116 protein-coding genes, 1 pseudogene, 6 riboswitches and 1 other annotated feature (2 of these 124 cut by a window edge) are annotated in these 114,802 nt (G+C 46.6%); of the genes and pseudogenes, 83 read left to right on the plus strand and 34 right to left on the minus strand.

Going from position 1 to position 114,802, the window contains the following annotated elements; all coding sequences use genetic code 11:
* The 14 genes from MHH76_RS07290 to MHH76_RS07355 all read left to right on the plus strand — a co-directional run.
* On the plus strand, positions 1-1,354 hold the 3' portion of the coding sequence (locus MHH76_RS07290; RefSeq protein WP_023856746.1) for a helix-turn-helix domain-containing protein. It extends 932 nt beyond the left edge of the window; only the last 1,354 of its 2,286 coding nucleotides appear in the window; its start codon lies beyond the left edge, outside the window; it ends in the stop codon at positions 1,352-1,354.
* Between the two features lie 13 nt (positions 1,355-1,367).
* Positions 1,368-2,084: a rhamnogalacturonan acetylesterase gene (locus MHH76_RS07295; RefSeq protein WP_023856747.1), complete on the plus strand. Its 717-nt coding sequence runs from the start codon at positions 1,368-1,370 to the stop codon at positions 2,082-2,084.
* Positions 2,071-2,763: a YesU family protein gene (locus tag MHH76_RS07300; RefSeq protein WP_023856748.1), complete on the plus strand. Its 693-nt coding sequence runs from the start codon at positions 2,071-2,073 to the stop codon at positions 2,761-2,763. The genes MHH76_RS07295 and MHH76_RS07300 overlap by 14 nt, the downstream gene beginning before the upstream one ends.
* A gap of 14 nt (positions 2,764-2,777) precedes the next feature.
* Positions 2,778-3,389, plus strand: a complete 612-nt coding sequence (locus MHH76_RS07305; protein ID WP_023856749.1) for a YesL family protein — start codon at positions 2,778-2,780, stop codon at positions 3,387-3,389.
* 181 nt (positions 3,390-3,570) lie between these two features.
* Positions 3,571-5,439: a rhamnogalacturonan lyase gene (locus tag MHH76_RS07310; RefSeq protein ID WP_020451063.1), complete on the plus strand. Its 1,869-nt coding sequence runs from the start codon at positions 3,571-3,573 to the stop codon at positions 5,437-5,439.
* Positions 5,440-5,459: 20 nt separating this feature from the next.
* On the plus strand, positions 5,460-7,034 hold the full coding sequence (locus MHH76_RS07315) for a rhamnogalacturonan acetylesterase (protein WP_230631845.1): 1,575 nt from the start codon (positions 5,460-5,462) through the stop codon (positions 7,032-7,034).
* A 123-nt stretch (positions 7,035-7,157) separates the two neighbouring features.
* Positions 7,158-9,044, plus strand: a complete 1,887-nt coding sequence (locus tag MHH76_RS07320) for a rhamnogalacturonan lyase (protein WP_023856750.1) — start codon at positions 7,158-7,160, stop codon at positions 9,042-9,044.
* A gap of 121 nt (positions 9,045-9,165) precedes the next feature.
* Positions 9,166-10,224: an L-glyceraldehyde 3-phosphate reductase gene (gene mgrA, locus MHH76_RS07325; protein ID WP_023856751.1), complete on the plus strand. Its 1,059-nt coding sequence runs from the start codon at positions 9,166-9,168 to the stop codon at positions 10,222-10,224.
* On the plus strand, positions 10,175-10,819 hold the full coding sequence (locus tag MHH76_RS07330) for a rhamnogalacturonan acetylesterase (protein ID WP_023856752.1): 645 nt from the start codon (positions 10,175-10,177) through the stop codon (positions 10,817-10,819). Before mgrA ends, MHH76_RS07330 begins: the two co-directional genes overlap by 50 nt.
* Complete coding sequence (locus MHH76_RS07335; RefSeq protein ID WP_031305100.1) at positions 10,816-12,813, plus strand: beta-galactosidase; 1,998 nt, start codon at positions 10,816-10,818, stop codon at positions 12,811-12,813. The genes MHH76_RS07330 and MHH76_RS07335 overlap by 4 nt, the downstream gene beginning before the upstream one ends.
* Before the next feature lie 177 nt (positions 12,814-12,990).
* Positions 12,991-15,576: a hypothetical protein gene (locus MHH76_RS07340; RefSeq protein WP_043054294.1), complete on the plus strand. Its 2,586-nt coding sequence runs from the start codon at positions 12,991-12,993 to the stop codon at positions 15,574-15,576.
* Positions 15,577-15,671: 95 nt separating this feature from the next.
* Positions 15,672-17,186 carry an extracellular solute-binding protein gene (locus MHH76_RS07345; RefSeq protein ID WP_026579837.1) on the plus strand — a complete coding sequence of 505 codons (1,515 nt, stop codon included), beginning with the start codon at positions 15,672-15,674 and terminating at the stop codon, positions 17,184-17,186.
* A 41-nt stretch (positions 17,187-17,227) separates the two neighbouring features.
* Entirely contained in the window at positions 17,228-18,181 is a 954-nt protein-coding gene (locus MHH76_RS07350) for a sugar ABC transporter permease (protein WP_031305101.1), read from the plus strand.
* Between the two features lie 18 nt (positions 18,182-18,199).
* Complete coding sequence (locus MHH76_RS07355; RefSeq protein WP_023856757.1) at positions 18,200-19,084, plus strand: carbohydrate ABC transporter permease; 885 nt, start codon at positions 18,200-18,202, stop codon at positions 19,082-19,084.
* A gap of 36 nt (positions 19,085-19,120) precedes the next feature.
* Here the strand turns inward: MHH76_RS07355 and MHH76_RS07360 are convergent, their stop codons facing one another.
* Positions 19,121-20,449, minus strand: a complete 1,329-nt coding sequence (locus MHH76_RS07360) for an amino acid permease (protein WP_023856758.1) — start codon at positions 20,447-20,449, stop codon at positions 19,121-19,123.
* Positions 20,450-20,767: 318 nt separating this feature from the next.
* Here MHH76_RS07360 and MHH76_RS07365 point away from each other — a divergent pair, with 318 nt between their 5' ends.
* A complete protein-coding gene (locus tag MHH76_RS07365) occupies positions 20,768-21,721 on the plus strand; it encodes a ring-cleaving dioxygenase (protein WP_039072680.1) in 954 nt (317 codons plus the stop codon).
* A gap of 82 nt (positions 21,722-21,803) precedes the next feature.
* On the opposite strand, the gene MHH76_RS07370 is transcribed toward MHH76_RS07365, so the two are convergent.
* Positions 21,804-23,111 (minus strand): trypsin-like peptidase domain-containing protein, encoded by a 1,308-nt coding sequence (locus MHH76_RS07370; protein WP_023856760.1) that lies wholly within the window; start codon positions 23,109-23,111, stop codon positions 21,804-21,806.
* 155 nt (positions 23,112-23,266) lie between these two features.
* On the opposite strand from MHH76_RS07370, the gene proG reads away from it, so the two are divergent.
* From proG to MHH76_RS07420, 10 genes are all read left to right on the plus strand, one after another.
* Positions 23,267-24,079 carry a pyrroline-5-carboxylate reductase ProG gene (proG, locus tag MHH76_RS07375; protein ID WP_023856761.1) on the plus strand — a complete coding sequence of 271 codons (813 nt, stop codon included), beginning with the start codon at positions 23,267-23,269 and terminating at the stop codon, positions 24,077-24,079.
* Between the two features lie 218 nt (positions 24,080-24,297).
* Positions 24,298-25,122 carry a M55 family metallopeptidase gene (locus MHH76_RS07380; protein WP_023856762.1) on the plus strand — a complete coding sequence of 275 codons (825 nt, stop codon included), beginning with the start codon at positions 24,298-24,300 and terminating at the stop codon, positions 25,120-25,122.
* 15 nt (positions 25,123-25,137) lie between these two features.
* Positions 25,138-26,064 (plus strand): ABC transporter permease, encoded by a 927-nt coding sequence (locus MHH76_RS07385; protein ID WP_023856763.1) that lies wholly within the window; start codon positions 25,138-25,140, stop codon positions 26,062-26,064.
* Positions 26,065-26,068: 4 nt separating this feature from the next.
* A complete protein-coding gene (locus tag MHH76_RS07390) occupies positions 26,069-27,028 on the plus strand; it encodes an ABC transporter permease (RefSeq protein ID WP_023856764.1) in 960 nt (319 codons plus the stop codon).
* 7 nt (positions 27,029-27,035) lie between these two features.
* Positions 27,036-28,034, plus strand: coding sequence for an ABC transporter ATP-binding protein (locus MHH76_RS07395; RefSeq protein ID WP_023856765.1), 999 nt, complete (start codon positions 27,036-27,038; stop codon positions 28,032-28,034).
* 31 nt (positions 28,035-28,065) lie between these two features.
* A complete protein-coding gene (locus MHH76_RS07400; protein WP_023856766.1) occupies positions 28,066-29,691 on the plus strand; it encodes a peptide ABC transporter substrate-binding protein in 1,626 nt (541 codons plus the stop codon).
* A 73-nt stretch (positions 29,692-29,764) separates the two neighbouring features.
* The gene (locus MHH76_RS07405) at positions 29,765-30,697 is read left to right on the plus strand and encodes an LD-carboxypeptidase (protein ID WP_223254842.1); all 933 of its coding nucleotides are present in this window, start codon (positions 29,765-29,767) and stop codon (positions 30,695-30,697) included.
* Between the two features lie 18 nt (positions 30,698-30,715).
* Positions 30,716-31,795, plus strand: coding sequence for a dipeptide epimerase (locus tag MHH76_RS07410; RefSeq protein WP_003180955.1), 1,080 nt, complete (start codon positions 30,716-30,718; stop codon positions 31,793-31,795).
* A gap of 14 nt (positions 31,796-31,809) precedes the next feature.
* On the plus strand, positions 31,810-32,697 hold the full coding sequence (locus MHH76_RS07415) for a C40 family peptidase (protein WP_003180957.1): 888 nt from the start codon (positions 31,810-31,812) through the stop codon (positions 32,695-32,697).
* Positions 32,698-32,716: 19 nt separating this feature from the next.
* Positions 32,717-33,730, plus strand: coding sequence for an oligopeptide/dipeptide ABC transporter ATP-binding protein (locus MHH76_RS07420; protein WP_023856767.1), 1,014 nt, complete (start codon positions 32,717-32,719; stop codon positions 33,728-33,730).
* A gap of 92 nt (positions 33,731-33,822) precedes the next feature.
* Here the strand turns inward: MHH76_RS07420 and MHH76_RS07425 are convergent, their stop codons facing one another.
* Positions 33,823-34,710 carry a dimethylarginine dimethylaminohydrolase family protein gene (locus tag MHH76_RS07425; RefSeq protein WP_023856768.1) on the minus strand — a complete coding sequence of 296 codons (888 nt, stop codon included), beginning with the start codon at positions 34,708-34,710 and terminating at the stop codon, positions 33,823-33,825.
* A 190-nt stretch (positions 34,711-34,900) separates the two neighbouring features.
* Between MHH76_RS07425 and MHH76_RS07430 the strand changes: the two genes are divergently transcribed.
* The 13 genes from MHH76_RS07430 (at position 34,901) to MHH76_RS07490 (ending at position 45,204) form a co-directional block, all read left to right on the plus strand.
* Positions 34,901-35,419, plus strand: a complete 519-nt coding sequence (locus tag MHH76_RS07430; protein WP_023856769.1) for an acyl-CoA thioesterase — start codon at positions 34,901-34,903, stop codon at positions 35,417-35,419.
* A gap of 118 nt (positions 35,420-35,537) precedes the next feature.
* The gene (locus tag MHH76_RS07435) at positions 35,538-36,272 is read left to right on the plus strand and encodes a DUF421 domain-containing protein (protein WP_003180966.1); all 735 of its coding nucleotides are present in this window, start codon (positions 35,538-35,540) and stop codon (positions 36,270-36,272) included.
* Positions 36,273-36,481: 209 nt separating this feature from the next.
* On the plus strand, positions 36,482-37,789 hold the full coding sequence (locus MHH76_RS07440; protein ID WP_023856770.1) for a pectate lyase: 1,308 nt from the start codon (positions 36,482-36,484) through the stop codon (positions 37,787-37,789).
* Between the two features lie 115 nt (positions 37,790-37,904).
* Positions 37,905-38,237, plus strand: coding sequence for a PadR family transcriptional regulator (locus tag MHH76_RS07445; protein WP_020451091.1), 333 nt, complete (start codon positions 37,905-37,907; stop codon positions 38,235-38,237).
* A 4-nt stretch (positions 38,238-38,241) separates the two neighbouring features.
* On the plus strand, positions 38,242-38,991 hold the full coding sequence (locus tag MHH76_RS07450) for a DUF1129 domain-containing protein (protein ID WP_020451092.1): 750 nt from the start codon (positions 38,242-38,244) through the stop codon (positions 38,989-38,991).
* A 92-nt stretch (positions 38,992-39,083) separates the two neighbouring features.
* Positions 39,084-39,584: a small multi-drug export protein gene (locus tag MHH76_RS07455; RefSeq protein ID WP_020451093.1), complete on the plus strand. Its 501-nt coding sequence runs from the start codon at positions 39,084-39,086 to the stop codon at positions 39,582-39,584.
* Between the two features lie 4 nt (positions 39,585-39,588).
* Positions 39,589-40,110, plus strand: a complete 522-nt coding sequence (locus MHH76_RS07460) for a DinB family protein (RefSeq protein WP_020451094.1) — start codon at positions 39,589-39,591, stop codon at positions 40,108-40,110.
* Between the two features lie 46 nt (positions 40,111-40,156).
* Positions 40,157-40,259: riboswitch (guanidine-I (ykkC/yxkD leader) on the plus strand.
* A 59-nt stretch (positions 40,260-40,318) separates the two neighbouring features.
* On the plus strand, positions 40,319-40,648 hold the full coding sequence (locus MHH76_RS07465; RefSeq protein ID WP_020451095.1) for a multidrug efflux SMR transporter: 330 nt from the start codon (positions 40,319-40,321) through the stop codon (positions 40,646-40,648).
* Positions 40,648-40,962, plus strand: coding sequence for a multidrug efflux SMR transporter (locus MHH76_RS07470; protein WP_020451096.1), 315 nt, complete (start codon positions 40,648-40,650; stop codon positions 40,960-40,962). Before MHH76_RS07465 ends, MHH76_RS07470 begins: the two co-directional genes overlap by 1 nt.
* A 113-nt stretch (positions 40,963-41,075) precedes the next feature.
* A complete protein-coding gene (gene purU / locus MHH76_RS07475; protein WP_023856771.1) occupies positions 41,076-41,978 on the plus strand; it encodes a formyltetrahydrofolate deformylase in 903 nt (300 codons plus the stop codon).
* 55 nt (positions 41,979-42,033) lie between these two features.
* Positions 42,034-42,252: a binding site (T-box leader), on the plus strand.
* A 59-nt stretch (positions 42,253-42,311) separates the two neighbouring features.
* The gene (gene proB / locus MHH76_RS07480) at positions 42,312-43,409 is read left to right on the plus strand and encodes a glutamate 5-kinase (RefSeq protein ID WP_023856772.1); all 1,098 of its coding nucleotides are present in this window, start codon (positions 42,312-42,314) and stop codon (positions 43,407-43,409) included.
* Between the two features lie 12 nt (positions 43,410-43,421).
* Entirely contained in the window at positions 43,422-44,669 is a 1,248-nt protein-coding gene (locus tag MHH76_RS07485) for a glutamate-5-semialdehyde dehydrogenase (RefSeq protein ID WP_025812019.1), read from the plus strand.
* 109 nt (positions 44,670-44,778) lie between these two features.
* Positions 44,779-45,204: an organic hydroperoxide resistance protein gene (locus tag MHH76_RS07490; protein WP_035338887.1), complete on the plus strand. Its 426-nt coding sequence runs from the start codon at positions 44,779-44,781 to the stop codon at positions 45,202-45,204.
* Between the two features lie 41 nt (positions 45,205-45,245).
* Here the strand turns inward: MHH76_RS07490 and MHH76_RS07495 are convergent, their stop codons facing one another.
* Positions 45,246-45,698, minus strand: a complete 453-nt coding sequence (locus MHH76_RS07495) for a MarR family transcriptional regulator (RefSeq protein ID WP_020451102.1) — start codon at positions 45,696-45,698, stop codon at positions 45,246-45,248.
* 160 nt (positions 45,699-45,858) lie between these two features.
* On the opposite strand from MHH76_RS07495, the gene MHH76_RS07500 reads away from it, so the two are divergent.
* Both MHH76_RS07500 and MHH76_RS07505 read left to right on the plus strand, forming a co-directional pair.
* Positions 45,859-46,272: an organic hydroperoxide resistance protein gene (locus MHH76_RS07500; RefSeq protein WP_020451103.1), complete on the plus strand. Its 414-nt coding sequence runs from the start codon at positions 45,859-45,861 to the stop codon at positions 46,270-46,272.
* A 71-nt stretch (positions 46,273-46,343) separates the two neighbouring features.
* Complete coding sequence (locus MHH76_RS07505) at positions 46,344-47,006, plus strand: hypothetical protein (protein WP_035338883.1); 663 nt, start codon at positions 46,344-46,346, stop codon at positions 47,004-47,006.
* A gap of 33 nt (positions 47,007-47,039) precedes the next feature.
* Here the strand turns inward: MHH76_RS07505 and MHH76_RS07510 are convergent, their stop codons facing one another.
* On the minus strand, positions 47,040-47,510 hold the full coding sequence (locus tag MHH76_RS07510; RefSeq protein ID WP_020451105.1) for a nucleoside deaminase: 471 nt from the start codon (positions 47,508-47,510) through the stop codon (positions 47,040-47,042).
* Between the two features lie 146 nt (positions 47,511-47,656).
* Between MHH76_RS07510 and MHH76_RS07515 the strand changes: the two genes are divergently transcribed.
* Positions 47,657-48,289: a histidine phosphatase family protein gene (locus MHH76_RS07515; protein ID WP_043054296.1), complete on the plus strand. Its 633-nt coding sequence runs from the start codon at positions 47,657-47,659 to the stop codon at positions 48,287-48,289.
* Between the two features lie 160 nt (positions 48,290-48,449).
* Here MHH76_RS07515 and MHH76_RS07520 read toward each other — a convergent pair whose 3' ends face one another.
* The 4 genes from MHH76_RS07520 to MHH76_RS07535 all read right to left on the minus strand — a co-directional run bounded on the left by MHH76_RS07520 (position 48,450) and on the right by MHH76_RS07535 (position 53,392).
* Positions 48,450-49,163: a hypothetical protein gene (locus tag MHH76_RS07520; protein WP_039072681.1), complete on the minus strand. Its 714-nt coding sequence runs from the start codon at positions 49,161-49,163 to the stop codon at positions 48,450-48,452.
* Positions 49,160-49,474, minus strand: coding sequence for a hypothetical protein (locus MHH76_RS07525; protein ID WP_020451108.1), 315 nt, complete (start codon positions 49,472-49,474; stop codon positions 49,160-49,162). Before MHH76_RS07525 ends, MHH76_RS07520 begins: the two co-directional genes overlap by 4 nt.
* 207 nt (positions 49,475-49,681) lie before the next feature.
* Positions 49,682-51,970 carry a 5-methyltetrahydropteroyltriglutamate--homocysteine S-methyltransferase gene (metE, locus tag MHH76_RS07530; RefSeq protein WP_026579820.1) on the minus strand — a complete coding sequence of 763 codons (2,289 nt, stop codon included), beginning with the start codon at positions 51,968-51,970 and terminating at the stop codon, positions 49,682-49,684.
* A 148-nt stretch (positions 51,971-52,118) separates the two neighbouring features.
* Positions 52,119-52,306, minus strand: a riboswitch (cobalamin riboswitch).
* Positions 52,307-52,438: 132 nt separating this feature from the next.
* The gene (locus tag MHH76_RS07535) at positions 52,439-53,392 is read right to left on the minus strand and encodes a S8 family peptidase (protein WP_023856779.1); all 954 of its coding nucleotides are present in this window, start codon (positions 53,390-53,392) and stop codon (positions 52,439-52,441) included.
* 292 nt (positions 53,393-53,684) lie between these two features.
* Between MHH76_RS07535 and MHH76_RS07540 the strand changes: the two genes are divergently transcribed.
* The 3 genes from MHH76_RS07540 to MHH76_RS07550 all read left to right on the plus strand — a co-directional run bounded on the left by MHH76_RS07540 (position 53,685) and on the right by MHH76_RS07550 (position 56,247).
* A complete protein-coding gene (locus MHH76_RS07540; protein ID WP_020451111.1) occupies positions 53,685-53,840 on the plus strand; it encodes a transcriptional regulator SplA domain-containing protein in 156 nt (51 codons plus the stop codon).
* Between the two features lie 139 nt (positions 53,841-53,979).
* Positions 53,980-54,144: riboswitch (M-box (ykoK) riboswitch) on the plus strand.
* A gap of 248 nt (positions 54,145-54,392) precedes the next feature.
* The gene (gene mgtE / locus MHH76_RS07545; protein WP_020451112.1) at positions 54,393-55,748 is read left to right on the plus strand and encodes a magnesium transporter; all 1,356 of its coding nucleotides are present in this window, start codon (positions 54,393-54,395) and stop codon (positions 55,746-55,748) included.
* Positions 55,749-55,839: 91 nt separating this feature from the next.
* Positions 55,840-56,247 (plus strand): hypothetical protein, encoded by a 408-nt coding sequence (locus tag MHH76_RS07550; protein ID WP_020451113.1) that lies wholly within the window; start codon positions 55,840-55,842, stop codon positions 56,245-56,247.
* A gap of 30 nt (positions 56,248-56,277) precedes the next feature.
* Here the strand turns inward: MHH76_RS07550 and MHH76_RS07555 are convergent, their stop codons facing one another.
* On the minus strand, positions 56,278-56,610 hold the full coding sequence (locus MHH76_RS07555) for a MerR family transcriptional regulator (protein WP_020451114.1): 333 nt from the start codon (positions 56,608-56,610) through the stop codon (positions 56,278-56,280).
* 191 nt (positions 56,611-56,801) lie between these two features.
* Here MHH76_RS07555 and MHH76_RS07560 point away from each other — a divergent pair, with 191 nt between their 5' ends.
* From MHH76_RS07560 to MHH76_RS07570, 3 genes are all read left to right on the plus strand, one after another.
* Entirely contained in the window at positions 56,802-56,957 is a 156-nt protein-coding gene (locus MHH76_RS07560; protein WP_020451115.1) for a hypothetical protein, read from the plus strand.
* Between the two features lie 104 nt (positions 56,958-57,061).
* Entirely contained in the window at positions 57,062-57,241 is a 180-nt protein-coding gene (locus tag MHH76_RS07565) for a hypothetical protein (RefSeq protein ID WP_020451116.1), read from the plus strand.
* 173 nt (positions 57,242-57,414) lie between these two features.
* Entirely contained in the window at positions 57,415-57,876 is a 462-nt protein-coding gene (locus tag MHH76_RS07570) for a MarR family transcriptional regulator (protein ID WP_020451117.1), read from the plus strand.
* A gap of 5 nt (positions 57,877-57,881) precedes the next feature.
* Here MHH76_RS07570 and MHH76_RS07575 read toward each other — a convergent pair whose 3' ends face one another.
* From MHH76_RS07575 to MHH76_RS07585, 3 genes are all read right to left on the minus strand, one after another.
* Complete coding sequence (locus MHH76_RS07575; RefSeq protein ID WP_023856780.1) at positions 57,882-59,732, minus strand: DNA ligase D; 1,851 nt, start codon at positions 59,730-59,732, stop codon at positions 57,882-57,884.
* 3 nt (positions 59,733-59,735) lie between these two features.
* Positions 59,736-60,608, minus strand: a complete 873-nt coding sequence (locus MHH76_RS07580; protein ID WP_023856781.1) for a Ku protein — start codon at positions 60,606-60,608, stop codon at positions 59,736-59,738.
* A 148-nt stretch (positions 60,609-60,756) separates the two neighbouring features.
* Complete coding sequence (locus MHH76_RS07585) at positions 60,757-62,409, minus strand: diguanylate cyclase (protein WP_023856782.1); 1,653 nt, start codon at positions 62,407-62,409, stop codon at positions 60,757-60,759.
* Positions 62,410-62,697: 288 nt separating this feature from the next.
* Between MHH76_RS07585 and MHH76_RS07590 the strand changes: the two genes are divergently transcribed.
* The 4 genes and pseudogenes from MHH76_RS07590 to MHH76_RS07605 all read left to right on the plus strand — a co-directional run bounded on the left by MHH76_RS07590 (position 62,698) and on the right by MHH76_RS07605 (position 66,518).
* Positions 62,698-63,339, plus strand: a complete 642-nt coding sequence (locus MHH76_RS07590) for a DedA family protein (protein ID WP_023856783.1) — start codon at positions 62,698-62,700, stop codon at positions 63,337-63,339.
* 148 nt (positions 63,340-63,487) lie between these two features.
* A pseudogene (locus MHH76_RS07595) lies at positions 63,488-64,379 on the plus strand (TerC family protein).
* 295 nt (positions 64,380-64,674) lie between these two features.
* A complete protein-coding gene (sigI, locus tag MHH76_RS07600) occupies positions 64,675-65,433 on the plus strand; it encodes an RNA polymerase sigma factor SigI (RefSeq protein ID WP_023856784.1) in 759 nt (252 codons plus the stop codon).
* Positions 65,430-66,518, plus strand: a complete 1,089-nt coding sequence (locus MHH76_RS07605) for an anti-sigma factor domain-containing protein (protein ID WP_023856785.1) — start codon at positions 65,430-65,432, stop codon at positions 66,516-66,518. Before sigI ends, MHH76_RS07605 begins: the two co-directional genes overlap by 4 nt.
* A 12-nt stretch (positions 66,519-66,530) precedes the next feature.
* Here MHH76_RS07605 and MHH76_RS07610 read toward each other — a convergent pair whose 3' ends face one another.
* Together MHH76_RS07610 and MHH76_RS07615 are read right to left on the minus strand one after the other, a co-directional pair.
* Positions 66,531-66,728, minus strand: coding sequence for an alpha/beta-type small acid-soluble spore protein (locus MHH76_RS07610; protein WP_020451125.1), 198 nt, complete (start codon positions 66,726-66,728; stop codon positions 66,531-66,533).
* Between the two features lie 130 nt (positions 66,729-66,858).
* Positions 66,859-67,578, minus strand: coding sequence for a DUF1836 domain-containing protein (locus MHH76_RS07615; protein ID WP_023856786.1), 720 nt, complete (start codon positions 67,576-67,578; stop codon positions 66,859-66,861).
* A 141-nt stretch (positions 67,579-67,719) separates the two neighbouring features.
* On the opposite strand from MHH76_RS07615, the gene htpX reads away from it, so the two are divergent.
* From htpX to MHH76_RS07640, 5 genes are all read left to right on the plus strand, one after another.
* Positions 67,720-68,613 (plus strand): protease HtpX, encoded by an 894-nt coding sequence (gene htpX / locus MHH76_RS07620; RefSeq protein WP_020451127.1) that lies wholly within the window; start codon positions 67,720-67,722, stop codon positions 68,611-68,613.
* Between the two features lie 148 nt (positions 68,614-68,761).
* Positions 68,762-70,111 (plus strand): TrkH family potassium uptake protein, encoded by a 1,350-nt coding sequence (locus MHH76_RS07625; protein WP_020451128.1) that lies wholly within the window; start codon positions 68,762-68,764, stop codon positions 70,109-70,111.
* A gap of 111 nt (positions 70,112-70,222) precedes the next feature.
* Complete coding sequence (locus MHH76_RS07630) at positions 70,223-72,223, plus strand: penicillin-binding transpeptidase domain-containing protein (RefSeq protein ID WP_023856451.1); 2,001 nt, start codon at positions 70,223-70,225, stop codon at positions 72,221-72,223.
* A gap of 47 nt (positions 72,224-72,270) precedes the next feature.
* The gene (locus tag MHH76_RS07635) at positions 72,271-72,486 is read left to right on the plus strand and encodes a hypothetical protein (protein WP_023856450.1); all 216 of its coding nucleotides are present in this window, start codon (positions 72,271-72,273) and stop codon (positions 72,484-72,486) included.
* Positions 72,483-72,665 (plus strand): hypothetical protein, encoded by a 183-nt coding sequence (locus tag MHH76_RS07640; RefSeq protein ID WP_020451131.1) that lies wholly within the window; start codon positions 72,483-72,485, stop codon positions 72,663-72,665. Before MHH76_RS07635 ends, MHH76_RS07640 begins: the two co-directional genes overlap by 4 nt.
* 261 nt (positions 72,666-72,926) lie before the next feature.
* Here the strand turns inward: MHH76_RS07640 and MHH76_RS07645 are convergent, their stop codons facing one another.
* The gene (locus MHH76_RS07645) at positions 72,927-73,952 is read right to left on the minus strand and encodes an acyltransferase family protein (RefSeq protein WP_025810280.1); all 1,026 of its coding nucleotides are present in this window, start codon (positions 73,950-73,952) and stop codon (positions 72,927-72,929) included.
* Between the two features lie 309 nt (positions 73,953-74,261).
* On the opposite strand from MHH76_RS07645, the gene MHH76_RS07650 reads away from it, so the two are divergent.
* The 3 genes from MHH76_RS07650 to MHH76_RS07660 all read left to right on the plus strand — a co-directional run bounded on the left by MHH76_RS07650 (position 74,262) and on the right by MHH76_RS07660 (position 77,182).
* The gene (locus tag MHH76_RS07650) at positions 74,262-76,472 is read left to right on the plus strand and encodes a PAS domain-containing sensor histidine kinase (protein ID WP_020451133.1); all 2,211 of its coding nucleotides are present in this window, start codon (positions 74,262-74,264) and stop codon (positions 76,470-76,472) included.
* Between the two features lie 7 nt (positions 76,473-76,479).
* A complete protein-coding gene (locus tag MHH76_RS07655; RefSeq protein WP_020451134.1) occupies positions 76,480-76,977 on the plus strand; it encodes a methylated-DNA--[protein]-cysteine S-methyltransferase in 498 nt (165 codons plus the stop codon).
* Between the two features lie 91 nt (positions 76,978-77,068).
* Positions 77,069-77,182: a hypothetical protein gene (locus tag MHH76_RS07660; protein WP_023857319.1), complete on the plus strand. Its 114-nt coding sequence runs from the start codon at positions 77,069-77,071 to the stop codon at positions 77,180-77,182.
* A 6-nt stretch (positions 77,183-77,188) separates the two neighbouring features.
* Here the strand turns inward: MHH76_RS07660 and mtnA are convergent, their stop codons facing one another.
* The 3 genes from mtnA to MHH76_RS07675 form a co-directional block, all read right to left on the minus strand.
* Positions 77,189-78,250 carry an S-methyl-5-thioribose-1-phosphate isomerase gene (gene mtnA, locus MHH76_RS07665; RefSeq protein WP_020451135.1) on the minus strand — a complete coding sequence of 354 codons (1,062 nt, stop codon included), beginning with the start codon at positions 78,248-78,250 and terminating at the stop codon, positions 77,189-77,191.
* Between the two features lie 5 nt (positions 78,251-78,255).
* Positions 78,256-79,452, minus strand: a complete 1,197-nt coding sequence (gene mtnK, locus MHH76_RS07670; RefSeq protein WP_020451136.1) for an S-methyl-5-thioribose kinase — start codon at positions 79,450-79,452, stop codon at positions 78,256-78,258.
* An 82-nt stretch (positions 79,453-79,534) separates the two neighbouring features.
* Positions 79,535-79,678, minus strand: a riboswitch (SAM riboswitch).
* 83 nt (positions 79,679-79,761) lie between these two features.
* Positions 79,762-80,541: a carbon-nitrogen family hydrolase gene (locus MHH76_RS07675; protein WP_020451137.1), complete on the minus strand. Its 780-nt coding sequence runs from the start codon at positions 80,539-80,541 to the stop codon at positions 79,762-79,764.
* Between the two features lie 95 nt (positions 80,542-80,636).
* Here MHH76_RS07675 and MHH76_RS07680 point away from each other — a divergent pair, with 95 nt between their 5' ends.
* The 5 genes from MHH76_RS07680 (at position 80,637) to MHH76_RS07700 (ending at position 85,111) form a co-directional block, all read left to right on the plus strand.
* Positions 80,637-81,827, plus strand: a complete 1,191-nt coding sequence (locus tag MHH76_RS07680; RefSeq protein WP_020451138.1) for a pyridoxal phosphate-dependent aminotransferase — start codon at positions 80,637-80,639, stop codon at positions 81,825-81,827.
* 49 nt (positions 81,828-81,876) lie between these two features.
* A riboswitch (SAM riboswitch) is annotated at positions 81,877-81,976 on the plus strand.
* A gap of 83 nt (positions 81,977-82,059) precedes the next feature.
* Positions 82,060-83,277 (plus strand): 2,3-diketo-5-methylthiopentyl-1-phosphate enolase, encoded by a 1,218-nt coding sequence (gene mtnW / locus MHH76_RS07685; RefSeq protein WP_025810283.1) that lies wholly within the window; start codon positions 82,060-82,062, stop codon positions 83,275-83,277.
* On the plus strand, positions 83,274-83,972 hold the full coding sequence (gene mtnX, locus MHH76_RS07690) for a 2-hydroxy-3-keto-5-methylthiopentenyl-1-phosphate phosphatase (RefSeq protein ID WP_025810285.1): 699 nt from the start codon (positions 83,274-83,276) through the stop codon (positions 83,970-83,972). The genes mtnW and mtnX overlap by 4 nt, the downstream gene beginning before the upstream one ends.
* A complete protein-coding gene (locus tag MHH76_RS07695; RefSeq protein ID WP_023857315.1) occupies positions 83,933-84,559 on the plus strand; it encodes a methylthioribulose 1-phosphate dehydratase in 627 nt (208 codons plus the stop codon). Before mtnX ends, MHH76_RS07695 begins: the two co-directional genes overlap by 40 nt.
* 15 nt (positions 84,560-84,574) lie before the next feature.
* Positions 84,575-85,111 carry a cupin domain-containing protein gene (locus tag MHH76_RS07700; protein WP_020451142.1) on the plus strand — a complete coding sequence of 179 codons (537 nt, stop codon included), beginning with the start codon at positions 84,575-84,577 and terminating at the stop codon, positions 85,109-85,111.
* A gap of 27 nt (positions 85,112-85,138) precedes the next feature.
* On the opposite strand, the gene fosB is transcribed toward MHH76_RS07700, so the two are convergent.
* Together fosB and MHH76_RS07710 are read right to left on the minus strand one after the other, a co-directional pair.
* Positions 85,139-85,603 carry a metallothiol transferase FosB gene (fosB, locus tag MHH76_RS07705; RefSeq protein ID WP_020451143.1) on the minus strand — a complete coding sequence of 155 codons (465 nt, stop codon included), beginning with the start codon at positions 85,601-85,603 and terminating at the stop codon, positions 85,139-85,141.
* Positions 85,590-85,907: a YkvA family protein gene (locus MHH76_RS07710; protein ID WP_023857313.1), complete on the minus strand. Its 318-nt coding sequence runs from the start codon at positions 85,905-85,907 to the stop codon at positions 85,590-85,592. The genes fosB and MHH76_RS07710 overlap by 14 nt, the downstream gene beginning before the upstream one ends.
* A 218-nt stretch (positions 85,908-86,125) precedes the next feature.
* On the opposite strand from MHH76_RS07710, the gene MHH76_RS07715 reads away from it, so the two are divergent.
* Positions 86,126-86,368 (plus strand): aspartyl-phosphate phosphatase Spo0E family protein, encoded by a 243-nt coding sequence (locus MHH76_RS07715; protein WP_020451145.1) that lies wholly within the window; start codon positions 86,126-86,128, stop codon positions 86,366-86,368.
* 58 nt (positions 86,369-86,426) lie between these two features.
* Here MHH76_RS07715 and MHH76_RS07720 read toward each other — a convergent pair whose 3' ends face one another.
* Positions 86,427-87,938: a PAS domain-containing sensor histidine kinase gene (locus MHH76_RS07720; RefSeq protein ID WP_020451146.1), complete on the minus strand. Its 1,512-nt coding sequence runs from the start codon at positions 87,936-87,938 to the stop codon at positions 86,427-86,429.
* 237 nt (positions 87,939-88,175) lie between these two features.
* On the opposite strand from MHH76_RS07720, the gene MHH76_RS07725 reads away from it, so the two are divergent.
* Positions 88,176-88,631, plus strand: coding sequence for a MarR family transcriptional regulator (locus MHH76_RS07725; protein WP_020451147.1), 456 nt, complete (start codon positions 88,176-88,178; stop codon positions 88,629-88,631).
* Between the two features lie 24 nt (positions 88,632-88,655).
* On the opposite strand, the gene motB is transcribed toward MHH76_RS07725, so the two are convergent.
* The 3 genes from motB to clpE form a co-directional block, all read right to left on the minus strand.
* On the minus strand, positions 88,656-89,435 hold the full coding sequence (gene motB / locus MHH76_RS07730; protein ID WP_020451148.1) for a flagellar motor protein MotB: 780 nt from the start codon (positions 89,433-89,435) through the stop codon (positions 88,656-88,658).
* Entirely contained in the window at positions 89,428-90,231 is an 804-nt protein-coding gene (gene motA, locus MHH76_RS07735; RefSeq protein WP_020451149.1) for a flagellar motor stator protein MotA, read from the minus strand. Before motA ends, motB begins: the two co-directional genes overlap by 8 nt.
* 198 nt (positions 90,232-90,429) lie before the next feature.
* The gene (clpE, locus tag MHH76_RS07740; protein ID WP_025810290.1) at positions 90,430-92,526 is read right to left on the minus strand and encodes an ATP-dependent protease ATP-binding subunit ClpE; all 2,097 of its coding nucleotides are present in this window, start codon (positions 92,524-92,526) and stop codon (positions 90,430-90,432) included.
* Between the two features lie 220 nt (positions 92,527-92,746).
* Between clpE and MHH76_RS07745 the strand changes: the two genes are divergently transcribed.
* The 5 genes from MHH76_RS07745 to queF all read left to right on the plus strand — a co-directional run bounded on the left by MHH76_RS07745 (position 92,747) and on the right by queF (position 96,394).
* Positions 92,747-93,784, plus strand: a complete 1,038-nt coding sequence (locus tag MHH76_RS07745; protein WP_020451151.1) for a transporter YkvI — start codon at positions 92,747-92,749, stop codon at positions 93,782-93,784.
* A gap of 81 nt (positions 93,785-93,865) precedes the next feature.
* Positions 93,866-93,910, plus strand: a riboswitch (PreQ1 riboswitch).
* A gap of 138 nt (positions 93,911-94,048) precedes the next feature.
* Positions 94,049-94,708: a 7-cyano-7-deazaguanine synthase QueC gene (gene queC, locus MHH76_RS07750; protein WP_020451152.1), complete on the plus strand. Its 660-nt coding sequence runs from the start codon at positions 94,049-94,051 to the stop codon at positions 94,706-94,708.
* Positions 94,709-94,710: 2 nt separating this feature from the next.
* Positions 94,711-95,151 (plus strand): 6-carboxytetrahydropterin synthase QueD, encoded by a 441-nt coding sequence (gene queD / locus MHH76_RS07755; protein ID WP_023857309.1) that lies wholly within the window; start codon positions 94,711-94,713, stop codon positions 95,149-95,151.
* Positions 95,144-95,875 (plus strand): 7-carboxy-7-deazaguanine synthase QueE, encoded by a 732-nt coding sequence (queE, locus tag MHH76_RS07760; protein WP_025810293.1) that lies wholly within the window; start codon positions 95,144-95,146, stop codon positions 95,873-95,875. The genes queD and queE overlap by 8 nt, the downstream gene beginning before the upstream one ends.
* A gap of 21 nt (positions 95,876-95,896) precedes the next feature.
* The gene (queF, locus tag MHH76_RS07765) at positions 95,897-96,394 is read left to right on the plus strand and encodes a preQ(1) synthase (protein ID WP_009328607.1); all 498 of its coding nucleotides are present in this window, start codon (positions 95,897-95,899) and stop codon (positions 96,392-96,394) included.
* 655 nt (positions 96,395-97,049) lie between these two features.
* On the opposite strand, the gene MHH76_RS07770 is transcribed toward queF, so the two are convergent.
* Both MHH76_RS07770 and MHH76_RS07775 read right to left on the minus strand, forming a co-directional pair.
* The gene (locus MHH76_RS07770) at positions 97,050-97,175 is read right to left on the minus strand and encodes a hypothetical protein (protein ID WP_023857307.1); all 126 of its coding nucleotides are present in this window, start codon (positions 97,173-97,175) and stop codon (positions 97,050-97,052) included.
* Positions 97,165-98,295, minus strand: coding sequence for a tetratricopeptide repeat protein (locus tag MHH76_RS07775; protein ID WP_268441291.1), 1,131 nt, complete (start codon positions 98,293-98,295; stop codon positions 97,165-97,167). The genes MHH76_RS07770 and MHH76_RS07775 overlap by 11 nt, the downstream gene beginning before the upstream one ends.
* Positions 98,296-98,358: 63 nt before the next feature.
* Between MHH76_RS07775 and MHH76_RS07780 the strand changes: the two genes are divergently transcribed.
* On the plus strand, positions 98,359-98,505 hold the full coding sequence (locus MHH76_RS07780; protein ID WP_020451158.1) for a hypothetical protein: 147 nt from the start codon (positions 98,359-98,361) through the stop codon (positions 98,503-98,505).
* Between the two features lie 295 nt (positions 98,506-98,800).
* Here the strand turns inward: MHH76_RS07780 and MHH76_RS07785 are convergent, their stop codons facing one another.
* The 5 genes from MHH76_RS07785 to MHH76_RS07805 form a co-directional block, all read right to left on the minus strand.
* The gene (locus MHH76_RS07785) at positions 98,801-99,592 is read right to left on the minus strand and encodes a DUF817 domain-containing protein (protein WP_023857306.1); all 792 of its coding nucleotides are present in this window, start codon (positions 99,590-99,592) and stop codon (positions 98,801-98,803) included.
* Positions 99,593-99,702: 110 nt separating this feature from the next.
* Positions 99,703-99,924, minus strand: a complete 222-nt coding sequence (locus tag MHH76_RS07790) for a helix-turn-helix transcriptional regulator (protein ID WP_020451161.1) — start codon at positions 99,922-99,924, stop codon at positions 99,703-99,705.
* A 10-nt stretch (positions 99,925-99,934) separates the two neighbouring features.
* Positions 99,935-100,417, minus strand: a complete 483-nt coding sequence (locus MHH76_RS07795; RefSeq protein WP_020451162.1) for a DUF2975 domain-containing protein — start codon at positions 100,415-100,417, stop codon at positions 99,935-99,937.
* A 555-nt stretch (positions 100,418-100,972) separates the two neighbouring features.
* Entirely contained in the window at positions 100,973-101,305 is a 333-nt protein-coding gene (locus MHH76_RS07800) for a hypothetical protein (protein WP_020451163.1), read from the minus strand.
* Between the two features lie 11 nt (positions 101,306-101,316).
* A complete protein-coding gene (locus MHH76_RS07805) occupies positions 101,317-102,744 on the minus strand; it encodes a phage hydrolase (protein WP_020451164.1) in 1,428 nt (475 codons plus the stop codon).
* A 50-nt stretch (positions 102,745-102,794) separates the two neighbouring features.
* On the opposite strand from MHH76_RS07805, the gene MHH76_RS07810 reads away from it, so the two are divergent.
* From MHH76_RS07810 to MHH76_RS07820, 3 genes are all read left to right on the plus strand, one after another.
* Entirely contained in the window at positions 102,795-103,139 is a 345-nt protein-coding gene (locus tag MHH76_RS07810; protein ID WP_043054299.1) for a DUF1433 domain-containing protein, read from the plus strand.
* Positions 103,140-103,665: 526 nt separating this feature from the next.
* Positions 103,666-104,019, plus strand: coding sequence for a hypothetical protein (locus MHH76_RS07815; RefSeq protein ID WP_020451166.1), 354 nt, complete (start codon positions 103,666-103,668; stop codon positions 104,017-104,019).
* Between the two features lie 368 nt (positions 104,020-104,387).
* Positions 104,388-105,242 (plus strand): DUF1672 family protein, encoded by an 855-nt coding sequence (locus tag MHH76_RS07820; protein WP_043054300.1) that lies wholly within the window; start codon positions 104,388-104,390, stop codon positions 105,240-105,242.
* Between the two features lie 321 nt (positions 105,243-105,563).
* Here the strand turns inward: MHH76_RS07820 and MHH76_RS07825 are convergent, their stop codons facing one another.
* Positions 105,564-105,752, minus strand: coding sequence for a DUF2187 family protein (locus MHH76_RS07825; protein WP_003181225.1), 189 nt, complete (start codon positions 105,750-105,752; stop codon positions 105,564-105,566).
* Positions 105,753-105,918: 166 nt separating this feature from the next.
* Between MHH76_RS07825 and MHH76_RS07830 the strand changes: the two genes are divergently transcribed.
* From MHH76_RS07830 to MHH76_RS07855, 6 genes are all read left to right on the plus strand, one after another.
* A complete protein-coding gene (locus MHH76_RS07830) occupies positions 105,919-106,113 on the plus strand; it encodes a hypothetical protein (protein WP_020451168.1) in 195 nt (64 codons plus the stop codon).
* Between the two features lie 228 nt (positions 106,114-106,341).
* Positions 106,342-106,950: a cell wall hydrolase gene (locus MHH76_RS07835; RefSeq protein WP_020451169.1), complete on the plus strand. Its 609-nt coding sequence runs from the start codon at positions 106,342-106,344 to the stop codon at positions 106,948-106,950.
* A 179-nt stretch (positions 106,951-107,129) separates the two neighbouring features.
* Positions 107,130-108,470, plus strand: a complete 1,341-nt coding sequence (locus MHH76_RS07840) for a polysaccharide biosynthesis protein (RefSeq protein ID WP_020451170.1) — start codon at positions 107,130-107,132, stop codon at positions 108,468-108,470.
* Between the two features lie 63 nt (positions 108,471-108,533).
* Positions 108,534-109,025: an endospore biogenesis thiol-disulfide oxidoreductase StoA gene (gene stoA / locus MHH76_RS07845; RefSeq protein ID WP_020451171.1), complete on the plus strand. Its 492-nt coding sequence runs from the start codon at positions 108,534-108,536 to the stop codon at positions 109,023-109,025.
* 255 nt (positions 109,026-109,280) lie between these two features.
* Entirely contained in the window at positions 109,281-111,188 is a 1,908-nt protein-coding gene (locus MHH76_RS07850; protein WP_020451172.1) for a heavy metal translocating P-type ATPase, read from the plus strand.
* 204 nt (positions 111,189-111,392) lie between these two features.
* Positions 111,393-112,487, plus strand: coding sequence for a Xaa-Pro peptidase family protein (locus MHH76_RS07855; protein WP_023857301.1), 1,095 nt, complete (start codon positions 111,393-111,395; stop codon positions 112,485-112,487).
* 70 nt (positions 112,488-112,557) lie between these two features.
* Here the strand turns inward: MHH76_RS07855 and MHH76_RS07860 are convergent, their stop codons facing one another.
* Entirely contained in the window at positions 112,558-112,692 is a 135-nt protein-coding gene (locus tag MHH76_RS07860) for a hypothetical protein (RefSeq protein WP_003181237.1), read from the minus strand.
* A gap of 473 nt (positions 112,693-113,165) precedes the next feature.
* Between MHH76_RS07860 and MHH76_RS07865 the strand changes: the two genes are divergently transcribed.
* Complete coding sequence (locus MHH76_RS07865) at positions 113,166-113,891, plus strand: NPP1 family protein (RefSeq protein ID WP_020451174.1); 726 nt, start codon at positions 113,166-113,168, stop codon at positions 113,889-113,891.
* Between the two features lie 211 nt (positions 113,892-114,102).
* A protein-coding gene (locus MHH76_RS07870) for a LacI family DNA-binding transcriptional regulator (RefSeq protein ID WP_020451175.1) crosses the window boundary here: on the plus strand, positions 114,103-114,802 show its 5' portion. Its footprint extends 272 nt past the window's final position; the window shows 700 of its 972 coding nt (coding positions 1-700); its start codon is at positions 114,103-114,105; its stop codon lies beyond the right edge, outside the window.

Raw genomic sequence — 114,802 nt, forward strand, 5'->3', positions numbered from 1 at the left:
GTCATGGTATGCGTCACACAAAATTTATTCACCTGTCGCAAGGCTGATCAAGCTCTGCTCAGGAGAGGGTAAGGCCGCTCATTTTCCGGATGAATTTCATTGGCTCGAGAAGCGCTGGGAAGACCTGACTGAGGAAAGCGGCAGACTGAAAAAGGAAATGCCCCAGGCTGCAAACGTTTTTTTTCAGCGCCTTCTCGGCGGATACTTTGCAGATGAATCAGAGAGGAATTTGAGAGATCGTCTGAAAAGGTGGGGCTGGGAAGCGAAAGACAATGTGTTTACCATCATCGATATCCAGCTGACGGGACTTTACGAAGGGAACGGAGCTTTTACAAAAAAGGATGAAAGTCTGACGGGTTTTTTGCTGGGCAACATTACGCGCGAACTGGCTGGTAGGACTTTCAAACATATTTATATGACCGATGTCCGTTCGTTATCGCTTGCTGTGCTGCTGATGAGCGGCAGGAAAACAGCCTTCAAGGAAGAAACCGCCCAATTTGTCCGTGAGCTGACGGATGTGATCTGCGGCATATCAAGACTCCACGTCACAGTGACGGTATCAAAAACCGCTCACATGTTAAAAGACATTCCCGGCATGTATGAAGAGGTGAAAGAAGGCAGGCATTACAGACAGTTCGAAAACGCCAGCCAGGTGATCGATTTAAGCCGGAAGGAAGACATGCCTCCCGTTGAATCATACTATCCGTTCACCCTTGAAAAAGAGGTCGTCAGGGCGTTACGGCTTGAAGAAAGGGATGAAGTCGAAAGGCGGATCAGGCTGTTCATCCGGGAACTGTCCGAAAAAGGAAAGACGGAAATCCGCATCCAGCCGGGCATGATGCAGCTGTTGGCAAAGATCCAGGAAGAGATCTTTCATTCCGGCCTTCACCCTTATGAATTGTTCAGCCGAAAAAATCTGCTGCAGGAGCTTTCAGAGCTGAGGGAGCCCGAAAGGGCCGTCGGCTGGATGATGGAGCGTGTCGTAAGCCCGTATCTTAAAGAAATGGAAGGCAGGAAAAACAGACAGCAAAAACGGCTTGTCGAACAGGTGCTTGAGATGATTCATCAGCATTATATGAACGATATCTCGCTTGAAAGCTGCGCTGATCAAGCCGGGACGAATTCGTATACGCTGAGCAAAGCTTTCAAACAAGTAACCGGCATCAATTTTATCGACTATGTTACCCGTCTCAGAATCGAAAAAGCGAAAGAGCTTCTTCTTGAAACGAATAAAAAAATCCATGACGTTTCTGAAGAAGTCGGCTACAGACACAGCTATTTCAACCGGATTTTCAAGAAGCAGGTCGGCATTCCGCCGAGCCGCTACAGGCAGATTCATCAGGAATCTTCGTGAAAGGGAGAGTGTTATGAAACGAACAGACGAAAAGCCAAAAGTGTCAGTATATTTGGCCGGGGATTCGACCGTCGCAGACTGTCCTCCGCATGAAGCGCCGATGGCCGGCTGGGGACAGATGCTTCCGCTGTTTTTCTCAGATGAGGCTGCGGTCGTGAATATGGCAAAAGGCGGGGCCAGTTCGAACAGCTTCATTGATGAAGGCCGGCTCGATGACATTACGGAGCGGCTTGGGCCTGGTGATTATGTGTTGATCCAGTTCGGCCACAACGATCAAAAACCGTACGGAACAGACCCGTATACAACCTATCAGGAGCATCTTGTCCGCTATGTTGAAGCGGTTCGCGAAAAACAGGCGACTCCAGTTTTGATCACTTCCGCAGAGCGCAGACGCTTTGATCAAAATGGAAAGCCTGCCGACACACTCGGAGATTTTCCGAAAGCGATGAAGGCGCTCGCTGACCGCTTCGAAGTTCCGCTCATCGATTTATGGTCCAAAACAAAAGCGCTCTATGAATCTCTCGGAACGGAAGGCTCAAAACGGCTGTTCGTCCACTTTCAGCCGCATGAACATCCTCATTATCCAAATGGAATTGAAGACAATACTCATTTTTCCGAGGCGGGGGCCCGTCAAGTCGCCTGGCTGGTAACAGAAGGAATCAGAGAGCTCGGCCTGCCTCTAGCGGCTTATCTTCATTGTGAAAGGAGCGACTTCCGTGCCGAAGTGTAATGCAAGAGAAGGAAGCCTGATTTATCAAAACCCTTTATCGTCTCCTGAAGATCTCCGCGGCTGGGTGATGGAAGGAAAAGGAATCGTTCGTTTTCCGAACGGCCGCCTGCATATGGAGAATGAACTCGATGCTGAGCAATATGGAGACGATGCCCATTTTGTTTACTGGTGTCCAGAGACATTCCCTGATGGAATAGTTGTGAAGTGGGATTTCTATCCTGTGCGGGAGCCCGGCTTATGCATGATATTTTTTGCAGCCACCGGGATCAATGGGGAAGATTTATTTGACGGGCGGCTGGCGGAGAGAACAGGGAAATATCCGCAATATCATTCAGGGGACATCAACACATTGCACCTGTCGTATTTCAGACATAAGCATGCTGATGAAAGAGCATTCCGAACATGCAACCTCAGGAAAAGCCGCGGTTTTCACCTCGTCTGTGAGGGAGCCGACCCGCTTCCGCCCGCTAATGACGCTTTGCCTCCCTACCGAATGAAGCTCATAAAAGACGGGGTATCCGTTCATTTTTCAATCAACGGGCTGCCCATTTTGGAATGGGAGGATGACGGCAGGCGTTTCGGCCCGGTTTACGGAGGAGGAAAAATCGGTTTCAGGCAAATGGCTCCGCTGAAAGCAGCCTACGCCAACTTTGAAGTGCGCAGGCTGCTTTGCGACTGAAAGGAGGATCGGACATGCGGGAAAAAGGCATGATGGCGATGATGTACGGCGCTTGTGAAGCGATCATGAAAATCGCCTGGCTGAACACGCTCTGGGTTCTATTCACGCTGGGAGGAGGCGTTGTTTTCGGCTGGGCTCCGAGCACGGCCGCGATGTTCACGGTCGTGCGCAAGTGGCTGCTCGGCCGGACGGACGCACCGGTATTCAAAACGTTTTATCAAACGTATAAAAAAGAGTTTTTCAAAACAAACGGACTTGGCCTCATCCTCCTCGCCGCCGGCACAATTTTATTAGTAAACTATCAATTTTTCCGCGTCCGTGAGGATTTATTTTCAATCATCATCAGCTATGCCACACTGATGGCCGGACTCATGTATGTCGTAGTTTTCGTGTATATTTTTCCGCTTTACGTTCACGTTCAGCTGCCGTTTGCCCGCTATTTTTCACAGGCTGCACTGATCGGTCTCGTTCGTCCTTTGACGACGGCCGGAATGGCTGCTGCTGGAGGCTTTGTCGTTTATGTGCTGTTGACGGTTCCGGGACTGATTCCATTTTATGGTGTCAGTTTGTTTGCTCTTGTATTAATGTTCATTGCACATCGCTGTTTTTTGCGCCTGGAAGGCTAGCTGAACCGTGCAAAAATGAGAAAAGTGAGCAAAAAAGTATCAATTGAAAAAGGAGAACCGCTTTAAATCGGACTTGAACACATCTTTTCCCTTCGGCAAAAAAGTGCAATTGAATAAAAATGGAAGCCGTAATAGAATCCCTTTTAAGTAAGCACTTACAAAAAGGCGAAGGGAGAAGATGATGAAAAAAGGAAATAAAAGGTGGAAAAAACTGTTGGCTGCGTCATCTCTTTTATTCATTACGCTTGTGACCGGCTTCTCGGAACAAGCGGAAGCAGACGGGCGGACGGCTGTGCAGGCAAGGCAAATGGAGTCGCTGAACCGGGGGCTTGTCGCTGTTAAAACGGGGAACGGTGTCTTTGTGAGCTGGCGGCTGCTCGGAACCGAGTCCGCTTCTGTTTCATTTAATGTGTATCGAAACGGAAAGAAGCTGAACGGTTCCCCGATTACATCGAGTACAAATTATCAGGATGCAGGCGGGGATTCGAATGCCGTTTACCAGGTGCGCGCCGTTTTGAACGGCGTGGAGCAGGCTCCTTCTGAAACCGCCGGAGTTTGGAATAAACCATACAAATCTGTTCCGCTGCAAAAACCGGCCGGGGGAAAAACGCCTGATGGGGTGTCATTCACATACAGCGCCAATGATGCGAGCATCGGCGATCTTGATGGAGACGGCGAATATGAAATCATTCTCAAGTGGGATCCTTCCAATTCAAAGGATAATTCACAGGACGGATACACGGGAGACGTGCTGATTGACGCATACAAGCTTGACGGGACCATGATGTGGAGAATCAACCTTGGCAAAAACATTCGCGCCGGCGCCCATTATACACAGTTTCTCGTCTATGACTTTGACGGCGACGGAAAAGCGGAAATCGCCATGAAGACAGCCGACGGGACGAAAGACGGCAAGGGAAAGGTGATCGGAAATGCAAACGCCGATTATCGCAATGCCCAAGGCCGAATTTTGTCAGGGCCTGAGTATTTGACGGTTTTTAAAGGCGATACAGGCGCTGAGCTTACAACGGTCAACTACGAACCTGCCCGGGGAAATGTAGCCGATTGGGGAGACAGCTACGGCAACAGGGTTGACCGCTTTCTGGCCGGTGTCGCATACCTTGACGGGGAGCGGCCGAGTTTTGTCATGGCACGCGGTTATTACACGAGAACAGTGCTTGTCGCTTACAACTTTAGAGGCGGAAAGCTGACCAAACTGTGGACGTTCGATTCGGACGCTCCCGGAAATGGCGCCTATGCCGGTCAAGGTAACCACAGTTTGAGCGTCGCTGATGTTGACGGAGATGGAAAGGACGAAATCATATACGGAGCGATGGCTGTCGATCATGACGGTAAAGGCCTTTATTCAACCGGATGGGGACATGGGGATGCCATGCATACAGGAAACCTGGACCCCTCAAGACCGGGACTCGAAGTCTTTCAAGTGCATGAAAACAGCAATTCTCCCTATGGATTGTCTTTCCGGGACGCGAAAACGGGAAAGATCATCTGGGGAGTGCACGCAGGCAAGGATGTCGGACGCGGGATGGCTGCTGATATCGATCCGCGCTACGAAGGAGCGGAAGTATGGGCGAACGGCGGTCTTTATACGGCAAAAGGCGTAAAAATCGGGAGCACATTGCCTTCATCAACGAACTTCGGCATCTGGTGGGACGGCGATCTCCAAAGAGAGCTTCTGGACAGCAACAGAATTGATAAATGGGATTATCGAAATTCGCGAACCGTTAACTTGCTGACAGCATCTGGAGCTTCGGCAAATAACGGAACAAAAGCGACGCCGTCCCTGCAGGCTGACATTCTCGGAGACTGGCGCGAAGAAGTGATCTGGCGAGCAGATGACAGCAGCGAACTGCGCATCTACACGACGACAGATATGACGGAACACCGCTTGTATACGCTGATGCATGATGCCGTCTATCGCCTCGGAATCGCCTGGCAGAATGTCGGCTACAACCAGCCGCCGCACACCGGCTTTTATTTAGGCGAAGGCATGCAGACACCTGAGAAGCCGAACATTTATACACGCTGATGGAAAAGGGGAGCTTCATAATGAAGCGATATGTTCGTTGCGTATGGGCCATCCTTCTCCTTTTCTTCTTCAGCACGGGGATTGAGGGACCTGCGCAGCCGAAAGGCGCTGCCGCACATCACAGTCAGGATCTTTTTCTGTTCGATTTTGGAAAAGGTCCCGCTGAGAAGGATTATGTGAAAGTGAACGAGGCCTCCGCGTATCAAAATGGTAAAGGCTACGGGTTTTCACGGGCAGGGAACGCTGTGTGCAAAAAGACGCAAAAAAAAGAAGCGCTCAAGAAAGACTATTGTGTCGTGAACCGGACGGCTTTTCTGGCGGTTCTTTCTCCTGGTGAATACCGCGTAACCGTATTTGCCTCATCCCGCGGTGAATTGAAGCTTTATGCCGAAGGAGAGGAAATGGGAACGATCCCGGCCGGAGCAAAGGGAAGTTCAGCCGAAAAAGCGTTCACCGTTACGGTGGAAGACGGGCGTCTCGATTTGGAGTGGAAAGGACCTCAGCCAAAAGTGTATGCCGTCGAAATTTCGAAGGTGTATCGGTTTGATTTCGGTGACGGGCCTCTTGCTTCGGGCTTTATTCCGATAGACGCGCAATCGGCTTATACTCCTTTAAAAGGCTACGGATTTGACGACACAACAAAGGTGACTTGTACGGACCGCGGTATCGCCGATCCGCTTCGTTCAGACTTTTGCATACCGGATGGAACGGCGTTTACGGTCGATTTGCCTGACGGTCAATATCATGTCCGGCTGATAACCGGAGATGCCCGGGCAAAAACGAACATGGACGTACGGGCAAATGGCATGATTCAGCTCTATTCATTTGGAGCGGAAGCGGGCGGATACAACGAAAAAACGTTTCCGATTCATATTTCCGGTGGCCGCCTTTCCATTCAAGCCATAGCAGCGAGAACAGCGCCGCGCCTCAATGCGCTGGTCTTGACGAAGACGGCTTATCATGTAACGGATGACAAGACGACGGTTTTTCTGGCGGGAGATTCCACGGTTTCCGATTATGAACCAGGTTATGCGCCGATGGCAGGCTGGGGGCAATTTTTAGGCGGCTATTTCTCGGATGAAATCGTCATCGACAACCAGGCGAAACGCGCGAGAAGCGCGAAAAGTTTTGTGGATGAACGGTCGCTGGATACGATTTTAAACCGGATGAAACGGGGCGATTATTTGTTGATTCAGTTCGGCATCAATGACGCCGGGCAAGATCCGGCCCGTCATACAGATCCGTATACGACATTTCAGGAATACTTGAGAACCTACATTAACAAAGCCCGCGAAAAAGGAGGACGGCCTGTGCTCGTCACTTCTCAAAGTAAACGAACCTATGATGAAAAGGGCGTTTTTTACAACAGCATCGGAGAATATCCGAACGCAATGAGACAGCTCGGACGGGAAATGAACGTTCCGGTGCTCGATTTAAATAAAAAGAGCATTGATTATTACAACGAGATCGGCGTTGAAGCGACTAAAAACGTATTTATGTTTTTAGAGCCGGGGAAAGCCCGAATTATCCAGACGGAATCCAGGACAGGGTGCATGTTCACGAGTTCGGCGCCAACCAATTGGCGAGGCTCGTGACAGAAGAAATCGCCGATATGAACATGTATCCGCTGAAACATTCGCTCAAGAAATAAGGTGTCGGGAGAGCCGGTCTCCGGTTCTCCCGTTCGCCATTCCAAACCGTAAAGGGGAGAGAGGACGATGGGAGAAAAAGACGTACATGCAGCAGCTGAACGCGTTCGGCCGGTGAAATCGACGGCAAAATCGAGGCAAATGGAACGCTTGAACCGCGGACTTGTGGCCGTAAAAACAAAAAAAGGGGTTTTTCTCAGCTGGCGGCTCTTAGGAACAGATCCGGAAGAAACGGCTTTCAACCTATATCGCAACGGTCACAGAATCAACTCAACACCCGTTTCATCATCGACCAACTTTCTTGATAAACACGGAAACGGAGAATCTGTTTATTATGTGACAAAGGTTCTCGGAGATCAGGAAGTCGAGCAGTCGCACAAAACAGCTGTCTGGCAGAAGCCGTACTTGGATGTTCCGTTAAACAAGCCTGACGGCGGGACAACTCCTGACGGCGTACAGTATACGTACAGCGCCAATGACGCGAGCATCGGAGATCTCGACGGCGACGGAGAATACGAAATTGTGCTCAAATGGGACCCGTCCAATTCGAAAGATAATGCACACAACGGCTATACCGGAGAAGTCATCATCGATGCATATAAGCTTGATGGGACATTCATGTGGAGGATTCATCTCGGGAAAAACATCCGCGCGGGCGCCCATTATACGCAATTGATGGTCTATGATCTTGACGGCGACGGGAAAGCGGAAATCGCCATGAAGACAGCTGACGGAACGGTTGACGGAACTGGTCGGGTGATTGGCGATCCTGCTGCCGATTACAGAAATGAAAATGGACGAATTTTGGACGGGCCTGAATATTTGTCGATTTTTCACGGGGAAACGGGAAGGGAATTGGCAACCATGGATTACGATCCGCCGCGGGGCAGGCTTGAGGATTGGGGAGACGGATACGGCAACCGCATGGATCGATTTTTGGCAGGCATCGCCTATTTGGACGGTGAAAGGCCGAGTCTTGTTATGGCGCGCGGCTATTACACAAGAACGGTGCTTGCCGCTTACAACTTCCGGGACGGCAAGCTGACCAAGCTATGGACATTTGACAGCGACAAGCCCGGAAACGAAGGCTATGCAGGGCAGGGAAACCATAGTCTGAGCGTCGCGGATGTCGACGATGACGGGAAAGATGAGATCGTCTACGGTGCGATGGCCGTGGATCATGATGGAACAGGGCTTTATACGACAGGGCTTGGGCACGGTGACGCCATGCATGTGAGCGATCTTGACCCGGATCGACCCGGGCTGGAAGTCTTTCAAGTGCATGAAGACCCGCGCCTTCCGTACGGTCTCTCATTTCGCGATGCGGGTACAGGGGAGATCCTCTGGGGAGTGCCGGCGGATACAGATGTTGGGCGGGGAATGGCCGCGCATATCGATCCCCGTTATAAAGGCTCGCTTGTCTGGGCGATCGATCCCCCGGGTAATGAAGGGAAATCATACGGCCTCTATACGAGTAAGGGAGAAAAGCTCAGCGACGCCGCTCCGGCTTCGGCCAATTTTGGGATTTGGTGGGACGGCGATCTTCTCCGCGAGCTGCTTGACCACGATTGGAAAGAACCCGCCGGCATCCCGAAAATTGATAAATGGGACTATCACAGCGGCAGGCTGGTCAATCTGCTCACTGCTGACGGAACGCTGTCTAACAATTGGACGAAAGGGACGCCCGTGCTTCAGGCCAATCTATTCGGCGATTGGCGCGAAGATGTCGTATTCCGCACCGCGCGAAGCGATGCTCTGCGAATATACACAACGACCGAGCTGACTGAACATCGTTTCTATACATTCATGCACGATCCCGTCTACCGCTTGGGGGTAGCCTGGCAAAATGTCGCTTACAATCAGCCGCCTCACCCCGGATTTTATTTGGGAACCGGAATGGACAAGCCGCCCCGGCCGAATATTTATACCGCTCCCTGTAAGAAACATGAAGAGTGACAGAGATCGCCGGTTCATTCAGGTTTATTCAATATACAAAAAGTATGATTGTAATCTCACAGCCTGTTCCCATAAAATGAATGGTAAGCGATTTCATTTCAAAACGAAAAGAGGGATTCATATGGAGTATCAGGCGAGTGATACACGCTATGAAAATATGAAATACAACCGCTGCGGGCATTCAGGTTTAAAACTGCCTGCTTTGTCTTTAGGGCTTTGGCATCATTTCGGAGAAGCCAATTCGTTTCAAAATGCCAAAGCACTGTTAAGAAAAGCATTCGATCTGGGAATCACCCACTTTGACTTGGCGAATAATTACGGTCCGCCCCCCGGTTCTGCCGAAGAAACATTCGGAAAAGCGCTGAAAACCGATTTTGCCCGCTACCGTGATGAAATGGTCATCAGCACGAAAGCCGGCTATACGATGTGGCCCGGACCATACGGCGATTGGGGGTCAAAAAAGTACCTCGTCGCAAGCCTTGATCAAAGTTTAAAACGAATGGGCATAGATTATGTCGATATATTTTATTCGCACCGCCCTGATCCCCATACACCGCTGGAAGAGACGATGGGAGCGCTCGCCCATATCATCAGGCAAGGAAAAGCTTTATATGTCGGTCTGTCGAACTACAGCGCCGAACAGACCGAAAAAGCGGCCGATATTTTGCAAGAATACGGGGTTCCGCTCCTCATCCATCAGCCCAAATATTCAATGTTCCACAGAGAACCGGAAAACGGCCTGCTGCAAGTGCTGCAGAAAAAAGGAGCCGGGGCGATCGCGTTTACACCTCTTGCTCAAGGGCTTTTATCAACGAAATATTTGACTGGGATTCCCGCCGGGTCTAGAGCCGCAGATGTGAACAGTCCGTTTTTGCAGGCCGAGAGCATCACAGAAGACGTGCTCGGCAAAGTCCGCAAGCTGAATCAAGTGGCGGCCGAACGCGGCCAATCCCTGCCGCAAATGGCGATAGCCTGGCTTTTAAAAAATCCGTGCGTCACCTCGGTGCTGATCGGTGCAAGCAAAACCGAACAGATCGAAGAAAATGCCGCTGCTCTTAAGTCCGCTCGATTCTCAGCTGAAGAGCTCGACACAATTGATAAAATTCTTTCATATAAAAGGAGTGGTCGTGATGACAATCAGCATCTATCTGGCCGGCGATTCGACCGTGCAAAATTATAAGGCGGATTCGCCTCAAGGAGGCTGGGGCGAATTTCTCCAATCTTATGTATCCGGAAATGTACAAGTGATCAACCGGGCCATCGGGGGCCGAAGTTCAAAAACGTTCGTTGAAGAAGGAAGGCTTGCATCGATTTTGGATGTGATCAAACAGAACGATTGGCTGTTCGTTCAGATGGGGCACAATGACGCGTCGAAAGACAAACCAGAACGCTATACTGAGCCGTATACAACGTATAAACAATACTTGAAAATGTACGTCGACGGCGCGCGTCAAAAAGGAGCTTCGCCGCTTCTCATCACGCCTGTCGCAAGGCTCCATTACAAGGACGGCGTCTTTTTGAACGATTTCCCGGACTACTGCATCGCGATGAAGCAGGTCGCAAGTGAAGAAAACGTCCGCTTGATCGATTTAATGGACAAAAGCCTGCAGCATTTTGCGGAAAAAGGGTACAGCGAGGTATTTAAATATTTTATGATCTCGGAAAATGTCAACGACTACACACATTTTACGAAAAAAGGGGCCCGGGAAATGGCGAAGCTTGTCTCTATCGGCATTCGAGAGCTCGGGCTGCCGTTTGTTAAAGAGACGGTATGAAGATGAACGGAAAACTGTACCACGGCGCTTGCTTTTATCCCGAATTATGGGATGAGGACGTGCTGGATGAAGATATCTGGATGATGAAGCGAGCCGGGATTAATGTCGTCAGAATCGGGGAGTTTGCCTGGTCAAGGATGGAGCCGGAAGAAGGAAGGATCGATGTCGGATTTTTTGCCGGCGTCATCCGAAAGCTCCACGACAACAAAATGGAAACGGTCATGTGCACACCGACTGCGACACCGCCGATCTGGCTGACCCACGGGCATCCGGAAAGAATGCATGTGAATGAAAAAGGAGAGACGATGGGACACGGTTCGAGGCAGCATGCCTGCACAAACCATCCGTATTTTAGAGAGCGGGCCCGCCTGATCATCAAACATATCGCCAAAGAGCTCGGAGAACTGCCGGGATTGATCGGATGGCAGCTTGACAATGAATTCAAATGCCATGTCGCAGAATGCATGTGTGAAACGTGCAACACATTATGGCACAAATGGCTGGAAGACCGCTATCAGACGATTGACCGTCTGAATGAGGCTTGGGGTACAGGCGTATGGAGCGAAACGTATCAGCGCTTCGAGCAAGTTCCGCAGCCTGGACCGACCCCGTTTTTGCACAATTCTTCTTTAAGGACGATGTATCAGCTGTTTTCGATGGACAAGATTTCTGAATTTGCGCGTGAGCAGGCTGAGGTGATCAGAACATATTCCAACGCCCCGATCACCCATAACAGCAGCGTCATGTTCGGCGTTGATCATGAAGATCTTTTCAAGAGCCTTGATTTCGCCTCGTTTGATACGTACGCCAGCCAGGAAAACAGTGCCGCCTTTTTGTTTAATTGTGATTTATGGAGAAACATTAAAAAAGGACGGCCGTTTTGGATAATGGAAACGAGCCCTTCCTACAGCGCTTCGCTTGAAAGCTATGCCGTGCCTCATCAAAACGGCTATTTGAAGGCTGAAGCGGTCTCTTCTTATGCTCTTGGCGGAGCCGCGTTCTGCTATTGGCTGTGGCGTCAGCAGAGAGCCGGATCTGAACAGCCGCATGGATCAGTGATCAGCGCATGGGGGGAGCCTGATGTGGGATATGATCATGTGCTCGAAGTCGAGCAGGCGAGACGGGAGGTTGAGCACATCATGCTGGCGACGGCCCCTTTGCAGGCTGAAACAGCCGTCGTCTATTCGGATCGTGCAAAGGTGTTTTTGAAAACGGAGCCACATCGGGGTCTACACTACAGAACACTGATCACCGAGTTTTATAACCGATTGTTAAAGATGGGCATTCACAGAGATGTCATTCTTGAAGGGAGCTCGCTTGACGGCTATAAACTGCTGTTTACGCCGTTTATTCACTATCTTCCGCCTGCGTTTATCAAAAAAGCCGAAGCCTTTGCACAAAGTGGCGGCATTTGGATTGCGGGGCCGCTGACGGGCGGAAGAACAGAAAATCATACGGTTCACACTGATTGCGGATTAGGAGAATTGGAAAAATGTTCCGGAGTCAAAACGCTTTATACATTTCCGATGGATGAGCGGAACTCGAGCGGAACGGCGTTTGGCGTAAAGGCGCCGCTGAGTCTGTGGAGCGCTGTTTTTGATGCCGGCGGCACCGAGGCTGTCGGGATAATTGAAAAAGGCCCGGCGTCAGGAAAAGCGTTCATCACAGAGCATAAATGCGGAAAAGGAAAAATCGTCATGCTCGGGTCGATGCCGGCAGGCGAAGCGGGTGACATCATGATGAAAAAGCTGATCAGTCATTACGCAGAAGAAGCGGGTGTTACACAGAAAACCGATGCCACTCCTGGAACAGTCGTCGCGCCCCGGAAAGGAGCAGACGGTCTTGTCTGGGTCGTGATCAATATGGACGGCAAAGGAGGCGCAGTGACACTTGACGGAAACGGAACCGATTTATTGTCCGACAGGCCCGTATCCGGACGCGTGACACTCGGCCCGCACGAATACCGCGTGGTTTTGTTTTCAGAGAATAAATGAATCGCCGCAGGCGCTTGCCCGCGGCTTTTTTGTTTCGTTTTGCTAAAAAAGGGATGATTCCTGCAAAAAAGGAGCAGACACCTCTCCAATATAAGCAAAAAAGGAATATTGACGGTCAAAAGGCTAAACAGGAAAATATTCACTGACCAATCGGTTAAACAGAAAGGAGGAACACTTATGAAAGCACAGACTGAACTAAAATGGCTGAATAGGGCGCCTGCCGCGTTCGGCGGGGTGACCTGGGGAGTTCCTTGGGCAAAAGGAGTGCTGCAAAAAGGAGAGACGGTCGCCATTGCTTCGAAAAACGCCCCGTGTTTGCAAACATGGCCGCTCGCGTATTGGCCTGACGGCTCGCTTAAATGGACGGGGCATGCCGCAGTCTTCCCTAAAGAAAGCGGCAGCCGATTTACATTGAAAAAAGGGGGGGCCGGCGTCCCTAAAACCGTCATGAATGTCAGTGAGCAGAAAGATGAAATCACGGTGAATACGGGCGCGATAGTCTGCAGGCTTGGAAAATCGGGGACGGAACTCATCCGTTCGATTTCCATTTCCGGGGAAATGATGGCGAAAGAAGGGCGGCTCATCGCTTTAAAAGAAAAAAGAAGCGGCTCAGATTCACAATGCATGTATCATATTGAACGGTTTGAGAGCATGATCAAACGTACGGCAATCGAACAAAACGGTCCGGTTAAGACAGTCGTCAAGATTGAAGGCGTCCACCGCGGCGGAGGCATCGATGTTTGGCTCCCTTTTACCGTCAGGCTGTCTTTCTATGCCGGTGTCCCGTCCATCCGGATCGTGCACACGATCTTCATCGACTGTGAAGCAGAAACAGAATGGATCAAAGGACTCGGTTTCGAGATGAGCGCGGTTTTGAGCGGAGCGCCGAGAAACAGGCATATCCGCTATGCGGCCGACGGAGGGATTTACGGAGAGGCTTCTCAGCTGCTTGTGACGAGAAGATTCAATGAAACAAACGGACTCTATGAACGACAGATTGCGGGACAGCCTGTACCGGAAAAGTCGGCAGTCGTGCGCGATGCCGAGAGAAACGCCGTCTGGAACGATTTCAAGCTCATCCAGGATTCCCCTGTTCACTGGCGCTTAAAAAAGCGAACCGGCAAAGGCTGCGCCTGGGTGGACGCGATTCATGGGGAGAGAGCGAAAGGGCTGATGTATGCAGGCGGGGAAAACGGCGGCATCGCACTCGGGCTCAGGAACTTCTTTGAAAAATATCCGTCATCGCTTGAAGCGAAAGGTCTTGCCGGCGGGGAAACGAAATTGGCGGTATGGTTTTGGCCTCCTGAAGCTGAAGCGATGGATTTCCGTCATTATTCAAAAGACACTCATGTTGAAAGCGCATATGAAGGGTTTGCCGAAATGAGGTCAACGGCCGTCGGCATTGCCAATACGAGCGAAGTCAGCCTCGCCTGTTTTGCAAATCCGCCGAGCGATGAAGGGCTGAATAGAGCGGCGGACGAATGGCAAAATCCCCCGCTGCTTATTTGTGAGCCTGACTATTATTATCACACCCGCGCGCTGGGCGTTTGGAGCCTGAAAGATAAACGGCGCCCGCTCTCGGCTGTGCTTGAAGATCAGCTTGATCTCAAGTTTTACATGAACGAAGTCGATCAGCGGAGCTGGTACGGCTATTGGCATTACGGTGATGTGATGCATACGTACGATGCCGTCCGGCATGTATGGCGGTACGACCTTGGCGGCTATGCATGGCAAAATACGGAACTCGTTCCGAACCTCTGGCTTTGGCAGTCTTTTTTCAGATCCGGTACGGAAGACATCTTCAGAATGGCGGAAGCGATGACCCGTCACACTAGCGAAGTCGACTGCTATCATTTCGGGGAGTATAAAGGCCTCGGTTCAAGGCACAATGTCCTCCATTGGGGCTGCGGGTGCAAGGAAGCGAGAATTAGCATGGCCGGCCTTCATAAGCCTTATTACTTTTTGACGGCGGACGAGAGAACGGGAGACGTGTTATCTGAAGTAAAAGATGCCGATCGAGCGCTTGAGACGCTTGATCCGATGAGAGCTTATTATCCGGAAAAAGAGTTTCCCGCCCACGCAAGAGTAGGCCCCGACTGGGCGGCGTTCTGTTCCAACTGGCTGACGGAATGGGAGCGGACAGGCGATGAAGCGTACCTTGATAAAATCAAACGGGGGATCGGCCGGCTTAAAGCGCTGCCGCTTCGTCTGTTGTCCGGACCGACTTTCGGATACGATCCTGAAGCTTCAGATCTGCTTCATATGGGAGACGGGAATCATGGCGGCTATCATATGGTCATCGCCTTCGGTGCCCCGCAAACATGGATGGAGCTTGCAGAACTGCTTGAGGATGTCGAATGGAAGGAGATGCTAGGGGAATTCGGCGCATTTTATTTGCTGACTGATGAAGAAAAGCGCAAAAGGAGCGGCGGGAAGCTTCACGATGATTTATTTCACTGGCCGATGTTCTCCGCTGCCATGGCCGCTTACGCTGCCCGGCTCTGCCAAGACCGGAAGCTCGCCGAACAAGTGTGGCGCCAGTTGCTCGATGAAAAACAAAGCCATACACCGCTGCCGATCACTCCAAAACAAATCCATGCCTGGAAAACGATCACGGAAATTCCCTGGGTTACAACAAACTGCGTCTCACAATGGTGCCTAAACTTGATAGCCGTGCTCGAGCTGCTTAAAGATATGCCGCCTGATCTGGACATGCAAGAAAAGATCATCAAGGCAATGAAAGAACATCCCGCTCGCGCATGAAGGCAAAAAATGAAGGTTGCCGGAAAAATGTAAGCGCTTTAAATTTAAGTGGAACAATTGAGACGATCAAAAGGGGGAATTGTACAATGGCAAGACTGAAGCTGAAGGGAAACAAATGGCTCGCTGCACCCGCTGTTTTTTTGCTCTTGATGGGGTGCAGCGCAAATGAGACGGCCAATCAAGACGGGAAAGGAAAAGAAAAGGATGCCATTCATATTATGGCTCCGCTCCTGTCGCCGGAAAGTCCGGGAGAAAACAGCCCGTCTTTAAAAGCGCTCGAAACATACACGAAAAAACAAATCAAAGTGACATGGGTTCCGAACTCTTCCTATAATGATAAATTCAACATCGTCATGGCCTCGGGAGATTTGCCGCAAGCCATCGTCGTCACGGACAAGTCCCCGGGGTTTATCAAGTCTGTCAAATCAGGTGCGTTTTGGGAGCTTTCACCTTATTTAAAAGACTACCCGAACCTCGGAAAGGCCGATAAAAAAGTGATGAAGAACAGTTCCATCAACGGTGAGATTTACGGTATTTACAGGGCGAGGGACCTGATCCGCGCTTCGATCATCATCAGAACGGACTGGCTCGAAAATGTCGGTCTGGAGATGCCGAAAACAATCGACGAATTTTACGACGTGCTGAAAGCGTTTAAAGAAAAAGACCCCGATGGAAACGGGAAAGACGATACGTACGGCATGGTGGTGCCGAAATGGATGGGGCTTGGCAACGGGAGCCCGTGGGATATTATGCAGACGTGGTTCGGCGCACCAAACCGCTACGGAATAGACGAAAAAGGTGAACTCATTCCGGACTTCACGACAGAAGAGTATATGGAAGCGCTGCGGTTTTTCAAAAAGCTGTATGATGAGGGGCTGATCAATAAAGACTTCGCCGTCATGGATTCAGCGAAGTGGAACGATCCAATCGTCAAAGGAAAAGCGGGTGTCATCGTCGATACCGGTTCGCGGGCCTCACAAATTCAAAGCGCAATGGAAGAAGCAGATCCCGCTAACAAGGATGTGATCGACGTCACCGGAACGGTCAAAGGCCCGAAAGGAACGTATACATTCCCGACATCGGGATACGCCGGAATGATTGCCATTCCGAAAGCGAGCGTCAAAACGGAAAAAGAATTAAAAGAAGTGCTCAGCTTCCTGGATAAAATGAACGATGAAGAGGCACAAATTATTGCTAACAACGGTATAAAAGGGCGCAACTATAAGCTTGAGAACGGAACGTACACGTCCCTTGAAAAAAATAATAAAAAACTGCTTTATGAGCACGAAGGTCTTGCGCAGTTCAGCATGGGCATTCCCGAACAAAGATACCATGTGGAAAAACAAGAATCAAAGCTGTTCAAACACCGTGAACAGATTCTCAAAGAAGGGGAAAAAATCGCCGTATTCAATCCGGCTGAATCGCTCGTTTCAGATGTTTACACCCAAAAAGGGGCACAGCTTGACAATATCATTCTCGATGCCAAAACACAGTTTATCATCGGCGACATCGATGAAAAAGGCTTTCAAGATGCCGTGCAGCTTTGGTATAAAAGCGGTGGTGAAGATTTGATGAAAGAACTGAACAAACGCTACAAGGAGACGAAATAGCTCAGATCTTCACCAGTATACCGAAAGGGGGGATGCAGCACGTGGAAATCACCGCTAAAACAGGGAAAACCACTGTTGAGACAGAAAAGAAACCGACTGGGCTGCAAGCCGTAAAACGGGATAAATGGCTTTATCTTCTGCTTGTTCCCGGTGTTTTATATTTTCTCATATTTAAATATTGGCCGATGTGGGGCGTGTTCATTGCTTTTAAAGATTATTCGCCTTATCTCGGATTTTGGCAGAGCGAATGGGTCGGGTTCGAGTATTTTAAAGATTTCTTTATGAACCCTGACTTTTTCCGCCTGCTCCGCAACACGCTCATGCTCGCCGCTCTCGATTTGATTTTTGCATTTCCGGCTCCGCTGATTGTCGCACTCATGCTGAATGAACTACGACATGCCATCTATAAACGGTGCATTCAGACGTTTATATATGTTCCGCATTTCGTCTCATGGACGATCGTCGTCAGCATGACATTTGTCTTTTTTACAGTTGATACGGGCGTGATGAATAAAATGCTGCAAAGCATAACGGGCAAAGAGATTGCATTTCTCTCGGATCCCGAATGGTTCAGGCCGATGATTGTGCTGCAAAGCATATGGAAGGAGACGGGCTGGGGAACGATCCTGTTTCTGGCGGCGCTCGCTTCGGTTGACCAGGAGCAGTATGAAGCGGCAGTGATGGACGGGGCAGGCAGATTAAGGAGAATGTGGCACATTACCCTTCCGGCCATCAGAAGCACGATCGTCGTGCTTCTCATCTTAAGAATCGGCAGTTTTTTAAACATCGGCTTTGAACAGATTTTTTTAATGACCAACTCTTTAAACCGGAGCGTGGCTGAAATTTTTGACACGTATGTCTATGTTGTCGGAATTACGCAAGGCGCATACAGCTACAGTACGGCAGTCGGGCTTTTTAAATCGGTTGTCGGAATCATTCTGATATTCGGCGCCAATTATATCGCGAAAAAGTTTGACCAGGACGGTCTGTTTTAATAAATGGAGGTGAAAAGGATGTCCGGTGCGGAAACGATCCATAACACAAAAGCGGGGCGGGTATTCGATTGGTTTAATGTGCTCTTTCTCGGCTGCTGCGGGCTGATAACCGTCTTGCCTTTTCTGTATATTATCGCGGGATCTTTTGCAACGGAGGCCGAGCTGGCGGAAAAGAGCTTCTTTATCTTTCCTGAGACATTCTCGCTTGACGCGTACCGCTATATTTTTTCAACGCCGACATTTATCAGGAGCATGGGGGTGTCTGTGTTCATTACGGTTGTGGGAACGATCGTCCAGCTCTTTTTTACATTTACGATGGCTTATCCTCTTGCGAAACGGCACATTAAGGGAAGAAACCTGCTTTTGAATCTCGTTATTTTTGCGATGCTTTTCAGCGGAGGAATGATTCCGACGTATATTGTCGTCAAATCACTGGGACTGCTCGATTCGTACTGGGCGCTAATATTGCCGATGGCGATTAATCCGTTCAATCTTATTATTATTAAAAACTTTTTTCAGCAGCTTCCGAAAGAACTTGAGGAGTCGGCAAAGATTGACGGCTGTTCAGAAATCGGCGTGTTCTTAAGGATCGCGCTGCCGCTGTCAAAGCCGATTATTGCAACTTTTGCGCTGTTTTATGCGGTCGGGATTTGGAACGACTTTTTCCATGCTTTGCTGTACATCAATGACAGCGCGAAATGGCCGCTGCAAATGGTGCTGCGCCAAGTGACGATTCTTTCGGATCTGACAGGGACGACGAATGATATGATGGAAGCGGTGCCGCCTGAACAATCGATTAAACTGGCCGTTATCGTCATTGCGACGCTGCCGATTTTAGCCGTGTACCCGTTTTTGCAGAAGCATTTTGCCAAAGGCATTCTGATCGGGTCTGTGAAGGGATAAAAAAACCGCCTGGCTCATGAGCCGGCGGCTTACGGCTCAGGCGGCTGAGCCGTTTTTATTTCTTTTTTTCATCCAAAAATAAACCGGGAGACCGACGAGGCCGATCAAAATCGACCACAGGCAGCTGTAAAAGTCAGTGATAAGCGTGCTGACAAGAACAAACAATGACCCGAGAATAGCCGCAACAGGCAGGTAAGGGTAGAGCGGCACGCTGTAAGCTCTCCCTTGGCCGTTCTTCCGTCTCCGCAAAATAAACACCGCGAAAAACGCCATGACATAGAAGATGTAAATCATAAAAATCGAAACCTCTGACAGCTTTTCCGGATTGCTGATGATCATTAAGATGACAGCGAACATCATCTGGACGATGACCGCGATCCAAGGCGTATGGAATGCCGGATGAACATGCGAGATCCAGCGGGAGAACGGAAGCTGTTTTTTCTCAGCCATCGCAAAGATCACGCGCGGAAAAGACAGAACTTTTCCGTTTAAGCAGCCGAAGATGCTGACGATAATTCCGATGGAGATCAGCTTGCCGCCGATCGGTCCGAACAGCATTGTAGCGGCTGTGCTTGTCGCATTTTCGCCAAGCTTGACAATCTGATCGGCAGGAAGAATGTGAAGCAGCGCCAAGTTAATGAACAGGTAGCAGGCTGTGACGATCAGTATCCCGCCTGTCATCGCTTTCGGGAGCACTTTTTCCGGGTTCTTCATTTCTCCGCCGAGTGCCGCAAGAAGGATCCAGCCGTCATACGCGAAGAGCGTCGCCAATACCGCCGCTCCGAAGTTTTGGCTGGCGATGCTCTCCGTAACTGTACTGAAAATATGTTCATTGCCCTGCCATAGACCGAACACAATGATACATACAATGGGAATCAGCTTTCCGATCGTTGTGACCGTCTGTACCGCTCCGCCGTATTTTGTTCCGACGATGTTGACGATGCATAAAAAGGCGACGGTGATAATGCCGATGAGTGCAGTCCATGATTTATCCCAGGAAAACAAGTTGGCCACTAGCGAGCCGAAATATAATCCGAGTGCGCCGATGATGGCCGGTCCGTAGATGATAATCTGCACCCAGCCGCATAAGAACCCCCAGAACTCGCCGTAAATTTCTTCAAGATATGTGTAAAGCCCGCCCGTTTTCGGAATTTGAGCGCCCAGTTCGGCGATTGTCAGCCCGCCTGCTAGCGTCAAAATTCCGCCAAGGAGCCAGGCGAAAAGAGCAATTTGTGCGTTTCCGGAATAGGAAAGCACGCTGCCGGGCTTCATAAACACGCCGGAACCGATGATCGTTCCAATCACAAGAGATAGCGCAAATAACAAGCCTATCTCTTTTTTTAGTCCGTTTGCTTCTGCATTCATTGCGATGCCTCCCATTGATGTAATCTCTTTTATAGAAAACTATTTTTATATTGTAATACCTTTTTTAAAAAAGAAAAATTAAATAAATTTTCAGATTTTCGCATTTTTTGTGTATGTTAAACATTTTAAGGTCGTAAAACCCGAAGGGGGCAGGAATAACCGAACCTTTTTAAGTCATTTCGGAGTTATTGTTAGTTTTTAGGAGCAGACAGGAAAGAAGGTCCTGTAAAACGGTTTGGTTGACTTTTCAAATCAAATCGCCTATTTTTGAGAAAGAAGAAATCTCGAATTCGAGATATTTAATGAGGAGATGATAGAATGAACGTAAATGGCATCCACCACGTATCTGCTTTAACTGCCAACGCTCAACATAATCTGGATTTCTATGTCAAAGGGCTTGGCATGAAACTGATAAAAAAATCAGTCAATCAGGATGAGCCGACGATGTATCATTTGTTTTACGGTGATGAAGTCGCGTCGCCTGGTTCAGATTTGACATTTTTCGAGATTCCGATGCTTGCCCGGAGGCGGGAAGGGACGAACTGCATTTCGTCCGTATCACTTCGGGTTCCCGGTGAACAAGCACTCGAATTTTGGAAGAAGCGGCTTTATGAGCTCGGCGCAGAGACTTACGGCATCGAGACGCGTGCGGGGCGGAGTGTTCTCCGCTTTTTAGACCATGAAGGACAGAACATGATGCTTGTGGCTGATGAAAAGGGAAAAGATCATGGAGTGCCTGTGAAAAACGGCGTCATTCCTGAGGAGGTCGCGATCAGGGGGCTCGGCCCGGTCGAATTGACTGTCAAGGACGCCGGTCCGACAGCTGCGGTGCTGACCGATATTCTCGGCTTTCATAAAATCGGTGAGGAACAGGCTGAGGAAACCGGCCGTACGCTTCACATTTTTGAATCGGGTGAAGGAGGAGCAGGCGCGGAGGTGCATGTGAAAGAGTCAGATGACGGCAGAAGAGAGCGTCCCGGGAGAGGAAGCGTCCATCATGTCGCTTTCCGCGTCAAAGATGAAGAAGAACTTAAGCGGTGGCATGAGATAATCAGTGAGAACGGCTTTTCGAATTCAGGGATTGTGGAGCGCTATTATTTTAAGGCGCTGTATTTCAGAGAACCGAACGGCATACTTTTTGAACTGTCGACTGACGGGCCTGGCTTTGCCGTTGATGAATCGATCGATGAGCTCGGCCAAAGCCTTGCCCTTCCGCCGTATCTCGAGCATCGGCGGAAAGAGATTGAAGCGCGGCTGAAACCGATTCAATAGAAAACGAGGTCCTGAAAAGGACCTCGTTTTTTTATATAAAAGGCATCCGGCGCAGCCGACAGCCTAAAAGGGGGGCATGCTGTTAAGATGATGCGGATTCTTTTTGGTCAAGCGTCATTTGTTTTGTCATTGTTTTGCCATTTCGAATGAGGGTAACCTTTACCGTATCCCCGATTTTTGCATCGTTGTAAAGAAGGTTGCGCAGCGCGCTTCCCGTATCGGTTTCTTTTCCGTTAAAGCTGACGATGACATCGTTCTCTTTAAGGCCCGCTTTATCAGCAGGGGAGCCTGAAGCGACCTGGCGGATGTAGACGCCTTTGTTTAACTGGCTGCCGCTTAATCCGAGGGTGCCTGTTTGATAGTTTTCCGGCACCTGCTCAAGATCCATCATGCCGATTCCGATAAACGGACGCTCAATTTTTCCTTTAGACATCAGCTCTTCTGCAATCGGTTTGACATCATTGCTTGGAATCGCAAATCCGATGCCTTCCACTCCGCTTTCACTGATTTTCATACTGTTGATGCCGATCACTTCGCCCTTTGTATTCAAAAGGGCGCCTCCGCTGTTGCCGGGATTGATGGCCGCGTCTGTTTGAATGACGTTCATCTCGGTTTGGCCTGCGGACGTATCAACGGAAACGGTCCGATCAACACCGCTGATGATGCCTTGCGTCACCGTGCGGGACAGATCTTTGCCGAGCGGATTTCCGATTGCAATGACCGATTCACCCGCTTTCAAGCTTGAAGAATCGCCGAAAGATGCGACTTTTTCGACGTGTTCAGCGGAAATTTCAACAACGGCAAGGTCTGTCAAGGAATCGCTGCCCAGCAATTTTCCTTCCACTTCTTTGCCGTTTGACAGGGAAACCGTCAATTTAGATGCGCCTTCGACAACGTGGTTATTTGTAATAATGTATGCTTTGCCGTTTGCTTTTTTATAAATGACACCTGAGCCTGTGCCTGTTTCTTGTTCGCTTGAACTGCTGTTGTTGCTGTTGCTTTCAAACCCAAACATACCGCTCTCCGTTTGTTTTTGATAGTTTGAAATACCGACGATGGCGGGAGATACATTTTCCACCATTGTTGAAATGTCAGACGAATTCGTGCTGGACAATTTTTCGGTATTCGCTTTATTGGAAGAAGCCGATGAGTTCGCAGTCTCATTAGTTTGTGTTTGGACAGATGTATTGGCCGTTTCGTCTTTGCTATGCTGGTATGTCGTGACACCGAGAACGAGGCTTCCCCCGATGATGCCGCTGAGGATTGGCGTCATCCATGAGAGTCTCCGCTTTTGCTGTTCTGCTTTTTTTATCGCCTGGTCGGGCTTTTGATCGGAGACGATGAGTTCGTTTTTCGTTTCAAGCTGATCTTCTCTATTATATTCCATCATTTTCACGCTCCTATTGTTATCATATCCTTTGATGCCTCAATCATAATCAAAGACTGTGGGATAAACATGAAAACATTGTGGGAAATTGTCAAAGAAAAAGGATAGAATAAATAGGGTGCTATTTATAATATGACATGTCAGAGGTGTTCTAAACGTTGAAAAAGATTGGATTTATCGGATACGGAAGCATGGCGCAGATGATTGCGGTGAAACTGCTTGATCAGGAGAAAATCAGCGATGACATGGTGGTCGTCAGCTCAAGGAATGATGGGAAAACAGGGGAGCTGAGAAAACTTTACCCGAATGTCGCCTGTCAATCAGCCGAAGAGCTCGCCAAACAGTGCGGCCTGATCTTCATCTGTGTACCGCCGATGGCGGTCAAGGAAACGCTTGAGAACATACAGCCGTTTCTTCAGGAGGATGTCCACATTGTTTCGATTGCCGCGGGGGTCGAGCTTGACCGACTTCACGACTGGACAAGCGGACAGGTGACGAGATACATTCCGACCCTCACATCTGAAGCCGGGATCGGTGTTTCGCTTGTTGTCCACGGCGAGCGGGTTGCTGAGGCGGACAAAAGCCGGCTGGAAGAATATCTTTCCGTTTTCAGCACAGTCAAACAGATACATGAGAGAGATATTGACGCTGCGAGTAATTTAACAAGCTCTTCACCAGGGTTCATCGCTTCGATCTTTGAAGAATTTGCTCAAGCTGCCGTCAGAAACAGCAGTCTTACGAAAGAAGACGCGTTTCAATTTCTGATTCATTCATTGCTGGGAACGGGCAAGCTGTTAATGGAAAAAGACATGACGTTTACACAAACACTTGATCGGGTGGCGACAAAAGGCGGCATAACCGGAGAAGGGGCGAAGGTCATTCAAAATGCCATGCCGGAAGTCTTTGACGAGCTGTTTGCCAGAACGATGAAGAAGTATGAAGACATTAAAGACGCTGTCCGCCGGCAGTGAGCTGCGGCATTTATCGACATATCCGGACATCCCAAAGCTGCCTGATCAGGCAGCTTTTTTATTTGCATTCGACAACATTCATCAAAATTCCAATTTTATATTAAATTTCTAAAATTACCAATGGTTATTGCATTTCTATTAAAATTCTAATATAATTTGTTAGAATATTCCCAAAATAATAAAAAATTTGAGACGTTTTTCATAAGGGGTGGTTTTTTGTGAAGCTGTATATGTCTGTTGATATGGAGGGGATTTCCGGACTTCCGGATGATACGTTCGTCGATTCAAGCAAGCTGAACTATGAGAGAGGCCGGAAGATCATGACGGACGAGGCCAATCATGTGATTGACGAAGCGTTCAAAAGCGGATGCAGAGAGGTGCTTGTCAATGACAGCCACTCTAAAATGAACAATCTGTTAATTGAGCGGCTCCATCCTGAAGCGCTGCTCATTTCGGGAGATGTCAAACCGTTTTCGATGGTCCAGGGACTTGACGATACATGCGATGGTGCCGTGTTCGTCGGCTACCATGCGAGAGCATCGATGAGAGGCGTGATGTCTCACAGCATGATTTTCGGCGTCAGACATTTTTACATAAACGATCAGGCGGTGGGCGAGCTGGGGTTCAACGCTTATGTTGCCGGTTATTACGGCGTCCCGGTTATCATGGTTGCCGGTGACAGCGAGGCGGCAGCTGAGGCGGAGGAACTGATTCCGAACGTAACGACAGCGGCCGTCAAGGAAACGATATCCCGTTCGGCGGTCAAATGCCTGACGCCGGAGAAAGCGGGGCAGCTATTAAGAGAGCGGACGGCATATGCGATTCAAAACCGCGATCAAGTCAAGCCGCTCACGCCTCCGGACAGGCCGGTGCTGCGGATTGAGTTTGCCAATTACGGGCAAGCCGAGTGGGCGAGTCTGATGCCGGGTGCTGAAATCGAACCGCAAACGACGACTGTCCGCTATCAAGCGAAAGACATTCTTGAAGCCTATCAAGCGATGCTTGTCATGACCGAGCTTGCGATGAGAACAACATTCTCCTAGGAAGGTGGGATGAAAATGGCGGGTTACATCATGAAGCGGCTTCTGTCGATGCTGGCGACCATTTTGGTGATCACGACATTGACCTTTGTGATGATGAAAGTGATTCCGGGCTCTCCCTTCAATGAAGAAAGAAACACGAATGAAGCGGTTCAGCGCAACCTTGAGGCTTACTATCAGCTTGATGAGCCTCTCTTTGTTCAATATTTGTATTATGTCAAGTCGATCGTTACCTTTGATTTCGGGCCATCGATCAAGCAGCCTTCACAAAGCGTGAACGATTTGCTGTCAAGAGGGTTCCCTGTTTCATTTGAGCTGGGGATGACGGCGCTGATTATGGCGGTCATTTCCGGGATCGTACTCGGAATCTTTGCCGCGCTGCGGCAAAACGGCGTCATCGACTATATAGCAATGACCATTGCCGTTCTCGGCATTTCGGTTCCCAACTTTATTATGGCGACCTTGCTGATACAGCAATTCGCCGTCAATTGGAATATATTCCCTCCATCGACATGGACGAGCCCGCTTCATATGGTGCTTCCGACTGCGGCTTTGGCAATGGGGCCGCTGGCGATTATCGCCAGGCTGACCCGTTCCAGCATGATTGAAGTGCTGACACAGGATTATATCCGAACGGCCCGGGCTAAAGGGCTTTCCCCTTTTAAAATTGTCATGAAGCACGCCCTGAAAAACGCCCTTATGCCAGTCGTAACGATTCTCGGGACGCTTACCGCTTCGATTTTAACGGGAAGCTTCGTCATCGAAAAAATCTTTGCGATTCCGGGCATGGGAAAATATTTTGTTGAAAGCATCAACTCCCGCGATTACCCCGTGATTATGGGTACCACCGTTTTTTACAGCATCATCCTCATCATCATGTTGTTTCTTGTCGACATGGCCTACGGAATCCTGGATCCGCGTATTAAACTGCATAAGAAAGGGTGAGCATATGAGCCTTCCAGTCCGCACAGAAAACGAAGCGTCTTCAGCCAGTGATATCCCTGTTGAATGGTTTGCCCCGCTGAAACAAAAGCAGGATGAGCGTGAATCCGTTGCAAGGCCGAGCCTGTCATACTGGCAGAACGCCTGGCGGATTTTAAGGAAAAACAAGCTGGCGATGGCGGGATTGGGCGTGTTAATCTTCCTGTTCATCATGGCTGTACTCGGACCGGTTCTTTCTCCGCACAGCGTCACCCAGCAGACGCTTTCCGAGCAAAACCTGCCTCCGTCGATGGAGCATTGGTTCGGAACCGATGAGCTCGGCCGCGATGTGTTTACAAGAACGTGGTATGGAGCGAGGATTTCACTGTTTGTCGGCGTGATGGCGGCTTTAATCGATTTTGCAATCGGCGTCATCTATGGCGGTATCTCCGGCTATAAGGGCGGCAAAACAGACCATGTCATGATGCGGGTCATCGAAGTGCTGCATGGACTGCCTTATTTATTGGTCGTCATTCTTCTCATGGTCATGATGGGGCCTGGACTCGGGACGATCATCGTTGCGCTGACTGTCACCGGCTGGGTCGGCATGGCGCGGATCGTCAGGGGTCAGGTTTTGAAGGTGAAGCATGATGAGCATGTTCTCGCATCCAAAACCTTCGGAGCGAAAACGGTAAGGATCATCAGGCGGAATCTCCTTCCGAACATGATGGGAGCGATCATCGTCCAGATGACCTTGACGGTGCCGTCGGCCATTTTTGCCGAAGCATTTCTCAGCTTCCTCGGTTTGGGCATTCAAGCCCCGTTTGCGAGCTGGGGTGTCATGGCGAACGACGGCCTTCCGGTGATCTTATCGGGACACTGGTGGCGGCTGTTTTTTCCTGCTTTCTTTATTTCATTAACAATGTTCGCTTTTAATGTCGTTGGAGACGGACTGCAGGATGCGTTAGATCCGAAGCTGAGGAGGTAATGTGTTTTTGCGGAAAAAAGTATTGGAAGTCGAGAATCTGCATGTTTCATTTACGACATACGGCGGCACGGTCAAAGCCGTCCGCGGCGTGAGCTTTGAGTTATATGAGGGGGAGACGTTTGCGATTGTCGGTGAGTCGGGATGCGGAAAAAGCGTGACATCGCAAAGCATCATGCAGCTTTTGCCGAAGTTTTCGGCAACGATCACAGACGGTGCGGTCCGCTTTAAGGGAAAAGACTTGCGCCATCTGTCCGAAAAAGAGATGAGAAAGATCAGAGGGGCCGAAATCTCAATGATCTTCCAGGATCCGATGACAGCCCTGAATCCGACCTTGACCGTCGGAGACCAGTTGACAGAAGCGCTTTTGGAACATCGGCCCGTGTCTAAAACAGACGCTCGAAAAGCGGTCATTTCGATGCTTGAGCTCGTCGGGATTCCGAATCCGAAAGAGCGTTTGAGGCAATATCCGCATCAATTCAGCGGCGGGATGAGGCAGCGGATCGTGATCGCCATGGCGCTCATCTGTGAACCGGAGATTCTGATTGCGGATGAACCGACGACCGCGCTCGATGTTACCATTCAGGCGCAAATTCTTGAGCTGTTTAAAGACATTCAGCGGAAAACCGGTGTATCCATCATTTTAATCACCCATGATTTAGGTGTAGTCGCACAGACGGCGGACAGAATCGCCGTGATGTACGCCGGGAAAATAGCGGAAACGGGAGCGAGGAGGGATATTTTTTACCGTCCGCAGCATCCGTATACAAAAGGCTTGCTGCATTCCGTTCCGAGGCTTGACCTTGAAGGTGGAGACCTCGTTCCGATTGACGGGACGCCGCCAGATTTGTTTTCTCCGCCTGAAGGGTGTCCGTTTACGGCGCGCTGTTCCTATGCAATGGAAGTATGCGGCAAGGTTTATCCTGCCGTTGCAGAAGTCTCGGCGGGGCATCGTGTGTGCTGCTGGCTTCAGGATGAAAGGGCGAAACGGGCTCTGCTGACAACATAATCATGAAATCGATTTTCAATGGGGGGATTTGATGAAAAGGCTAGCGAGCGTATTGGCTGCCGCAGTTGCGGTCATTCTGCTGTTCGGATGTACGGCAAATGAACAGGCTGGGCAGGAAACGAAGAAGAAAGCGAAAGAAACGGCTGGAGAACAAGTCCTGAGGCTGAACAATGAAAATGAACCGACATCTTTCGATCCGCCGATCGGCTTTAATAATGTCTCATGGCAGGCGCTGAACAATCTGATGGAAGGTTTGACTAGGCTTGGCGCAGACCATGAACCGGAAGCGGCGTCCGCCGAAAAGTGGAACATTTCCGACGATGGGAAGACATATACTTTTACAATCCGTGATGATGCCAAATGGTCGAACGGAGACCCTTTAACCGCTGGGGATTTTGAATATGCGTGGAAGCGTCTGCTCGATCCGAAAACGGGCTCTTCCGCCGCGTTTTTAGGCTACTTTATCGAAGGCGGCGAGGCCTTTAACAGCGGAAAAGGTGCGAAGGATGATGTCAAAGTCAAAGCGGAGGATGAAAAAACGCTTAAGGTGACACTCGAAAGTCCGCAGCAGTCGTTTTTAAGCATTGTAGCCAATCCGGCTTTTTTCCCGGTTCCTCAGAAAATCGCCGAAAAAAATCCGAAATGGCATGAAGAAGCTGCTACATTTGTCGGCAACGGTCCGTTTAAACTGACAGAATGGAAGCATGATGAAAGCTTTACGATGGTAAAGAGCGATACGTATTGGGACCGGGATACTGTGAAGCTTGATAAAGTGACATGGGCGATGGTCGATGACAGAAATACCGACTACCAAATGTTCGAGTCGAATGAGCTCGATACGGCTTATGTCCCGGCTGAAATGAGCGAGAAGCTGATAGGTTCTGACGAGGTGAAGGTGTTCGATCAGGCAGGTCTTTACTATTACAGATTCAATGTCAATAAAGAACCGTTCCAGAATGAAAAGATCAGAAAAGCGTTTGCGATGGCTGTCGATCAGCAGGAAATCGTCGATTATGTCACAAAAAATGGTGAAAAACCGGCCCGCGGGTTTGTGTCTTCGGGAATCAAAGGGCCGAACGGCAAGGATTTTCGCGAGGAAGGCGGCGATTTGCTCAAATATGACGCCGATGAAGCGAAACAGTTGCTCGAAAAAGGCATGAAGGAAGAAAACTACGAAAAGCTGCCCGCCGTTACGCTGACATACAGCACAAAACCGGAGCATAAAAAAATGGCGGAAGCGATTCAGCAGAAGCTGAAAAGTACGCTCGGCGTCGATGTGAAGCTCGCCAATATGGAATGGAATACATTCCTTGAAGAACAGAAGGCGCTCAAATTTCAATTTTCCCAAAGCTCTTTTCTGGCTGATTATGCGGATCCGATCAACTTCCTGGAAAGCTTTCAAACGGGTAACGCAATGAACAGAACCGGCTGGAGCAATTCAGAGTATGACGAACTGATCAAGGCGGCGAAAAATGAAGCTGATGAAGAAAAACGCACAGAGCTGCTGCATCAGGCTGAAGAACTGCTGTTTGAAGGGATGCCGATCATACCGATCCACTTCTATAATCAAGTCCATTTGGAAAAGGAGAATGTGAAAGGCATCGTCCGTCATCCGGTCGGCTACATTGAACTGAAATGGGCCGAAAAAACGTCATGATCAAACTTGTCCGTCTGCCACTTTCTTTGTGCACGCCACCGCACAGAGGCGGGCGGACTTTTCATAAAGGGGGATGTCTCAGTTGAATATTGCGCCTCAAAGATTAATGCAGGGAGATACAGTCGGTGTGATTGCGCCGGCCAGTCCGCCCGTCCCCGAAAAGCTTGACCGCGCCGTCCGGTTTTTAAAAGAACTCGGGCTTGAAGTCAAAGTGGGACGTTCAGCCATTGAAAGACACGGCTATTTGGCGGGGAACGATGAAGAGCGCTTGGAGGATCTGCACGACATGTTTGAAGACCGTTCGGTCAAAGCTGTCATCTGTGCCTGCGGAGGTTACGGCACGGCGAGGATTGCCGAGAACATTGACTACCGACTCATCAAAAGCCGCCCGAAAATTTTTTGGGGCTATTCAGACATCACTTTTTTACATACAGCGATCAGGCAAAACACCGGACTTATTACATTTCACGGTCCGATGCTCAGTTCGGATATCGGCAATAAAGACGTGCATCCGCTCACCCGGCGCTCTTTCCGGCAGCTGTTTCAAAAAATGACGCTCACCTATACAGAGGAGCTGTCGCCTTTGGAAACGCTCGGAAACGGTGCGGCGAAAGGGGAGCTTGTCGGCGGAAACCTCGCTCTTCTGGTGACGACGCTCGGTACGCCTTATGAAATTGATACGAAAGGAAAGCTTTTGTTTATCGAGGATGTCGATGAAGAGCCTTACCGAATTGACCGGATGCTGAATCAATTGAAAATGGCCGGGAAATTATCGGACGCCGTCGGCATCCTGCTGTGCGATTTTCATAACTGCTCCCCGAAAAAACGCGGTGAGTCACTTACATTAAAAGAAGTTTTCCAAGATTATATCGCCGCTGCAGGAAAACCGGCGCTGTCAGGCTTTAACATCGGCCATTGTTCACCGAATATCGCCGTTCCGGTGGGGGCGCAAGCCGTCCTTGACGCCGACAAAAAACAGCTTACGATCGATCCGGGAATTTCTTGATGGAAAAAGGAGGCTGCTATGAAGATTGCCGAAATGACGACAAACCGTATCGCCGTGCCGCTGAAAAAACCGTTTAAAACAGCGCTTCGAACTGTCCGCACAGCGGAAGCCATCATTGTCAAATTAACGGCTGAAAACGGGATGACAGGCTGGGGCGAAGCGCCTCCGACTGCCGTTATTACCGGTGAGACGCTTGACAGTATTGAGGGGGCAGTCAACACGATATTCGCACCGGCGCTCTCCGGGCGCAACTTGCGAATGGCGGAGGCGATATTTCATGACATCGACAAGCTGATTGTTGGAAATACAAGCGCAAAGGCCGCTGTAGAAACAGCCGTCTACGATTGCTTGGCGCAGCTTTGCGGTCTTCCCCTGTATCAATTGCTGGGCGGATACAGGCGGGAGATCGAGACGGATTTTACTGTCAGCGTCAATGACCCGGAAGAAATGGGGAAAGACGCGGCCCGTTATGTAAAAGATGGGTTTCGTACGCTCAAAATTAAAGTAGGAAAAAACGATATGGCAACAGACCTCGAACGGATCAGGGAAATCCGCAAACAAGCGGGGGGCGCTGTCCGGATCCGCGTGGACGCCAATCAAGGCTGGACGGCGAAACAGGCTGTCAAAGCCATTCGGAAAATGGAGGATGAGGGGCTTTCGATCGAGCTTGTCGAACAGCCGGTTCACCGATGCGATCTCGAAGGCTTGAAACAGGTGACAGATGCCGTCGATACGCCGATTATGGCGGACGAAAGCGTGTTTACCCCAAGGGATGCTTTTCACGTACTGAAAACGAGAAGCGCCGATCTCATCAATATTAAACTGATGAAAGCGGGCGGCATCCGCCAGGCGTTGAAAATCAACGCCATGGCAGAAGCGTGCGGAGTGGAATGCATGGCCGGAAGCATGATCGAAACAAGGGTCGGCATCACAGCAGCCGTCCACTTCGCAGCAAGCCAGAAAAATGTGACAAAATTCGATTTTGATGCGCCGCTCATGCTGAAGAAGGATATTGTTGAAGGCGGCATCCGCTATCATGGAGGAACGATCACGATACCGGATGCTCCCGGACTCGGTATCACGAAAGTCAACCATTGAGAGGGGGAAGACGAATGAGCCTTTATACGACAACCGTCTCGGTCGCCAACGTCTGGACCAGTCCGGAAGCACCGCGCCGCATTGACCGGTTGATGCTGGCAAATCCCGTACATGTAAGAAGCTGGCTTGACGCAATGTCCTTCGATGAGCGTCTTGAGCTGTGTACGGCAAACCTTGTTCAAACACAGGTGCTTTTCGGAGAAGATGTGCAGCTTATAAAAGAGCGGGAAGGCTGGGCTTTCGTCATCATTCCCGGGCAGCCGTCTGCAAAAGACGAACGTGGCTACCCGGGCTGGATACCAAAGGAATGCCTGGCCGAAAAAAGCCCGGCGAAGTCTGAGACAAACGCCGTCATTCAAAAACCGACGGCTTTTCTATATGATGACAAGAAAATGAAAGTTCTTGAACTGAGCTTTCTCACTAAGCTGCCCGTTTTGTCTTCGGACGGTATTTGGTTTGAGGTTGATACACCGCTCGGACGCAGATGGCTGAAAAAAGAAGATGCGGATATCGAAACACCTGTAAAAGGCAGTGGAGACGACATCGTTCAAACCGGTGAGGCGTTTTTGAACCTGCCCTATCTTTGGGGAGGAATGAGCGGTTTTGGCTACGATTGCTCAGGATTTGTCTTCAATATGCTGAAGGCGAACGGCTGCTCAGCGCCGCGCGATGCCGGCGATCAGGCGAACAGCGGAAAAGAGGTGTCCTTCAGCAGCCCGAAGCGGGGCGATCTACTGTTTTTCGCATATGAAGAAGGCAAAGGGCGGGTTCACCATGTCGGCATTTACTGCGGAAACGGAGAGATGCTGCACTCTCCAAAAACGGGAAAATCGATTGAGGTCATACCTCTTAAAGGCACAATTTATGAAAAAGAGCTGTGTGCCATCAGGCGCTATTTTTAATTAAAACGGGGGGATTGGCATGCAAACCGGCGCTTTATTGAAAGTCAGCCGTCTCAAAATGCACTTTGACGCCGGAAGGGGCAAAACGGTCAAAGCGGTCGACGGCATTTCATTTGATATTAAAGAAGGAGAGACGTTCGGACTCGTCGGAGAATCGGGCTGCGGCAAGTCGACTTCCGGAAGGGTGCTGATGCGCCTTTATCAGCCGACAGAGGGCGAGGTTACATATCGGGGAAAAAACATCCACAATTTGAGCGATGATGAATCATTCCAGTACAACCGCAAAATTCAAATGATTTTTCAAGACCCCTATGCTTCACTAAATCCGAGGCTAACGGTCAGGGAGATTATGACAGAGCCCATGGAAATCCACGGCCTGTACGGAGGGAAAAAGGCGCGTCTTGAAAAAGCGGACGAGCTTCTGGAAGCAGTCGGCCTGCACAAAAGCTTTGCCAATCGCTATCCCCATGAGTTCAGCGGCGGACAGAGGCAAAGAATCGGCATCGCCAGGGCGCTTGCGCTTGAGCCTGAATTTATCGTCGCTGATGAGCCGATATCCGCACTTGATGTCTCCGTCCAGGCGCAAGTCGTCAACCTTTTGAAAAAGCTGCAAAAGGAAAAAGGGCTCACGTTTTTATTTATCGCCCACGATCTTTCCATGGTGAAGCACATCAGCGACCGGATCGGCGTCATGTATCTCGGGCACATGGTCGAGATCACCGACAGCAGCCGGCTTTATCAAGAACCGCTGCATCCTTACACCCAGGCGCTTTTATCGGCTATCCCGATTCCCGATCCGGATGTGGAAGATAAGCGGAAACGAATCATACTGAAAGGCGAGCTGCCAAGTCCGATCGATCCGCCGAGCGGCTGCGTTTTCAGAACGAGATGTCCCGCCGCGACGGACATTTGCACCGCCAAAAAACCGCTCTTAAAAGAAGCCGATGACGGTCATTTTGTCGCCTGCCATCTGTATGACAGCGACGCGAGAAATGAGGAGGACGGCCTGAAGGTGACGCTGCAGGCGAGGTGAATATAGAAAGAAGGAGCCCTTGTTACAGGGCTCCTCAGTTTGCCGGCGACTTTTCAGAATCGCTCAGCCGCTCATGCCAAATGAAACAAGGATCAGGCGCCGCCTTGGTGACATCCGGTAGAAGTACGCTCAATCGGCAATGTACAGCATCTGAAAGACCCGCCGGATTTTATGATCTCGGATAAGTCGATTTCGATGACCGTATAGCCCCTTTTTCTGAGCTCCTGATTCACGTGGCGGTTAACAGGCAGGCTGATCACGGTTTTATTGCCGATGGACAGAACGTTTGTACCGAGTTGGAACTGTTCATCATCCGTAATTTCGATCATCTCATAGCGTTTTTTCAAGACGTCGTATTCTCTTTCTCCTAAGGCTTTTGGATAGACAAGCGCTTCTGTCGGCGAAAGAATGTTGAAGACGCAATCCAGATGAAGGAACGTTTCTTCAAACGGAACCGGTATGACTTCATAAGAGGGAAGCCTGCGCTTCAGTTCTTGGACGGCCGAGAACGTCGTTCTGTGGCTGATACCGGCATATATGGTATTTTGGTCGACGAGGATGTCGCCGCCTTCGATTTGATAGCCTTCATTAAATGCGGCCCAGGAGATCTGTTCTTTTGCCAGCCATTCCTGGAGGACGTTTTCTTCGCCCTGGCGGATGTCGGCTGATAGCTGCGCGGAAAACACAGTGTCTCCGATCGTAAACCCGATATCGCGCGTGAAAACCTGTTCCGGAAATTGGCTTAAAGCAGGCAGAATCACGACTTCAATACCCCGGCTCTCCAATTCTTTTATCAATGTATGATGCTGGCGGACGGCCAGCGTTTTATCGATATTATCTTTTTGAAAATACTTTTGTGTTTCATTGATCACTTCTGCAATCTCCATATATTCCGGTCTGCATAACACCACTTTTTTTAAGACATCGTATTCGCTTGTACAGCCCGCCCCGCGGTTTTTTTTCGATAATGCTGAGTCCATTTTGATTCCCCCGTCCTCTCTTTAGTCATTTCATTATTCCCTTCCCGCAGCGGGAAATAAACCTTTTAGCGAGAAAATCTGACAGTCAGCCGGATAAAAAAGTTTAGACAAATGAATTCTAATAGTGTTTAATATAGAAAAAATCCACTTTACAAACGCATCTTAGTAGACATCAAAGGAGTAATGGATGATGAATGGACCTGAAAAGAGATACTGCAAAGAATCAAAAGTTGTCAAAACAAGCAGGGTATTTCCGCTTGATACGAACAATCACAACACCTTGTTCGGCGGCAAGCTGATGAGCTATATCGACGATATCGCTTCGATTTCGGCAGCGAGACACTCGAGGTGTGAAACCGTGACAGCTTCCATGGATTCCGTCGATTTTCTCGAACCGATCCGCCAGGAGGATTCAGTCTGCCTTGAATCTTATGTGACATGGGTCGGCAGAACGTCAATGGAGGTATTCGTCAAAGTCATTAAAGAGCATTTGCTGACAGGCGAACGAAAGCTTGCGGCGACATCCTTTTTAACCTTCGTGGCGCTTGATCAGGACGGCAATCCTCAGGCCGTTCCCCAAGTTGTACCGCAGTCTGAAGAAGAAATCATGCTGCACCAGACCGCCCGGCAGCGCGCCGAAGAACGGAAAAACCATCGCAAACACAGCAAAGCGCTGGCCCAGGCGCTGGCTGTTGACAAACCTTGGTAAACATACGAACAAAACCCCGGCTCAGGTATCAGTTGCCGGGGTTTTGCTGTGTCATGAATACACAAACCAATATTTGTTCAAAATAAATGACAAAAAACGGAAAGAAGTTTTGGGTGAAATGCTTGAATTTGTATGGACTTTTTTAGCCAAGCCTGCTTTAGTGTTCTCTATAGCTTATATTCTTTTCCGAATCGCAGGGAAGAAAGCCGTTTCGCAAATGACGAACTTCGACCTTTTGCTGACATTTGCGATTGGAACGATCATCAGCGAACCGATTCTTACTTCTAAAATTTCAATGTCCATTTATTATGCACTTACCTTTCTGATTTTCTATTTGTTGATTGAAAAGCTGTCATTACACAATAAATGGCGCTGGTTTCTTGTCGTCAGTCCGACCGTGCTGATCCGAAACGGCAATATTGATGAAGGGGGATTAAAAAGAGAGCGGCTGACCGTCAATGAACTGCTCGGCAAATTGCGCGAAAAAGGCTATGCCGATCCGAAAGATATCGACATCGCCCTGATTGAAGAATCGGGCCAGATCAGCGTGATTCCCAAATCGGAAGCGAGGCCTGTACAGCCGCGGGACCTCAGCTTGGAGACGAAGCGGAATTTCGTGCCGATTCCGCTTATTTTAGACGGCGAAATCATCGAACACAATTTAAAATACTTGAAAAAAACGAAAGAATGGCTGTTTCAAAAATTAGAGGATAAAGGGATTGAGCAAGCGATGCTGCCAACCATTACGCTCGGCACCCTGAACGAAAAAAATGAAATTATGATTGATAGGGAAGATCCCGGCAGCCCGTTAACTGATGATCCATATCTTTATAAACCGGGGCAAGACCATTAATTTTCGCCGAATAGGCGATTTTTTTATTTTGTACTATTTCAGAAAAATATTAAGAGTCTGTTCTTTTCTTCATCCGTAAAATGAAACAGGGCATTTGTCACGAAAGTTGAAAATGGTGTCACAAAAAATAGGAGGAAAATATGTTGTTTTCTGTATTTTTATAGCATATATTAGTTTTTGTGAAAAAATTTTGATGGTAGGTGCAATTGATGAAAAGGTTTTTTAGTGTAATGATTTTGGGCGCCCTGCTGCTGCTCGGCACTTCTGTGCCAATCGAAGCGGCAGACTACGGACGCGACGTCCTCGGCTCAAAAGACGGCTGGGGCGCTTATGGAAAAGGAACGACCGGAGGCGCTGACGCTTCTTCTGATCAGGTATATACGGTCAAAAACCGCAAGCAGCTTGTTGAGGCATTAGGGGGAGACAATAAAAAGAACAGCGAAAATGATACGCCGAAGATCATCTATGTGAAGGGAACAATCAATCTTAGTGTTGATGATGACAACAATCCTTTAGGCTATGAAGATTATAAAGACCCTGAATATTCGATCGAAGCGTATCTCAAAGCTTATGATCCGAAGAAATGGGGGAAAAAGGAGCCGTCAGGAAAGCTTGAAGAGGCAAGGCTCCGCTCCAAAGACAATCAGAGGGAGCGTGTCTTGATCAGAGTCGGTTCAAACACGACGATAATCGGGCTCGGAGATGATGCGAAAATCGTCGGCGGAGGCCTTTATGTCAAAAACGCGGAAAACATCATTATCCGCAATATCGAATTCGAAAACGCGTACGATTTCTTCCCTGGCTGGGATCCGACGGATGGGAGCAGCGGAAACTGGAATTCAGAATATGACAACCTGCTGATTGAAATGTCCAAAAATATTTGGATCGACCACTGCTCATTCAATGACGGAGATCAGCCTGATGAGCTGAACGAAACGTATTTCGGGCGTGAATTCCAGCATCACGACGGACTGCTGGATATCAAAAAGCAGTCGGATTTTATTACGGTATCCTACAGCATATTTTCAGGACATTCTAAAAACACGATTATCGGATCAAGCGACAGCTACAAAGCAGACAACGGTCATTTAAGGGTGACATTCCACCACAATCTCTACGAAAATATAAAAGAGCGGGCACCGCGCGTCCGCTACGGAAAAGTGCACATTTACAACAACTATTTTAAAAGCACGAAAGACAGCTACAATTATTCATGGGGTGTAGGCTATTCTTCAAAAATTTATGCTGAGGACAACTACTTCGACCTGCCGGAAGGAACGAAGCCTCAAAAATTGATGAAGGTCTTTAAAGGTGACGCTTTATATGAAAAAGATACGGTCGTAAACAACCAAAAAAGCGTCGCAAAAATCGATGTTGTCAGCACATACAACCAAGCAAACCATACGTCTGTCAAAAAATCGGCCGGCTGGAAGCCGACGCTGTTTGAAAAAATCGACGACGCAGAAGATGTGCCGACAATCGTTGAAGCGCAGGCAGGCGCAGGAAAACTGAAGTAATATACGCAAAGCGGACATGGTGTCCGCTTTTTTTGTTCGGGTATCTTGCAATACAAAATACCATATGTTATGATTCATCTATCTTGTATTGCAAGATACATAAAAGAGGTGGCTTATGAGTTCAACGCAAATGCTGAAAGGGATTTTAGAAGGATGTCTGCTTGCTGTCATATCCGAAGGGGAGATATACGGCTATGAAATGACAAAGGTGCTTGCAGGATACGGTTTTTCGGATATCAGCGAAGGAAGCATCTATCCGATTCTCCTGCGCATGCAAAAGGAAAAATGGGTGGAGACCGAACTAAAACGGTCGGCGAGCGGCCCGAAGAGAAAATATTACAGACTGACACCCCTTGGCGAAGCGGAGCTTCGATCGTTCATCGGGCGTTGGAAGGCATTATCCGGGAACGTCAATGCGCTGCTCGAAAAAAAACTGAAGGAGAAGTGAAATCGTGCTATCAAAAGACATGCAAAACGTATTGGACGACATGAGATTGTATTTAATGTCTGTAGGAAAAAGCGACAAAGAAATCGAAGGGATCATGAATGAGCTGACAGTTCATGCCTTGGAAGGGGAAAAGGAAGGAAAAACCGTCCGGCAAATTTTTGGGGATTCTCCCAAGTCATATGTTCAAGCACTGTCAAAAGAGCTTTCATCAAGGCCTGGGGAGATCGCCAAGTTGTTCTTTGCCATTTTGATCGGCGCGATATCCTATTTTATATTCAGTGACGCCGTGAACGACAGCCTCAATTATTCGGTCTATGTACTGGCAGGCTATCCGCTTTATATTTTGCTGGCAGCGGCTATGTTACCGCTGTTGGGCCGCGTTTCAGCGTTTAAAGGGAAGAAAACGGCCTTCATGTATACGGTGATGTACACCGCTTTGACGTTTTTTCCGATTTTGGCGATTATTTTTATTGATCGGCAATTCGGGACACCTATTCTTTCGTTTGACGGGGGAAGCCGCTGGCTGATTATGGCTCTGTCGTTTCTCGTGATCGTACTTTTGTCTTTCAGGTTGAAAGCTGCAGCCTTGTCCATATTGCCGCTGCTTTTAGCCGGAACGCATTTTTTGTTTCAGTATATGAAGTGGGATTCAGCCGGAGCCATGCTGGCAGAAACTTATATTCCCTATATCGGGCTGTTGCTCGTCATGTTCATTGAGACAAAGCGTGCCAAAAATACGGCTCAATATGAATGAAATACGGAAGAGCATGATATTTTTTAAGGTAAAGACTCTTGCCTTTTGGCGATCACAATGTTTATGATCAGAGCATGAAAGGTGGCCGATATATGGATATGATGTGGGGCTATGTACTCGTCTTTATTTTGGCTGCGATTCCGTGGTTTGAAGTGATCGGTGTCGTGCCGCTAGCGATCGTTGCCGGGCTTAAACCGGTTCCGTCCGCTATTATCGCACTATTCGGAAATCTGTTAACTGTACTGCTGCTTATTTTTTTAATTGACAAAGTGAAGGCGTGGCTTGAAAGAAAACGCGGGGAGCGGGGAACGGAGACCGATAAGCTCTCAAAAAGGAAAAGCAGAGCGAAAAAAATATGGCTGACCTACGGCATCCCTGGCCTTTCTTTCGTCGGACCTTTCTTTATCGGCTCCCACTTAACCGCGTTTATGTGCATGGGCTTCGGGGCCAAGCACAGGCAAACGGCGCTCTGGATGACGGGGAGTCTCACGGTATGGACAGCGGTGTCGGCTGTCGCTGCCTACTACGGTTTCAGTTTCCTCGCTCCTGAAAATGAAGGGCTGCTGAAAAATATCTTTAAACAAGAGGAGTGAAGTTATGCCGTTTTTAAAGGATTTATCTCCAGTTGAAGAGATGGCGCCGACAGTCGGGGTGCTTTTTTCGGCGGTCAATGAAAACATCGAACGGCTGAAATCAATCGTCTCCGGCATCAGCCGGGAGGAGCTGGAATATAAGGGGGAGCATGGCGACAAAAACAGCATCGCCCAGCTGATCTATCATTTAATCAATGTCGATATTCGCTGGGTATACAGGCTGAAGGGAAGCGAATTTCCCAGAGAGCTGGAAGAGAAATACGGGCCGATGACAGATGAAAACGGACGTTTGCCGGAGGTAAAAGGCTTACCCTTATCCGTGTTAATCGAGTGGTATGACGAGGTACTGGAGATGTTGAAACGCACCGTTAAAGGCTTCTCGGAAACAGACTTGTTGAAGAAGGTTCCGTATGAGGGAGGGTTTTCGACCATCCGCTGGGGAATCTGGCATATGTCTGATCATAACCGCTATCACCAAGCGCATATCCAGGCCTGCTTAGGGGAGTACCGCAAGCAAAACAGTTGATTTTTTCGAATGATTTGGTATGATGCTAATTAGCAAACTTCATAGCGTTAAAGTTTTCTAGGGTTCCGCACATTCGGATGTGGTCTGGTCCGAGAGAAAACACATATGATTTGTTCATATGCACACGGAGGGATAAAAGCCCGGGAGTATCGTTTTCATCGATAACCCGGGTTTTTTCTTTTGCTGAAAATGAATTGGAGGGATTTTGATGAGATGGGGCAGTGTCATACTTGCAGCCTTGTTTGAAATTGGCTGGGTCATGGGGCTGAAACACGCTGATTCGGCTCTTGAATGGATCGGCACGGCGGCGGCCGTCGCGATGAGCTTTTATATACTGGTGAAGGCGGGAGAGAAGCTGCCGGTCGGAACCGTGTATGCCGTATTTACCGGTCTCGGCACAGCGGGAACGGTCGTCTGCGAAATCGTCTTGTTTCATGAGCCGGCAAATATCGCCAAGCTTGCTCTGATCGGTGTTTTGCTATGCGGCGTGATCGGCTTGAAGCTTGTAACAAATGAAGAGAAAGGGGAGGCGTCATAATGGAATGGATCTGCCTCATCGCCGCCGGTATACTGGAAATGCTCGGCGTGACGATGATGAACCAGTTTCATAAAGACAAGCGGCTGAGATGGATCTTATTGTTGATCATCGGTTTTGCCGCTTCGTTTTTCTTGCTATCCCTTGCGATGGAGACGCTGCCGATGGGAACGGCGTATGCAGTTTGGACAGGGATCGGCACGGTTGGAGGTGCGCTTGTCGGCATCCTGTTTTACGGAGAGCCGAAAGACGGAAAACGCATCTTTTTCATCGCGCTCATTTTGGGATCAGCCGTCGGACTGAAACTGATAAGCTAGAGTCCGGCCCGTGCACTTCATGGCAAATGGGCGTCCGTAAATTGATTTTTCAATAAACTCCAGTATAATGAAAAGATAGTTTACGAATTACAAGCAAAGAGGGTTTTACGAAAATGAATGCATATATGAAACAGCAGTTATCGCAATATCAGGAAATCAATAACGATAAGGCCCGCCTTCTGGTCAGCTGTCCGGATCAGCCTGGAATCGTCGCCGCCGTTTCTTCCTTTTTATTTGAAAATGGCGCGAATATTATTGAATCGAGCCAGTATACGACAGACCCTGAAGGAGGCCGGTTCTTTCTGCGGATTGAGTTTGAAGCCGAAGGCATCCGCAAAAAGATCGAACAGATGAAAGTGACATTCGCCACTGTGGCGGAGTCCTTCCAAATGACGTGGAGCATGAATTTGGCGAGCGAGCTGAAACGCGTCGCTATCTTCGTTTCAAAAGAGCTTCACTGCCTGCATGAACTGCTGTGGGAGTGGCAGAGCGGCAATTTGATGGCGGAAATTGCAGCGGTTATCAGCAATCATGAAGATGCAAGAGAAACCGTTGAATCGCTGAATATTCCGTTCCTTTACATGAAAGCGAACAAAGACATCCGTGAAGAAGTGGAAAAACAGCAGCTGAAATGGCTTGAAGAGTATCGTGCGGATGTCATCGTTCTCGCCCGCTACATGCAGATTTTAACGCCTGATTTTGTCTCGGCTCATCCGAACAAAATCATTAATATTCACCACTCATTCCTGCCGGCTTTTATCGGAGCGAATCCGTATAAACGGGCATATGAAAGAGGCGTTAAACTGATCGGAGCAACATCGCATTATGTGACAAACGAATTGGATGAAGGACCGATCATCGAACAGGATATCGAACGGGTCGACCACAGAGACAATGTGGAAGCATTGAAAAACATCGGCCGCACGATTGAGAGAAGCGTTTTGGCAAGAGCGGTCAAATGGCACTTGGAAGACCGGATTATCGTGCATGGAAACAAGACGATCGTCTTTAATTAAATTGTTTGATCTCCCTCTTGACAGAGGCGTTTTTCCTAGGCATAATAATAAAAAATCACGAGCGTTGAAGAGGGCCAGTAAGCAGTTCTTTCTGTGAAAGAGAGTGAAATGGCATGCTGAAACATTTCACCACATGAAACCTGCTGAACCTGCCTCGGAGTCTCAGGGGGAAAACCTGGGCGCATACCCTGGCGTTAAAGGGGAAAGAGGAGTGCGCTTTTTTCTCGCGCATTCAATGAAGGTGGTACCGCGGAAAGCTCTTTTCGTCCTTTTATTTGGACGAAAAGGGCTTTTTTTGTTGGCTTCTGCCAGATCATCTCGGAGGGAAAAAACGTGAAAAAACAACGGATTGTCATTAAAATCGGAAGCAGTTCATTAACCAATTCGAAAGGCAGCATCGATGAGGCGAAGATCAATGACCATGTTCAGGCGATAGCTGCTCTGAAAAAAGAAGGCCACGACGTCATCTTTATTTCGTCCGGCGCTGTCGCTGCGGGATTTTTACAGCTCGGCTATCCCGCAAGGCCTGTCACGCTAAAGGGGAAACAGGCTGCAGCGGCCGTCGGCCAGAGCTTGTTAATGCAGACATACATCAAGCATTTTGCAGACCGCGATATCAAGCCTGCGCAAATTTTATTGACAAGAAACGATTTTGCCAAACGGGAACGGTATCGAAATGCATATGCGACCATTATGGAACTGATTGAACGGGGGCTTGTCCCGATTATTAATGAAAATGATTCGGTATCTGTTGAAGAATTGACGTTTGGGGACAATGACATGCTATCCGCCCTGGTGAGCGGACTGATTCATGCCGACAAACTCATCATTTTAACGGATATTAACGGCCTCTATGATTCGAATCCGAATGAACATCCTGATGCCCGCCGTTTTGATTACATTCCCGAAATTACGGACGAACTTTTGAGCTGCGCCGCATCGGCCGGTTCAAAAGTCGGGACGGGCGGAATGAAGTCGAAGCTTTTGGCGGCAAAAACCGCTCTTTCACTCGGCGTCAATGTTTTCATAGGCGCCGGAGAGGGAGATGATAAGCTGATTCAGATTTTAAAAGGAAACGGGGACGGCACCTATATCGGCCAATCCGACCTGTCTTCCGTCAACAATCATAGACAGTGGATCGCTTTTCACTCTCCTGTCTCAGGGAAGATTACCGTTGATGAGGGGGCTGAGCTGGCGATTATCGAAAATGGCGGCAGCTTGCTGCCGGCCGGCGTAACAGCAATATCCGGGGATTTTCCGAAAGGGGCGGTTGTCGAAGTTTACGGACCGAACGGCTTGGCCGGAAAAGGCCAAACGCTGTACTCCGCAGCAGAACTTGAAGAGGTGAAAGGGAAACGAAGCGATGAGTTCCATCATGAAGAAGGGATAGAAGTCATCCATCGAAATGATTGGGTAAGTATTAAAGAATAAGGGGATGAAAGAATGAGCGAAGTGATTGAAAAAGCAAAAAAGGCTAAAGTCGCAAAAGAAGAACTGGTTCATCAGCCGACTGCAAAGAAAAATGAGGCGCTTTCCTTCATCGCCGAGGCGCTCCGCTTTAAGCAAGATGAGATATTGGCAGAAAACGAGAAAGATATCGTTCGCGGCAAAGAAAAAGGCTTTTCACCTGCGCTGCTTGACCGCCTTGCCTTAACGCCGGAGAGACTGAATGATATGGCAGACGCCGTCATGCTGCTCATCAAGCTTGAAGATCCTGTGGGGGAAACGCTTGAAACGATCCGCAAAGACAACGGGCTTTTCATTGAAAATGTCAGGGTTCCGCTCGGAGTCGTCGGCATGATCTACGAGGCCCGGCCGAATGTAACGGTCGACGCCGCGACCCTCTGTTTGAAAACGGGAAATGCCGTCATCCTGCGGGGCAGTTCATCAGCCATCAACAGCAATCAAGCGCTCGTCCGCGTAATCAGAGAAGCGCTCGAACAATCTGCGCTTCCGCAGGATGCCGTTCAGCTCATTGAAGATACAAGCAGGGAAGCGGCAAAACAGCTGTTCACTTTAAACGACGGCTTGGATGTCCTGATTCCGCGAGGAGGAAAAAACCTCATTGATATGGTGGTGCGGGAATCCACAGTACCTGTCCTTGAAACAGGCGCGGGAAACTGTCACATATTCATTGATGAATCGGCTCGGTCCGACATGGCCGAGCAGGTTGTAATCAATGCCAAAACGCAGCGTCCTTCTGTCTGCAATGCGATTGAAACGGTGCTTATCCATAAAGACTGGGCGAAAGAGCATACGACAGCGCTGCTTCAAAAGCTTGAAGAAGCAGGCGTTGAAATCAGGGGAGACGAAGCTGTATGCGCGCTGCTGCCATCTGCGGTTCCTGCTCGCGAGACCGACTGGGAAACCGAGTTTCTTGCGCCGGTTGTCAGCATCAAAATTGTCGCCGGAATCGATGAAGCCATCCGGCACATCAGGCAGTACGGCACGCGTCATTCGGAAGCGATTCTGACTGAAAATCAGGAAAACGCCCGGTTTTTCTTAACGTCTGTTGACGCTGCAGCGGTTTACCACAATGCTTCCACGCGTTTTACGGACGGCTTTGAATTCGGCTATGGCGCCGAAATCGGCATCAGCACGCAAAAGCTTCATGCAAGGGGGCCGATGGGCCTTAAAGCGCTGACTTCTTCTAAATATATCATTAAAGGAAACGGGCAAATCCGGATATGAAAGTGAAACATCCTGTCTTGACATGCAGACAGGATGTTTTTTTGTTGCGTTTTCGCATTAAATTTTATAAAATTGAATTGTGCACAATATAAATTAAAGGAGACGATAAATCATGAAACCGCTATTTACCTCGCAAGCTACTGCCAAAGGCGGCAGAGACGGACAAGTCACCTCATCTGACCGCGTCCTTGAACTGGAGCTGGCCATGCCGGGAACACCAAAAGCCAAGAAGAACGAAAATGCCACCAATCCGGAGCAGCTGTTTGCTGCCGGATATGCGGCATGCTTTGACAGTGCATTGCAATTGACCGCCCAAAAAGCGCGTCTTCGAATGGAGACAGAGGTGACGGCAAACGTCAGCCTTCTGAAAGATGAAGCAGATGGAGGCTATAAGCTCAGTGTCACGCTGCAAGTAAAAGGAACCGGCGTTGAACAGTCGGAGCTCGAAAAACTCGTTCATCAAGCTCATACCGTTTGTCCGTATTCAAAAGCGATTTCCGGAAATGTTGATGTCAGCCTTGAAGTCATTTCTTAAAAAAAAGGCGCCTTCATATCGAAGGCGCCTTTTTGCTGTCTTTACAGCGCATCTGTTTTTTTCGTCAATGAAGCCAGAAGGGATTCAAGCGTTTGTTTCAAGTTCTTCAGTTCGCCAGCCGACAGATCGGTCTGGGCGATCATGTGTTGCGGAATGCTGCTCGCTTTTTCCTGAAGTGCCTGGCCGCCTGCTGTCAGTCTGACGACCACAGACCGTTCATCTTCAGGTGACCGCTCCCTTGTTAAAAGCCCGTGCTGCTCCATCCTCTTCAGCATCGGCGTCAGTGTGCCGGAATCGAGATAAAGGAGCTTGCCCATTGTTTTGACGTTTAATTCCCCGTGCTCCCATAATAAAAGGAGTGCGAGGTACTGCGGATACGTAATATTGAGTTTATCAAGCAGCGGCTTGTAAAGCTTCGTCATTTCACGCGAACTGGCATAAAGGAGAAAACAAAGCTGTCTGTCAAGCCTCATATGTTCAAATTCGTTTGTCATCGTTTCACCAACTCTTTTTTATGTTCCTTTTTATTGTATAAGATTTTTCGTTTTTTTCCCATTGTTCTGCAGAAAACCCGAAAAAACAAAAACGGATGTTTAAAAAACTCATTTTGTGAAATATAAAGAGTAGAGGAAAAAAACGTAAGGAGGAATCAGGATGACTGCATTATTTACAGCAAAAGTCACGGCAAAAGGCGGAAGATCAGGACATGTCACATCAGATGACGGGGTTTTGGATCACAACATTGTCATGCCAAATGAAAAAAAAGAAGGCGAATCAGGGACAAATCCTGAACAGCTCTTTGCGGCGGGATACGCGGCGTGCTTCGGCGGCGCATTGGAGCATGTCGCAAAACAAAAAGGCATTAACATCGATTCTGAGGTTGAGGGCCATGTGAGCTTGCTGAAGGATGAGAGTGACGGCGGTTTTAAAATCGGCGTCAAGCTGATCGTCACCTCAGGCGGGGTAGACAAAGAAAAAGCGAAAGAGCTGGTCGAAGCCGCTCATGACTTTTGCCCTTATTCAAAAGCGACGAGAGGAAATATCGACGTCAGCCTTGAAGTAAAATAAACAAACGGGAAAGATGAAAACGAGAAAGCAAACAAAGCTTGTTTGCTTTCTTTTTTAGAAAGGAGCAGCAAATGGCATATCTTAAAAAAGCGCTTGTATTCGCCGTGCTCTCTGCCGCCTTCGTCCTTGTAGGATGCGGAACCGGAGCGAAGGAGAACAACGGAAATCAACCCTCGGCTGATACGGCCAAACAGAAAGCGCCTGATTTGAAAACATATTCTCTTGACAAAAATATTCGGTCTGAAGAAGATTTTGATTTGATAGGCAAGTATGTTCATGCCGAAGACGACCAAATCACGCTCGAAATAAAGGATAAGGAACTGATTGTACCGAAAAGCAGCCGTTTTCACAGCGAAGAAGACCATGATGACTTAATCGGGAAGCTTGTGAAGGTAGAGGTGGACGGAAAAACGCAAGAAGCCGAAGAAGCCGAGCTCATGCCGCAGTCAAAAGCCGACCAAAACGGCGTATATGAACAGGAGAATGACGGCAGCCGAAAAATCATTGCCGCGTTTGTCAGCGAATCGGAACAAAACATTACAATCAAAACAAAAGCAGGGGAAAAAACTTATCAGAAAACAGCCGATTTTGAGAGGGATGTCGCCGAAGCACCTGAAAAACTGAAAGGGAAAATCGTCAGGCTTGAAATTGAAAAGGATGGAAAGGCGGAAAGCCTTGATTTGGAATCTGAAGATCAAAAGCTTGAATGGTATGAGCCGTCAGCTTCAAAATGAAAAAGCTTCCTTCATCAGGAAGCTTTTTTTATTTTAATATTCCACTTTTTGATCGGTCGTTTCCCACGTGAGAAAGGGTTCAAGCTTTGCTTGAAGGTCCATTTTATAAAAAGGGATTGTCCGTTCGCTTTGCGTTTTTGTGATTTCTTCATAAATAAAAGAATCGTCAAAACCGGCCGATGCGGCATCTGAATGCTGAGCGGCGAAGTAAACTTCCTTCGGTCTTGCCCAGTAGATGGCTCCCAGGCACATTGGGCACGGTTCACAGCTTGTATAAAGAATGCAGTCGTTCAGCTGATAATCGCCAAGTGCTTCACAGGCGAGCCGAATAGCCGTTACCTCAGCATGCGCGGTGGGATCATTGCTTGTTGTGACATTGTTTTTTCCCTCGGCAATAATTTGGCCGTCTTTGACAATCACAGCGCCAAAAGGTCCGCCCGTGCCGCTTTTCACGCTCTCCACCGCAAGGTCGATTGCGCGCTGCAAAAATGTTTCATGATTCATTTCTGTATCCTCCTTGGTTGTCTTGCCTTCTTATTATAGCTGATGAATCTTGTAAAATAAACGCGCATCAGAATATTCAGTATGTTTGATTTCGAACGGACCATCGCATACAATGAATGCTAGAATGATGAACGGAGGATGATGTTTTGCTTACATTGTATATTGCAAGACACGGTCAGACGGAATGGAATATTGAAAAAAGAATGCAAGGCTGGGAAGACTCCAATTTAACGGCTTTGGGGCTGGCAAATGCAAACGCCCTCGGCGAACGGCTGAAAGCTGTTCAATTCCAAGCCGCATATTCCAGTCCAAGCGGCCGGGCTGTTGATTCTGCGCGGGCTATGCTGCAGAACCGCAGTGTTCCCTTTATAACAGACGACAGATTAAAAGAAATCTCGATCGGCCGCTGGGAAGGAAAAACGTATGATGAGATCAAACAAAGCGATCCTGACTTGCTGGAAGCGTATTTTAATGCGCCTGAAACATACATGCCTGATGAAGGGGAGAGCTTTTACGATTTTGAAAGACGGGTCAGCCGGGTGTATGAATTCATTCTCCACCGCCATCGGGAAGGCAATGTCCTCATTGTCAGCCATTCCGTGTTTATTTTGGTGCTTTTGAATCTGTTAAAAAAGAGGCCGGTCAGTGAACTATGGAACTCGAGCTATGTTCATGACACAGCTCTTGCAGTTGTAACAGTTTCTGATGATGGAAAGGTCACAATCGAAAGAGAAGGAGACGGGGAACATAGAGTAGAAGCAAAGAATGTCACCTGGTAGGCATGCCAAAAAGCCTGATTTCAACAATCAGGCTTTTAGCGTGTCGACAAACCCTTGTAGGCCTGCAAAGGCGGTGCTCACAGGATCGGCGGCAAACCATCCAGGCGTCCTGCCTGACCGCCGCTGTCATCATATCCTGTGAAAGTCCGCTCCGAGCCTCTTAGCCGGAATACATTTTGGCACTGAAGCTGTGGAGCGTGGCAGCGGAAATCGTTTTGTTTTTTGAAAGACAAACGGTTTTGACATCTGCCGCATCTGCTTCCGCTTTTTTTCCGAAAAGGAAGACCGTAAGAGAAAGCGGGCCTTTTGCGATTTGCTGATACGCCAGAAGGCAAAGGTTGTCAGCGATTGTGCGGCTGATCATGCGGCGTGCTGACCACAGCTGCTGCTGTCCTTCTTCATCTAACTGAATATATGCTGCGGCTCGTTTTTTCGTAAAGAGTCCTGACAGGCCGTTTTGTTTGATCTGCTTCATGAGAGCGAGCGGTTCAGACAGCGGCGGCGCGGTCAGTCTGTAGCTGTCAGGGGAACATTTTGCCGCAGCCAAAAAAGACATGATCGGCAGGTAGCCTGCCAGACGCCCGCCGCTCTGTAAGAGCTTCTCTGCAAGCATTTGATCGGTCTTTTTCATGCGGATTTCTGTAAAGTGCAGAAGATGCTGCAAATCATCGAGCGTGTGTAAAAATCCATTGAGTTCATGTTCCATTTCGGATTGCGCCTGATCGATCCCGTATGTGCTTGCTGCTTTCACGCTGGAGAAAAGAACATGAAAATGGCGGTTCAAAAGGTTTATTAAATCGCTGATTCGCTGGTGGGAATAGCGAAATTGGCGGGCGAGCGCGTGCAGATCATTGATGTTCAGCCGGATCGTCATGTCAGCTCCTCGGCTTTCAGCTGAAGCCGCTCAATTTCTTCGGACGCCTGCTCCTTAATGGCCCTCAGCCTGTCATACACGCGCGATTCCGCCCGGTCAAGATCGTCCAAAAGTGCGTCATACATTTCGCGCGCCTGTCCGCGCCATCCGTTGATATACATTTGGTGTGCTTTTAAAATAGAAGAACTTTCCTGCCTCAGCTCGTCAATGGCGGCAGTCACTTCTTTTACGTATAGCTGAAGAGAGTGAATGTCTTCCTGATATATTTTTCGTTTGATTTTTCGTTCTAACGCTATTCCATCGTCAATCACTACATATTTTCCTTCCCTTCCATCATCTACTACAAATATGTTAAAAGAAAAGGATACGGAAGGAAATCGTACGAATGAATCAAAAGTCTTAATGATTTTTGGGCGGACGTACCTTATATAACGGTTCTTTCGGCCTAAAAAGGGCTGAGGACATGAAAAGAGCCGCCCGTGTGAACAGGCGGCGTTTGTGTTGGATTTTTTGTGGAATTAAACAGTCTGAGCGAGTTTGCCTCTTGCTTGTTTGGCTGCTTCAACCATATGTTTAAGCGCTGCGATCGTTTCTTCAGGCTGTCTCGTTTTTAAACCGCAGTCAGGGTTTACCCAGAAGCGGTCAGCCGGGCAGACTTTCAGCGCATCTTCTATAATCGTGAGCATTTCATCGCTGGAAGGGACGCGGGGACTGTGAATATCATAGACGCCAAGCCCGAGTCCTTTCAGGTAAGGATGCTGTTCCAGATAATCAAGGAATCCGCCGTGGCTTCTGCTGTGCTCGATCGTAATGACGTCTGCGTCAAGATCTTCGATCGTGTCTACAATATCTTCAAAGTTGCTGTAGCACATATGCGTATGGATTTGCGTCGTATCTTCTACTGATGAAGTGGACAGTCTGAACGCTTCGGCAGCCCATTTAAGGTACTCGTCCCAATCCCGTTCTTTAAGCGGCAGGCCTTCTCTCAAGGCGGGTTCATCGACCTGGATGATTTGAATGCCTGCTTTTTCGAGCGCTTCAACCTCTTTGCGGAGAGCTTGGGCGATTTGGAAGGCAATCTCTTTTCTCGGCAGATCATAGCGGGCAAAGGACCAGTTTAAAATGGTAACAGGACCTGTCAGCATGCCCTTGACTTTCTTCGAGGTCAAGGATTGGGCGTAAACTGTTTCTTTTACCGTCATCGGCTCTTTAAACTCGACATCTCCATAGATGACCGGCGGACGGACGCAGCGGGAACCGTATGACTGAACCCAGGCGTATTTGGTAAAGGCGAATCCTCCGAGCTTTTCACCGAAATATTCAACCATGTCTGTCCGTTCGAATTCTCCGTGAACGAGAACGTCAAGTCCGAGGTCTTCCTGAATGTCAATCCATTTCTTTGTTTCTTTCTGAATAAATACTTCATACTGCTCGTCAGACCATTCTTTTTTCCGCCATTTTTGCCGCGCGCTCCGCACTTCCGCTGTCTGCGGGAAGCTGCCGATCGTCGTTGTCGGCAATAGAGGAAGTCCGAGAGATTCATTTTGGATCCGCAGTCTTTCTTCAAAAGCTGTCGGGCGTTTAAAGTCTTCCTCGGTCAGCTTGTCTATTTCTTCGGCAAAGGCCGAATTTGTCGCTGCACCGTATTGTTTGAGAGCTTGAAGGTGCCCGTGCGCTTCATCGATTTCCGTTTGGATGGCCGCTTTTCCGGAAACAAGTCCGTTCTTCAGCAGTGTAAGCTCCAGAAGCTTTTCTTTTGCAAAAGATAAACCGTTCAAGAGATCATCGGCAAGCTGCTCGTCCGGGTGTTTTGCGACAGGGACGTGAAGCAGGCTGTTTGAAGGCTGAATCCAGACTTCGTCAACACCCGCACTCTGGATCAGCTCAAGCGTCAGATCCAGGCGTTCTTCGAGATTGGCTTTCCAAATGTTGCGCCCGTCTAAAATACCGGCGGCAAGGACTTTGCCTTTAGGAAAACCGTGCGCTTTTAAATGCTCGAAGTTTTTCCCTTTATCATGAACAAAATCAAGACCAATCCCGGCGACAGGAAACGATATCAGCTCTTCATAAGCGTCAACCGAATCAAAATAGGTTTGCAGAAGGATATTCACTCCAGGGACTTCCTCTGTAATCGTCTGATAGATTTCTTTGACTGCAGCCGCTTCTTCATGTGAAGCCGTCACTAGAGCAGGCTCGTCGATTTGCACCCATTTGCCGCCTTCCTGCTCAAGCTCTTTCAGAACTTGGATGTAAAGAGGCGTCATTTGGCTATAAATATCTTTGATATCTTGTTGTTCATAGCCTTTTGCAAGGGCTACGAAAGTGTAAAGGCCGAGTATGACGGGCTTCGTTTCTGTTCCCAATGCTGCTTTTGCTCTTTTATAATCTTCAAGCGGTTTGTTTCTCGTCACGCGGTATTGTGCGCCTTTTTCAAATTCAGGCACAATATAATGGTAGTTTGTGTTAAACCATTTTGTCATTTCACACGATACAGCATCTTTCGTGCCTCTCGCCATTGCGAAATAAGTATCTAACGGATCATGTACATCCTTGAATCTTTTTGGAATCCAGTTGAACATCACCGCCGTGTCAAGAACGTGGTCGTACAGGGTAAAGTCGGAAACCGGTATGATATCGATTTGCTGATCAAGCTGGGTCTGGAGGGCTGCTAAAAATTGTTCGTCCATTTCTTTTAAAAAGGTCTCACGGTCTGTGTTTCCTTTCCAATAAGCCTCAAGCGATTTTTTCCATTCTCTGTTCAAGCCGATTCTTGGAAATCCCAAGCTACTCGTTTTTACATTTGTCATTCTGGTCTCCTCCTTTTAGTGTTCAATAAAAAAAGACACTCACACTTCGGACAATGAGAAGGTGAATGCCTGAAAACAGCATTTTGCGAACGAGAAATAAACGTAGCGATTGTTACGTCAACTCGAACACCTCCTATCGACCGTAGGTTGATGGTGCGTCAGAACAGGCAGGTCTCCTGGCTCATGAATCGACGGTTATTTCCCCCTTCCCGTATAGAAACAGTGGGTTTTATGAAATAACCTCCTCATTCACAGTGGCGGGACCGCGTCGGATTTTCACCAAACTTCCCTTTTAAAATCTAACCTCGTTAGATTACCATGTTCCCGGCGATGAAATTGTTTAGTAGATTATATACCGTCACGATCTTTTAGTCAAAATAATTTTTGAATTCTTGCAATTAAAAAGATTCAGCCTTATCGATAGCCATGAAAAAGGCCGCCGACATTGTCGGCAGCCTCCTTAGGCTGTTAAAGGGAAAGAAGTTTTGCTTCGCCGGCTTTTTCCGCCAGTACCTCCGGCGCCGACAAATATAAGAATCCATTGCCGATCAGCGCTTTTGAGTAATCAAGAGGAAGCGTGCGGCGGATTAACTGAGCATACAGTTCCGGTTCTGTCAGCTTCCGTTTAAACGCCTCTTCTTCAGCTGACTTGATGAGAGCGAGCGCGCCGCTGACGTGCGGTGTGGCCATCGATGTTCCCGTCAGCTTTCCGTATTGATGATCGGGCAATGTAGAGAGGATTTCTTCTCCTGGTGCAACGAGGTCAATTTCTTTGTTCGCATTTGAGAATTCGGAAGACTCCCGCGTCAATGACACAGACCCGACAGCGATGACTTCGTTGTATGCAGCAGGGTATGAGTACTCCTCTGTACGGTCATTGCCGTCGCCTTCGTTTCCGGCGGCGCAGACGACGAGCACTCCGTTTTTCACGGCGTTTGTCACCGCTTCTTTCAATTCCGGAACGTCGGCAGGTCCGCCGAGCGACATTGAAATGATATCGGCTTTTTGTTCGACGGCGTAGTTGATCCCGTTGATGATCCATTCATAATCGCCGCTGCCGTCTTCACCGCCGAGCACCTTGACGATTAATAGGTTCGCTTCAGGTGCCACGCCGGAGATGCCGCCGTTTTGATCGTTTGCGGCAATCGTACCCGCCACATGGGTGCCATGTCCATTATAATCATGAAATTGATCTTCTTTTCCATTGTCATCATCAGTAAAGTTTCTGCCTCCGATGATTCGGTCTGCCAAATCGGGATGGGTTGCGTCACAGCCTGTATCAAGCACTGCGACAGTGATATCTTTTCCTTTAAAACCTTGTGACCACAGCTCCGGTGCCTTAATCGCATCGATTCCTTCCGGCAATTCGTTCACGTCCATCAGCTTTGTGTCAGTGACATAAGGAATTAATCGCATTTGCATTTCAAAGCCCTCCCTGTTATATGCTGCTTTAGATGGGTTACAAGGTGCGTGATTTTATTGTAAAACATTCACTTTGTTAAAAAAAGGTTCATTTGTATGAATTTTATGAAAAGTTAAAAAATATAGATAATAGAGGAGAAAAGTCGAATAACTGCGAACAATGCTGGAATTGTAAGCGAAAAGACCTGTGAAATCGGCGAAAGGGCGAGAGAATCACTATATATATGAGATTTCGCTTCATCATATTATCCCGGCAAAAGGATATCCTATTATAAAAAGGAGTTGATACAGGGTGAAAGAACAAGAAAACGAAAAAAGAGACGAATTGTCAATCGAGCAGGCGGAGTTTGTGCCGCATCCAAAATATGAAGGAGAATACGCGCTTTTGCTGCACGAAAACTATCACCTGCTGTCAAAGGACGACCTTGAACAGGATAGCGAAAAGTAAGAACGGAGCTCGGCATCTCGGCGAAAGAGCTGGTTTAATTTTGACGAAAAAGGGAATCAACCATAATAGAGAGCATTAAGTTTGCTTTTCTTATTGACAGTTATCCTTTTTTTCTGTAATCTCATTGTGTCCGGTAAATACAGCTCTTCGTTAGGTGAGGCTCCTGTATGGAGATACGCTGCTGCCCAAAAATGTCCAAAGACGCCAATGGGTCAACAGAAATCATCGATCTAAGGTGATTTTTAATGCAGCTGGCATGCTGCCTATGCCATACAGTGCTAAAGCTCTACGATGGAAGGCGTTAGGGTTTTATTTTGTATGGCTTTTAGCACCTTCATTTCAATGAAATAGGTGTTTTTTTATTTTTTGAGGAAAGTGAACTTTCCGTATTAAACAAGGAGGTGGAAGTATGGATTCTCCCCATTCGAGGCGGTTTAATCATACGAGAAATATTTTACAGCATCACACATTGATTGATGAGGAGATCCTTATACTTCACCCCTTTTGCTATGGTGATATAAGGATCTCCTGAAAAGGGAGGTACAGATTGCCATGGTAAAAAACATGACATATGATGAACTGATTTTACGCATTATTATTTTACTGAGAGACGGAAAACGAAAAGAGTTTCAAAACGTTTTAGAGGAACTGCAGCCTTATGATATGGCGATTCTGTTTAAGGAAATGCCCGAAAAGCACCGCGGCCGGTATCTGTCTTTTTTAACGGTTGAAGACATTACCGATCTCATGGGCGAACTGGACAGAGAAGAGCAGCTTGTCGTTCTGAACAAGGTCGGCAAGGAAAAGGCGATCCATGTGATGAATAAAATGGACAACGACGACCTTGCCGCGCTCTTCGAGGAAATGGACTCAGAGCTGAAAGACCAGCTTCTTTCCAGTATGGAAGCGGAAGAATCTGAAGCGGTCCGCGTTCTGATGAACTACCCACCTGAAACAGCGGGAAGAATCATGACAAACCGCTATGTCTGGATTCCGCAGCATTACACGGTAAAAGAAGCGGTTGTCAAGCTGAAAAGCTTTGCGGAAATCGCGGAGTCGATCAACTATTTATACGTTATCAATGAACAAAAGCAGCTTGTCGGGGTTATCTCATACCGGGATCTCATTTTGGCAGAACCCGATGAGAAGGTTCAGGAATTAATGTTTACAAGGGTCATCTCGGCGGACGCTCTTCAAGATCAGGAAGAAGTCGCAAGGCTCATTGAGCGGTACGACTTTCTGGCGATTCCCGTTGTAGAAAAAAACCATGAGCTTGTCGGGATCGTAACGGTCGATGACATTATTGACATCGTCATCCAAGAAGCGAATGAAGACTACGAAAAATTTGCTGCATCAGGTAAAGCAATCACGTTTGATACAAAATCGTATGTCGCTGCATATCGACGTCTGCCGTGGCTGATCTTGCTTCTGTTCATCGGTTTGATCTCAGGCAGCATCATGAGCTATTTTGAAGACACACTGCAGCAGGTTGTCGCATTGGCCTTTTTTATGCCGATGATTGCAGGAATGACGGGTAACACCGGAACGCAGTCTCTCGCTGTCGTCATCAGAGGGCTGTCAAAAGAAGAACTCAATAAAAAAACGATTTTCCGCTTGATTTTCCGGGAGCTCAAGGCCGGCATTATTATCGGCGTTGTTTGTGCGGTCGTGATTACAGGAATCGCGATTGTATGGCAGGGGAATCTGCTGCTCGGATTTGTGGTAGGGACTTCGCTCTTTGCCACACTGATCATCGGAACGATGGCGGGAACGATCGTCCCGATCATCCTTCACAAGTGCAACGTCGACCCTGCGATTGCATCGGGTCCGCTGATCACAACTTTAAATGACATTTTGTCACTGCTGATCTACTTCGGTATTGCAACTGCATTCATTCATTCACTGTAAGACAGCAGCCCTCCTTTTTTAGGGAGGGTTTTTTGCTTGCCAGAATCCGTAAAAGCCTATATATTTTAGGCAGAGATCAGGGGGGATTGGTATGAGAAGATTTGCAGCTGTGCTGATTTGTTTAGCCGTTGCAATGGTTGCTGCCGGCTGTCAGAATGAAGATGAAGGAAAAGACAGGCGGCTCGTCGCAGTCGAGGGTATGCTTGAGGCGATATTGAACGATGATGTGTCAAAAATGAAGCGGTTGTACGTGGAGGGCGCAACCCCCTCTCCGGAAACAATCCTGGAAAACAAACAGAAATGGGGAATTTCCGGGCTTCGTGCTGATGATTTTCAAATTTCTGAAGCGAGCATCCATGTGTTTCATGCCGCTTACAAGATGGAAAATACCGGTCAGCCCGGAACGATCGCGTTTCGGATACGCAATGATCCAGATAAAGGCGTTATGATTGATTTCATCGGATACATAAAGGAAACGAAACAGCAGGAAAACAGGTGACGAATCATCCGGAGGGTATGATTCGTTTTTTTAGCGGTTTTTGTATTTAAAATGAGCGTTAAGCTGTCCTTCGAGCATTTTCTTTCTGAGCTGCTGGTCGTTTTTCAGTCTCTGTTCTTTTTTGCGCATATCTTTGAGGATTTCTGCCGTCTGAACACCGTCTTCCCGCTTGTTTGCGATTTCCATCAGCCGTTCGACGTCAGCAAAGGAATACTTGCGCGTGCCTCTTGAAGAGCGCTGCGGATAGATCAGCTTGCGTTCTTCGTAATAGCGGATCTGCCTGACCGACAAACCCGTCAGCTCGCTGACAATGCCAATAGAAATCACTTTTTTATCTTTATAAGAAAGATCTTCGACTGTCATTTTCCCACCCCTAAGATGACTTTTTTTGTATTATATAAGAAAACGCGCGAAAAAACCTGACGTTTGTTAGAAAATCTAACATTGTTGAAAAACTTTTAAAAAAATCGCGGAAGAAAAGTTTACAGGAACCATGCAAGGGGTAAAAGTGTTTTGTATGCTGTAGATACAGACTGATGAGGGGGAATCATTGGATGAAGGAACACAAAGCGGTCTCACTCGCCAAAGAAATCGTTGCTTTAGACATTAAAAGAGACGAATTGCTCGAGACATTAATGAATCTTGCCGGAAAGGATGCGTTTCCGCTGCTGAGGGCGGTGCAGAACGGCTTTTATCAAAAGTCCTCTTAAATCCGGAAGTGGGAGTGAAAGCAAACTTTACACGGCCTTAAAGCCTGGTTAATAAATAAGGTCTATTCTTATATTACAACACACGAAAATGAAAGGAGAAGATCATGAGCAGGTTGTTAAAAAACGCTTTGGAAAAGGAAAGAAACCATTACTCAAAAAAACTGAGCTCACTCGGTGAGTATAATCAGGATGTTTTGCAGAGGATGACGATTACGGAGCTCAGAAAAGAATATTTTTATTTTTTCCGGAAAAATAAAGCCCGTGTTCAAAATCGGCCATTTTGAAAAAACGGGCTTCTTTTTAATATCTTAAAAAAAATAAGCAGGAGTTTTCTTTCGAATCACGAAAATATATACTTATAGAATATGGGAAAAGCATGACCCTTTCTTTTTCTATATTTGTAAGGGTTTTCATTTCCCGGGTTCATTTTAAGAAAATAGTATAAGAGGTAGATGATATGAGACTTTCGTTTAATGAGGAAGAAGTTCACCGTGCTATGTCGCTGTACAAGGTTTTTGCCAGGGCTTTTAAAAGCGTTTCAGAACATAGTATTCGGGACAGCAAGGAACACGGCTTTAATCCTACAGAATTTGCTGTATTGGAGCTTTTGTATACGAGGGGAGCCCAAAAGCTGCAGCAAATCGGCTCGAGGCTGCTCCTTGTAAGCGGAAACGTAACCTATGTGATCGACAAATTGGAAAAAAACGGTTTCATCAAACGAGAGCAGGACCCGAAAGATAAACGGTCTGTCTATGCGAATTTGACAGAGAAGGGAAAGGCTTATCTCGATGAGATTTATCCGATCCACTCCCTGAGAATTGCGCGGGCTTTTTCAGGCTTGACAAAAGAGGAACAGGAGCAGCTGATGGCCCTTTTAAAAAAAGCCGGAATCCACAGCCAGCACCTATTGTTTCGCTGAAAAAGTCAGTTTTCCGAACGGTCAATTTCTTTTAAGTGATCGAGAATAGCTTTGATCTGTTTGTCTTGGGGCTGTCTGAAGAAGCTTTCGAAAGGGCATCCGAGCTCCTTTGTGCGTTTGATGACAGCCTCCATCGTAAAATTTGAGGGTGCCAAGTCTGAATGGACTTCATCCCAAAACAGTGGTGCGGCCACTGTGCCAATCTCATTGCCTCTTGTGGAATACGGGCAGATGATCGTTTTTCCCGGAGCGTGCTGCACATAATCAATATAGAGTTTTCCGCCCCTGTTTTTAATCAGGCGTTCGGTTGTGAACAGATCGGGAAAAAGTGAGACGCAATAAGAAGCCGCAAAGCTTGTGAAAAGGCGGGTTTCTTCATAAGTAAAGGCGTTTTTTGAAATCGGAATATAGATTTGTATCCCTTTATTTCCCGACAGCTTTGGAAAAGACAAGAGGCCAAGCTGTTCAAATAAACGGTGCAATTCATTCGCGGCTCTGACGGCCTGTGGAAACTCCGACCTTGAAGGCGGATCGAGATCGAAAACGATTTCGGTCGGACGGGTCGTATCCGCTGTTTGAAAAGGGATATGGAACTCCAGCGCAAGCTGATTGGCAAGCCACAGCAGGACTGAATAATCGCTGCAGATGATATGCTCGTGCTCGTCATCCCGAATGGACGTGATAAATTCGGGTGCGTAGTCGGGCTTGTTTTTTTGAAAAAAAGATTCTCCGCCGGAACCGTGCGGATAACGGATAACGGTAAGCGCCCGATTGTCGAGAAACGGAAGCAGAAAATCGCCGATTTCATTCAGATATCCGATGTAATCCGCTTTTGTTTTATTGCTTTTAGGAAAGATGACTTTATCAAGGCTTGTCAGCTGCAAATCGGGGTGGACGTTTCTTGCATGAAGCAGCAGGCGCTTGTAAGTACAATCTTCCCAAGCCATGTCAAATTCAAAAGAAACAAACGACACCTCGCGCAATGTCCCGTAATGAATCGTTAAATAATGGACCGTCATGCAAATCGACGGATCTATGGTATATTCGCCGGGCTTTGTTTCGGTTCCGTACTGCTTGACGATTGAAAGAATGGCGTTTCTTTCCTGTTCTCCGAGTCCGTGGGAAACCGAACCGACTTCTTTGATTTGACCGCGGTCATAGACGGCGATTGTCAAATAACGGTTTGCCATGTTGTAGCCTGTCATAAATACAGCTGCTTTTTTGTAGTTTTTGAGCTTGAGCCATTCGGCTGTTTTTTTATTTTCAGCCCAGCGGCTGTCTTTTTTCTTCGCAACAATTCCCTCGCCGTCAAACCTTTTAACAGCATTCCATAGAGCATGGAAATCTGAAGTGTCAGGGATATATTGAATTCGTGCGTGAGCCATCGGATCGGGAGCCATCGGCAAGCCGAGTTCTTTCATCAGGTCGGAAAGCACGCGTTTTCGTTCGGTATAGGGGAGTGAGGTTAAACTTTCTCCTTTAAAGACCAGTAAATCAAAAGCGAGGTACTGACACGGTTTCTTCGCGGCAGCTTGTTCAATCAACTCGGCCTTTTTGCTTAACCCTCTTTTTTGGACGTATTCAAACCGGGAACGAAAACGGTTTGTCAACGACACAATTTCCCCGTCAATCGTGATCGGCAAGTGTTCTTTGAGATTTTCGATCATGCTTTTTGCAAATTCCGTAATTTCCGGAAATGTGTTTTCGAGCGGCTGCGCGTTTCTGCTGATGAGCGAAACGTCGCCGGCCGCAGAAATTTTTAAAAGCCCCCGATACCCGTCATACTTGGCTTCATACCGCCAATTGCCGCCTGAAGGAGCGGATGTGGTCAACACGGGCTGCATCGTAATTCCCATTTTTTATTTTGCCTCTGAAGCTTTTTTGCGCGACGTTTTTTTCTTTTTTTCCCCGGTTCCTTTTGCAACAGGCGTTTTTGCAGCTTCCCGGTCAGGCGCTTTTGTCCGTTCGATGCTGGCTTGGAGAGCGCTCACGAGATCGATGACATCCTCGCGCGGAGCGGCGGCTCCGGCATTTGGTGTGACACCCTCATTATGATCGATTTTCTCTTTGATTTTATCTATCAGCGCAAGTCTGTACGTATCTTCATATTGTTCAGGCGCAAATGTCGTCGTCAGCTCGTCTATTAGTGAAATCGCGGTTTGCAGCTCTTTTTCGTTGACCGCGGTTTCCTCCGGAACACCGGGTACGTGGGCCGCGTTTCGGACTTCATCAGGGTAGTGGATAGACTCCATTAAAATGCAGTTCTCGTAGACGCGAAGAATGGCGAGCTGTTTTTTGGAGCGGATGGTCATATGGGCGATTCCGATCTTTTCTGTTTTTCTGAGCGCTTCGCGCAAAAGTGAGTACGCTTTTACACCGTTATCTCCCGGTCCGACGAAATATGAACGGTTGAAATAGATGGGGTCGATTTCCTTTAGCTGGACAAAATCAACAATTTCGACAGCTTTGTCTTCCTGCTCTTCTTTGAGCTGTTTCAGCTCATCGTCCGATAAGACGACGTATTTGCCTTTAACATATTCGTAGCCTTTGACGATGTCGTCGGGCGCGATTTCCTGGTGGCAGTTTGTGCACTTTTTCTCATACTGAATCGGGGCGCGGCATTCTTTATGAAGCGACCTTAATTTAATATCCTTATCCTCTGTCGCTGCGAACAGTTTAATGGGGATATTGACAAGGCCGAAGCTGATTGAGCCTTTCCACATCGTATGCATCGGTTCGGTTCAACTCCTTTTCTTTTATTGATGCCTCTCTGCAGATTGTTTCATGAATAGCAACTTATGGATAACAGCGCGAAAAAAAAGCATCCAGGCTTCGGCCCGGATGCTTGCGGCGATACAGTGATTTGCTTGGGGAAAGCGCTTAGTTCGGCTCGGGTTCCTCCTGCAAAGACGGCCTGTTCTTTCTGGCGAGAGAAGAAGAAAAATATTGATATCTGCTTTTGCTTTTGTGCTTCGCGGCGTACATGGCCATGTCGGCTTTTCTCATCAGCTCATCACCGTCTGTTCCATCGGCCGGGGAAACGGCGATTCCGATGCTGACGGATGTTTTGAGGCGGTGCTCTTTAATGTGAAAAGGCGTTTCAAACTGACTGATCAATTGCCTGGTCAGCTGATCGGTTCCATGTAAAGGGGCGACAATGATAAATTCGTCACCGCCTAACCGGGCGATGAAGCCTTCATCAGGCACACAATGCGCCAAACGCTGTGCTGCTGCCACCAGCAGCAGATCTCCGACGTCGTGGCCAAGGGCGTCATTAAACACTTTGAAACGGTTTAAATCCAAAAACAATACGGCCGTCCCCGTCTTCTGCCGCTCCAGAGCATTTGCGAGATGGTCGACTGCATACCGTCTGTTTGGCAAATCTGTCAACGCGTCATAGTGAGCCATTCTATGGATTTTGCGTTCTGCTTCACGCTGGTTTGTCATATCTTTACAAATGACATAAATGCTGTCAAGCTGCTTTCTGACGTACACCGGTATCAGCGTCACATTTACATCAAAACGCTTTTCAGCTATTTCGATTTCCGTGTCGCGGTTGAGGGCCTGTTTTTCATTTTGGACCTGAAGAAACCAGTTGAGCAGTCTGTCATGATCCTCCTGTCGAAAAAACGAAGACAGGCGCTCAGGCTCAACTCCCATTTTTTCAAGAAGGCTGTATCCCGATGAATTGGCGGAAAGCATTTTGCCTTCAAGTGAAAACACGTAGATCGGATCAATGTTGTGGTTAATTAAGGACTGGAACCGTTCCTCATTATCTTTGATTTTCTCGATATGAAACAGCAGACGCTTGTCAGTGAAGGCGCCGAAAATCAAGAAGCATTGAAGCATCAGGCTGACAAGTACGATCATAATGCCCAGTTCAATTGCATCGATTCCTTCGCGGCCTGTATCACGGCCGTCAGTCATGAAAAGCGTAGCTGCTGCCATTCCTGTATAGTGCATGCCGGAAATGGCGCCGCCCATTAAAAGCGCGCTTCCGATTTTAATGAACAAGATCCGAAAGGAGCCGGTTTTTTTGGCGAATACCACTGACAGTTTTAAGGCAGCGAAGGAGGCGAAAATGGCGATTGCAAAAGAGGCGGCATAAAGAACGGGATGATAGACGATTGTCATATTCTCCATCGCCTCCATCCCGAGAAAATGCATGGATGCGATCGCACTTCCCATTGCAAGGGAGCCCGCCGCCAGTCTTGCATTCGTCGGTTCTTTTCCATTCACAACATAAAATGAAATGAGCGAGCCTGCGAAAGCGGCAACAATCGAAAGCAAGACGAATCTCAAATCGTATTTCATTTCTTCGGCTGTCTGAAATGACAGCATCCCGATAAAGTGCATAGACCAGATACCAAGCCCCATCGTGAGGGATCCGGCCAAAAGCCATCCGATATTTTTCCTGCCCTTTGTATGGACGACCCGTTCCGATAAATCAAGGGCTGTGTATGCTGCCAAAACCGCAGTGATATAGGATAAAAGAACGAACCATCCATTATATTCACCAAAAACTTCTGTCACTTTCTTCTCCGCCTTTTTGTACTATGATGAAAAATCTGAATTTCTATACTGTATTATGAAAGGCCAGACTGCCGTACTCTTAACCGTTGACATAAAAAAGCGGCAATAGCGCTACATCCGGTATAATTCGTGAATTATACTATATATAATGAAATTCGCCAATAAAAAATGATATCCTTCTGCTCTTTCTAAGGAGGACTTCCCATTTTGCTCTTCAATTTTCCTGAATTGTGTTAAAATCGTTTTTGTACGTTCTTTGGAACTTGAAATTATCAATCGTCAAAGGTTGTGGTCAATATCGAGGAGTTTATTTTATCATTGGCTGAGGCGTTTAAGAGCCTCTCGTATTTAGGGATTTTTCTGGCGCTGTGCATCGAATTCGTGCCGGCTGAAATCGTTCTGCCGCTTGCCGGCTACTGGGTGTATCAAGGCGATATGTTGCTGATCGGGGTCGTTGCCGCAGGTTCACTGGGAGGTGTCGCAGGTCCGCTGACGCTTTACTGGCTCGGGAGGTACGGGGGGCGGCCGTTTTTGGAGCGCTACGGCAAATACTTCTTCATTAAGCCTGAAGCGCTCGAAAAATCGGACAGGTTTTTTGAAAAGCACGGGGGGTTTGTCGCATTCAGCGGCCGGTTTATACCGGGCATCAGAACGCTGATTTCCATTCCGTGCGGACTCGCTAGAATGAACGTGTGGGTGTTTTGTATTTATACATTCCTTGCGATCACGCCGATTACGTTCGTCTATGTCTATTTAGGCTTTTACCTCGGCGAAAACTGGAGCAAAGTCGGCAGCCTATTGGACGGATACCTTCTTCCGGTCGGCATCGGATTCATCGTTTTGTTCGTTCTTTACCTTTGGGTGAAAGGCAGGCGGAAGAAAGTCAAATCGCAAAGCGTTTCAACTTTTTTAAATAAAAATAAGGATTGACAGCCGGGCGCATATGAGGTTAATATTATCTTATAATTCAATATTTTCTTTTATCCCAAAGGGGAGTAGCGTCCGGATGTTAAAACCGGAAACAAAGTCGTCAGTTCATGGATGTTCATCCATCGGCTTTGTTGGCATGATTTAATCAATGATAACCATGTCTAGCAAGACCTTTGCCTAATGTTGGCAGAGGTCTTTTTTGTTTTCTGAAAATACCCTGCTGCATTAGCGGGAATAAGAGAAAGAGACAATCACTTAGGAGGAATTATAAAATGGATGCAGCATTATTACTTGAATATGGTTGGGTTCTTCTCATCCTAGTCGGGCTGGAAGGTATTTTGGCCGCGGACAATGCCCTCGTCATGGCGGTCATGGTTAAACACTTGCCTGAAAAAGACAGAAAAAAAGCGCTCTTCTACGGGTTGGCCGGCGCGTTTGTGATGAGGTTCGGCGCTTTGTTTGCGATCTCTTTTCTTGTCAACGTCTGGCAGGTGCAGGCGATCGGCGCCGTCTATCTGCTTTACATCTCCATTCACCATATTTTGAAAACCCATGTTTTCAAAAAGGACGAAAAGGTGAAAGAGTCGAAGCAAAGCGGTTTTTGGCCGACGGTTATCAAAGTTGAGCTGGCGGACATCGCGTTTGCCGTCGACTCGATTTTGGCGGCGGTTGCGCTGGCTGTCACACTTCCGGCAACGAACCTGCCGCAAATCGGCGGACTTGACGGCGGACAGTTCATGGTGATTTTAGCCGGCGGGATTATCGGACTGATTATTATGCGTTTTGCTGCAAGTCAATTTGTGAACTTGTTAAAGAAACGTCCGAGCCTGGAAACGGCTGCTTTTCTGATTGTCGGCTGGGTTGGTGTGAAACTGACGCTCTATACGCTCGCACACCCGCAAATCAACATCGTCTCTGAACATTTTATTCATTCAGGTACTTGGAAGTTCATCTTCTGGGCGGTGCTGATCGCTATTGCGCTCGGGGGATGGTTTATGACAAATCCGAACAAACACGAGAATAAAGCTGCAGAGGAGTAAACAGCTATCGCCAGACTGCCGGTCTTTCACCGGCGGTCTTTTTTGTTTGCCCGCACTGGGAAGCACCAGGGATGATTGCCCTAGTCCAACCGAAATAAGATTTCATTTTATTAACAGGCGTGTTACAAAAACGGCGGGAAAACCCCCTTAATCGTCAAACAGATCACGAATTGTTCTAGGAGATCAAACAAATCATTGTCACAATTGAAAAATTAGAAATGAATACCGCGTTTTCTCCTTTGCGAATCCCTATCAAATTAGCTATCATTAATGAGTAGTATAGGGAGGAACTGAGGTGAAACCAGTGCTTAGCCTTTTGTTTAAGACAGGAAAAAAGAAACAACAATCATTAGAAGAGTCTGTAATAAGCATACAAAAAGGAAATCAGCAGTTGCAAAACGAGCTTATCCATCAGTATAAGCCTTTTGTGGCTAAAACGGTTTCATCCGTGTGCAAACGATATATAGATGAAAAAGATGATGAATTCAGCATCGGCTTGATTGCATTCAATGAAGCCATTGAAAAATATTCTTCTGATAAAGGAAATTCTCTGCTGGCATTTGCAGAGCTGATCATTAAGCGCAAAGTCATTGATTATATCAGAAAAGAAGCGAGAAATGCCCAGAATATCAATATGGACATGCAAGAAGGAGAAGAACAGGAATCCTCTCAAAGCATGATTGAAGCGGAGCTTTCCATTCATGAATTCAACCGCATGCTCGAACAGGAGCAGAGGCGGGAGGAGATTTTCCATTTTAAAGAAAGGCTTAAAAGTTTTGGCCTGTCTTTTTCCGATTTGCTGGAGCATTCGCCGAAACATACGGATGCAAGGCAAAACGCCATCAAAGTGGCATATACGCTAGTCGAACATGAAGAGTTAAAAAAGATCTTGTTTGAAAAAAAGCAGCTTCCCGTCAAACAGCTTGAAAAGCTGGTGGCTGTCAGCAGAAAAACCGTAGAGAGAAACCGCAAATATATCATTGCTATGGCGATCATTATAACGGGCGATTATGTTTACCTTAAAGATTATCTAAAAGGGGTGCTCAATTCATGAGAAGAGGAATTATTGTAGAAAAAAATAAAAAATTCGTCACATTGCTAACCCCTGACGGACAATTTTTAAAAGCAAAGAGCACAGAGGAAGATTATGAAATCGGTCAGGAAATTGCTTTTCCCGCGGAGACGAGAATGTCGAGGAAGCGTGCGGGCTTTTTTGATCTGCTTTCGCTCCGTCCGCTGAAAGCAGGCGTTTTTTCAATCGCGGCGATCATGCTGCTCGCTTTCATGATCATCCCTGATGTTTTAAACAATAAAGCATACGCCTATATGACGATCGATATCAATCCAAGCTTTGAATTGACACTCAACAAAAACTGTGAAGTTATCGATTTGGTGCCGCTGAACGAGGATGGGAAGGACTTAATGAACAGTATAGAAAATTGGGAAAAGTCTGACTTTAAAGAAGTGATCAGTGAAATTGTCGAAGACAGCGATAAGAGCGGTTATGTCACCGAATCAAAAGAAGTGCTTATCGCCACCGTATATGAAAACAATAAAGATGACACATATAAGGCGACGGTAAAAAGCGAAATCGATCATGTAGCGAAAAAATACGAGCAGCAGAACTATAAGATGGAAGCGGTGGAATCAGACCTTGATACGCGTGCAAAAGCACAAAAAGAAGGCATCTCAACAGGCCGTTATATCCGTTCCCACAAAGATGAATTAGAAGACAAAAACAAAGATGATGACAATGAAGATAACAAAGATGATCAAAATCAGGGAGAAGATACAGGAGAAAAAGAGAAAGCTGTGAAAGAAGAAGATCAGCCGGAACAACATACGGATGATGAAGAATCAGATACGGAAGATCATCCGGACGGCGAAAAACCTTCAGATCAAGATCACTCTCAATCTGATCAAGAAATGGAAAAAGAAAAGGAGTCAAAATCCCCTAATACCGAAAACCCTCAAGAACATAACCATAATGACAAAGACGGTCAGCAGTCGGAGGAAGGAACGCAGAGAAGCGGTTCCGGCACAAATCAAGAGAGCCCTAAAACTCCTTATCAAAAGGAGAAAAAACCTTCTGACCAAACAAATCAACAAGAATATCCGCCGAGCGGGCCCGGCGAATAAACCATAGGGTATTTATTTGTCAGTATGCCCATTCATTTGAGCTTGTGCCTGCTGTACAAGTCGTTTTGTCATTTCCCCGCCTACAGACCCGTTTGAGCGAGCGACCGAGTCCGAGCCGAGCTGGACGCCGAACTCCTGGGCGATTTCATATTTGAACTGGTCTAAAACCTGCTCCGCCCCGGGAACGACGAGTTTATTCGTTCTTGCCATGATTCTCAACTCCTTTTTCAATTGGTACTGCTTGTTTAGTTTGAAATGGACTGAGGCTTTTTATGCTGGCAATTGTTGAAGGTGTAAAAAAACGCCTGGCTCAATAGCCAGGCGCACCGGTCAGCGGCGATTACTTCATACCATATTTTAAGAAGACGCTGTCAATCATGGAATGGGCGGTCGCCTGTATGTGCGAAGCGATAACGGATAGCACAGTGACAGCGGTGATATCTCTCACTTTGTTCCATTCGGGATCGGCCAGATCTTGATAAAAACCGCGGAGCTGTCCAGTCTGCTCGATGACGATTTTTTCGAGCGCCGATTCATTCAGCGTATAGTCTTTGATCCGGTACACATAATCGAGAACCCGCGCATACCCTTCATAAAAGCGCAGCGGACTCACCACATCATCTGAGCGGTCTGTAATCGTATTAAAAACCGTTGTTAAGATTGGACGGATCGTTTCGAAGTCATAAACCGATTTTAAGTCTCGTACAATGAGAAGGATGACGGCTTGGTCGATGGAATATTTTTTGCCGAGTTCCGGATGTCCCATCAAATCTTTTATATCGCGTTTGATCCAGTTTTGGATGGCTGTCGATTTTAAGGATGTCAGTTCGCACAAATTTCCAAGTTCAACAATTTCATTTGTGGAAAGCCCGTGTTCCGTTTTTGGCTTTTTTCGTTCGTACCGGACAATGAATTCGGGGATGTCCAAATTGTCTTCCGGCTCATCGTGCGCCAAATCGGCCGATCTCAAAAGAATCGCAAGCGGACTGACATCCAGCTGCCCTTTTAAAGCGTACATCAGTTTGGCCATTTCCAGGCGAGTCAGTTTAAAAGGTTTCATCATTCCACCTCATTATGTATTAAAATGAAATAGCAAACAATATAAACATTATCTTACGTCTTATCACTTGCATTTTCAATTCTATGCCGTATAATTTTATTATACGAGTTCATTTGATCTTATTATAACATGGAGGTAATCATGGGAAAAAGAATCTTTCTCTTTCTTTTATCGAACATTTTAGTTATTACGACGATCGGTATTGTGCTGTCCATTATCGGTTCGCTGACAGGCGTAGGCACGTATTTCACGGCTGGCGGCGGCATCGATATTGTTGCGCTTCTCGTATTCAGTGCGGTTGTCGGCTTTGTCGGCTCCTTTATGTCGCTTTTGATGTCAAGATGGATGGCGAAAATGGCGATGGGCGTTCAGGTGCTGAATCCTGATAAGCAAACGCTCAGCTACGAAGAGCAGCAGCTCGTTGACCGGGTATATAAGCTGTCCCGCGCCGCCGGACTGACAAAGATGCCTGAAGTCGGCATCTACAATTCACGCGAAGTGAATGCCTTTGCGACAGGGCCGTCCAAAAACCGCTCGCTTGTCGCTGTATCGACGGGTCTTCTTCAGGAAATGGATGACGACGCAGTGGAAGGCGTTCTTGCTCACGAAGTCGCGCATATTGCAAACGGCGATATGGTAACGATGACGCTCCTTCAGGGAATCGTCAACACGTTTGTTGTTTTCTTCGCCCGGATTGCGGCATGGGCTGTTTCACGCGTTGTCCGTGAAGAGCTGGCGCCGATCGTTCACTTTATCGCGGTCATCGTATTCCAAATCGTGTTTTCCATTCTCGGAAGCCTTGTCGTGTTTGCGTACTCCCGCCACCGCGAATATCATGCGGATAGAGGAGGAGCAGACCTTGCAGGCAAGGATAAGATGATTCACGCGCTCCGCTCGCTTGAGCAGTACACTTCAAGAGTCAAAGAAGAGCAGGCATCTGTTGCCACTTTGAAAATCAACGGGAAAAAGCACACATCGCTTTTCTCAACACACCCTGATTTAAGCGACAGAATCCGCCGTCTGGAAGCAAAATAATCAATATGCAAACCCCCTTTTTCAAGGGGGTTTGCTTTTTAAATTTAAAAATCGAAAATCGGCTGTACATAAGAGCATGTTTCCTTTAAAATGGAACACGTTATACACAAGAAGCGCAACTTTTGAATATTGAAAAGAAGGAACGATTATGAAGGTTTTATTGAAAAAACTACTGCGCGTGCTGTCTCCTGTACAGCTGATCGCGCTCTATTATTTTTTGGCGGTGACGGTTTCCGTTATATTATTAAGTCTGCCCGTTGCACACAAGAATGATGTGGAATGGTCATTTATCGATGCCCTTTTTACTGCGGTGAGCGCAGTGAGTGTAACCGGTTTGACGGTTGTTGATACAGCTGATACATTCAGCACAGCCGGAATATGGATTTTGGCGTTTGTTCTGCAGTTTGGCGGGATCGGTGTGATGGCGCTCGGAACATTCGTCTGGCTGATTTTTGGCAAGCGGATCGGTTTGAAAGAGCGCCGGCTGATTATGACCGATCAAAATCAATCCAACTTATCGGGCCTTGTCAAGCTGATGAAGCACGTGCTCGGCTTGATCCTGCTGATCGAACTGTTTGGCGGGCTGATTCTCGGAACTTATTTCTTAAAGTACTTTGAGACACCTGGAGAAGCCTTTATGCACGGATTTTTTACAAGCATCAGTGCAACGACCAACGGAGGTTTCGACATTACAGGCAACTCGCTGATTCCGTTTCAGCATGATTATTTCGTTCAGTTTATCGTGATTATGCTGATCATTCTTGGAGCGATCGGCTTTCCGGTCCTCATCGAGGTAAAGGATTTTCTGCTCAGCAAAGAGCGCAAATTCACTTTCAGCCTGTTTACCAAACTGACATCAGTCACTTTTTTCCTTTTAGTGATTGGAGGCGCGATCGGCATATTCGCCACGGAAGCGCGCTTTGCCTTTTCAGGAAAATCGTGGCACGAAGTCATATTCTATTCGTTGTTCCAGTCGACGACGACCAGGAGCGGCGGACTCGCGACGATCGACATCAGCCAATTCACGCATACGACCATTTTGTTTATGTGCATGCTCATGTTCATCGGCGCTTCGCCAAGCTCTGTCGGCGGGGGCATCCGGACAACGACCTTTGCCTTAAACCTGTTGGCGCTGTATCACTTCGCGCGGGGAAATAAATCGGTGAAGATTTTCAAACGTGAACTGCACCAGGCGGACTTAATGAAGTCATTGATTGTGACGCTGATGGCGGTTATTCTCGTTTTCGGCTCGACACTCATTTTGACAATGACGGAAAAACATTCTTTGCTTGAACTGCTGTTTGAAGTGTGTTCTGCCTTCGGTACGACCGGCTTGTCGATGGGCATTACTTCAGATTTGAGCACGATCGGCAAAAGTGTCATCATCCTTCTGATGTTCATCGGCCGAATCGGCATTGTCACGCTGCTTTATTTATTCGGCAGAAAAGAAATCGAAGCGAACTACCATTATCCAAAGGAAAGAATAATTATCGGATAAGAAAGACAGTTTAGTTAAACTGTCTTTTTTTATGATCATAAAGTCGGTCGCTGTATTTATTTGTATGATATAATGCTTAAATGGCGGATTGAAAAAAAGGGGGAAGCAACGATGAAAATGAGAGTCATCCATTTGTTTATAGCCGCCGGATTTCTATTGCTCGCCGGAGCCTGTTCTAACGAGCCGACAGCAAAAGAAAGCATGGATCAATATGTAGACAAATGGAACGATCAAAAATTTGAAGAAATGTATGAACAGCTGTCGGCTGAAGCGCAAAAATCGATTTCAAAAGACGATTTCATCAAGCGCAATCAATCCATTTATGAACAGATCGGAGTTTCCGATTTGAAGGTTTCAGCCGTCGATAACGATGAAGATGAAAAAAATAAAGAGAAAAAAGATGCAGTGACAATACCGTATAAAGTCAGCATGAATACATTGGCCGGCCCCGTTTCTTTTGAAGGGAAGGCAAAGCTTGTCAAAGAAAAAAAAGACGGTGACACGTCATGGAAAGTCAACTGGAACCCATCCTTTATTTTTTCACAGCTGAAGGAAGGGGAGACCATCCGGATTACCGCCAAGGAACCAGCGAGAGGCATCATTTATGACAGAAACGGAAAGAAACTCGCTACGAATGCGACAGTGCCTGAAATCGGCGTCGTTCCGGGGCAGCTCGGAGATGATAAAGATGGTGTCATCAAAAAGCTCGCGAACATGCTTGACATGGAAAAAGAAGACATCGAAAAACAGCTGTCCGCAAGCTGGGTGACGGACGAATCATTCGTTCCCTTGAAAAAAGTGAAGCCTGGTAGCACAGAGCTTCTTAAAAAAGCGACCTCTCTTCCCGGGGTTTTGAAACAAGACACGCAATCAAGATACTATCCTTACGGTGAAAAAGCCGCACATCTTACCGGTTACATACGGCCGATTACTGAAGAGGAATTAAAGCAGAATAAAGAAGGCTACAGCGAGCATTCACTGCTCGGAATCGTCGGTCTCGAACACATTTATGAAAAAGAACTCAGAGGAGAAATCGGCTGGACGATTTCGATTCCTGAATCAAACGCGACGGTTGCCTCAAAGGATGCAAAAGACGGAAAAGACATCCATACCACGATCGATATCAACAAACAGGAAGAACTGTACAACCAGTTAAAAGATGACTCCGGTGCTGCCGTTGCGTTAGAGCCGCAGACTGGAGAAACGTTGGCGCTTGTCAGCGCGCCTTCATACGATCCGAACGGGTTTTTGTTTGGCTGGAAAAAAGGAGAATGGGAAAAACTCAACAAAGATGCGTCTGCGCCATTCACCTCTAAATTTAATAAAACCTATGCTCCGGGTTCAACGATCAAACCGATCACGGCTTCAATCGGTCTGAAAAATGACGCGATCAAAGCGGATGAACCTAAGAAGATCGAAGGGAAGGAATGGCAGAAAGATTCGTCATGGGGCGGATATAAAGTCACACGGGTTTCCGATCGATTAAACGATGTCAACCTGGAAAACGCGCTGATCACTTCCGACAACATTTATTTCGCGCAGACCGCCCTTGACACAGGGAAGGATCAATTTGTCGAAGGCCTGAAATCATTCGGCTTCGAGGAAAAACTTGATTATGAATTCCCGACGAAGTCTTCCTCCATATCAAACGAAGGAATCGACTCGGATATTCTCCTTGCCGATTCAGGATACGGACAGGGGCAAATGCTGATGTCGCCGATACACCTCGCGGCAAGCTATACGCCTTTCTTGAACGACGGTAATCTGATCAAGCCGCACCTGATCAAAAAGGACGGCGAAGAGAAAGAAATATGGCATAAAAACGTACTGCCCACAGGCGGAGCAGAAGCGATTACAAAAGGATTGAAAGGCGTTGTAGAAGACCCTCGCGGCTCGGCTTACAAGCCGGTTGTCAAAGGGCTCACGATCGCAGGGAAAACGGGAACGGCCGAGCTGAAAACGAAGAAAGACGAAAAAGGTAAAGAAAACGGCTGGTTCACCGCTTATGATTACAAAAACAAAAACCTTTTAATCACGATGATGATCGAGGATGTGTCAGATCGCGGCGGCAGCTCATATGTCGTCAATAAAGTGAAAAAAGTGTTTAAATAAGCACCCTTCAGGGTGCTTATTTTTTTGCCGAAAACTGGATGTGTGGAATGTACGGAAACGGAAAGGATATGGATGAAACGACAAAAGAAAGGAATGTCATCATGAAAAGAAAAGTTGCCAGAAATGAAGCGGCTCTTAACAATAAAACGCCTGCTGAAAGCATGCATGATCATCAATACATGACCCAATATGATGCCGAAAACGGAGACAGGGGCGCCAACCGCAACTCGAAACAAGGGAAGCAGGGAGAATCGCGCCAATGAAAAAACATCAAAAAAGCAAGGATATGCAAAACCATAAAAAACCGATGAATCCAGATGTGCTTCAAGAGGAATTTTCAAACGAACTGGGCGATGTCAACGCCTTTAAATTGATTGATGTGATCGAGAACAATAAAAAAAAGAACAAAAAGGCGGACGGACAGCAGCGGGATAAAGATTAAAACTGCGGATCAAACGAGAAAGGTGCAAATCGGAAACGATTTGCACCTCCAGCGTGTCGCCAAACCCTCGCATTCGTTGTCAGGCCTGCGCGTCGGTGCTCACGAATTCTAACATTCGCTCCGCTCCGATGCTCGGCCTTCCTAGACTGCAAGGGTTTTCAATCACGCTGATGGGATGAAAAAATCGCAAAACAAAAAAGCTGTTTTGCGATTTTTTCAACAATCTGAAAGGTCCAAATCGGAAACGATTTGGACCTTCATTTATTTTAAATAAGGGTTATATCCGTTGTCTTTTTTCAACATCCTCATTAAATTCGTCATTTTCAATTCGATGAACGGCTGGGCGACCGTTTTCACAAATCCGCTTGATAAGCAGAAGGTTAAAATCGCCGTGGCGATGATTAATAGCGTCAGACTTTGATAATCGGCAAGCCATTCTTCCGCTCCCGTTTTTCTGAACGACTTGATGATAAAGCCGTGCAGCAGATAGACATAAAATGTGCGCGTTCCCCACAGGGTAAAGAAATACCGCCTTTCAGGCACAAGCGCCATGAACGCGAACGTTGAAGCGAACGTGATGACGAGGAGCGCCACTCGGTTTAACCCGCTTTTTATCCCGACATCGCCGAATTCCGAATAGGGTTTGGACCCGAACAGCCAGGAGTAATCGAAGTCTACAAAAAAGTAGAAAACGAACGTTGCTGCTAAAACGGCTAGAGCGGCCTGCTTGCCTTTCCAGCCTCTCAGTATTTTAAAATGGTCTTTTTGCAAATAATAGCCCGCCAAAAAGACCGGGAAGAAAACAAACGTGCGGGACAGGCTGAGCGTGTTGCTGATCAAGTCGATATATCCGACAAGAACGGCGATCGCAAAGCTTGCGGCAAACGCCCATTTCGCCGGCAGTTTTGTGAATGGAAACAACAGGATATTCCAAAAGAACAGGCTCAGCAAAAACCAAAGCGACCATTGCGGTTCAATCGGATTTGCGGCCGTTAAGCTTTGATCATCGATAAAGGAATAAAACAGCGTATAGATTCCCTGGAAAATCAAATAAGGAACAATCAGCTTCCAGGCGATTTTTTTGACATAGCCGTGGCGGTTGAACCCTTTTGCAAAATAGCCTGATATGAGAATAAAAGCAGGCATATGAAACGTGTAAATAAATTTATAAATATGAAGCAGAGCATCATTATCATGAATATAGGACCTGATTATATGTCCGAATACGACGAGAAAAATTAATAGGAATTTTGCATTGTCGAAATAGCTGTCGCGCGAAGTCGCCATAACATCACCCTTTCACAAACATTTTCAGGAGACGCCGGTGCGGGAAGCGTCTGAACCCCGGAACATTCTTTCCGGAATGACGTCTTCCACCAGTCTGGCCTCATTTTAAAATTTTAAAATAGAAAGCATGTGTTTTCCTATGCATTAAGTCTTATTGTTAGGTCGATGTAATTGAACAGTAAGGAACTTTTATATCGTCATCTTCCTGTAAAATAGGCGGAAAGGTTGTAAAAGTTCGAAACAAATGAAGGAAGATTTTCCGGTTTGTAGAATAATTGGAGGACAGGTTTTCAAGAAGGAGTGTAATAAATGGAGGAAACTCTTGATTTGAATGAATCCTTAAATCTGCAAAACCAGCTGAACAGACTGAAGAAAGAGAACGCCAAGCTAAAAGCGGATTTGTATCAGTATGAGCTGCTGTTTAACGGGACGCTGGACGCTATTTTTATATTGGATAAACAGATGAACATCATCCAGGCGAATGATGCCGCCTGCAAAATTCTGCAAAGCCAAAAAAAGAATTTGCTGGACCGGTCGGCGCTCGACTTCCTGCACGCCGTCCCGCCGGATGAACTGAACCAGAGCATTCAACGCTTTTTGGAGCGGGGATATGCGAAAAAAGAAGTGGCCATCAGGCTTGACAACGGATCTGTCAAATATATCGAGTTTACTGCAAGCAAAGGAATCGGTGAAGACTGCTATTTTGTCGTCATGAGGGACATTTCATCGAAAAAAATATTGGAGCGGGAGCGCACCATTAATGAAAAGCTGTTTAAAGATTTGTTTCACCGCGCGGTTGAAGGAATCGTCATCTTTGATAAACAAGGCTGTTTCATCGATGCGAACCATTCGTTTTGCCAGAGCTTCGAAATTGAAAAAACAGAGCTTTCAAAACTGAAGCTGTCTCAATTCGTATCCCCTGAAAACAAGGGGCGGCTCGATAAAATCTGGAATGCTCTTTTCAGAAGAGGGAAAGCAAAAGGGGAGCTTCCTGTCCGGCTCAGATCAGGAGAAGACCGGCTGTTTGAGCTTACGATAACCTCGAACATTTTAAACGGCTTTTACATGTCGATTATGAGGGATATTACCGAGAAGCGCTCGATGGAAAAACAGCTGTTTAAAAGCGAAGAACGCTTTAGAGAAGTCTTTGAAAATGCGATGGATGCCATTATACTGATGAATAACGACGGCCGCATCGTCAAAGCGAACCAGTCGGCCTGCAAAATCTTCGAACTGCCGATGGAACAGCTTCTCAACAAGAAGATGACCGATTTTATTGATCAAACCGATCAGAGGTACCATGCCATTCAAAAGCAGTATGATCAAAAAGGGGAAATCCGGGCGGAACTGCTGTTTCGTATGGCAAACGGACAATATAAAGAGCTTGAGTTCACGTCAAAACGGATCATGTTCGACAGCCAGGACCTAACCATTTTAAGAAATGTCAGCGACAGAAAACGAATGGAACAAGAATTGCGGGAAAGCGAATTGAAGTTCAGAAAAGTATTCAACGGATCAATGGACGGAATCGTTCTTTTCAACAACCAGTACGACATTATCGATGCGAACCCCCTTGCCGGAAAAATTCTCAGCACCCCTCTTGAACAGCTGAAAACGTCCAATCTACTTGATGTCATCTCCGGCTATCATATAGAAAACGCAGCTTCTCCCGCTAAAACGATTTCCTTAGAAGAAATGGACAATGACATCCCATTCCTGCTGAGCGACCAAAAACGGATTCTTGAATTTTCATTTAAAAGAAATATCATTCAAAATATGAACTTGGCGATGCTCAGAGACGTGACAGAACGAAAAGAGCTTGAAGAGCGGCTCCGCAAGTCTGATACCCTTCACGTCGTCGGCGAACTCGCAGCCGGAATTGCCCATGAAATCCGCAACCCGATGACGGCGCTAAAAGGATTTATCCAACTGCTGAAAGGCAGCATCCAAAATGAGGATCACGCGCTTTACTTTAATGTCATCACATCAGAACTCAAAAGGATTGAATCGATTATTACGGAGTTTCTCATCCTTGCAAAACCGCAGGCGATTATGTATGAAGAAAAAAATATCGTCAAAATCATGCAGGACACAATGGATTTGCTGCACGCACAGGCAAACCTTGACAACGTTCAGATGCATCTGAAGTGCGAAGGCGGCATTCCGCTGATTTATTGCGAGCCGAATCAGCTGAAACAGGTATTTATCAACATTTTGAAAAATGCGATTGAAGTGATGCCTGACGGAGGCAACGTATATGTGTCGATCAAACCGAAAGGAGACGACCATATCATTATCTCGCTTGCTGACGAAGGAATCGGCATGACAGAAGACAAATTGAAGAGGCTCGGCGAACCTTTTTACACGACAAAAGAACGGGGCACTGGACTCGGGCTCATGGTCAGTTATAAAATTATTGAAGAGCATAATGGAAAAATCGAAGTTGAAAGTGAAGAAGGGAGAGGCACGACATTCCATCTGACTCTCCCGATCAGACAGCATCATGAGGAGGAGGCTTAATCGCATCGTGGGCTTTTATATTGAAATGACCTCGCCTTTTGGACAAGCTTACATTGTCGAGGAAAATCACCACATTACACATTTGCTATTTGAAAAAGATGAACTAAAACAGCTCCAGCAAGACGGCTTGGAGCTTCGCCGGACCGAAACGGAATTGTTGAAGGAGGCAAAGCGCCAGCTCGAAGAATATTTCAGGGGGGAGCGGAAGACGTTCACCCTTCCTCTCCGCCAGGATGGAACCCCGTTTCAGAAAAAAGTGTGGGAGGCGCTGCAGTTGATCCCGTACGGTGAATCACGGAGCTATTTAGATATCGCGTGCGCCGTCGGGAATCCGAAAGCGGTTCGCGCAATCGGCCAGGCCAATAAAAGAAATGCGCTGCCGATTTTGATCCCGTGCCACCGTGTCATCGGCAAAAATCGTTCTTTAACGGGGTACTCCGGAAATGAAACGGATAAAAAAGCGGTGCTGCTCGACATCGAAAATATTGCGTATAAGGGAAAATAATATACGAGCACGCCGTTTCTTTTTTTCGTCAGCGACATATAATTTTATTAAGTTAAAAATGTTGGTCTTGGTAAAAAAGGAGGACGAATAAGTGAAAACGAACCGCCCGAACAAAATAGCAGGATACGCGGAATTGTTCGTCAAGCTGCACGTGTTGACCGAAGAGCAGAAGAAAGACATCATCAAATCGATTAAAATCCGCTAAAGCGGCCTAAGTAAGGGCTTCAGCGGAAAACAGCGCTTCAATTTCTTCTTCAAACCTGTCTGTGATAATCCCTTTTTCCGTAATGATGCCAGAGATTAAATCGTGCGGCGTGATATCAAAAGCAGGGTTGAACACTGGCACCTCTTGCGGAGCTATTTGCGTTCCGTTTATCAGCCTGACTTCATCCGGATCGCGTTCTTCAATCGGAATGTTGTCGCCACATGAAATCGAAACATCAAAAGTTGACAGGGGAGCGGCGATAAAAAACGGGATTTGAAAGGCTTTGGCGAGGATTGCCAAGCCGTATGTTCCGATTTTATTGGCTGTATCTCCGTTTCTCGCGATCCTGTCCGCTCCGACAATGACGGCTGAAATGTTTTTTTCTTTCATCGTATGGGCAGCCATGCTGTCTGTAATCAGCGTCACGTCAATTCCCCCCTGCATAAGCTCCCACGCCGTCAGGCGCGCCCCTTGCAGGACAGGCCTCGTTTCACAGGCATAAATATGAAGGTCGAGGTCCTTTGTTTTGGCAAGATAAAACGGGGAAAGGGCCGTACCGTACCTGCTTGTCGCAATCGAGCCGGCGTTGCAGATGGTCATGATGCTGTCACCCGATTTGAACAAATGCAGTGCATTCTGTCCGATTTGCCGGCACGTTTCTTCGTCTTCAACCTGGATCTGAATGGCTTCATGGATCAGATTTGTTTTTGCTTCATTGACCGATTTTGCGTCCTCCGCACTTATTACCAGCCGATTGAGAGCCCAGGATAAATTGACGGCTGTCGGCCTTGCCTGATTGAGTTCATCTTTGATTTTTCCGAGTTCCACCAGAAACGCGGAAACGTCAGATGTATTGATGCTTTGTGCGCAAAGGGCGAGTCCGAAGGCGGCTGTAATGCCGATGGCAGGTGCACCCCTCACTTTCAGCGTTTGAATCGCATCATAGACGTCTTCTTTTGTTGTGAGGTGCAGGTATTCCGTCTTTTCGGGAAGCTTTTGCTGGTTCAGAATTTTTACCGATGCTTCTTCCCATTCGACAGAGCGGGGCACCGCAAATTGTTCAGGCATGTCATTCACTCCTTAAGTGCGTTCCGAAACGCTTCAATCAAGTCTTTTGGCGTCCGGAAACCACTGCGTTTTTCTATGAATGCTGCGCCTATTTTAAGGGCGAGCTTTTTTTGGCTGATTCTCCGGGAAAACGGAACGATTGTTTCAAGGTCCGCCACATGGGCAAGGCCGATCGTCCGGCGGATCATTTCGCAGCCGGCAAAGCCTGCTGCGTCTTCAAACGCCTGCTTCAGAACTGATTCAAGGCGTCCTTTCTCATTTTTGCAAGCGTCAAGAGCATCGTTTTCCCATGCTTCGCTGAATGTCCGGCTGAACGTATGCCAGACGGTCTCGACATGGCGGTATAAAGGAGCCCGCCTGTTTTCTTCGCGGGAAAGCGCGTGCAGCAGCAGGTTGGCGATAAACTGTCCAATGTCAAACCCGATCGGGCCGAAAAACGCAAATTCAGGGTCGATGATTTTCGTTTCGGCTTCTTCACTTGCGAAAATGCTGCCTGTATGAAGGTCGCCGTGGATCAGCGTTTCCTCTGCAGACAAAAAGCGCTGTTTCAGTTTTGCCGCTTCAATTTTTAATGCTTCATTGCGCCAAAGATCTTCCGCTTCATCGCGAAGCTCTTCTTCGAAATCGTTTGTCTCATGATCAAAGAAAGGGTCTGTGAACACAAGGCTTTCTGTAATATCGCACAGATCCGGATTCGTAAACTGCTTCACAAGCCGCCCTTTAACTGTTGGGTCAAGTGCATATTCAGACGAGTAAAAATGTGTTTTTCCAAGGAATTCTCCGATGTCTTCCGACAGGTGCGGATAATCCTTCCCGTCAATCAGTCCTTTTCTGGCGATTTCCAAGTGAGAAAGGTCTTCCAATACGGTAACGGCAAGCTCGGTGTCAGAATAGTACACGTTCGGGACAAGGTGCGGGACATGCTCGGCTTGGCGGATCAGCGCACTGCTTTCGATTCTCGCCCTGTCAAGCGACAGCGGCCAGCTTTCGCCGACGACTTTCGCATAAGGCACCGCCTGTTTGATGATCAGCCCTTTTTGCTGCTCTTTGTCATACACGCGGAAGACCAAATTCAAGTTTCCGTCCCCGATCTCCCGGCATGTCAGGGTGCTTTTGCTTGGAAAAAGCCCGAGGCGAACGGCCAGCGCGGCCGCGGAGCTTTCGGTCAAAGTTTCGTATGCTGCGGTTTTCGTTACGGTCATGTGTGATTCCCCCTAAATGTCGTTAACAATAAAAAAGCCTCTTTCTCATCGAGAGAAAGAGGCTGATTTGTCGCGTTCGCCTCTCTTATCTCTCAGAATTCAAAGTCTGATGGAATTAGCACCGTGCCCTAGCGGCGCAGAATTTCGCGCCCCATTTCACAATGGTATTACGGTCGGTTGCTGTTGGGGTCATTAGGCCAGTCCTTCACCCAACTCTCGATAAGAGAAATCAATATAAAATTTTGAAATTTCAGTTCGGTCAGTTGCTGAAAATGTTACCAGCATCTCAGTTTTCTTGTCAACACTTTTTTAATATAAATCTCTGCGAATGTCCTCAAAAACCGGAATTTGCCCCCGCGCTTTTTCAATGTCCCCGAGGTTGATTTCGGTCCTGATGACGGCTTCACCGCTCCCTGCTTCAGCGAGGGTGCGGCCGAGCGGATCAATGATGATGCTGTGACCCGCAAATTCGTTTGCCGGGTCACTTCCCGCTCGGTTGCAGGCTGCGACAAAGCACTGATTTTCAATCGCTCTGGCTTTTAAAAGGCTTTGCCAGTGATCGAGGCGGGCGAGCGGCCATTCCGCCGATACAAAGATGATGCCCGCACCTTCCTTCGTATGTTTTCTGATCCATTCCGGGAAACGGATGTCGTAGCAGATAAACCCCGCAGCCGGGATCCCTTCAAGCTCGAAGCTCCCGTCGCCTGAGCCCGCTGACAAATAGAGGTGTTCGTCCATCAGCTGGAAAAGGTGAGCTTTGCTGTATTCTTTGATCAAATGTCCGTTTTTGTCTGCGATGTACATGATATTGTACACACCGCTTTTTTTCTTAACGGCGACAGAGCCGCAAATGATATGGACACGGTTTGCTTTTGCCGTTTCCTGCAGCCATCTCTTCGTTTGCCTGCCTTCTTCATCTGCGATGGAGCCGAGATTTTTTAAATCATAACCCGTCGTCCACAGCTCGGGAAGGAGAAGAACATCCGCTTTCCGGCTTTCCTGTTCGATCAGCTGCTCCGCTTTTTTAAAATTTTCAGAAGGATTGCCGTATGCGATATCGAATTGCAGACATGAAATTGTCAGCTTCAATCTGGATCACCTCATTTTTTTCTTTACATTTTACATTTAACAATATATGATGATGGACTATCATTTCAAGAATTTTTCAAAAGCGGGTGAATCATATGAAATTTGAGCTTTCAGATGTGCTGAAACAGCTGCCTGAGCAGTTTTTCGCTTCCTTGGTGAAAAAGGTGAATGAAAAAATCGCCGCCGGCCATGATGTGATCAATCTCGGCCAGGGGAATCCCGATCAGCCGACACCTGATCACATCGTTGATACAATGGCGCAAGCCGTTCGCAACCCTGAAAACCATCAGTATTCCTCCTTTCGCGGCAGCCGTTCACTCAAGGAGGCGGCAGCCGCGTTCTATCGAAGGGAATACGGTGTAGAGCTCGATCCCGAACGCGAAGTCGCTGTATTGTTCGGCGGAAAAGCCGGTCTTGTCGAGCTTCCGCAATGTTTGTTAAATCCGGGGGATGCCGTGCTCGTTCCCGATCCCGGCTATCCCGACTACTGGTCGGGCGTTGAGCTGGCAAGAGCGAACATGGCAACGATGCCGCTTACAGCGGGCAATCAGTTTCTGCCTGACTACAGCCGGATTCCGAAGGAAGTGAAAGAAAATGCGAAGCTCATGTATTTAAATTATCCAAACAATCCAACCGGTGCCCAAGCCACGCCTGTTTTTTTCGAAGAGACTGTCCGGTTTGCCAAGTCAAACGGAATTTGCGTCGTCCACGATTTTGCCTACGGTGCGATCGGCTACGACGGCAAGAGGCCTGTCAGCTTTCTCGAAACGGAGGGGGCAAAAGACACAGGAATCGAAATTTACACGCTTTCCAAAACGTATAATATGGCTGGATGGCGGGTCGGGTTTGCAGTTGGCAACGCATCTGTGATCGAAGCGCTGAACCTTTATCAGGACCATATGTATGTCAGCCTTTTTAAAGCGGTCCAAGACGCCGCGGCAGCCGCGCTTCTATCAGACCAAGCGTGTGTCAAGGAGCAAAATGAGCGCTACGAAAAAAGGCGGGATGTATGGATTCGTGCGGTCCGCGAAATCGGTTGGCACGCGGATGCTCCGCAAGGTTCTTTTTTCGCCTGGATGCCTGTCCCTGACGGGTATACATCTGAGGCTTTTTCCGATCTGCTTCTCGAAAAAGCGAATGTCGTCACAGCGCCCGGCATCGGCTTCGGCAAATACGGAGAAGGCTATGTGAGAGTCGGCCTCTTGACAAGCGAAGAGCGGCTCCGGGAAGCGGCTTCGCGCATTGCCAAGCTGAATATATTCAAAAAGACCGGCCACAGTCATTGACAACCGGGAAAAACGATGGGATAATTCAAAATAATTTATAAAATCAATATTCTTATCAAGAGCAGGCAGAGGGACAAGCCCGATGAAGCCCGGCAACCGACTTTTTAAGCACGGTGCTAATTCTTGCAGCTGACGCTGAGAGATAAGGATTCGAACCTGAAATGCGAAACCTCTTTTAGCTAAAGCAGCAAAAGAGGTTTTTTATATGCATGAAGCAGGAAGGAGCTACAGAATGAGTGAACTTTTGGCAACATATGTTTTGACAGATCAAGGATGTGACGCAGAAAAGCGGGCCGAGCAAATTGCGATCGGACTGACGGTCGGGTCGTGGACAGATCTGCCGCTCTTAAAGCAGGAACAGCTGAAAAAGCATAAAGGACGCGTCGTCAAGGTCGAAGAAACAGAAAGCACGCTGGGGGAAAAACAGACAACGGTCACCATCGCTTATCCGGAAGCCAATTTTACAAGCGACATTCCCGCTGTGCTGACGACCGTTTTTGGAAAGCTGTCTCTCGACGGAAAAATCAAATTGGCGGATTTGGAGTTTTCGCAGTCTTTTAAACAATCATTGCCGGGCCCGAAATTCGGCGTATACGGGATCCGGAAAAAAATCGGCGAATTTGAAAGGCCTCTGTTGATGAGCATTTTTAAAGGCGTCATCGGCCGCGATATGGAAGACTTGAAGGAACAGCTCAGACAGCAGGCGCTCGGCGGAGTGGATTTGATCAAGGACGATGAAATCTTATTCGAAACAGGCAGTGCCCCCTTTGAAAAACGAATCACGGAAGGAAAAAAAGTGCTTGAGGCAGCTTTTGAAGAAACTGGGCGCAAAACGCTGTATGCCGTCAACCTGACGGGCAGGACAATGGAGCTGAAATCGAAGGCGAGAAAAGCAGCCGAGCTCGGAGCCGATGTGTTGCTGCTGAATGTGTTTGCCTACGGGCTCGATGTTTTGCAAAGCCTTGCGGAAGACGACGACATCCCGCTGCCGATCATGGCGCACCCGGCAGTAAGCGGCGCACTCACTTCGTCGCCGCATTACGGTTTTTCCCATTCGCTTTTGCTCGGCAAGCTCAACCGGTATGCGGGTGCTGATTTCAGCCTGTTCCCTTCACCGTACGGAAGCGTTGCTCTGCCGAAGCAGGATGCGCTTGCCATATATGATGAATGCACGAAGGAAGACGTTTTTAAACCGACATTCGCCGTTCCGTCGGCCGGTATTCACCCCGGCATGGTGCCGCTCTTGATGAAAGACTTCGGCATTGACCATATCATCAACGCAGGCGGGGGGATTCACGGTCATCCAAACGGAGCGGCAGGCGGAGGAAGAGCGTTTCGGGCGATCATTGATGCCGTCCTGGAAGCGGAGCCAGTCGAAGAAAAAGCAAAGCGTTCTCCCGATTTGAAGCTCGCCCTTGAAAAATGGGGAAAGGTTGAGGTTTCCGTATGAGGCAGCCGCTTATCATTTGCGATTTTGACGGAACCATTACAACGAACGACAACATCATCAGCATTATGAAACAATTTGCTCCAGAAGAGTGGCTCGCTTTAAAAGACGGGGTTCTGTCCAGGGACATATCGATTAAGGACGGGGTCGGCAGAATGTTTCAATTGCTGCCGACAAGCCTGAAAGAAGACATTATGGAATATGTAATGAAACAAGCCGAGATCCGCCCCGGGTTTACAGAGTTTGTCTCTTTCCTGGATGAGCAGGGTCTTCCGTTTTACGTCGTGAGCGGAGGGATGGACTTTTTCGTCTATCCACTGCTTGAAGGCATTGTCGAAAAGGAACGCATTTACTGCAATGAGGCCGGCTTTTCAGGGCGCAATATCGAGATCCGCTGGCCGTATCCGTGTGACGGCAGCTGCGGAAATGAATGCGGCTGCTGCAAGCCTTCTATCATCCGCCGGCTGAAAGGCTGGGACGATTTTGTTGTCATGATTGGGGACTCTGTTACAGATGTTGAAGCTGCCAAATGTTCCGACTTGTGCATCGCGCGCGATTATTTGCTGCGGGAATGTGAGGGACTCGGCCTGAAGCATGCGGGATTCGGCGATTTCCGTGATGTAAAGCGAATACTTGAAGAGACCGCGGAGGTGAAAGAATGGACCCTGAGCAAAAATGGCACGAACTTGCCGAGGTAAAAAAAGAGCTTGCGGAAAGGGATTGGTTCCCTGCGACAAGCGGCAATCTGTCAATCAAAGTATCAGAAGACCCGCTGCGATTTCTCATCACAGCAAGCGGAAAAGATAAGCGAAAAGCATCCGCGGAGGATTTTCTGTTGGCGGACGAAGAGGGGAGACCGGCGGAGACCGGACATACGCTGAAACCGTCAGCGGAGACGCTGCTGCACACCCGTGTCTATCAAAATACAAACGCGGGCTGCTGTCTTCACGTCCATACGATTGACAACAATGTCATCTCAGAGCTTTACGCAAAAGAAAAGCAAGCGACATTCAGAGGCCAGGAAATCATAAAGGCGCTCGGTCTTTGGGAGGAAAATGCGGAGGTTGCGATCCCGATTATCGAAAACAGCGCTCATATTCCGGATTTGGCGGCGGATTTTGCCGGACACCTTTCAGGCGATTCAGGGGCAGTGCTGATTCGCAGCCACGGCATTACCGTCTGGGGAAAAACGGCATTTGAGACAAAGCGGATGCTTGAAGCGTATGAATTCCTGTTCAGCTGGCATTTAAAACTGAAAGCTTTGCAGGCTTACCACGTTAATTAAAAAGGGGGAGAAAGCATGGCGACAATTCGAATCCATGATGAACAAAACACGACCATTGAAAAGCAGGAAGAAGTAGAACAATTTCTAAAGGGGCAGGAGGTCATTTATGAAAAATGGGATATCACAAAGCTGCCGGCCGGCTTAAAAGAAAAATACGATTTGACCGATGAAGAGAAACAGGAGATTTTAGACGTCTTTGCCGCTGAAATCAAAGACATTTCAGAACGCCGCGGCTATAAAGCGAGCGATGTCATCTCGCTTTCCGACCAAAATCCGAAACTCGATGAGCTCTTGAAAAATTTCAAACAGGAACATCATCATACAGACGATGAAGTCAGATTTATCGTCAGCGGCCACGGCATCTTTGCGATAGAAGGAAAAGACGGCACATTTTTTGATGTCCTCTTAAATCCGGGAGATTTGATCTCCGTTCCTGAAAACACCCGCCATTATTTCACGCTTCAGGAAGACCGAAAAGTCGTGGCTGTCAGAATCTTTGTGACGACAGAGGGCTGGGTGCCGATTTATGAGAAAGAGAGTGTGAGCCGATAATGAAAAAGCGTCCGTGTGGACGCTTTTTTATTTGTTTCTGTCATAAAGGGCCTTGATGTGGCCTTCATGAAAGGAGAGATGCTGTTTTTCATTTTGATAGTATTGAAGACGGTCAAATACAGAGCCGGTGTGAAGCTCGAACTTATGGCCGTCCGGATCTGAGAAATAAATTGAATCTTTGTCGCCTTCATGCCGTTTTCTGCCCTTTAGCACGTTTACACCTAAATCGCGTAATTTCTTTTCCCAGAACGGCAAATCTTCCTGTTGAATCGAAAAGGCGATATGGGTGTAAGAGTCGTGGATTTCCTGTCTCTTAATGTCTTTCTCTTCGTTTAATGCGAGCCAGATGCCGTTCAGGTCAAAATAAGCGGTTTTCTCGGCCTTTACGAGCCACTTGGCATCAAACACCTTTTCATAGAATGAAATAGAGACGGACAGGTCAGAGACTGAAAACAAGAGATGATTGATACCGAGAATATTATTGTTTGCCATTGCCGTTTATTCCTCCCGTTAGATGTATTTCAAATCCGTCCAGCTCTTTGGTGATTTGCCTGAATAGAAAAGCGAGCACAGCCGCGTCATCAAGCCAGCCGACACCTGCGAGAACATCGGGAATCAAATCGATCGGAGACAGCACATAAATCAATGCCAGCGCGGCCAGTAAAATCGTTTTTTTCGGGAATAAGGGGAAGTCTCCCTTTCTCCAGGCTCTAAATGCCTTGAAAAACAATAAGAGGCCTGAATACGCTTCTTTCACGGCAAAGATGGTTCGGAGCCTTGACACTGGTTTTTTCATCATTTAGACCTCCTTCTATCCTCATGAACTCTTTTAAAGGTGTTTGCCGTATTTCATCGAGGGGTATTACACCTTTAATTCCACAATTCTATTATACTCGATTTCAAAATAATTTTTTGAGAAATAGGTTTACAAAATAAGTATAATCTGTAATAATGCTCAAGTACGCAAAATCTGGATGGTTCTAAGAAACGATATGTCGGTAAGGGGTGAAGCGTATGCAAAATTATGTTGAAAAAGAAGCATTGCTCGTTTCCATCAGCAAGAAGCGGCAAATGATGGTTGAAGCCGCTGAAATCTATGGATTTACAGGGGATGAAACGATCAGGCGGAGCCAGGAGCTGGATCAATTAATTTATGAATATCAAAAACTGTCTATGAATGAAAATGCGTCGGACCATCTGCTGCAGGATTTTTTAGGCTGCATCGACTGTCTGACCGTTGAAAAATATACGGCATAGTGACTGAACGAAAAAGAGCTGCCGTGAAAGGCAGGCTCTTTGCAGGAACGGGGAAGCCTCAGTCAACCTGTTCCTTTGAAGTCGGCAGCGTAATCGTTACAGTCGTTCCTTTATGCTGTTCGCTTTCGATCTGAATGGTTCCCCCGTACATGGAAATGATGCGCTTGCACACGACAAGGCCGAGTCCGGTTCCCTTTTCCTTTGACGTGACAAAAGGCTGGAAAATACTCTCCATCATTTCTTTTGGAATGCCTTCTCCGATATCCTTCACAATAATTTGCGCCTTCTCTTGATGATGTTCGATTTGAATGAGCAGCTTTCCGCCGTTTTTCATCGATTCAAGAGCATTTTTGGCGACGTTCAAGACAACCTGCTTAATATGATCTTTTTTACAATACACATAAGCCGGGTCTTCTCCACAGTCTTGAAATTCCACTTCCACATTATATAAATTTGCCTCAGAATGAATAATCGGCATGATTTCGTCAATCATTTCATTCATGGCGTTAAGCTGCCACTGCTCTGCCGTCGGCTTTCCGAGCACGAGAAACTCGCTGACAATCTGGTTGATCCTCCGGATTTCCTGGTCGATGATTGAGAAATACATTTGATCTTCTTTTGATTGATATTTTTTTTGCAGGAGCTGGATAAAGCCGCTGATACCTGTCAGCGGGTTTCTGATTTCATGAGCGGTGCTCGCTGCCAGGGTGCCGATTAATTCGAGCTTCTGGGCTTCATTTTGGGCGCGCTCCTGCTTGGTCCGCCGCTTCAGCAGCACATACTGGAGCATGAGGAACATAATATTCAGCAGAATGAAAATACTTAAAAATGACAGCAGAAGACTGTGAACGATTTCATCAAGCTGGACCGGTTCCGGATAAACTTCAAGCTTCCAGTCGATCTGATCCAAAAAAGCATCGACGGTGCCGCCGTCCGGCTTCTCAGGAGGAGAATGGCCTGCTGTAAAGACAATCTGATTCTTCTGGTTGAGAATTTTGATATAAAGCTCAGGGCTCAGGACGTTCATGATATTTTTCAGATAATCGACGCGGATCGAAGCCAGCAGAAAATTTGTCGTTCTGCCTTCGCTGTCATAGACAGGAGTAAAAATATTCAGCTCCAGCCTGTCCGACACTGTATGTATATCGTCTGTGATCACGGATTTCTTTGATTTTTCCGCTTTTTGCAGAATGTTCTTGTATGAAACCTTCTTTTTTTCTTTGACGGGAGACGTGCTCACCATGACATCGCCGTCTTTATTTAAAAGGTATAAAGCCGAAAAACGCGGTTCTTTTTTATACGTTTCCGTCAGGATTCGTTTGATATGCTGCTCATTAACAGGGTGGTTGAGGGCCGTGGCAAGGGAGCTGAGCCTTGCTTCTGTTTCGCCGATCAGGTAGTTGATTTGGTTGCGGTGAATATTGAGCATGAGAGTCGCAGTCTGACGGTGCTTTTCAGTGATATTTTCTCGTTCTTGTTCGTATACAAAAAAGCTTATAATGAAGGCGGGGATCATCACCAAGATCAAATAAAGCCTGACTTTCTTCCATAGATTTTTCAAATTGCGCATATTTTTACTCTCTCCCAATCGGTACAGGAATAGGGGTATTATATCACTAGTGAGAGCCGATTTATAGAAAAGATAACCAATACCGTGAAAATAGGACACAATACCGGGGAATTTCCGGATATATCTATTTGATGTTCGATTCCTACTCATCATAACATGGTTTGAATGTTAACAGTTGACATTTTCCTCATAGTTTATTAATGTTTTCCTGTAGTTGTTTCTTTGGAGATGAGAGATATGAGTAATAGAGAACAGGAACAGTCCTTGAAATTATTTATTGTATTATCTCGAGCGTACAGATCCATTAATGATCATATGAATAAACATATTCATCATCATGGTCTGAATCCAACCGAGTTTGCCGTTTTAGAACTCCTCTATCATAAAGGGGATCAGCCCCTTCAACAAATAGGGGATAAGATTCTACTGGCGAGCGGGAGTATTACATATGTGGTTGACAAGCTTGAGCAAAAGGAGCTGATCGCGAGAAGAGCCTGTGCGACCGACCGCAGGGTGACCTATGCGCAAATTACAGATAAAGGCACCAAGCTCCTGGAGAAGATTTTTCCGGGTCATGCAGAAGAGCTTCACCACATGATCAGCGTGTTAAGCGATGAGGAGAAAGAAGCCTGCATCGAAATGCTGAAAAAAGTCGGACTGAACGCAAGAAATATTTATAAGGGCAAAGAATAAGGAAGCTGCCAAAAGGCAGCTTCCTTATTCTTTTTTATTCAAGTTTTCCTGGCCGATCGGCAGGATGAGGATTTCAACGCGTCTGTTTTTCCTTCTTCCTTCTTCGGTGTCATTTGAAGCGATCGGTTTAAATTCTCCGTAGCCTTTCGCGCTGAATATCTTGGCGTCAAGCTTGGGATTTTCGATTAAAAGCCCCATGAAATTGACTGCCCGCATCACGCTTAAATGCCAATTTGATTTAAATTGAGAATTTCGAATCGGCACATTGTCCGTATGTCCGCTGATTACGATATTGCGGGGCGGATTCAAGACGAGAAGGTCGGATACTTCCTTGGCCAGCGGAATGTCCTGCTGGCGGATCTCCGCTTTTCCGGAATCAAAAAAGATATTATCCTCGATGGAAAGGAGGAGGCCTTCGTCTGTCAGCTTCGTATTGACCTGTTTTTCAAGACTTTTCTCTTTAATAAACCGGTTGACCTGCTCCTGAATTTTTTTCAGCGACTGCTTGTCTTTTTCTTTTTGATCTTGAGAGAGATCTTTTGCTTGGTCAGGGCTTTTTCCATCTTCGGTTGTGCTCGTTTTCGGCTCGGTGAAGCTGGAATAATCCATCATTCCTGTTCCGCCGGTAAATACGGCATTGAATGATTTAGACAGCATATCAAACTTCTTGGCGTCGATCGAGCTCATGGCAAACAGTACGATGAACAAGGCCAAAAGCAGTGTCAGCAGGTCGGCATATGGGATGAGCCAAGACTCATCCACGTGTTCTTCATGGTCTTTTTTGTGCTTCTTTTTTCTAGCCATTGCTGCTGTCTCCTTTGTCTCCTTCTGGGATGACGATGCTGGAGCGTTCGCTTGGAGAGACATACATCAAAAGCTTTTGTTCAATGACTTTTGGCGCTTGGCCTTCCAAGATCGAAAGGATGCCTTCAATCATGACTTCGCGGACTTTGACTTCCTGTTTGGATTTCCGCTTTAATTTATTGGCAAAAGGATGCCATAGTACATATCCGGTGAAGATCCCGAGAAGGGTCGCGACAAAAGCGGCGCTGATCGCATGTCCAAGCGCTTCAGTGTCGCTCATATCCGCAAGCGCTGCGATCAGTCCGACAACAGCGCCCAAAACGCCGAGTGTCGGCGCGTATGTGCCCGCCTGGGTAAAAATGCCCGCTCCGACTTGATGTCTTTCTTCCATTGCTTCAACTTCTTCAGTTAAAACGTCCCTGATAAATTCGGCACTTTGGCCGTCTACTGCCATGCTCATGCCGTTTTTCAAAAATTCATCATCGATCTCATTCAAATTTGCTTCCAAAGCGAGAAGTCCTTCACGTCTTGCGATTTGCGCCCACTCGGAAAACATCGGGATCAATTCGTTGATTTCGATCATCTTCTTCTCTTTGAACAAGATGCCGAAGAGTTTGGGAACCTTTTTGATCTCGCGGATTGGAAAAGCGATCACAACTGCTGCGATTGTCCCGACAAGGATGATCAGCCATGCCGCGGGATTGACGAGAACGGAAGGGCTGACACCTTTCATGACCATGCCGACACCTACTCCGATGATAGCTAAGATGATTCCAATTAACGATGTTTTGTCCATTTTTTCACCAATTCCTTTAACTAACTTTTCTATCGTTAATATCGGTGTTGCGTGATAGGAACTTTAGGGTGTTTCTTAAATTGTTTCAAAATCATGGTGAAAAGGGACTTTAGGGTTATTTAATGTTAAAAAATAGAATTTTTGTGATCCTTACGTTGTATGTAAAGCGGCCTCCGCAATCGGAGGCCGTTATGTGTGTTATGCGGTTGGTTTCACCAAGATTTCATCGTTTTCAACGATAACCGCAAAACCGTTGATATGTTCTTCTTCAAGCAGCAGATCGGTCATTTGATCTTCGACTGCTGTTTGAATGGTTCGTCTTAATGGGCGGGCGCCGAAGGCCGGATGGTATCCGATTTCAGCAATTTTTTCTTTTGCTTCATCTGAAACTTCAAGCGTCATGTTTTGCTCTTTTAACGTTTCTTCAAGCTCTTCCAGCAAGAGAGTGACGATCTTGACCAGATCTTCTTTTTCGAGCGGCTGGAACTCGATGATGCTGTCAAATCTGTTCAGGAATTCCGGCTTAAAGTAGCTGCTTAGGGAATCGATCATTGATTGTTCGCCCATTACTTGTTCTTCCCGGTTAAAACCGACGGTTGTCCGCTTTTCAGATACTCCGGCATTGCTTGTCATAATGATGACGGTATCTTTAAAGCTGACCGTCCGTCCCTGGCTGTCTGTCAGACGTCCGTCTTCCATGATTTGCAGGAACATGTGCTGAACATCGGGATGGGCTTTTTCGATTTCATCAAGCAAAACGATGCTGTACGGGTTCCTCCGGACTTTTTCGGTGAGCTGTCCGGCTTCTTCGTGGCCGACATATCCAGGAGGTGAACCGATCAGCTTCGATACGGCGTGTTTTTCCATGTATTCGCTCATATCGAGGCGGATGACGGCATCCTTCGTGCCGAACAGTTCTTCCGCAAGCCTTTTAGAAAGTTCTGTTTTACCGACACCTGTCGGGCCGACGAACAGGAATGAACCGACTGGCCTGTTTTTTGATTTCAGGCCGGCGCGGCTTCTTTTGACGGCTTTTGCCACTTTTTTTACCGCTTCTTTTTGACCGATCACGCGGCTTGAAAGGTTTGCTTCAAGCTCTTTCATTTTCTTCTGATCGTCGTGCTGAAGCTTGCCGACCGGAATGCCGGTTTTTTGTTCGATGATCGCTTGAATGTCTTCAGCTTTAACGGTTGCCCGTTTTTCTTCCGCATGGTTTTCCATTTTTTTGTGCAGTGCTTCTTCTTCATCGCGGAGCTTTGCTGCAAGCTCATAGTTTTCTTCCTGCAGCGCTTTAGCTTTTTCCGCTTCGATTTCTTTCAGGCGTTGGGAAGCTTGTTCACCGCTGACCGTGTCGATTTTCAAGTTCGCTTTTGAACCGGCTTCATCCAAAAGGTCGATCGCCTTATCGGGAAGATGACGGTCCTGAATATAGCGGCTAGACAGAACGACGCAGGCTTTGATCGCTTCATCCGTGTAAGTTACATCATGATACGCTTCGTATTTTTCTTTCAGCCCGTTTAAAATCGCCGCGGTCTGCTCAATTGTCGGTTCATGCACCATGATCGGCTGGAAGCGCCGCTCTAATGCTGCATCTTTTTCGATTTGGCGATATTCTTTCAACGTCGTCGCGCCGATGACTTGCAGTTCGCCTCTGGCAAGCGCAGGTTTTAAAATGTTGCCGGCGTCCATGGAGCCTTCGGCAGAGCCTGCTCCGACAAGAAGGTGAATTTCGTCAATAAACAAGACCGCGTTTTTGCGTTCTTTCAGCTCTTTCATCAGCTGTTTCATTCTTTCTTCAAATTGTCCTCTGATGCCGGTGTTTGCTACGAGGGAAGCGACATCAAGCAGGTAGAGTTCTTTGTTTTTCAATTTATTTGGAACATCGCCTTCGGCGATTTTGAGAGCAAGTCCTTCAGCAACGGCTGTTTTACCAACGCCCGGTTCACCGATTAAGACAGGGTTGTTTTTATTTCTGCGGTTTAAGATCTCGATTACACGGGCCACTTCATCATCGCGGCCGATCACCGGATCGAGCAAGCCTGTCTTTGCGGCATTCGTTAAGTTGACGGCAAGTTCATCGAGCAAGCCTTTTTTGGCAGCGGTTTGCGTCTGCGCTTGTGATGGCTGGCTGAAGAAAGAACCTCCTCCGCCAAAAAAATGATTTCCTGAAAACATAGAAGGCTGAGTCAGCTCTTTATAGCAGTCTTCACATAAATCCATTTGCTTTTTTGTAAAGTTGATTTGCATGTTCAGGCGAATCGTCGCCTCATTTTTTTGACAATGTTGACAACGCATTTGCCAAAACCCCCTTTATTGAATTTGACCTTTTTTGACCAATTGACTTTGAAAAAATGGTCTGTAGTTTGACCATTTCTGACTATTAGTATACATTGACCTTCTTTGACTTTCAAGTTCTATGCTTTTTTCTTTTTGTTCCTGAATGAGAAGTTGTCCTTCTTTTTAAAGGACATGGCTCATATGGTGTAGAAAGGGAATTCGTTTACGGAGGAGTCGTATGAGTCAATCACATGGATCAGCCTTTCAGCTGGCATTTGTTTATGTAGGAACGGTCGTCGGAGCCGGATTTGCAACTGGAAGAGAAATCGTCGAGTTTTTTTTAAGATTCGGCTGGCCGGGGTTAGCCGGAATTTTGATCAGCGGACTGATGTTTACATTTCTCGGCGCAAAAATGATGCTGATTGCGGTCAGAATCAATGCCAAATCTTATCAGGAGCTGAATCAATATTTATTCGGCCATACGCTCGGGAAATTTGTCAATGTCTTCATGCTCGTGATTTTGCTCGGCGTGACGTCTGTTATGCTGTCCGGAGCGGGGGCGATATTTGAGGAACAGCTCGGCTTTTCAAACCAAGCGGGGATGATTGCGACGATTGCCTTGAGTCTGTTTGTCATGATGAAGGGCGTTAAAGGGATATTCGGCGTCAATGTCATTGTCGTTCCGCTGCTGCTTCTGTTCACAGTCATCGTCCTGTTCGATTCGTTTATTTTCAGAGGGCCGGAGATCCACAATTTGGCGGCATTCTCGGCGGCAAAACCCGATTGGATTTTATCCGCTGTTTCGTACGGCGCTTTTAATTTGTCGCTCGCACAGGCGGTTCTCGTGCCGATAGCTTCTGAACTGAAATCTGAACGGCTCATTATAAAAGGAGCATTAATCGGAGGGTGTCTGCTTACCCTTGTGTTGATCGCGAGCTTTCTGTCTCTTTCAACATTGCCTGATGTCCTGTTATACGAAGTTCCGATGGCACAGGTTGTATTCATTGTCCAACATTCTGTCCATATCATCTATCTGTTTATCATTTTCGGGGAAGTCTTCACATCGGTCATCGGCAATTTATATGGTCTTGAAAAGCAGATTAATGAATATCTTCATATGAAAAGCCTGTATGTATTTATGTTCATCCTGCTGACAATCTACTTGACGGGACAAATCGGCTACGGAAAACTGATATCGACCATTTATCCTTTGTTCGGCCAGCTGAGCCTCGTCTTTATATTCTTTTTGATCGTCAAAAGGGTGCCTGAGCGTTGAATGGCAGGCATTGCACTTGGCGAAACATGCGATTTGTGATAAGATGGCGAAGGAAAATTGAAACAAAATCCGCTTGAAACTGCGGGAGAGGTTCTAGCAAAACCCTCTATAAAAAACTAAGGAAAGCTGTATCCTTGGGGTATGGCCTTTTTTATTGTTTTTTTGCTAGAACACTTTTCTCACAGAGAAAGGTGTTTTTTCGTTTAGATATCAGTGAATCTCTTCTTTTATGAAATACTGACGGAAAGCGGAGAAGGAGGAATTATGAAACAGGAAAAAGCGATCGTCGTATTCAGCGGCGGTCAGGACAGTACGACTTGCCTTTTGTGGGCGCTTCGGCAATTTCAGGAGGTGGAAGCGGTCACCTTCCAATATAATCAGCGGCACCGAGAGGAAATCGAAGTCGCGAAAAAGATCGCTGAAAAGCTTGGCGTCAAGCATCACCTTCTTGATATGGAACTGTTAAATCAGCTCGCGCCGAATGCTTTGACAAGGGATGATATCGAGATTGAGGCGAAAGAAGGCGAACTTCCGTCCACTTTTGTTCCGGGACGCAACCTCGTGTTTTTATCGTTCGCTTCGATCCTCGCCTACCAGGTCGGCGCGCGGCACATCATAACAGGTGTATGCGAGACGGATTTCAGCGGCTATCCGGATTGCCGGGATGAGTTCGTCAAATCCTGCAATGTCACTGTCAACTTGGCGATGGAGCGCCCGTTTGTCATCCACACGCCGCTGATGTGGCTGAACAAGGCGGAAACGTGGGAGCTCGCCGATGAGCTTGATGCGCTTGATTTCGTGAAAAACGAGACGCTGACGTGCTACAACGGAATCATTGCCGACGGCTGCGGCGAATGCCCGGCCTGCAAGCTTCGGGCGAATGGCTACAATGAATATATGAAAATGAAAAAGGAGCGAGCTTAACAGTGCTTACACAAATTTACCCGCAACCAAGCCATCCTTACTCTTTTGAACTAAATAAAGATATGCAGATGTCAGCCGCGCATTTTATTCCGAGAGAGGATGCGGGCGCATGCAGCAGAGTCCACGGCCATACGTATACAATCAATATCACGATTGCCGGGGATGAATTGAATGAATCAGGATTCCTTGTCAACTTCAGCACCATTAAAAAATTGATCCACGGGGAATACGATCATACGCTTTTAAATGACCATCAGGAATTTTCGGGTGAAAGCGCGGATCGGATCCCTTCGACAGAAGTGGTGGCGAAAACGATTTACGATAAAACAGAGGCTTATTTGAAAGATCTCAAAAACCGTCCGCATTGCGTTCAGGTGTTTGTCAGGGAAACGCCGACAAGCTATGTCGTCTACCGTCCGAAACCGGGTGTTCACAATGGCTAAGCCGATTCCCGTACTTGAAATTTTCGGTCCGACGGTTCAGGGAGAGGGGATGGTCATCGGGCAAAAAACGATGTTTGTCAGAACAGCCGGCTGCGACTATTCGTGCAGCTGGTGCGATTCAGCTTTTACCTGGGACGGTTCGGCGAAAAAAGACATCAAATGGATGACCGCGGAAGAAGTATACGAATCTCTTAAAGACATCGGCGGAAACGCCTTCTCGCACGTTACGATTTCAGGAGGCAACCCGGCGCTTTTAAAACAGCTGGACGGACTGATTTCCCTTTTAAAAGAAAACGGTATACGGACAGCGCTTGAGACGCAAGGGACGTTTTATCAAGACTGGTTTGCCGGAATCGATGATTTAACAATTTCGCCAAAGCCGCCGAGCTCCAATATGAAAACCGATTTTAACAAGCTTGATCATATTGTTGAAAAACTGAAAGAGCACGGTCAGGCGGCAGCGGCAAGTTTGAAGGTCGTCATATTCACGGCGGAAGACCTTCAATTTGCAAAGCAAGTTCACCAGCGTTATCCTGATGTCCCGTTCTTTCTCCAAGTCGGAAATGACGACGTTCATACAGAAGACCAAGAGCGGCTCGTCGAACGGCTGCTTCAAAAGTATGAACAGCTGGTAGAAGCGGTCACGCGCGACCCTGAATTGAACCGCGTCCGCGTTCTCCCGCAGCTCCACACCCTGATCTGGGGTAACAAACGAGGCGTTTGATTGAAGAAAGGAAGATGAATGATGACCACAAGAAAAGATTCAGAACTCGAAGGCGTAACCCTTCTTGGAAATCAAGGCACCAATTATTTGTTTGACTATTCTCCGGAAGTGCTTGAGTCTTTCCCGAATAAACACGAAAACAGGGACTATTTCGTGAAATTCAACTGCCCTGAATTCACATCCCTGTGCCCGAAAACCGGACAGCCCGATTTTGCCACGATCTATATCAGCTACATCCCTGATAAAAAAATGGTAGAAAGCAAGTCTTTGAAACTGTATCTCTTCAGTTTCCGAAATCACGGCGATTTTCACGAAGACTGCATGAACATCATCATGAACGATTTAATTGAGCTGATGGATCCGCGCTACATCGAAGTCTGGGGCAAATTCACCCCGAGAGGCGGAATCTCGATCGACCCGTACACAAACTACGGCAAGCCCGGTACAAAGTATGAAAAAATGGCCGAGTATCGGATGATGAATCATGATCTGTATCCGGAGACGATTGATAATCGGTAAGAGGTGCATCGCTGTGTGACCGAGACGCGTATTGTTACGCGTCTTTTTTGTTCGAAATTTCCACGAACAATTACAGCGTATTGGTCGAATGCTAGTCCGGGTATATGAAATACGATTCGAATTGTTAATTGAAGGGTAAAGAGGAGGAAACTTCGTCGTCACTCGCCTCGTTAACGTCTCCGCTTGTCAGTTCGTCGTTAACTGCGAATGCTCTAGCGTTCGGTATTTATCTGTTTTTAGTCTTGTTTGTTCATTAATTCGTGAAAAAATATAGCTTTGTCCTCCTGTTAAAAAGATGTTTTCTGTTTTTTTCTTTAAACATAAAAATTTAGTTATTCTGACTTTGAGGAGGGGATGGGAGGTATATACAGGAGAGACGAAGAGCGGCGATTAAAACATAGTGTCAAGAGCATGTCTCATTCTGACGTTTACACACAAATATGTAACGTGAAGATGTTGGAGAGCTTACGAAAGAAGCAATCGATCGTTATAGACGGGAGGAGCGTTGAAGTATTTGTAAAGGAAGGTTGGCACTGAGTCGGAATGGTATACGATAATCTTACCGTATTTTATCGACAGCTGATAAGAAGTTTATTACGATGTTTAACGTTAAGAAACTGTAGACATGAAAAAGCGCCCCAATGCGGGGCGTTTCTTACGTTTGCTTGCGGGTAGCGATTTGATATACGCCGTCAGATTGGTCGGTTGCTGAAACAACGCTAATGCCCATCGTTAATATCGCGGCGGCTAAAATGGGAATAACGAGCTTTTTAATACTCATATAAACACTCCCCTTTTTTAATTTGTGTTTGCGCATACATCATTTTTTGAAGGAACTCGATTGAGTTTCTGTGGTCTTTTCTTTCAAGGTATTGGTTGGAGACTTCAAGCGAAAGCTCTTCTATGTATGCAAATATTTTATTCTCCTCCAAGTATTTAAATACCTCTAAAATCTCTTCTTTATTCACAGAATAGATATATAAGGCCTCAAGATATTCAAATAGGGAAGTGAATAGGGTATCATTGAATTTTCGAGCCGTTTGTTTGCCAATACGAAATATCTCGATTGCGCGCTCGTAGTTTTTCTGCTTAAAAAGAAGTTGAGTGAAGTAATACAATGATTGTGGTAGGTTGTTATATTCTTCTTTTAGGTTAATCTCTACGGCTTTTTCAGCATATTCAACCGCTGTATCAATGTCCCCCATACATTCATGACAATCGGCTATATTGAAATAGGCAGAACTAATAAGTCTTTTATTGTTAATCTCTATCGCTAATTCGAGTGCGTTTTCCAGGTGGGGTAAGGCTTTGTCGTGGCACATTAAATCGTCATAGTTACCCGCGATTATAAATAAACATTGGATTTTACGGACTTTGTAGAGTTCGTGATTATTATATATTTTAAAGGCTCTTAATATATGATACATGGACACATGCGTCTGTTTCATGATGTAGTACGCTTCAGCCATTTTAAAGTGAAACTCGGCTTGTTCTATAACATCAGTAATGATAGATAGCTGCTTTTCTGCATTTCGATAAAACTCTATCGCTTTGATGTACTGTTTTTTCTCGAATTCATACATGCCCCTAAAGAAAAATGAGTAGTAACTAAGGAGGCCATTTAAATCTCTTCGAGGCTCCTCGATTTGGGCCAACAATTCGTGTATTGATTGTCCTTGTTTTCTTTTGTTAGTAGGTTCTAAATATTCTAACATTAATTGATGTCTAAAACACATCAACTGATAGTAAAGGAGTAAGTCCTGATCCTCTTCCATTTGATTAATTTCTTTCTCTACTTCTTCTTTTAAAGCCTCTGCATCCGGTACACTAAACTCTCTTATCATTTTATACCATTCGTGGATTTTCACTCCGACTTTTGACGAGGGTATTAACTGTTTCACTTTCACCTCTCCCTTTTTATTTCCTTTTTGTAAATATATTACTATACTTAGGGAGATAATAGGTTGAAAAATGAAAAAATTTTCGGCATACCGCAATTAAAGCAATACAAAAAGACGCCTGTTAAGGCGCCTGAATTCTATATGCTCTTATTTATGCCACATTTGCAGCATCCGAAGGTAAATTTCGTCCTTCACCGGGCTCTTGAATAGCGGATAATCGCAGTTGTCTCACCGGCCATAAAGACCGTCCGGTTATTCCTTATAATCGTATACCACTGTAATATCATATCCTTTTATTTCGTAATCCATTCGCCAACGATCTCCAACTAATAGGATACGTAAGAGGACGGAGGATTCAACGTTTTCTCCAGGAAAATGAATCTTGGTGATCAAGTCTTATGACCTACTAAAGGAGTAATTCGATATGTGAATGATCAGCTTAAAGAAAATTTTTTATTGATGTCTGCAACAGGTCCCATAGCTCTTTGATACCCTTTAAAATAAGTTATAAAAATTGACCGGCATCCACTCTAGTGGAATCTTTCTCCTTAACCAGTTTTAATGTGGCCACGATTAGAAAGCTGACAATCACTAGTAAGAGCCATGAACTCACTTTTCCTAGATGAACGAGACTCCACGCGCTGGTTTGGTTTGGATATGTCCAGGCTCCAAAAAACGTTGCGATATTTTCGGCTATCCATATAAAAAATCCGATGAGCACAAAAGAAAGTGCGAGCGGCATACGGTAACGAATTCCATTAACCTCGTATATGACCCATGATTTCCAAAAGACAATTACTACAAGTCCAGATAACCAAAAGCGGACGTCAATCCAATAATGATGGAGGAAAAAATTCAAATAAATCGCAGCGGCAAGAGGTACAACGACGAAAAACGGCGGCCACTTAACCAGTTCAACCTTAAGCCTCCTCCACGCCTGGCAAAGATAACTGGCGACACTTGCATACATAAAGCCGCTATATAAAGGCACTCCAAAGATTTTGGAGTAACCTTCCTCTGGATAAGACCAGGAGCCCATTTGCACCTTGAAAAGTTCAAGAGCTAGTCCAATAAGGTGGAACAATGTGATCACCTTTAGTTCATCCCTTGTTTCAAGCCCGGAATACACCATCCACCACTGCATGAGAAGGCAGATGATGAGCAGCCAGTCATACCGCGGCAGGAAGGGAAGAGGGATGATTTGTGTAATTGCCAAAGAGGCAAAAATAACGACAGGAAATAAACATGACAAGGACTGCTCCCAACCAAAACGAACGAGTTGATTTAGTGCTCTCATCATGTGTGCCTCCGAAGTTTTTTTCTGAATATATGCGAGGCCAGCTTAGTATTGCAGCTAAACAGATTTACGGGTATGCGCATAAGATCACCGCCGAATAGGCTAAATTTTTAATCATGGGTGTCTTCATCACTTCGGTATTCCAAAATATCTCCGGGTTGACATTCTAAAGCCTTGCAAATCGCCTCTAAAGTTGATAATCGAATAGCCTTTGCCTTTCCGTTTTTTAATATAGAAAGATTCGCCATTGTGATTCCAACCCTCTCAGAAAGTTCCGTTACGCTCATTTTTCTTTTAGCAAGCATCACGTCAATATTGATAATAATTGCCATTGTTTTCACCTCAGACTGTTAAATCATTTTCTGATTTTATATCAATCGCTTCTTGCAATAGCCTTTGGAGAACAGCAGCAAAGACGGCGATAACCATTGAAGCAAAAATAAGGACCAGTCCGATTAGTATGATGCCAGGAGCGTCGTCCATCTCCGCGATGAGATAGAAGAGCGGCATGCCTGCCGCTAATAAAATACTGATGGTGATTGCACAGTATTTTATATTCTTTAAAGCCCGTACAGACAATTTCGAGAAAGCTTTATTGTGGTCAATATAGCTTAAAAGTTTAAAGGCTTGATACAGAGCAAAGTAAAAAGGTATCGCCGCTGCATACAAATCGATATAAACGAGATATTTCAGATAAGAAATATCTGGATACAAATCAGCTGCAAAATTCGCTATCTTCGGCACGAAAAATATGCACAAAGCAAGAACTGGGATTCCAATAAGAATAACAGCCATCTTTAAAAAGAGTGTTGATCCACGTTTCATAAAGAGCACCTCACTTATTTTGTCGATTTGAATTTAACACATTATTTATCGTTTTACAATAAAAAATTATTGATAAAGGTGATTTTGTTGTTGTTATGGTATGATATCTTTTTGATTTTAGACAAGCGTTTATAAAGCTATGCAAAGAAATACGTCAGCGGAGTATACATCACCTCTTTTGGACCTTTGCGGCTTCCGCCAAACGAAAAGATCAAGCTTAAAGCGTCTTTCGAACGATAGCTTATATGAACGCAGGTTCGAGACAGTCAATGGATTGAAAAACGCTGGTTATGCGATAGTTAACCGGAACTCAGCAGAACCATATCGTCAAATAAATCCTAGGGTGAAAAAGCTCAAACGTACCATAAAGGAATATGTGTCAACAAGGAGACAATAAAACAGCTACCGATTGGCATGTCTTTGCCCATAACGTGAAGACTCGGGTTGAAGTCGAGGAGTTATTTGAGGTGAAGACCGAAGACGATTAGTGTGGTGAAAACAGAAAAGAGAATGTTGTTAGATTTAAATAAAAATAAGACGCCAATTAAGGCGCCTTCATCTCGTCTTAAATCCATTCACAAAACTTTCTCCGTCCTGCTCCGTGTTAATAAGCTGCTGGGCGCTTTGGCTGATTCGTTGAGCAAGCGCCTCTTGCGCTTTTCCTTCAAAGCTGTAGAGAAGCGATGAATAGACGCTGTTCATTTCTTTTTGTATATCGTCTATCTTAAACTTCGGTCTTAGTGTCGTTTTAATGCCTTCAAGCTTCGTTGCGGCTGATACCCTCATGCCCGTTTTCAGCATTTGAAGCTGATTGCGCCGTATGAGGAGCGTATCTTCTTGATCACCGTTTAAGTTGTTGAGTGAGGCTAGTTTATTGAAATTTTCCATTATGTCATCTCCTAAAGCTTAAGCCAGTTTGCCAGCATTTTATCTTTTGATTTAAAATCTTTTGCGATCTGAGCAAGGTGCCTGCTGATGTCTTCTAAATCTGAAATCGTATTTTGTAATGAGGCGATGTACGCTTTTTCGGCATGAACATCGTAAAAGAGCGGATTGCCTTTTTTGTCAAACGACTGCGCCAGGTTTTTCAGCGTATTGTTTACATCTTCGAGTGTCAGCTTGTCGTATAAACCGTGGCCGACTTGACGGTAGGTATCGTGTTTCAGGTCGTTGATTTCGGCGTCGTGTTCCTGATAAGCGTTTTCGGCTTCGCGTTTCATCGTCCGCAGATCGTTGATCATCGCATTTACTTTTTGCGCGAGCTGTTTGGCAACGGCGGGTGTTACTTTAATTGCGCCACTTCCGGATGCAACTTCCGGTGGGAGCATCGCTTTTAAATTTTTGTCATAAATGAGCTCATCGCCCTCTATATTTTGAACGTTGCCGTTTTCGTCGAAGGTGAAGTTATTACTTCCGACCCAATGCGTATCAGGCATTCCTAAGATTGCGGTCTGAAAGAAATACCCAGCGTTTTGCCCGATTTGTTGGAATACATCGCCCTGCATTCTCGCCTCGCGCACCGCATTTGATAATTCAGGGTCCTTCGTATAAATTGTCGTACCGTTGTGCCGGTCATACTCGTTCCACCAGCCGGCCCCGACCATATCATCCGGGTTGATAATCGATTTTATGGATCGGTCATATTCACCGTTATTAATTTTTTTTTGCTGCTCCGCAGAGTGTAGGTGGACGATTGAAGGGCTGTTAAACGCTACGGCATAGACATTATTGTTGACCGCACTGTATTCAGCCTCTGCGCCGCCGAGAGAATGTCCGGTTGTTGAAATGACCGTCGAGGTGCCTTTATACTTTTGTTTAACTTCCCGCACCAGATTGTCAGCTTGCCCGATTTGGGACGTTTTCGTAATTAACTTGTAGTTACCGGTGCTAAGCATCGAGTCTTGTGTCGGAGTTCCGTTATATTTTCCGAGTGTTTTAGAAGTATCTTTCGCATCTTTTTCGACTATGTAGTGTTCCTTCTTTTTCGGGTCAATTCCCATTACAACGTTCCCGCCGTCAGCGTCAATAACATCTTGGAAGAATTGGTTCTTAGGATCTGTTCCCGCGAAGGCTACGACGACGTTTTTTGGTGTGTCAGGTTTAACCCATTTACCGTCCTTTTTCTTCGCTTGAACAAATACATACGCGTCGAGTCCGGTGTCAGAGTCCCTTTTAATTTTATCAACGTAATAAGCCTTATTTGATTTACTCTCTATAGGTGTTCTATCCTTGAAAGCTTCTTTCATTTTATTGCTACTATATGTGTTTTGGCTAAGAAAATAATAATCCTTATCTGTTAAATTAGGAATATCGCTCTTTTTATTCATGTACATAACCCCGCAAACTATGTAAAATGTTATGAGGAAAGGATGGTTTTATGAAAAAATACATAATTATCCTTCTTGCTCTGGTCATTATAACATTTGGAGGAATATTTATGAAGCAACAAAATGATAACAGAGAGAAAGAAGAGCTTTATAATTTGGCTAAGGAAAGAATGACAGACTTTATTAAAACGAATTATGAGGACATTAAGTCAATTGATTATTCTGATGACTACGAAGTGAACCCAATGGGCGGAATTGATATTAAAGGGTATCTAAATGGTGATAAGCAAAAGAAAATATGGGGTATTTATGATAAGTCAAATGACGAAGTAGGGTCCTTCACAGTCGATGCTGAAAGAAAGTCCGAATGTAAAGATAAAATTTGCGATTATTAATAAAAGGTCCGACTCGATTGAGCGGGCTTTTTTCTATTTTTATCTCACGTTTGTTTAACTAATCAGTTTTATTACCCCTGATAATAAATAATGTTGTGATATCATTTCTAGTATTTGTTTTAAACCTACCGTAAAGCATTACATCGTTACAGGCATGAAGGGTGAGCTTTACCCGGTGGAAAAAGAGATTTTCGAAGAGATTTACGAGAAAGTTAGCGAATGACTGAGGAGCCAAATAAACGGTGCCCGTTAAACTCAGATCCCTGAGAAATCTATATTAATTTTTGATGAACCTGTCGTGATATTTCCCTAATGAGGATGTCGATATTAGTCCGTCATAGATGTTTTGGGTACGCCATAAAAGAAAAGATTGCGGATATTAAAGAACCCTTTTAAAATGAGTGAACCTTTTTCCTTACTTCTACAACGTTCCCATGAATAGCCGGAACGATTTAGCTCAGCTCAATCTTGTGAGGAAGGGTATACTTTAGAAAAAGCTTAATATACTGAGGTGAATATTGAAAATATGGATTCGGCATTGAATAATTTAATCATCAGTTGCCATTACGCTTTATTGGGGGCAATTCCATACAAATTAAGGGGACTCGCAGTCAAGTTAGAAAATGAAACGTTATACTGGAAAGGCTATTTTAACGGGGAACCGACAGACGATGAAATAGAAATGCTGAGCGTAGCTTGTACAGAGGTACTTGCTGACTTTCCACATATTAAGGACTGTGAAGAAGAGTATATCAATCATAAGTTTCCTTTAAAAATGGATAAATTACAGTTTTGGGCATTTTTAAGATGGGAAGACAACGAGCATGATGAAATAGGCTGTAAAACACTTTATTATAATTTGTTACGGAGTTTGGTGTGAAGTGTAATAAACGAAAGGTGAATTCATTTTAAGATTATAGGGATTAAAGCTTTAATATGATAGTTGGTTATCGGGAAACCACTTTCAAAAACGCACAAGTTCACAATAATAAAAAGATATTCATGTTGATTAGGCGTGCATCATTGCACGTCTATTCTTTTTGGAAAGAACTTTTACCTAGAACTAAAGAACTCAAAAAGCGAGAATGACACAAATTTTATTAGTTCTATTGTCTTATTTTTTATGCATAATACCAAAAATACACTTCAAATGATTTATAATGAAGCGTGCCTAATAATTAGCAAACATGGAACGTGATTCAATAAAAACGTATAAGGTTATTGCAGTATGAACTGGAGGATACAGTTTTGAAATATAAAAAAGCAGCAGCGCTTGGAATTGGTTTACTTTTATTTATAGGCGGATGTCAGAACAGAGAGGAGTCTGACATTAGCGTCCAAGATTACACAGGACAAGATTTTCATATTCAGAGCAGGGGTTATCAGAAAGAAACCGCTGAGATCGCGGAAGCGCATCGAGATGAGGTTGAAAAAACCGTAAAAGATTATTTCTTGGATCAATATAGAACAAAGGTAAAAGTCCATAACATTGTCGGAGGGCATGGATTTGTTACTGTGTATGCTGAATCGGTCGGAAAATTGCATTTCTACACAAGTGCAAAAATTAAAATTGATTTGGACAAGAAAGAGGTGCAGACTGACGCGATCCGTTCATCGGAGTTGGACGTGAAAGACTCGATTACAAGCGCGATATACGCATTGGCTTTTGAAGACGAATTTGCCGCGCTAGATTACTATTTAGAGAAGCTAACAGAAGAAGAGCCGATTGTAGGCAAAACGCAGGCAGCCGTTGATAACACAAGCGGTAAGGGATATCAGACGCCTTATTATGCTGTTTCTTTAACTGCTGATTGGAAGGATGACCTTTATTCAGCATATTTAGAAAACCCGAAAAGAAGCAAACAAGACTGGCAGGAAAAATTAGAAGATGAAGAAATCACCCCAAAATCATGTGATATCAATATACAGTTATATATGAAAAAAGCACATACAAGGCCAAGTGAACGCATTTATAATCAAGTGGTGCAGGATATTGAAGACATGGAAGAGCTGGCACCAGGGACTTACAGCATTTACTTGAATGACAATAGAATCGATAAAAACTTAGGATTTAATCCAAGAAAAAGCACGCTTGGACGATAATGTCTTCCTAAACTGATCATGAAATTGAAAATGTACTGATACGGAGATCTATTTTAAAATAATGTTTTAGGGAGCCGGAAAGCGGTCGGGTATTTCATTTCATTCCGCACGGTCGCCGGTTTTTTCAGCTGTTCAATCAAAAAGCGGCATCGATTACGGCGCGGCGCGATGCTTCAAATAGCAAACTTCTTCGGGATGATGCAGGGAACAGAGGAAAAAAACCGCCGGACCCGGGTGGCAGGCGGTTTTTTCTTTTGCAGAAAAACTTGTGGAAATAAAGCTGCGTGGAAATCGTGAATATGTGCTGTAAAGGGCGGCTGATTAATGCAGGGAATCTTTAATAATTTTATAGTTTTTATGATTGACGACGGTTAAGGAGTCCAGTTCCAAGTCTCTGTAGTTTTCCATAATCGTAACATCGACGATCACAGAGTTTTCGTTTACTTTCTCTACGATTCCGGTGAGTCCGTTTTTAAATTCGATGACGTTCCCGACTTTTGCAATTTTCAAGTGACTTCCTCTCCTTTAAAGTAAATTAACCTATTGAAAGTATTTTGCAATATTTTCTTGGAGAAGTAAAGCAATTTGGGAAGCGGCATCACTATTGTTGTACCCGGTGTGACTTAATGTTATAGTTAATTAGTTAAAGATGATGAGAGAAAAGGGGAGAGATCAGGTGACAGAGCAAAATGCCATCGATCAGATCGAGCAATTAAGGTCAGGGAGCATTCATGAACTCCACGTAAAAAAAGAAGATTTTCTTTCTTTCAGAGCCATCTTAACAAAGCAGGAAGATTTTAAGCATTTTCGCGGCATTGCCCAGCATGGCGGAGATATTATATTTCAATATATGAAAGAGGCAAGAAGCTGAAAAAGGCTTTCTCAGACCGGCTGAGAAAGCTTTTTTATTTGTGTGAAGCCATATGTTTCTGGAGATTTTGGTATTCTCTGCATGAAATCGTCCGGCCGTCTGCAATAATGTGACAACCAGACAGTTTGATGGAAGGCATGCCAACATTTTGGCAATGAAATCAGCGATTCGTCTTGTTAGTGTAAAACATATGTTTTTTTCGATGAAGATTTGACAAGGAGGAAGGAAATGAAATCGAAATTTGCTGCGCTAGCTGCGTTTTTAATCTGCATGCTGCCGGCAGCAAGAATCGAACATGCTCAAGCTGTCATGTTGTTCTCGAAAAAAGATAAACAGGAAATGGAACGGCTGATGGAAAGCCTTAAACAGGAAGAAAATCCTGCTTTTCAATTAACAGATGAAAAAAGCTTCATTGAAGCCGCGCATCTGCCGGCTGAAGAGGAGCAGGAAAAAGAAGAAGCTGATGAAGAGACGACGGATCTTTCACATAAAGAAAAAGATCTTTTATCAAGGCTTGTACATGCCGAAGCGAAAGGCGAGTCATTTGAAGGAAAAGTGGCTGTTGCCAATGTCGTCCTGAACCGGGTGGAAGACGGCCGATTTCCTGACAGCGTAAAAAGCGTGATCTATCAAAGAAACGCTTTTGAGCCCGTTCTAAACGGCAGCATCGAGAAAAAAGCAGACCGCGAATCAGTTGAAGCTGTGGAAGAAGCGGTAGATCAAAATAAAAAAGAAACAGACGCTTTATTTTTCTATAATCCCGACATCGCTTCTGATGACTGGATTAAAACAAGAAAAGTCGTGAAGCGCATCGGCAATCATGTCTTTGCGATCTAAAAAGCAGTCAGGGCCATCCGCCTTGACTGCTTTTTATATGCAATTCTTTCTCACTTTTCACCCCCCAAGAAAAAATTTGTTTTTGATACTTTATGAAAATCAATTTTCAATGAAAAAGAAAATAATTTTTAGACTTGTCTCATATGATGGGATAAACCCGTGAGACAAGGAGAGACCTCATGAACCGTTTTGTAAAAGGAATTGTTCTTCTTTCGCTAGCTGCTTTTTTTGCAGAATGTCTTGAATTTGTCATCAACATGATTCTTGCACGGGAGCTTGGCGAGCATGGCATGGGGCTCTACATGAGTGTTTTGCCTTCCATTTTTTTAGTTGTGGTGATTGCGAGCCTTGAGCTGCCTGTATCGATATCGAAGTTTATCGCCGAGTCCACCCCGAAGCTGCACGAAAGCATGCTGAAACATGCATTGCGGATGACTGCGGTCTGCACGGTTTTTTCCACGGCAGCTGCAGTGATCATTCTTCCATTTATTCCGGTTTTTGATTCTTACCACCCTCTGATCAGAGGGCTTGTGATCGGGATGATCCCTACGGTTGCCTTTACGTCGATCGCGAGAGGCTACTTCATGGGCGTTCAGCAAATGGGTAAAATCGCAACGGCGAATGCCCTGAAAAAAATCTTTCAGCTCATCGGCTTGTTTTTATTTTTTCAATGGTATTCCTTTGAATTGGATACTTCTCTTCTGATCTCGTTGTTTGTCCTTGTTGCAAGTGAAGTGGTCGTGTTTGTTTATCTGTTTTCTCAGTTTGTTTTGGTCAGGCGCGCCGCTCAAAAAGGGCAGCAGATCCACCTGCGGAGAAATGATGTTTTAAAGCGCCTGCTCACTGTTTCGATCCCGACGACAGGGCTGCGCGTTTTTCACGCTGTGACAAACGCAGTTGAACCTTTTTTGGTGAAGGGGACGCTGCTTGCCGCTGGCGTATCGAGAACATCGGCCATCGACCAGTTCGGCATGCTTTCGGGGGTGGCGATGACAATCGGCTTTTTTCCGGCTTTCATCGCCCATTCACTGATGGTCGTCATGATCCCGAGCATTTCCGAAAGCTACGCTTACGGACAATACGAAAGAGTGATCAAACGGATTAAACAGGCGATCTTCATCACGCTGTTTTACGGCATACCGTCCGTTATGGTGATGTATCACTTTGCAGAGCCGCTGACCCACTTATTTTTCGATTCGGTTAAGGCGTCGTTTTACCTGAAAATGCTGTGGCCGTATTTTTTATTTCACTTTTTTGCCATGCCGTTTCAGGCCTGTTTAATCGGAATGGGGTTGGCCAAAGATGCCTTTTATCATAATGTATGGGCCAGTGTTTTGTCGTTTTTGATGATGTATGTTCTCGGATCCATGCAGACATTGCAGATGACGGGGATCATCCTAGCGATGAATACCGGAATGATTTTGCTGACGGCGCTGCATTATGTGACGATTTGCAAAGAGCTGGGCGTCACGCTTTTTTTGACAAACAAATCCCGATCTCCGAGAATTGAAAGCCGCTGATTGACCCTCTTCATAGTTTTGGTTTTTGCGGGGAAGCTAATACTAAAAAGAAGGGGAGTTCATATGCGAAGAATCAGTCTTATTTATCCGCTCATCCTGTTGCTTTTTTTCGGAGCCTTCGTATTTCAGCCGCAGGCCTCTGCAAAACATGCTTCTCCGGCAGTCATGCAGATGAACACGGTGGAGGGGCAGCGCGTCGTCATTCCCGCCGAAGGCCAAAAGACGATCGTTCATTTTTGGACGACCTGGTGTCCGCCGTGCCGTGAAGAGCTTCCGCGATTCCAATCCTACTATGAAAGCAAGCAATCCGGAGTAAAGCTCGTGACCGTGAATCTGCTGAATGCCGAAAAAAACGAACAGAAGGTGAAACAGTTTATTAAAGCAAACAAGCTGACATTTCCGATCGTTTTTGACAAAAAGGGCGAAATGATGAAAGCCTACAATGTCATGACGATTCCAACAACATTTTTCTTTAACGAAAAAGGAGAGCTGGAGAAATCGGTTGTCGGACCCATTACTGTGGAACAAATGAAAGAATGGGCAGGGAAAAGCTGAGCCGGGGGTTCAGCTTTTTTTTGAAATCTAAATGATAATTAATATCATGAAGAAATTATAATAATTATTATTTGGAAACGTAGAAAGCCGTGCTATAATGAGAAATAGAAAAGGGTGTGTTCAATGGACAAGAAGCAGTCATACCCTTTATATAAATAAAATACTCCATGTTTATGCTGCCGATGAGGCGGCAATTTGTTTTTTAAGAAGGAAATTGACGATGAATTACATTCTCAATTAGGGAGGATATTGGAGATGCAATTAGAGATCGGGAAACAATCGCAGCAGAACCGTCACACGTTTCATTTTGAAAATTGGAGGCAGCACGGGGAATTGATTGCTGCGCTTTTGTCGGGTTTGTTGATTCTTGCAGGCTGGCTGTTGTCCGGCAATAAAACATTGTCCGTTGTTCTGTTTATTTTAGCTTTTTGTATCGGCGGCTTTGCCAAAGCGAAAGAAGGCATACAAGAAACGTTGGCGGAAAAAACGCTGAATGTTGAACTTCTGATGATTTTTGCGGCGGTCGGGTCAGCGCTGATCGGCTACTGGGCTGAAGGGGCCGTGTTAATTTTTATCTTTTCTCTCAGCGGGGCGCTTGAAACGTATACATTAAATAAAAGCAAACGCGATTTGACATCTCTGATGAAATTGGAGCCGGAGGAAGCCGTTTTGCTCGAAGAAGAAAGAACAAGAACCGTGGCGGCGGCCGATCTTCAAGCGGGCGACCTCATTCTTATTAAACCCGGGGAACGCATTGCGGCAGACGGGGAGATCGAATCGGGAAGAACGAGTATCGACGAATCGGCACTAACGGGTGAATCAATCCCCGCGGAAAAAACCCTCGGAGACGCGGTTTTTGCGGGTACAGTCAATTTGAGCGGATCGCTCACCGTCCGTGTCACAAAGACAAATGAAGATTCGTTGTTCAAAAAGATCATTCGGCTCGTTGAGTCTGCACAAAACAGTGTTTCGCCGTCACAGGCGTTTATTGAGCGGTTTGAAAATATTTATGTTAAAGGGGTTTTGCTTGCTGTCGGACTGCTGCTCTTTCTGCCACATTTTCTGCTTGGCTGGAGCTGGAGCGAGACATTTTACAGAGCGATGGTGTTCATGGTCGTCGCTTCGCCGTGTGCCCTTGTCGCTTCAATCATGCCTGCCGCGCTGTCTTTGATCTCGAATGGCGCAAGAAACGGCCTGCTTGTCAAAGGCAGTGTTTTTCTTGAAAAACTCGGCAACAGCAAAATCGTTGCATTGGATAAAACGGGAACGATTACGAACGGAAAGCCCGGCGTGGAAGATATGCTTTTAGCTGCTGATATCGAGGAGCGCGAATGCTTGGAGGCTGCTGCTGCGATTGAGAAGCAGTCAGGCCATCCGCTTGCCAAAGCGATTGTCGAGTATGCAGAAGCAAAAGGTATCGAGCTTCCCGCAAATGTGTCGATCGAGGAGACGTCAGGGTTTGGCGTTCAGGCTCGATATAATGGAGAGACATGGCTGATCGGCAAAGCCGGATTTGTCGGGGAAGAGGCAGCCGGGCAATTTCTCACGACGGCTGTTCAGGAGCTTGCCAAGCAGGGAAAAACAATTGTGTTCGTGAAAAAAGGCGAAAAAATCGCGGGGTGTTTTGCATTAAAAGACCAAATCAGACCGGAAGCTAAAGCGGTGATCGAAGAGCTGAATGCGCTTGGTGTTCAGACGGCAATGCTGACCGGGGACCAGCCTGAAACCGCAGCGGCCATCGCACGAGAAGCGGGCTTGAAAATCGTCGTTTCAGAATGCCTTCCTGACAGAAAAGTAGAGGAAGCGCAAAAGCTGAAAAAAACATACGGAACAATCGTTATGGTGGGAGACGGAATCAATGATGCACCGGCCCTTGCCGCCGCTGATGTGGGGATCGCAATGGGGGGAGGCACAGATGTCGCACTGGAAACAGCGGATGTTGTTTTAATGAAAAACGAATTGACAGGACTGACCAAAATGATTCGGCTCTCCCGGAAAATGAATACGATCATTAAACAAAACGTGATTTTCTCTCTTGGTGTGATCTGTCTTTTAATCTGCAGCAACTTTCTTCAAATTCTTGATCTGCCACTCGGTGTCATCGGACATGAAGGCAGCACGCTGCTTGTTATTTTAAACGGTCTCAGGCTGCTGAAATCCTAAATAAAGAAACGGCTGCATGCTAACGGCAGCCGTTTTTTCACATCAGAGGGCTGTTTGAGGAAGAGGCGGCAATAATCGAAGCGGGTGGCATCCCCACAATACATAAGCGGTGAGCAAGAGACGGGAAAAACTGATACAATGGATGTGATGCTTTTACATGTTAAATGTATGGTACGGAAACTGTCTCAAGGAGTGAAAAGGAGCATGGAAAGAATTAAACAAATCTCTTCCTGGCTGAAAGAAAAAAACATATCTTCGGCTTTTATTCATTCAAAAGAAAACGTATTTTATCTTACCGGCTTTTATACAGAACCGCACGAACGGCTGATGGGCGTTTTTATTTTTCAAGATGAAGAGCCGTTTTTTGTTTGTCCGCAAATGGAGGCCGGTCAGGCGAGAGCAGCCGGCTGGGCGTATGAGATCATCGGATACGGGGATCATCAAAACCCTTGGGAACTCATATCTTCAGCGCTTCAAAAGCGAAACAGCCAATGTTCAAAAGTGGCGGTTGAAAAAGAAACGCTTGCTCTGTCGCGCGCCGAAATGCTGCAGGCGGTCACAAGCGGTGCGGAGCTTGTCTCTGCGGAAGAAAGGCTGAACCAAATCCGCGTCATCAAAGACGAAAAAGAAATCAGCATCCTCCGTGAAGCGGCCAAGCTTGCCGATTACGGAGTCGAAGCAGGAGCCGCCGCATTAAAAGAGGGGATAGCGGAAATCGATGTCGTCGCTAAAATCGAGTATGAGCTGAAGAAAAAAGGAGTCCAGGGGATGTCGTTTTCCACAATGGTCCTTTTCGGAGAAAAGTCAGGACAGCCGCACGGAAACCCGGGCAGCCGCACGCTTAAGCCGGGCGATTTCGTCCTCTTTGATTTAGGCGTGATCATTGACGGATACTGCTCTGATATTACAAGAACGCTCGTGTATCAAAATGTGAGTGAAAAACAAAAAGAAATATATGATACGGTGCTTCAGGCCGAAACAGAGGCGCTTAAGATGAGTAAGCCCGGTGTCAGAATCGGCGATCTTGATTTAAAAGCGCGCGGCATCATCGAAAAAGCGGGCTATGGCGATTACTTTCCTCACCGTCTCGGGCATGGGCTCGGGATTTCGCCTCATGAATACCCGTCCATGAGCCATAACAATGATGAGCTTTTAAAACAAGGTATGGTATACACGATTGAACCCGGCATCTATGTGCCGGAAATCGGAGGGGTGCGCATCGAGGATGATGTACTTGTCACTGCCGATGGAGCAGAAGCGCTGACAAAGTATCCAAAAGAGCTGACTGTCATTTCATAAAAAACGGAACCCGCGCCCGCGCGCGGGTTCTTTTTTATGCTGACGTGAATCGTTTGTCTTATTACCCGCGTCAATCCTTTGAAATGAAAAAATCGTCAAAGGAACGGAATGGTTTGATCTCGTGTTTTTCTTTAAGCGGTTTCATCGCTGCTTTTGAAGACAGTACGATAACGATACATAATAGAATCAGAATGAAGATACCCATTTTTCTTCCCCTTTCTGGAATGAAAACGTGTTCAGCACCGGTGCTGCCTTCATTCTAAATTATGAAACGCTTTCCATATCAAGCCCTAAATTAATAAAAAACCCTGATGTCAGGGTTTTCAGGAATTTTGCCTAGCCGCTTAATATGATTGACGTTGAAAAAGTCTTCTGATGATCGTTTGATGAATGAATCTACAGCGCCTTTTTGTTTTTATTATGGGGATTTAGATTGATCAAAAGATAATCGGATTGCATCATTATTCTCATGTGAAAAATTTGTATACTAAGCTCAAAAGAAGGGAGGGATTAAATGGGACAAACGCTGACAAATTAAATCTGCCGCAGACAATTTCATCTCTCATCCAGATATTTCAGTCCCCGCAATGATTGCGGATTCACCCCCACACAAATAAGCGTTAAAAAACTTCTCTAATGATTTGAAGTCCATTATCTATGAAAGGAAGCTAGCAAAGAGTGAAAACATTAGGATATGTACTGTTTTTGTCGATATTTGCTTTTGTCAGTATCGTACCGGCAGCTGACGCGAAAGTGATTGATCATGACAAAGTGCAAGGCTTCAGTGAAGTAACCCCTGTGACGGTTTCTCAAAAAGCGGCCAAACGTTTTCAGCCTTATTTAAAGGTCGCAAGCGGCTGCGTGCCTTTTCCCGCAGTTGACGCACAAGGCAATACAAGCGGAGGCCTGGAGCCTACCGGAGCGCCCGAAGGACACTGCAGCAAAAGCGTGGGACAAGTGTACTCCCGCTCTGCATGGTACAATGGAGTATGGGCGATTATGTACGCATGGTATTTTCCTAAAGATTCACCTCTGCCTTTTAATGCATTCGGCCATCGACATGACTGGGAAGGAATCGTCGTATGGATCGATAACCCGGCAAATCAAAATCCAAAAGTGTTTTCCATCGCTTATTCTCAGCACGGTAAATTTCAAAAAACAGCTCCAAACAACAAGATCATGGAAGGTGATCATCCGAAAATCCGCTATGATGCTCCTCAAGCACCGATTAACCACAGTTTATATGTGGACAGCGCAAAGGGCGGAACCCAGCCTCTCATCGGATGGGAAGATTTGACGCCCGCCGCAAGAAACGCATTGAACACGACGGATTTCGGAAGCGCAAACGTTCCTTTCAATGATCACAATTTCATGAATAACCTTGGAAAAGCATGGTTTAGATAAAAATATTTCGTGTATCGGCTGATTGTGAAATATTTTCATATCAGCCGGTTTTTTTCTCCGTACATCTTCTTCACTGTTTTCTTCATATTTATAGAACCCCGAAAAAAATTTCGAAAACGATCAAAATCCACGTCTCCAAGCGATATAATTTCTTTATGACGCGAAATGATCCGGCATGTATGAAAAGATTTGAAAGAAAGAAGGGAAACGAATGGCAAATATCAGGGAAATAGCTGAAACCGCAGGGGTTTCCATCACGACTGTTTCAAGGGTTCTCAACGGCCATCCGTATGTCAAAGAAGAAAAACGCCAAAAAGTTCTTGAGACGATTGAACGTCTCGAATATGCAAGGAATATGCATGCCGTTCATTTATCCAAAGGCTTTTCAAATATGATAGGTGTTGTGCTGCCGACCATCGGCCTCCCTTATTTCGGCGAGCTGCTGGAAGGAATCGCTGAAGAAGCTGCAAAGGAAGGCGTTCACTTTTCGCTTTATCAAACAAATTATCAATTGGAAAAAGAAATTTTTGCATTGGAGCAGCTGAAACAAAGACAGGTGGACGGCCTGATTTTCTGTTCAAAAGCGATGTCTGATGAAGCGCTTTTGGACTGGCATGAGACCGGTCCGTTCATTCTGTGCCAGGACTCAAGCGAACGGTATTTTTCAACGGTCAGCATTCCGCACAAAGATGCTTTCCGGTTAGGACTGGATTTTTTGATTGAAAAGGGGCACACAAAAATCGCCATTGGTTTGGCAAGGAAAAATGGCATGAACAGCCATTTTCGCCTTGAGGCATACAAGGAAGCTTTGGCCGCGATCGGGGAGCCTTACCGGGAAGAATGGGTATTCGAGCGGTCGCTGACGATAACCGACGGGCAAAAGCTGTTCTCTGAATGGAGAGAGATGGAGG

The sequence above is a fragment of the Bacillus sp. FSL L8-0193 genome (assembly GCF_037976065.1).
Taxonomy (GTDB): Bacteria; Bacillota; Bacilli; order Bacillales; family Bacillaceae; genus Bacillus; species Bacillus paralicheniformis.

What these genes read in the sequence shown, in the direction of transcription:
- MHH76_RS07295 (WP_023856747.1), top strand. Translation starts at nt 1,368, where the DNA reads ATGAAACGAACAGACGAAAAGCCAAAAGTGTCAGTATATTTGGCCGGG.
- MHH76_RS07305 (WP_023856749.1), top strand. Translation starts at nt 2,778, where the DNA reads ATGCGGGAAAAAGGCATGATGGCGATGATGTACGGCGCTTGTGAAGCG.
- MHH76_RS07310 (WP_020451063.1), top strand. Translation starts at nt 3,571, where the DNA reads ATGAAAAAAGGAAATAAAAGGTGGAAAAAACTGTTGGCTGCGTCATCT.
- MHH76_RS07315 (WP_230631845.1), top strand. Translation starts at nt 5,460, where the DNA reads ATGAAGCGATATGTTCGTTGCGTATGGGCCATCCTTCTCCTTTTCTTC.
- MHH76_RS07320 (WP_023856750.1), top strand. Translation starts at nt 7,158, where the DNA reads ATGGGAGAAAAAGACGTACATGCAGCAGCTGAACGCGTTCGGCCGGTG.
- mgrA (WP_023856751.1), top strand. Translation starts at nt 9,166, where the DNA reads ATGGAGTATCAGGCGAGTGATACACGCTATGAAAATATGAAATACAAC.
- MHH76_RS07330 (WP_023856752.1), top strand. Translation starts at nt 10,175, where the DNA reads ATGACAATCAGCATCTATCTGGCCGGCGATTCGACCGTGCAAAATTAT.
- MHH76_RS07335 (WP_031305100.1), top strand. Translation starts at nt 10,816, where the DNA reads ATGAAGATGAACGGAAAACTGTACCACGGCGCTTGCTTTTATCCCGAA.
- MHH76_RS07340 (WP_043054294.1), top strand. Translation starts at nt 12,991, where the DNA reads ATGAAAGCACAGACTGAACTAAAATGGCTGAATAGGGCGCCTGCCGCG.
- MHH76_RS07355 (WP_023856757.1), top strand. Translation starts at nt 18,200, where the DNA reads ATGTCCGGTGCGGAAACGATCCATAACACAAAAGCGGGGCGGGTATTC.
- MHH76_RS07360 (WP_023856758.1), bottom strand. Translation starts at nt 20,449, where the DNA reads ATGAATGCAGAAGCAAACGGACTAAAAAAAGAGATAGGCTTGTTATTT.
- MHH76_RS07365 (WP_039072680.1), top strand. Translation starts at nt 20,768, where the DNA reads ATGAACGTAAATGGCATCCACCACGTATCTGCTTTAACTGCCAACGCT.
- MHH76_RS07370 (WP_023856760.1), bottom strand. Translation starts at nt 23,111, where the DNA reads ATGATGGAATATAATAGAGAAGATCAGCTTGAAACGAAAAACGAACTC.
- MHH76_RS07385 (WP_023856763.1), top strand. Translation starts at nt 25,138, where the DNA reads ATGGCGGGTTACATCATGAAGCGGCTTCTGTCGATGCTGGCGACCATT.
- MHH76_RS07390 (WP_023856764.1), top strand. Translation starts at nt 26,069, where the DNA reads ATGAGCCTTCCAGTCCGCACAGAAAACGAAGCGTCTTCAGCCAGTGAT.
- MHH76_RS07400 (WP_023856766.1), top strand. Translation starts at nt 28,066, where the DNA reads ATGAAAAGGCTAGCGAGCGTATTGGCTGCCGCAGTTGCGGTCATTCTG.
- MHH76_RS07405 (WP_223254842.1), top strand. Translation starts at nt 29,765, where the DNA reads ATGTCTCAGTTGAATATTGCGCCTCAAAGATTAATGCAGGGAGATACA.
- MHH76_RS07410 (WP_003180955.1), top strand. Translation starts at nt 30,716, where the DNA reads ATGAAGATTGCCGAAATGACGACAAACCGTATCGCCGTGCCGCTGAAA.
- MHH76_RS07415 (WP_003180957.1), top strand. Translation starts at nt 31,810, where the DNA reads ATGAGCCTTTATACGACAACCGTCTCGGTCGCCAACGTCTGGACCAGT.
- MHH76_RS07420 (WP_023856767.1), top strand. Translation starts at nt 32,717, where the DNA reads ATGCAAACCGGCGCTTTATTGAAAGTCAGCCGTCTCAAAATGCACTTT.
- MHH76_RS07425 (WP_023856768.1), bottom strand. Translation starts at nt 34,710, where the DNA reads ATGGACTCAGCATTATCGAAAAAAAACCGCGGGGCGGGCTGTACAAGC.
- MHH76_RS07430 (WP_023856769.1), top strand. Translation starts at nt 34,901, where the DNA reads ATGAATGGACCTGAAAAGAGATACTGCAAAGAATCAAAAGTTGTCAAA.
- MHH76_RS07435 (WP_003180966.1), top strand. Translation starts at nt 35,538, where the DNA reads ATGCTTGAATTTGTATGGACTTTTTTAGCCAAGCCTGCTTTAGTGTTC.
- MHH76_RS07440 (WP_023856770.1), top strand. Translation starts at nt 36,482, where the DNA reads ATGAAAAGGTTTTTTAGTGTAATGATTTTGGGCGCCCTGCTGCTGCTC.
- MHH76_RS07445 (WP_020451091.1), top strand. Translation starts at nt 37,905, where the DNA reads ATGAGTTCAACGCAAATGCTGAAAGGGATTTTAGAAGGATGTCTGCTT.
- MHH76_RS07455 (WP_020451093.1), top strand. Translation starts at nt 39,084, where the DNA reads ATGGATATGATGTGGGGCTATGTACTCGTCTTTATTTTGGCTGCGATT.
- MHH76_RS07460 (WP_020451094.1), top strand. Translation starts at nt 39,589, where the DNA reads ATGCCGTTTTTAAAGGATTTATCTCCAGTTGAAGAGATGGCGCCGACA.
- MHH76_RS07465 (WP_020451095.1), top strand. Translation starts at nt 40,319, where the DNA reads ATGAGATGGGGCAGTGTCATACTTGCAGCCTTGTTTGAAATTGGCTGG.
- MHH76_RS07470 (WP_020451096.1), top strand. Translation starts at nt 40,648, where the DNA reads ATGGAATGGATCTGCCTCATCGCCGCCGGTATACTGGAAATGCTCGGC.
- purU (WP_023856771.1), top strand. Translation starts at nt 41,076, where the DNA reads ATGAATGCATATATGAAACAGCAGTTATCGCAATATCAGGAAATCAAT.
- MHH76_RS07485 (WP_025812019.1), top strand. Translation starts at nt 43,422, where the DNA reads ATGAGCGAAGTGATTGAAAAAGCAAAAAAGGCTAAAGTCGCAAAAGAA.
- MHH76_RS07495 (WP_020451102.1), bottom strand. Translation starts at nt 45,698, where the DNA reads ATGACAAACGAATTTGAACATATGAGGCTTGACAGACAGCTTTGTTTT.
- MHH76_RS07500 (WP_020451103.1), top strand. Translation starts at nt 45,859, where the DNA reads ATGACTGCATTATTTACAGCAAAAGTCACGGCAAAAGGCGGAAGATCA.
- MHH76_RS07505 (WP_035338883.1), top strand. Translation starts at nt 46,344, where the DNA reads ATGGCATATCTTAAAAAAGCGCTTGTATTCGCCGTGCTCTCTGCCGCC.
- MHH76_RS07510 (WP_020451105.1), bottom strand. Translation starts at nt 47,510, where the DNA reads ATGAATCATGAAACATTTTTGCAGCGCGCAATCGACCTTGCGGTGGAG.
- MHH76_RS07520 (WP_039072681.1), bottom strand. Translation starts at nt 49,163, where the DNA reads ATGACGATCCGGCTGAACATCAATGATCTGCACGCGCTCGCCCGCCAA.
- metE (WP_026579820.1), bottom strand. Translation starts at nt 51,970, where the DNA reads ATGACAAATGTAAAAACGAGTAGCTTGGGATTTCCAAGAATCGGCTTG.
- MHH76_RS07535 (WP_023856779.1), bottom strand. Translation starts at nt 53,392, where the DNA reads ATGCAAATGCGATTAATTCCTTATGTCACTGACACAAAGCTGATGGAC.
- mgtE (WP_020451112.1), top strand. Translation starts at nt 54,393, where the DNA reads ATGGTAAAAAACATGACATATGATGAACTGATTTTACGCATTATTATT.
- MHH76_RS07550 (WP_020451113.1), top strand. Translation starts at nt 55,840, where the DNA reads ATGAGAAGATTTGCAGCTGTGCTGATTTGTTTAGCCGTTGCAATGGTT.
- MHH76_RS07555 (WP_020451114.1), bottom strand. Translation starts at nt 56,610, where the DNA reads ATGACAGTCGAAGATCTTTCTTATAAAGATAAAAAAGTGATTTCTATT.
- MHH76_RS07560 (WP_020451115.1), top strand. Translation starts at nt 56,802, where the DNA reads ATGAAGGAACACAAAGCGGTCTCACTCGCCAAAGAAATCGTTGCTTTA.
- MHH76_RS07565 (WP_020451116.1), top strand. Translation starts at nt 57,062, where the DNA reads ATGAGCAGGTTGTTAAAAAACGCTTTGGAAAAGGAAAGAAACCATTAC.
- MHH76_RS07570 (WP_020451117.1), top strand. Translation starts at nt 57,415, where the DNA reads ATGAGACTTTCGTTTAATGAGGAAGAAGTTCACCGTGCTATGTCGCTG.
- MHH76_RS07575 (WP_023856780.1), bottom strand. Translation starts at nt 59,732, where the DNA reads ATGGGAATTACGATGCAGCCCGTGTTGACCACATCCGCTCCTTCAGGC.
- MHH76_RS07580 (WP_023856781.1), bottom strand. Translation starts at nt 60,608, where the DNA reads ATGCATACGATGTGGAAAGGCTCAATCAGCTTCGGCCTTGTCAATATC.
- MHH76_RS07605 (WP_023856785.1), top strand. Translation starts at nt 65,430, where the DNA reads ATGAGAAGAGGAATTATTGTAGAAAAAAATAAAAAATTCGTCACATTG.
- MHH76_RS07610 (WP_020451125.1), bottom strand. Translation starts at nt 66,728, where the DNA reads ATGGCAAGAACGAATAAACTCGTCGTTCCCGGGGCGGAGCAGGTTTTA.
- MHH76_RS07615 (WP_023856786.1), bottom strand. Translation starts at nt 67,578, where the DNA reads ATGAAACCTTTTAAACTGACTCGCCTGGAAATGGCCAAACTGATGTAC.
- htpX (WP_020451127.1), top strand. Translation starts at nt 67,720, where the DNA reads ATGGGAAAAAGAATCTTTCTCTTTCTTTTATCGAACATTTTAGTTATT.
- MHH76_RS07625 (WP_020451128.1), top strand. Translation starts at nt 68,762, where the DNA reads ATGAAGGTTTTATTGAAAAAACTACTGCGCGTGCTGTCTCCTGTACAG.
- MHH76_RS07630 (WP_023856451.1), top strand. Translation starts at nt 70,223, where the DNA reads ATGAAAATGAGAGTCATCCATTTGTTTATAGCCGCCGGATTTCTATTG.
- MHH76_RS07635 (WP_023856450.1), top strand. Translation starts at nt 72,271, where the DNA reads ATGTACGGAAACGGAAAGGATATGGATGAAACGACAAAAGAAAGGAAT.
- MHH76_RS07640 (WP_020451131.1), top strand. Translation starts at nt 72,483, where the DNA reads ATGAAAAAACATCAAAAAAGCAAGGATATGCAAAACCATAAAAAACCG.
- MHH76_RS07645 (WP_025810280.1), bottom strand. Translation starts at nt 73,952, where the DNA reads ATGGCGACTTCGCGCGACAGCTATTTCGACAATGCAAAATTCCTATTA.
- MHH76_RS07650 (WP_020451133.1), top strand. Translation starts at nt 74,262, where the DNA reads ATGGAGGAAACTCTTGATTTGAATGAATCCTTAAATCTGCAAAACCAG.
- mtnA (WP_020451135.1), bottom strand. Translation starts at nt 78,250, where the DNA reads ATGCCTGAACAATTTGCGGTGCCCCGCTCTGTCGAATGGGAAGAAGCA.
- mtnK (WP_020451136.1), bottom strand. Translation starts at nt 79,452, where the DNA reads ATGACCGTAACGAAAACCGCAGCATACGAAACTTTGACCGAAAGCTCC.
- MHH76_RS07680 (WP_020451138.1), top strand. Translation starts at nt 80,637, where the DNA reads ATGAAATTTGAGCTTTCAGATGTGCTGAAACAGCTGCCTGAGCAGTTT.
- mtnW (WP_025810283.1), top strand. Translation starts at nt 82,060, where the DNA reads ATGAGTGAACTTTTGGCAACATATGTTTTGACAGATCAAGGATGTGAC.
- mtnX (WP_025810285.1), top strand. Translation starts at nt 83,274, where the DNA reads ATGAGGCAGCCGCTTATCATTTGCGATTTTGACGGAACCATTACAACG.
- MHH76_RS07695 (WP_023857315.1), top strand. Translation starts at nt 83,933, where the DNA reads ATGGACCCTGAGCAAAAATGGCACGAACTTGCCGAGGTAAAAAAAGAG.
- MHH76_RS07700 (WP_020451142.1), top strand. Translation starts at nt 84,575, where the DNA reads ATGGCGACAATTCGAATCCATGATGAACAAAACACGACCATTGAAAAG.
- fosB (WP_020451143.1), bottom strand. Translation starts at nt 85,603, where the DNA reads ATGGCAAACAATAATATTCTCGGTATCAATCATCTCTTGTTTTCAGTC.
- MHH76_RS07710 (WP_023857313.1), bottom strand. Translation starts at nt 85,907, where the DNA reads ATGAAAAAACCAGTGTCAAGGCTCCGAACCATCTTTGCCGTGAAAGAA.
- MHH76_RS07715 (WP_020451145.1), top strand. Translation starts at nt 86,126, where the DNA reads ATGCAAAATTATGTTGAAAAAGAAGCATTGCTCGTTTCCATCAGCAAG.
- MHH76_RS07720 (WP_020451146.1), bottom strand. Translation starts at nt 87,938, where the DNA reads ATGCGCAATTTGAAAAATCTATGGAAGAAAGTCAGGCTTTATTTGATC.
- MHH76_RS07725 (WP_020451147.1), top strand. Translation starts at nt 88,176, where the DNA reads ATGAGTAATAGAGAACAGGAACAGTCCTTGAAATTATTTATTGTATTA.
- motB (WP_020451148.1), bottom strand. Translation starts at nt 89,435, where the DNA reads ATGGCTAGAAAAAAGAAGCACAAAAAAGACCATGAAGAACACGTGGAT.
- motA (WP_020451149.1), bottom strand. Translation starts at nt 90,231, where the DNA reads ATGGACAAAACATCGTTAATTGGAATCATCTTAGCTATCATCGGAGTA.
- clpE (WP_025810290.1), bottom strand. Translation starts at nt 92,526, where the DNA reads ATGCGTTGTCAACATTGTCAAAAAAATGAGGCGACGATTCGCCTGAAC.
- MHH76_RS07745 (WP_020451151.1), top strand. Translation starts at nt 92,747, where the DNA reads ATGAGTCAATCACATGGATCAGCCTTTCAGCTGGCATTTGTTTATGTA.
- queC (WP_020451152.1), top strand. Translation starts at nt 94,049, where the DNA reads ATGAAACAGGAAAAAGCGATCGTCGTATTCAGCGGCGGTCAGGACAGT.
- queE (WP_025810293.1), top strand. Translation starts at nt 95,144, where the DNA reads ATGGCTAAGCCGATTCCCGTACTTGAAATTTTCGGTCCGACGGTTCAG.
- queF (WP_009328607.1), top strand. Translation starts at nt 95,897, where the DNA reads ATGACCACAAGAAAAGATTCAGAACTCGAAGGCGTAACCCTTCTTGGA.
- MHH76_RS07770 (WP_023857307.1), bottom strand. Translation starts at nt 97,175, where the DNA reads ATGAGTATTAAAAAGCTCGTTATTCCCATTTTAGCCGCCGCGATATTA.
- MHH76_RS07785 (WP_023857306.1), bottom strand. Translation starts at nt 99,592, where the DNA reads ATGAGAGCACTAAATCAACTCGTTCGTTTTGGTTGGGAGCAGTCCTTG.
- MHH76_RS07790 (WP_020451161.1), bottom strand. Translation starts at nt 99,924, where the DNA reads ATGGCAATTATTATCAATATTGACGTGATGCTTGCTAAAAGAAAAATG.
- MHH76_RS07795 (WP_020451162.1), bottom strand. Translation starts at nt 100,417, where the DNA reads ATGAAACGTGGATCAACACTCTTTTTAAAGATGGCTGTTATTCTTATT.
- MHH76_RS07800 (WP_020451163.1), bottom strand. Translation starts at nt 101,305, where the DNA reads ATGGAAAATTTCAATAAACTAGCCTCACTCAACAACTTAAACGGTGAT.
- MHH76_RS07805 (WP_020451164.1), bottom strand. Translation starts at nt 102,744, where the DNA reads ATGAATAAAAAGAGCGATATTCCTAATTTAACAGATAAGGATTATTAT.
- MHH76_RS07810 (WP_043054299.1), top strand. Translation starts at nt 102,795, where the DNA reads ATGAAAAAATACATAATTATCCTTCTTGCTCTGGTCATTATAACATTT.
- MHH76_RS07815 (WP_020451166.1), top strand. Translation starts at nt 103,666, where the DNA reads ATGGATTCGGCATTGAATAATTTAATCATCAGTTGCCATTACGCTTTA.
- MHH76_RS07835 (WP_020451169.1), top strand. Translation starts at nt 106,342, where the DNA reads ATGAAATCGAAATTTGCTGCGCTAGCTGCGTTTTTAATCTGCATGCTG.
- MHH76_RS07840 (WP_020451170.1), top strand. Translation starts at nt 107,130, where the DNA reads ATGAACCGTTTTGTAAAAGGAATTGTTCTTCTTTCGCTAGCTGCTTTT.
- stoA (WP_020451171.1), top strand. Translation starts at nt 108,534, where the DNA reads ATGCGAAGAATCAGTCTTATTTATCCGCTCATCCTGTTGCTTTTTTTC.
- MHH76_RS07850 (WP_020451172.1), top strand. Translation starts at nt 109,281, where the DNA reads ATGCAATTAGAGATCGGGAAACAATCGCAGCAGAACCGTCACACGTTT.
- MHH76_RS07855 (WP_023857301.1), top strand. Translation starts at nt 111,393, where the DNA reads ATGGAAAGAATTAAACAAATCTCTTCCTGGCTGAAAGAAAAAAACATA.
- MHH76_RS07860 (WP_003181237.1), bottom strand. Translation starts at nt 112,692, where the DNA reads ATGGGTATCTTCATTCTGATTCTATTATGTATCGTTATCGTACTGTCT.